Annotated in this window: 110 protein-coding genes and 1 pseudogene (1 of these 111 running past the window's edge); 71 read left to right on the forward strand and 40 right to left on the reverse strand. The window is 64.4% G+C overall.

All coding sequences use genetic code 11. The annotated features are described in order from the left end of the window. Window positions 1–72: 72 nt before the first annotated feature. The 4 genes from L6639_RS13265 to L6639_RS13280 all read right to left on the reverse strand — a co-directional run bounded on the left by L6639_RS13265 (window position 73) and on the right by L6639_RS13280 (window position 3585). On the reverse strand, window positions 73–1284 hold the full coding sequence (locus tag L6639_RS13265; protein WP_237862035.1) for a molybdopterin molybdotransferase MoeA: 1212 nt from the start codon (window positions 1282–1284) through the stop codon (window positions 73–75). Between the two features lie 178 nt (window positions 1285–1462). Continuing rightward, on the reverse strand, window positions 1463–1678 hold the full coding sequence (locus L6639_RS13270) for a hypothetical protein (RefSeq protein WP_237862037.1): 216 nt from the start codon (window positions 1676–1678) through the stop codon (window positions 1463–1465). A 141-nt stretch (window positions 1679–1819) separates the two neighbouring features. After that, window positions 1820–2443, reverse strand: coding sequence for an HAD-IA family hydrolase (locus tag L6639_RS13275; protein ID WP_237862040.1), 624 nt, complete (start codon window positions 2441–2443; stop codon window positions 1820–1822). Between the two features lie 14 nt (window positions 2444–2457). Beyond that, entirely contained in the window at window positions 2458–3585 is a 1128-nt protein-coding gene (locus tag L6639_RS13280) for an alpha-hydroxy acid oxidase (RefSeq protein WP_237862042.1), read from the reverse strand. Window positions 3586–3893: 308 nt separating this feature from the next. Between L6639_RS13280 and L6639_RS13285 the strand changes: the two genes are divergently transcribed. Then, window positions 3894–5231: a S41 family peptidase gene (locus L6639_RS13285; protein ID WP_237862044.1), complete on the forward strand. Its 1338-nt coding sequence runs from the start codon at window positions 3894–3896 to the stop codon at window positions 5229–5231. Between the two features lie 170 nt (window positions 5232–5401). On the opposite strand, the gene L6639_RS13290 is transcribed toward L6639_RS13285, so the two are convergent. Further along, complete coding sequence (locus L6639_RS13290; RefSeq protein WP_237862046.1) at window positions 5402–8134, reverse strand: bifunctional diguanylate cyclase/phosphodiesterase; 2733 nt, start codon at window positions 8132–8134, stop codon at window positions 5402–5404. A gap of 312 nt (window positions 8135–8446) precedes the next feature. On the opposite strand from L6639_RS13290, the gene L6639_RS13295 reads away from it, so the two are divergent. Beyond that, window positions 8447–8611: a Flp family type IVb pilin gene (locus tag L6639_RS13295; RefSeq protein WP_237862048.1), complete on the forward strand. Its 165-nt coding sequence runs from the start codon at window positions 8447–8449 to the stop codon at window positions 8609–8611. A 7-nt stretch (window positions 8612–8618) separates the two neighbouring features. On the opposite strand, the gene moaC is transcribed toward L6639_RS13295, so the two are convergent. The 4 genes from moaC to L6639_RS13315 are packed head-to-tail and all read right to left on the reverse strand — an operon-like array spanning window position 8619 to window position 12894. After that, window positions 8619–9137 carry a cyclic pyranopterin monophosphate synthase MoaC gene (moaC, locus tag L6639_RS13300; RefSeq protein WP_237862050.1) on the reverse strand — a complete coding sequence of 173 codons (519 nt, stop codon included), beginning with the start codon at window positions 9135–9137 and terminating at the stop codon, window positions 8619–8621. A 1-nt stretch (window position 9138) separates the two neighbouring features. After that, entirely contained in the window at window positions 9139–9960 is an 822-nt protein-coding gene (gene trpC / locus L6639_RS13305; RefSeq protein ID WP_237862052.1) for an indole-3-glycerol phosphate synthase TrpC, read from the reverse strand. Window positions 9961–9967: 7 nt separating this feature from the next. Then, the gene (trpD, locus tag L6639_RS13310) at window positions 9968–10981 is read right to left on the reverse strand and encodes an anthranilate phosphoribosyltransferase (protein ID WP_237862054.1); all 1014 of its coding nucleotides are present in this window, start codon (window positions 10979–10981) and stop codon (window positions 9968–9970) included. A gap of 14 nt (window positions 10982–10995) precedes the next feature. After that, window positions 10996–12894, reverse strand: coding sequence for a SurA N-terminal domain-containing protein (locus tag L6639_RS13315; protein ID WP_237862056.1), 1899 nt, complete (start codon window positions 12892–12894; stop codon window positions 10996–10998). Between the two features lie 280 nt (window positions 12895–13174). On the opposite strand from L6639_RS13315, the gene tpiA reads away from it, so the two are divergent. The 3 genes from tpiA to L6639_RS13330 all read left to right on the forward strand — a co-directional run bounded on the left by tpiA (window position 13175) and on the right by L6639_RS13330 (window position 16251). Beyond that, window positions 13175–13924 (forward strand): triose-phosphate isomerase, encoded by a 750-nt coding sequence (tpiA, locus tag L6639_RS13320; protein ID WP_237862058.1) that lies wholly within the window; start codon window positions 13175–13177, stop codon window positions 13922–13924. Window positions 13925–14063: 139 nt separating this feature from the next. Continuing rightward, window positions 14064–14453 carry a preprotein translocase subunit SecG gene (gene secG / locus L6639_RS13325; RefSeq protein ID WP_237862060.1) on the forward strand — a complete coding sequence of 130 codons (390 nt, stop codon included), beginning with the start codon at window positions 14064–14066 and terminating at the stop codon, window positions 14451–14453. Window positions 14454–14619: 166 nt separating this feature from the next. Next, on the forward strand, window positions 14620–16251 hold the full coding sequence (locus L6639_RS13330; protein ID WP_237862062.1) for a CTP synthase: 1632 nt from the start codon (window positions 14620–14622) through the stop codon (window positions 16249–16251). A 32-nt stretch (window positions 16252–16283) separates the two neighbouring features. On the opposite strand, the gene L6639_RS13335 is transcribed toward L6639_RS13330, so the two are convergent. From L6639_RS13335 to L6639_RS13345, 3 genes are all read right to left on the reverse strand, one after another. Beyond that, the gene (locus L6639_RS13335) at window positions 16284–16913 is read right to left on the reverse strand and encodes a class I SAM-dependent methyltransferase (RefSeq protein ID WP_237862064.1); all 630 of its coding nucleotides are present in this window, start codon (window positions 16911–16913) and stop codon (window positions 16284–16286) included. Between the two features lie 110 nt (window positions 16914–17023). Then, window positions 17024–18400, reverse strand: a complete 1377-nt coding sequence (locus tag L6639_RS13340; RefSeq protein ID WP_237862066.1) for a sensor histidine kinase — start codon at window positions 18398–18400, stop codon at window positions 17024–17026. Then, complete coding sequence (locus L6639_RS13345) at window positions 18397–19071, reverse strand: response regulator (protein ID WP_237862068.1); 675 nt, start codon at window positions 19069–19071, stop codon at window positions 18397–18399. The genes L6639_RS13340 and L6639_RS13345 overlap by 4 nt, the downstream gene beginning before the upstream one ends. Before the next feature lie 195 nt (window positions 19072–19266). Between L6639_RS13345 and L6639_RS13350 the strand changes: the two genes are divergently transcribed. The 5 genes and pseudogenes from L6639_RS13350 to L6639_RS13370 all read left to right on the forward strand — a co-directional run bounded on the left by L6639_RS13350 (window position 19267) and on the right by L6639_RS13370 (window position 24574). Next, window positions 19267–19593, forward strand: coding sequence for an NIPSNAP family protein (locus L6639_RS13350; RefSeq protein WP_237862070.1), 327 nt, complete (start codon window positions 19267–19269; stop codon window positions 19591–19593). Between the two features lie 116 nt (window positions 19594–19709). Further along, on the forward strand, window positions 19710–20561 hold the full coding sequence (gene kdsA / locus L6639_RS13355; protein ID WP_237862071.1) for a 3-deoxy-8-phosphooctulonate synthase: 852 nt from the start codon (window positions 19710–19712) through the stop codon (window positions 20559–20561). Next, the gene (locus tag L6639_RS13360) at window positions 20561–21772 is read left to right on the forward strand and encodes an MFS transporter (RefSeq protein WP_237862073.1); all 1212 of its coding nucleotides are present in this window, start codon (window positions 20561–20563) and stop codon (window positions 21770–21772) included. The genes kdsA and L6639_RS13360 overlap by 1 nt, the downstream gene beginning before the upstream one ends. 144 nt (window positions 21773–21916) lie before the next feature. Beyond that, window positions 21917–24010 (forward strand): methyl-accepting chemotaxis protein, encoded by a 2094-nt coding sequence (locus L6639_RS13365; RefSeq protein WP_237862074.1) that lies wholly within the window; start codon window positions 21917–21919, stop codon window positions 24008–24010. Window positions 24011–24122: 112 nt separating this feature from the next. Next, window positions 24123–24574: pseudogene (locus L6639_RS13370) on the forward strand (universal stress protein). A 51-nt stretch (window positions 24575–24625) separates the two neighbouring features. On the opposite strand, the gene queF reads toward L6639_RS13370, so the two are convergent. Beyond that, the gene (gene queF, locus L6639_RS13375) at window positions 24626–25102 is read right to left on the reverse strand and encodes a preQ(1) synthase (protein WP_237862076.1); all 477 of its coding nucleotides are present in this window, start codon (window positions 25100–25102) and stop codon (window positions 24626–24628) included. A 112-nt stretch (window positions 25103–25214) separates the two neighbouring features. On the opposite strand from queF, the gene eno reads away from it, so the two are divergent. The 16 genes from eno (at window position 25215) to L6639_RS13455 (ending at window position 43148) form a co-directional block, all read left to right on the forward strand. Continuing rightward, complete coding sequence (gene eno, locus L6639_RS13380) at window positions 25215–26498, forward strand: phosphopyruvate hydratase (protein WP_237862077.1); 1284 nt, start codon at window positions 25215–25217, stop codon at window positions 26496–26498. A gap of 51 nt (window positions 26499–26549) precedes the next feature. Beyond that, window positions 26550–27683 (forward strand): zinc-binding dehydrogenase, encoded by a 1134-nt coding sequence (locus tag L6639_RS13385; protein ID WP_237862079.1) that lies wholly within the window; start codon window positions 26550–26552, stop codon window positions 27681–27683. Between the two features lie 120 nt (window positions 27684–27803). Beyond that, entirely contained in the window at window positions 27804–28799 is a 996-nt protein-coding gene (locus L6639_RS13390) for an MBL fold metallo-hydrolase (RefSeq protein ID WP_237862081.1), read from the forward strand. 193 nt (window positions 28800–28992) lie between these two features. Beyond that, a complete protein-coding gene (locus tag L6639_RS13395) occupies window positions 28993–29544 on the forward strand; it encodes an NADPH-dependent FMN reductase (protein WP_237862083.1) in 552 nt (183 codons plus the stop codon). A gap of 106 nt (window positions 29545–29650) precedes the next feature. Beyond that, window positions 29651–29968 carry an FtsB family cell division protein gene (locus L6639_RS13400; RefSeq protein WP_237862084.1) on the forward strand — a complete coding sequence of 106 codons (318 nt, stop codon included), beginning with the start codon at window positions 29651–29653 and terminating at the stop codon, window positions 29966–29968. 191 nt (window positions 29969–30159) lie between these two features. Further along, complete coding sequence (locus L6639_RS13405) at window positions 30160–31119, forward strand: helix-turn-helix domain-containing protein (RefSeq protein ID WP_237862086.1); 960 nt, start codon at window positions 30160–30162, stop codon at window positions 31117–31119. Between the two features lie 135 nt (window positions 31120–31254). Beyond that, the gene (gene adh / locus L6639_RS13410; RefSeq protein ID WP_237862088.1) at window positions 31255–32772 is read left to right on the forward strand and encodes an aldehyde dehydrogenase; all 1518 of its coding nucleotides are present in this window, start codon (window positions 31255–31257) and stop codon (window positions 32770–32772) included. A gap of 146 nt (window positions 32773–32918) precedes the next feature. After that, window positions 32919–34301, forward strand: a complete 1383-nt coding sequence (locus tag L6639_RS13415; protein WP_237862090.1) for a glycerophosphodiester phosphodiesterase family protein — start codon at window positions 32919–32921, stop codon at window positions 34299–34301. 253 nt (window positions 34302–34554) lie between these two features. Next, entirely contained in the window at window positions 34555–35577 is a 1023-nt protein-coding gene (pdhA, locus tag L6639_RS13420) for a pyruvate dehydrogenase (acetyl-transferring) E1 component subunit alpha (protein WP_237862092.1), read from the forward strand. A gap of 29 nt (window positions 35578–35606) precedes the next feature. Continuing rightward, window positions 35607–36989 (forward strand): pyruvate dehydrogenase complex E1 component subunit beta, encoded by a 1383-nt coding sequence (locus L6639_RS13425; protein WP_237862093.1) that lies wholly within the window; start codon window positions 35607–35609, stop codon window positions 36987–36989. A 3-nt stretch (window positions 36990–36992) separates the two neighbouring features. Next, complete coding sequence (locus L6639_RS13430; protein ID WP_237862095.1) at window positions 36993–37295, forward strand: DUF5076 domain-containing protein; 303 nt, start codon at window positions 36993–36995, stop codon at window positions 37293–37295. A 2-nt stretch (window positions 37296–37297) separates the two neighbouring features. Continuing rightward, a complete protein-coding gene (locus L6639_RS13435) occupies window positions 37298–37750 on the forward strand; it encodes a nucleoside deaminase (protein ID WP_237862097.1) in 453 nt (150 codons plus the stop codon). Window positions 37751–37812: 62 nt separating this feature from the next. Beyond that, a complete protein-coding gene (locus tag L6639_RS13440) occupies window positions 37813–39165 on the forward strand; it encodes a pyruvate dehydrogenase complex dihydrolipoamide acetyltransferase (protein WP_237862099.1) in 1353 nt (450 codons plus the stop codon). 131 nt (window positions 39166–39296) lie between these two features. Beyond that, complete coding sequence (gene lpdA / locus L6639_RS13445; RefSeq protein WP_237862101.1) at window positions 39297–40718, forward strand: dihydrolipoyl dehydrogenase; 1422 nt, start codon at window positions 39297–39299, stop codon at window positions 40716–40718. A gap of 130 nt (window positions 40719–40848) precedes the next feature. Then, a complete protein-coding gene (locus L6639_RS13450) occupies window positions 40849–42090 on the forward strand; it encodes a threonine synthase (protein WP_237862103.1) in 1242 nt (413 codons plus the stop codon). 86 nt (window positions 42091–42176) lie between these two features. Then, window positions 42177–43148 carry a tripartite tricarboxylate transporter substrate binding protein BugD gene (locus tag L6639_RS13455; protein ID WP_237862105.1) on the forward strand — a complete coding sequence of 324 codons (972 nt, stop codon included), beginning with the start codon at window positions 42177–42179 and terminating at the stop codon, window positions 43146–43148. Window positions 43149–43161: 13 nt separating this feature from the next. Here the strand turns inward: L6639_RS13455 and L6639_RS13460 are convergent, their stop codons facing one another. Next, window positions 43162–45360 carry a lytic transglycosylase domain-containing protein gene (locus L6639_RS13460; protein ID WP_237862107.1) on the reverse strand — a complete coding sequence of 733 codons (2199 nt, stop codon included), beginning with the start codon at window positions 45358–45360 and terminating at the stop codon, window positions 43162–43164. 325 nt (window positions 45361–45685) lie between these two features. Here L6639_RS13460 and L6639_RS13465 point away from each other — a divergent pair, with 325 nt between their 5' ends. From L6639_RS13465 to L6639_RS13475, 3 genes are all read left to right on the forward strand, one after another. Then, window positions 45686–47422: an adenylate/guanylate cyclase domain-containing protein gene (locus tag L6639_RS13465; RefSeq protein ID WP_237862109.1), complete on the forward strand. Its 1737-nt coding sequence runs from the start codon at window positions 45686–45688 to the stop codon at window positions 47420–47422. 106 nt (window positions 47423–47528) lie between these two features. Next, a complete protein-coding gene (locus L6639_RS13470) occupies window positions 47529–47705 on the forward strand; it encodes a hypothetical protein (protein WP_237862111.1) in 177 nt (58 codons plus the stop codon). Between the two features lie 261 nt (window positions 47706–47966). Next, window positions 47967–48179: a hypothetical protein gene (locus tag L6639_RS13475; RefSeq protein WP_237862113.1), complete on the forward strand. Its 213-nt coding sequence runs from the start codon at window positions 47967–47969 to the stop codon at window positions 48177–48179. Between the two features lie 19 nt (window positions 48180–48198). Here the strand turns inward: L6639_RS13475 and L6639_RS13480 are convergent, their stop codons facing one another. Then, window positions 48199–48912, reverse strand: a complete 714-nt coding sequence (locus L6639_RS13480; RefSeq protein ID WP_237862115.1) for a GntR family transcriptional regulator — start codon at window positions 48910–48912, stop codon at window positions 48199–48201. A 205-nt stretch (window positions 48913–49117) separates the two neighbouring features. Here L6639_RS13480 and L6639_RS13485 point away from each other — a divergent pair, with 205 nt between their 5' ends. The 9 genes from L6639_RS13485 (at window position 49118) to L6639_RS13525 (ending at window position 56268) form a co-directional block, all read left to right on the forward strand. Then, entirely contained in the window at window positions 49118–50014 is an 897-nt protein-coding gene (locus tag L6639_RS13485; RefSeq protein ID WP_237862117.1) for a VOC family protein, read from the forward strand. Window positions 50015–50055: 41 nt separating this feature from the next. Then, complete coding sequence (locus L6639_RS13490) at window positions 50056–51627, forward strand: bifunctional 3-(3-hydroxy-phenyl)propionate/3-hydroxycinnamic acid hydroxylase (protein ID WP_237862119.1); 1572 nt, start codon at window positions 50056–50058, stop codon at window positions 51625–51627. A 34-nt stretch (window positions 51628–51661) separates the two neighbouring features. Beyond that, window positions 51662–52990 carry an MFS transporter gene (locus L6639_RS13495; protein ID WP_377802677.1) on the forward strand — a complete coding sequence of 443 codons (1329 nt, stop codon included), beginning with the start codon at window positions 51662–51664 and terminating at the stop codon, window positions 52988–52990. Window positions 52991–53019: 29 nt separating this feature from the next. Then, a complete protein-coding gene (locus tag L6639_RS13500; protein WP_237862123.1) occupies window positions 53020–53856 on the forward strand; it encodes a fumarylacetoacetate hydrolase family protein in 837 nt (278 codons plus the stop codon). A gap of 199 nt (window positions 53857–54055) precedes the next feature. Then, window positions 54056–54313, forward strand: a complete 258-nt coding sequence (locus tag L6639_RS13505; RefSeq protein ID WP_057755853.1) for a hypothetical protein — start codon at window positions 54056–54058, stop codon at window positions 54311–54313. Window positions 54314–54390: 77 nt separating this feature from the next. Further along, complete coding sequence (locus L6639_RS13510) at window positions 54391–54969, forward strand: hypothetical protein (protein ID WP_237862125.1); 579 nt, start codon at window positions 54391–54393, stop codon at window positions 54967–54969. Next, window positions 54966–55256, forward strand: a complete 291-nt coding sequence (locus L6639_RS13515; protein ID WP_237862127.1) for a hypothetical protein — start codon at window positions 54966–54968, stop codon at window positions 55254–55256. The genes L6639_RS13510 and L6639_RS13515 overlap by 4 nt, the downstream gene beginning before the upstream one ends. A 3-nt stretch (window positions 55257–55259) precedes the next feature. Next, the gene (locus L6639_RS13520; RefSeq protein ID WP_237862129.1) at window positions 55260–55466 is read left to right on the forward strand and encodes a CbtB domain-containing protein; all 207 of its coding nucleotides are present in this window, start codon (window positions 55260–55262) and stop codon (window positions 55464–55466) included. Window positions 55467–55476: 10 nt separating this feature from the next. Further along, window positions 55477–56268 (forward strand): CbtA family protein, encoded by a 792-nt coding sequence (locus L6639_RS13525; RefSeq protein WP_237862131.1) that lies wholly within the window; start codon window positions 55477–55479, stop codon window positions 56266–56268. On the opposite strand, the gene L6639_RS13530 is transcribed toward L6639_RS13525, so the two are convergent. Beyond that, window positions 56265–57323, reverse strand: coding sequence for a Cj0069 family protein (locus L6639_RS13530; protein WP_237862133.1), 1059 nt, complete (start codon window positions 57321–57323; stop codon window positions 56265–56267). The two genes, L6639_RS13525 and L6639_RS13530, sit on opposite strands and share 4 nt — an antisense overlap. Window positions 57324–57797: 474 nt before the next feature. Here L6639_RS13530 and L6639_RS13535 point away from each other — a divergent pair, with 474 nt between their 5' ends. After that, entirely contained in the window at window positions 57798–58685 is an 888-nt protein-coding gene (locus tag L6639_RS13535) for a DUF1259 domain-containing protein (protein WP_377802678.1), read from the forward strand. Window positions 58686–58697: 12 nt separating this feature from the next. Here L6639_RS13535 and L6639_RS13540 read toward each other — a convergent pair whose 3' ends face one another. Beyond that, a complete protein-coding gene (locus L6639_RS13540) occupies window positions 58698–59771 on the reverse strand; it encodes a nickel/cobalt efflux transporter (RefSeq protein ID WP_237862137.1) in 1074 nt (357 codons plus the stop codon). A 5-nt stretch (window positions 59772–59776) separates the two neighbouring features. Then, the gene (locus tag L6639_RS13545) at window positions 59777–60055 is read right to left on the reverse strand and encodes a metal/formaldehyde-sensitive transcriptional repressor (RefSeq protein WP_063706516.1); all 279 of its coding nucleotides are present in this window, start codon (window positions 60053–60055) and stop codon (window positions 59777–59779) included. Between the two features lie 429 nt (window positions 60056–60484). Here L6639_RS13545 and ilvD point away from each other — a divergent pair, with 429 nt between their 5' ends. Beyond that, window positions 60485–62209 carry a dihydroxy-acid dehydratase gene (ilvD, locus tag L6639_RS13550; RefSeq protein ID WP_237862139.1) on the forward strand — a complete coding sequence of 575 codons (1725 nt, stop codon included), beginning with the start codon at window positions 60485–60487 and terminating at the stop codon, window positions 62207–62209. Further along, on the forward strand, window positions 62196–63020 hold the full coding sequence (locus L6639_RS13555; protein WP_237862141.1) for a tetratricopeptide repeat protein: 825 nt from the start codon (window positions 62196–62198) through the stop codon (window positions 63018–63020). The genes ilvD and L6639_RS13555 overlap by 14 nt, the downstream gene beginning before the upstream one ends. Window positions 63021–63184: 164 nt before the next feature. Here L6639_RS13555 and xth read toward each other — a convergent pair whose 3' ends face one another. Further along, window positions 63185–63982, reverse strand: a complete 798-nt coding sequence (gene xth / locus L6639_RS13560) for an exodeoxyribonuclease III (protein WP_237862143.1) — start codon at window positions 63980–63982, stop codon at window positions 63185–63187. A 135-nt stretch (window positions 63983–64117) separates the two neighbouring features. On the opposite strand from xth, the gene L6639_RS13565 reads away from it, so the two are divergent. Continuing rightward, window positions 64118–66448 (forward strand): ATP-binding protein, encoded by a 2331-nt coding sequence (locus L6639_RS13565; RefSeq protein WP_237862145.1) that lies wholly within the window; start codon window positions 64118–64120, stop codon window positions 66446–66448. Between the two features lie 163 nt (window positions 66449–66611). Continuing rightward, window positions 66612–67694 (forward strand): dienelactone hydrolase family protein, encoded by a 1083-nt coding sequence (locus L6639_RS13570; RefSeq protein ID WP_237862147.1) that lies wholly within the window; start codon window positions 66612–66614, stop codon window positions 67692–67694. Here L6639_RS13570 and L6639_RS13575 read toward each other — a convergent pair. Further along, a complete protein-coding gene (locus tag L6639_RS13575; RefSeq protein WP_249798163.1) occupies window positions 67679–68581 on the reverse strand; it encodes a hypothetical protein in 903 nt (300 codons plus the stop codon). The two genes, L6639_RS13570 and L6639_RS13575, sit on opposite strands and share 16 nt — an antisense overlap. Window positions 68582–68890: 309 nt before the next feature. Between L6639_RS13575 and L6639_RS13580 the strand changes: the two genes are divergently transcribed. Beyond that, the gene (locus L6639_RS13580) at window positions 68891–69757 is read left to right on the forward strand and encodes a cobaltochelatase CobT-related protein (protein ID WP_237862150.1); all 867 of its coding nucleotides are present in this window, start codon (window positions 68891–68893) and stop codon (window positions 69755–69757) included. A gap of 257 nt (window positions 69758–70014) precedes the next feature. On the opposite strand, the gene erpA is transcribed toward L6639_RS13580, so the two are convergent. After that, window positions 70015–70344, reverse strand: coding sequence for an iron-sulfur cluster insertion protein ErpA (erpA, locus tag L6639_RS13585; protein ID WP_027529739.1), 330 nt, complete (start codon window positions 70342–70344; stop codon window positions 70015–70017). 110 nt (window positions 70345–70454) lie between these two features. Here erpA and L6639_RS13590 point away from each other — a divergent pair, with 110 nt between their 5' ends. The 12 genes from L6639_RS13590 (at window position 70455) to surE (ending at window position 82005) form a co-directional block, all read left to right on the forward strand. Further along, window positions 70455–71663: a deoxyguanosinetriphosphate triphosphohydrolase gene (locus L6639_RS13590; protein ID WP_237862152.1), complete on the forward strand. Its 1209-nt coding sequence runs from the start codon at window positions 70455–70457 to the stop codon at window positions 71661–71663. Between the two features lie 9 nt (window positions 71664–71672). Beyond that, on the forward strand, window positions 71673–73463 hold the full coding sequence (gene argS, locus L6639_RS13595) for an arginine--tRNA ligase (RefSeq protein WP_237862154.1): 1791 nt from the start codon (window positions 71673–71675) through the stop codon (window positions 73461–73463). A 142-nt stretch (window positions 73464–73605) separates the two neighbouring features. Beyond that, window positions 73606–75153, forward strand: a complete 1548-nt coding sequence (locus tag L6639_RS13600) for an SPOR domain-containing protein (protein ID WP_237862156.1) — start codon at window positions 73606–73608, stop codon at window positions 75151–75153. Between the two features lie 45 nt (window positions 75154–75198). Further along, a complete protein-coding gene (locus L6639_RS13605; protein ID WP_237862158.1) occupies window positions 75199–75636 on the forward strand; it encodes a hypothetical protein in 438 nt (145 codons plus the stop codon). Beyond that, window positions 75633–76472 carry a segregation and condensation protein A gene (locus L6639_RS13610; protein WP_237862159.1) on the forward strand — a complete coding sequence of 280 codons (840 nt, stop codon included), beginning with the start codon at window positions 75633–75635 and terminating at the stop codon, window positions 76470–76472. Before L6639_RS13605 ends, L6639_RS13610 begins: the two co-directional genes overlap by 4 nt. Window positions 76473–76493: 21 nt before the next feature. Next, window positions 76494–77246 (forward strand): SMC-Scp complex subunit ScpB, encoded by a 753-nt coding sequence (gene scpB / locus L6639_RS13615; protein ID WP_237862161.1) that lies wholly within the window; start codon window positions 76494–76496, stop codon window positions 77244–77246. A gap of 166 nt (window positions 77247–77412) precedes the next feature. Next, window positions 77413–77646: a twin-arginine translocase TatA/TatE family subunit gene (locus L6639_RS13620; protein ID WP_237862163.1), complete on the forward strand. Its 234-nt coding sequence runs from the start codon at window positions 77413–77415 to the stop codon at window positions 77644–77646. Window positions 77647–77734: 88 nt separating this feature from the next. After that, complete coding sequence (gene tatB, locus L6639_RS13625) at window positions 77735–78286, forward strand: Sec-independent protein translocase protein TatB (RefSeq protein ID WP_237862165.1); 552 nt, start codon at window positions 77735–77737, stop codon at window positions 78284–78286. Continuing rightward, window positions 78283–79095: a twin-arginine translocase subunit TatC gene (gene tatC / locus L6639_RS13630; RefSeq protein ID WP_237862167.1), complete on the forward strand. Its 813-nt coding sequence runs from the start codon at window positions 78283–78285 to the stop codon at window positions 79093–79095. The genes tatB and tatC overlap by 4 nt, the downstream gene beginning before the upstream one ends. Before the next feature lie 216 nt (window positions 79096–79311). Beyond that, complete coding sequence (gene serS, locus L6639_RS13635) at window positions 79312–80643, forward strand: serine--tRNA ligase (protein WP_237862169.1); 1332 nt, start codon at window positions 79312–79314, stop codon at window positions 80641–80643. Window positions 80644–80739: 96 nt separating this feature from the next. After that, window positions 80740–81105 (forward strand): hypothetical protein, encoded by a 366-nt coding sequence (locus tag L6639_RS13640; RefSeq protein WP_237862171.1) that lies wholly within the window; start codon window positions 80740–80742, stop codon window positions 81103–81105. A gap of 132 nt (window positions 81106–81237) precedes the next feature. Further along, the gene (gene surE / locus L6639_RS13645; RefSeq protein ID WP_237862173.1) at window positions 81238–82005 is read left to right on the forward strand and encodes a 5'/3'-nucleotidase SurE; all 768 of its coding nucleotides are present in this window, start codon (window positions 81238–81240) and stop codon (window positions 82003–82005) included. Window positions 82006–82008: 3 nt separating this feature from the next. Here the strand turns inward: surE and L6639_RS13650 are convergent, their stop codons facing one another. Continuing rightward, a complete protein-coding gene (locus L6639_RS13650; RefSeq protein ID WP_237862175.1) occupies window positions 82009–82380 on the reverse strand; it encodes a response regulator in 372 nt (123 codons plus the stop codon). A gap of 240 nt (window positions 82381–82620) precedes the next feature. Between L6639_RS13650 and L6639_RS13655 the strand changes: the two genes are divergently transcribed. Both L6639_RS13655 and L6639_RS13660 read left to right on the forward strand, forming a co-directional pair. Continuing rightward, entirely contained in the window at window positions 82621–83271 is a 651-nt protein-coding gene (locus L6639_RS13655) for a protein-L-isoaspartate(D-aspartate) O-methyltransferase (RefSeq protein ID WP_237862177.1), read from the forward strand. A 109-nt stretch (window positions 83272–83380) separates the two neighbouring features. Beyond that, a complete protein-coding gene (locus L6639_RS13660; RefSeq protein WP_237862179.1) occupies window positions 83381–84778 on the forward strand; it encodes a LysM peptidoglycan-binding domain-containing M23 family metallopeptidase in 1398 nt (465 codons plus the stop codon). A gap of 153 nt (window positions 84779–84931) precedes the next feature. On the opposite strand, the gene L6639_RS13665 is transcribed toward L6639_RS13660, so the two are convergent. Then, entirely contained in the window at window positions 84932–85924 is a 993-nt protein-coding gene (locus L6639_RS13665; protein WP_237862181.1) for an ATP-binding protein, read from the reverse strand. A 179-nt stretch (window positions 85925–86103) separates the two neighbouring features. Here L6639_RS13665 and yajC point away from each other — a divergent pair, with 179 nt between their 5' ends. From yajC to L6639_RS13695, 6 genes are read left to right on the forward strand one after another with little or no spacing between them, the layout of a single operon-like run. Next, complete coding sequence (gene yajC, locus L6639_RS13670) at window positions 86104–86472, forward strand: preprotein translocase subunit YajC (RefSeq protein ID WP_057755761.1); 369 nt, start codon at window positions 86104–86106, stop codon at window positions 86470–86472. A gap of 49 nt (window positions 86473–86521) precedes the next feature. Continuing rightward, window positions 86522–88120, forward strand: coding sequence for a protein translocase subunit SecD (gene secD, locus L6639_RS13675; protein ID WP_237862183.1), 1599 nt, complete (start codon window positions 86522–86524; stop codon window positions 88118–88120). 16 nt (window positions 88121–88136) lie between these two features. After that, complete coding sequence (gene secF / locus L6639_RS13680) at window positions 88137–89162, forward strand: protein translocase subunit SecF (protein ID WP_237862185.1); 1026 nt, start codon at window positions 88137–88139, stop codon at window positions 89160–89162. A gap of 60 nt (window positions 89163–89222) precedes the next feature. Then, window positions 89223–89606: an Mth938-like domain-containing protein gene (locus tag L6639_RS13685; protein ID WP_237862187.1), complete on the forward strand. Its 384-nt coding sequence runs from the start codon at window positions 89223–89225 to the stop codon at window positions 89604–89606. Further along, window positions 89603–90466 carry a phytoene/squalene synthase family protein gene (locus tag L6639_RS13690; RefSeq protein WP_237862189.1) on the forward strand — a complete coding sequence of 288 codons (864 nt, stop codon included), beginning with the start codon at window positions 89603–89605 and terminating at the stop codon, window positions 90464–90466. Before L6639_RS13685 ends, L6639_RS13690 begins: the two co-directional genes overlap by 4 nt. Before the next feature lie 45 nt (window positions 90467–90511). After that, complete coding sequence (locus L6639_RS13695; RefSeq protein ID WP_237862191.1) at window positions 90512–91756, forward strand: threonine ammonia-lyase; 1245 nt, start codon at window positions 90512–90514, stop codon at window positions 91754–91756. A 7-nt stretch (window positions 91757–91763) separates the two neighbouring features. Here L6639_RS13695 and L6639_RS13700 read toward each other — a convergent pair whose 3' ends face one another. The 6 genes from L6639_RS13700 to L6639_RS13725 form a co-directional block, all read right to left on the reverse strand. Continuing rightward, window positions 91764–92942, reverse strand: coding sequence for an aminotransferase class V-fold PLP-dependent enzyme (locus L6639_RS13700; protein WP_237862193.1), 1179 nt, complete (start codon window positions 92940–92942; stop codon window positions 91764–91766). Window positions 92943–93037: 95 nt separating this feature from the next. Beyond that, the gene (locus L6639_RS13705) at window positions 93038–93622 is read right to left on the reverse strand and encodes a CAP domain-containing protein (RefSeq protein ID WP_237862195.1); all 585 of its coding nucleotides are present in this window, start codon (window positions 93620–93622) and stop codon (window positions 93038–93040) included. 77 nt (window positions 93623–93699) lie between these two features. Further along, window positions 93700–94794: a serine/threonine protein kinase gene (locus tag L6639_RS13710; RefSeq protein ID WP_237862197.1), complete on the reverse strand. Its 1095-nt coding sequence runs from the start codon at window positions 94792–94794 to the stop codon at window positions 93700–93702. A 7-nt stretch (window positions 94795–94801) separates the two neighbouring features. Next, window positions 94802–96229 carry a methylenetetrahydrofolate--tRNA-(uracil(54)-C(5))-methyltransferase (FADH(2)-oxidizing) TrmFO gene (trmFO, locus tag L6639_RS13715; RefSeq protein WP_237862198.1) on the reverse strand — a complete coding sequence of 476 codons (1428 nt, stop codon included), beginning with the start codon at window positions 96227–96229 and terminating at the stop codon, window positions 94802–94804. Then, the gene (locus L6639_RS13720; RefSeq protein ID WP_237862200.1) at window positions 96226–96381 is read right to left on the reverse strand and encodes a hypothetical protein; all 156 of its coding nucleotides are present in this window, start codon (window positions 96379–96381) and stop codon (window positions 96226–96228) included. Before L6639_RS13720 ends, trmFO begins: the two co-directional genes overlap by 4 nt. Further along, window positions 96356–96508, reverse strand: a complete 153-nt coding sequence (locus tag L6639_RS13725) for a DUF1127 domain-containing protein (protein WP_007590701.1) — start codon at window positions 96506–96508, stop codon at window positions 96356–96358. Before L6639_RS13725 ends, L6639_RS13720 begins: the two co-directional genes overlap by 26 nt. A 711-nt stretch (window positions 96509–97219) precedes the next feature. Between L6639_RS13725 and L6639_RS13730 the strand changes: the two genes are divergently transcribed. Continuing rightward, on the forward strand, window positions 97220–97483 hold the full coding sequence (locus L6639_RS13730; protein ID WP_237862202.1) for a hypothetical protein: 264 nt from the start codon (window positions 97220–97222) through the stop codon (window positions 97481–97483). A 77-nt stretch (window positions 97484–97560) separates the two neighbouring features. Here L6639_RS13730 and L6639_RS13735 read toward each other — a convergent pair whose 3' ends face one another. Together L6639_RS13735 and L6639_RS13740 are read right to left on the reverse strand one after the other, a co-directional pair. Continuing rightward, entirely contained in the window at window positions 97561–98385 is an 825-nt protein-coding gene (locus L6639_RS13735) for a lytic murein transglycosylase (protein WP_237862204.1), read from the reverse strand. 143 nt (window positions 98386–98528) lie between these two features. After that, a complete protein-coding gene (locus L6639_RS13740; protein ID WP_237862206.1) occupies window positions 98529–99431 on the reverse strand; it encodes a DUF2189 domain-containing protein in 903 nt (300 codons plus the stop codon). A 333-nt stretch (window positions 99432–99764) separates the two neighbouring features. Here L6639_RS13740 and L6639_RS13745 point away from each other — a divergent pair, with 333 nt between their 5' ends. Continuing rightward, window positions 99765–100184 (forward strand): DUF3597 domain-containing protein, encoded by a 420-nt coding sequence (locus L6639_RS13745; RefSeq protein ID WP_237862207.1) that lies wholly within the window; start codon window positions 99765–99767, stop codon window positions 100182–100184. Between the two features lie 66 nt (window positions 100185–100250). On the opposite strand, the gene L6639_RS13750 is transcribed toward L6639_RS13745, so the two are convergent. Next, window positions 100251–100526, reverse strand: coding sequence for a GNAT family N-acetyltransferase (locus tag L6639_RS13750; protein ID WP_237862567.1), 276 nt, complete (start codon window positions 100524–100526; stop codon window positions 100251–100253). Window positions 100527–100630: 104 nt separating this feature from the next. Between L6639_RS13750 and L6639_RS13755 the strand changes: the two genes are divergently transcribed. Beyond that, on the forward strand, window positions 100631–101566 hold the full coding sequence (locus tag L6639_RS13755; RefSeq protein WP_237862209.1) for a tetratricopeptide repeat protein: 936 nt from the start codon (window positions 100631–100633) through the stop codon (window positions 101564–101566). Window positions 101567–101579: 13 nt separating this feature from the next. Here L6639_RS13755 and L6639_RS13760 read toward each other — a convergent pair whose 3' ends face one another. The 3 genes from L6639_RS13760 to L6639_RS13770 form a co-directional block, all read right to left on the reverse strand. Further along, window positions 101580–101855, reverse strand: a complete 276-nt coding sequence (locus L6639_RS13760) for a GNAT family N-acetyltransferase (protein WP_237862211.1) — start codon at window positions 101853–101855, stop codon at window positions 101580–101582. Window positions 101856–101866: 11 nt separating this feature from the next. Beyond that, a complete protein-coding gene (locus tag L6639_RS13765) occupies window positions 101867–102379 on the reverse strand; it encodes a DUF3828 domain-containing protein (protein WP_237862213.1) in 513 nt (170 codons plus the stop codon). Between the two features lie 91 nt (window positions 102380–102470). Further along, the gene (locus L6639_RS13770) at window positions 102471–102779 is read right to left on the reverse strand and encodes a hypothetical protein (RefSeq protein ID WP_237862215.1); all 309 of its coding nucleotides are present in this window, start codon (window positions 102777–102779) and stop codon (window positions 102471–102473) included. Window positions 102780–102872: 93 nt separating this feature from the next. On the opposite strand from L6639_RS13770, the gene L6639_RS13775 reads away from it, so the two are divergent. From L6639_RS13775 to L6639_RS13785, 3 genes are all read left to right on the forward strand, one after another. Further along, entirely contained in the window at window positions 102873–103370 is a 498-nt protein-coding gene (locus L6639_RS13775) for a hypothetical protein (RefSeq protein WP_237862217.1), read from the forward strand. A 105-nt stretch (window positions 103371–103475) separates the two neighbouring features. Next, a complete protein-coding gene (locus tag L6639_RS13780) occupies window positions 103476–105083 on the forward strand; it encodes an acyl-CoA synthetase (protein ID WP_237862219.1) in 1608 nt (535 codons plus the stop codon). A gap of 9 nt (window positions 105084–105092) precedes the next feature. Continuing rightward, window positions 105093–105953, forward strand: a complete 861-nt coding sequence (locus L6639_RS13785; RefSeq protein ID WP_237862221.1) for a PCC domain-containing protein — start codon at window positions 105093–105095, stop codon at window positions 105951–105953. Window positions 105954–105986: 33 nt separating this feature from the next. Here L6639_RS13785 and L6639_RS13790 read toward each other — a convergent pair whose 3' ends face one another. The 3 genes from L6639_RS13790 to L6639_RS13800 form a co-directional block, all read right to left on the reverse strand. After that, a complete protein-coding gene (locus tag L6639_RS13790; protein ID WP_237862223.1) occupies window positions 105987–108056 on the reverse strand; it encodes a DUF1217 domain-containing protein in 2070 nt (689 codons plus the stop codon). Window positions 108057–108924: 868 nt separating this feature from the next. Then, window positions 108925–109575 (reverse strand): HAD-IA family hydrolase, encoded by a 651-nt coding sequence (locus tag L6639_RS13795; protein ID WP_237862225.1) that lies wholly within the window; start codon window positions 109573–109575, stop codon window positions 108925–108927. 162 nt (window positions 109576–109737) lie between these two features. After that, a complete protein-coding gene (locus tag L6639_RS13800) occupies window positions 109738–110070 on the reverse strand; it encodes a hypothetical protein (RefSeq protein WP_237862227.1) in 333 nt (110 codons plus the stop codon). A 73-nt stretch (window positions 110071–110143) separates the two neighbouring features. On the opposite strand from L6639_RS13800, the gene L6639_RS13805 reads away from it, so the two are divergent. Next, window positions 110144–110680, forward strand: a complete 537-nt coding sequence (locus L6639_RS13805) for an RNA 2'-phosphotransferase (protein ID WP_237862228.1) — start codon at window positions 110144–110146, stop codon at window positions 110678–110680. Between the two features lie 6 nt (window positions 110681–110686). On the opposite strand, the gene L6639_RS13810 is transcribed toward L6639_RS13805, so the two are convergent. After that, window positions 110687–111250, reverse strand: a complete 564-nt coding sequence (locus L6639_RS13810) for a DinB family protein (RefSeq protein WP_237862230.1) — start codon at window positions 111248–111250, stop codon at window positions 110687–110689. A gap of 45 nt (window positions 111251–111295) precedes the next feature. Beyond that, window positions 111296–113454: the 3' portion of an excinuclease ABC subunit UvrA gene (gene uvrA, locus L6639_RS13815; RefSeq protein ID WP_237862231.1), read on the reverse strand. 817 nt of this gene lie beyond the right edge of the window; only the last 2159 of its 2976 coding nucleotides appear in the window; its start codon lies beyond the right edge, outside the window; it ends in the stop codon at window positions 111296–111298.

Here is a 113454-nt window from a genome sequence, read left to right on the forward strand (position 1 = left end):
GATACATGTTCCGCAACTGCTTAATTTACCGTGAACGCGGCAAAGTTCGCGGAACGGTTGCGAACGACGCGCTCACGCGGGCAGTCGCAACACCTCGCAAGGCGTGCCGGCTTCGGCCTTCGGCGCGAACGGGGCGCGCACGAGAAGTGCCTGTGCCGCAGCGAGATTCGCAAGCAGTGAGGAATCCTGGTGATTGACGGGAAGAGCGACGAGCGTGCCGTCATCCCGCGTCTCCAGACGCGCACGCAAATAATCCTCGCGCTGGTCATTGGCGCTGACGTCGCGGCCGAGCACGGCGCGTTCGCGGCGATGATGAATCACTGAACGGCCCGACATCGCGCGAATCAGCGGCACCAGGAACAGGAAGCCGCAGACATAGGATGACACGGGATTGCCGGGCAGGCCGATCACGCGCATCGGCCCGAGCTGCCCGTTCATCATCGGCTTGCCCGGCCGCATCGCGATCTTCCAGAACGCCATCGAGATACCTTCGTTCGTCAGCGCCTGCTGCACCAGATCGTGGTCGCCGACAGACGCTCCGCCGGTCGTGATCAGGATGTCGGCACCGGATTCGCGCGCGCGGCGGATGCCCGATGTGGTGGCGGCAAGCGTGTCGGCGGCAACGCCGAGATCGATGGTGTCGGCCCCCTCGCTGCGGGCGAGGGCGTGCAGGGCGTAGCCGTTGGAATAGACGATCTGGCCGTGGCCGGGCGTCGAGCCCGGCATCACCAGCTCGTCGCCGGTCGCGAGAATCGCGACCTTCGGACGGCGGCGGACGGCAAGCTGCGGGTGGTTCATGCCGGCGGCGAGCGCAAGGTCGCGCTCGGTCAGGCGCGTACCCTTGTGCAGGAGCACCTCACCCTCGCGGAAGTCGATCCCGGCGGGGCGGATGTGCCGCCCGGTGACGGCGGCTTCCTTGATCGTGATGCGCTTGCCGTCCGCGATGGTGTCCTCCTGGATCACGACCGCATCCGCGCCGGCGGGAACGACGCCGCCGGTGAAGATCCGTACGGCATCGCCAGCGCCGACTGTTCCAGCAAACGGGCGGCCGGCTGCGACCTCGCCGATGACCGTAAGCTGTGCATCAACCTTCGCCGCATCGGCCGCGCGGACGGCATAGCCATCCATCGCCGACATGGCCTCGGGCGGCTGCGTCCGCCGCGCGGCAACGTCGCGCGCGAGCACGCGATGGAACGCCTGATCCAGTGCGATCATTTCCTCTGCCAAAGGCTCTGCACCGGCGAGCACGGCGGCAAGCGCATCGGAAACCGGCATCAGGGCCACGGCGTACTCCCGCAACAAGATCGAAGGACTCGGTCGGCGAGGTTTTAGCCGAGCGGAGAGGCCGAGGCAAAAGGGGGTATATTGCCGCGAAGCTTACGCTTCGGGCAGGGCTGGTGTCCGCGACGTGATCCGGAAGGCGCGGCAGACCGACACGAGGACAGGCAGCCTGCGCGCAGCGTTACGACCGCGTAATGGGATTTGCCCTTGCCGCGTTTCCGTCTTCAGCGACGTCGGGAGCCTTGGGGCCTTGATCCTTGTCGGGCATAGGATCGGCTTGGGCCTTCAAGTCGGCCGCCTTGCTCATCAGCTTGGCGGAAAGCTCGGAATCCGAGGTAGTCTTGGCGAATTTGACCAGCAGGGAGGCCTGCTTGGTGAGGTAGGTTTTGCCCAACACGATGATATTTCCGTCCGTAGAATTCCCAACGGACTCATGAGTCCGGAAGCGGGTATTCGTTCCCGGAACTCTGTACAAAATTGCACAAAGGGCTTTGGTTCCTCGCTTCCGGTCGAAATTGTTCCGGAATTTGCCGCCGGATCAGATCCCCAGCGCCTTCAGCGCAAGGCCGACGTCGTGGGGTGAGGTCACATGGACCGCGGTCAGGCCGCGGGCGCGCGCGCCTTCGATGTTCTCGGCAAGGTCATCGAAGAACACGATCCGGCTGGCCGGCACGCCCATCGCGGCGACGACATGGTCGAACGCTTCCGCATCCGGTTTGCGCAGGCCGATGCTGGACGAAAGGTACAGCTCGCGGAAATGGCGGAGCACGTCGGCATATTCCTTCGAGAAATAGTCCACGTGTGGCCGGTTGGTGTTGGAGAAGGCGTAGACCGGCATCTGCTTTGCCGCGCGCGGGAGCAGGTCCGCGATACCGGGCATCTCGCCGGCGAAAATCGCGTTCCACCCCTCGAGGAACTGGGCATCCGAAATGGAGATTCCGAGCGATGAGCGCAGCGAGGCGAAATAGTCCTCGTCGCTGATCCTGCCGACCTCGTGCAGGCGGTAGGCCTCGTCGCGCACATAGCGCCCGACGATGGCTTCGGGCTTGCAGCCGGCATGTCCCGCCCAGCAGGCGATCGCCTTGGAGAAATCGATGTCGAGCACGACGCGCCCGAGATCGAACAGAAGCGCATCCGCGCTGCCGGGACAGAGCGAGGTCATTGCAGCCTTTCGGGTCAGTATCGATAGGGTTCGTGGTCGAACAGCGGGAACGCGCTGAACACGCTCGGCGCGTTGGTTGCGGTGGCCGGGTGCAGGCAGGATTTGTTGACCTCGGCGAAGGAGGTGGCACCTAACAGACCGAGGCAGCGCAGCACCTCGTCCTCCAGCAGTTCCAGCATCCGCGTCACGCCGGCCTCGCCGGCTGCCGCCAGCGCCCAGCATTGCAGCCGGCCGATGCCGACGAGGTCGGCGCCCGCCGCGATCGCCTTGACGATATCGGTGCCCCGGCAAAAGCCGCCATCGACCATGATCTTGGCGCGGCCCTTCACGGCGTCGACGATCTCCGGCAGCACATGCATGGCACCGCGGCCGTGATCAAGCTGGCGGCCGCCATGGTTGGAGACATAAATCCACTCGACGCCGTGATCGACCGCGATCTGCGCGTCCTCGGCAGTTGCGATGCCCTTGATGATCAGCGGGATCTTGAACTTGTCCTTGATCATCTTCACGGTCCGCCACTCCAGACCCTTCTGGTAATCGCCGCCGGTGGCCCGCAGGCGGCTCTCGCGAACGTAGCGTTTGGCGATGTCGCGCTCACGACGGCTGTAGTGGGCGGTGTCGACGGTGAGGCAGAAGGCGGCATAATTAGCCTTCTGTGCACGGCTGACGATTTCGGCGACGAATGCGTCATCGCCACGGACGTAGAGCTGGAACATGCGCAGCGCATCGGGCGCGGCTTCGGCAGTCTTTTCCAGGCCGGGCTCGGAGACGGAGCTGAGCATGTGCGATGCGCCAAAAGTACCGGCGGCGCGCGCGACGCTGGCTGCGCCAAAGGGATCGAAGATCTCCAGCGCGCCGACGGGGGCGAGCACGACAGGCAGTCGCATCTTGCGGCCGAACTGCTCGACCGAGCCGCTGACCTGGCGGACGTCGCGCAGCACACGCGGGCGGAACGCGATCTCGTCGAGCGCCATGCGGTTGCGGCGCATCGTGGTCTCGGTCTCGGCGGCGCCGACGATGTAGTCCCAGGCGTTCTGGTTGAGGTTGGAACGCGCCTTCCGGATGAATTCGTGCAGGTTCTGGAACGGCTCGTCGCTGGCGCCGAGTTCGACGTTCCGTTCCGGCCGGAGTGCTTCGTTCATTGTTATCCTCCCGAGAATTTGAAGCCTTATTCAATCGCCTATCCCGTCCGGCTCTCCAAAACCATCCTAAAATCGCATAGCTGCGAGGCGCCGTCCGGCCGACTGATTCCCGCCGGGAGCGGGGGCGGTCTTGCCAACGTTGCCAAATGTTTAGGTTCAGGCGAAGGGATTTTTGCCGCGTACCCGCCGGCGTGGCAGGCCGGCCTTGAAGAAACCAGAATGATATTGTGAGAACCGGGCTGGATCGCCACTTGCATGGCGGCTGCCAAGCCTCAAAAGAACCGCTAAGCGAAAAGGCCACCCATTCCATGCGGAAAACCCTGCTCTTCCCACTGGGCGCGCTCACCGGAGCATGCCTGACCCTCCTCGTATCAGGTCCGCAGGGCGGACTATGGGCGGCACGGGCGGCGGCAGGCGCGGATGGTGCGTACTCCCAGCTCAACCTGTTCGGGGAAGTTTTCGAGCGGGTGAAGGCGAGCTATGTCGAGAAGCCCGACAATGCCAAGCTGATCGAAGGTGCGATCACGGGCATGGTGACCTCGCTCGATCCGCATTCGCGCTACATGAACGACAAGGCCTGGACCGAGATGCAGGAGACCACCTCCGGCGAGTTCGGCGGCCTCGGCATCGAGGTCACGATGGAAGAGGGCCTGGTCAAGGTCGTCTCGCCGATCGACGACACGCCGGCGTCCAAGGCCGGCATCATGTCCGGCGACCTCGTCAGCAAGATTGACGGTGAGAACGTGCAGGGCATGACGCTCGAGCAGGCCGTCAACAAGATGAAGGGCCCGGTCGACACCAAGACCAAGCTCACCATCATCCGCAAGGGCGCCGATGCTCCGATGGATGTCGCGATCACGCGCGAGATCATCCATGTCCGCCCGGTCCGCTTCCACGTCGAGAACGGCGACGTCGGCTACATCCGCGTCACCTCGTTCAACGAGCAGACCACCGACGGCCTGAAGAAGGCAATCGCCTCGATCTCCAAGGACATCCCGCAAGACAAGCTCGTTGGCTATGTGATGGATCTGCGCAACAATCCGGGTGGTCTGCTCGACCAGGCCGTGTCGGTGTCGAGCGCGTTCCTGCAACGCGGCGAGGTCGTCTCGACCCGCGGCCGCAATCCGGAAGAGACCCAGCGCTTCACCGCGCATGGCGGCGACCTCACAAAGGGCAAGCCGCTTGTGGTGCTGGTCAATGGTGGCTCGGCTTCGGCGTCGGAAATCGTGGCCGGCGCGCTGCATGACCACAAGCGCGCGACGATCATCGGCACCCGCTCGTTCGGCAAGGGCTCGGTGCAGACCATCATCCCGCTTGGTGCCGGCAACGGCGCGCTGGCGCTGACCACCGCGCGCTACTACACGCCGTCGGGTCGCTCGATCCAGGCCCAGGGTATCGCGCCCGACATCGAGATCCTCCAGGACGTTCCGGCCGAGCTGAAAGGCCGCGTCGACACCATCGCGGAATCGCAGATGCGCGGTCATCTGCAGGCCGCCGACGGTACCGAGCAGACCGGATCGCAATCCTACGTCCCGCCGGAAGAGAAGGACGACAAGGCCCTGCATGCGGCCTACGACTTCCTGCACGGCGTCACGGTGAATGCGGCGGCCGCCAAGCCCGCTCCGAAAGCGACAGTGCCGAACTAACCGCTGCGACTTCAGGACATCCAGACATCGCCCGGGAGTGGATCGCCACTGCCGGGCGAATTCGTTTTGGACGTCGTCTCAGCTCGGATTCATTGCGGCAAAGGCCGTATTGTCGCGGCTTTGCGTGCGACCAAGCGCCGGGTGCGATTGCGGCGTCCGCTGTGGGGATACTAGCCAGCCTCGCGGCGGCGGCCTTCCCGACCTTCGCGCTGGGTGAGCCGGCTGCGATGGAGCGCGAACAGCTCCAACATCTTGTCGGCCGGCTTTGCGGCGCTGAACAGATAACCCTGCATCTCGGTACAGCCGAGCGTGCGCAGCAACCGCTGCTGTTCCTCGGTCTCGACGCCTTCGGCCGTGGTCGCCATGCGGCGGGCGCTGGCGAGATTGACCACGGCCTGCACGATGCTGGCGGAGCCGTCGGGACCTGCGATGTCGTTGACGAAGCAGCGGTCGATCTTGATCTTGTCGAACGGGAAGCGATGCAGATAGCTCAGCGAGGAGTAGCCGGTGCCGAAATCGTCGAGCGCAATGCGGACGCCGATGGCACGGAGCTGGTGCAGGATCGCAAGCGCGGTGTCGTCGTCGCGGATCAACACGGCCTCGGTGATTTCGAGCTCGAGCCGGCTCGCCGGCAGATTGGAGGCGGCGAGCGCCGCCATGATCTTCAGAGCCAGCGTGCCGCTCTTGAACTGAACCGGCGAGACGTTGACCGCAAGGCGAATGTCGTCGGGCCAGGTGGCCGCGTCGCGGCAGGCGGTCGACAGCACCCATTCGCCGATCTCGTTGATCAGCCCGGTATCCTCGGCAATCGGGATGAATTCTGCCGGCGAGACCATGCCGCGCTCGGGGTGGCGCCAACGCACCAGCGCTTCGCAGCCGGTGATGCGGTCGTCCTTCAGGCTGAGGCAGGGTTGATAATAGACCTCGAGGCCACCGTCGCGCCTGCCCTGGGCGATGGCGTGGCGCAGGTCGATTTCGAGCTGGCGCCGCTCGCGTACCTTGGCGTCCATCTCGGGCTCGAAGAAGCGATAGGTGCGGCGCCCGGCGGATTTGGCCGCGTACATCGCCATGTCAGCGTTCTTCAGAATCTGATCGAGCGCGTTGCCGTGTCCGGGCGCCAGTGCAATGCCGATGCTGGCATCGGTGGTGAGGTGATGGCCCATGCAATCGAACGGTGCGCGGATCGCGGCGAAGACCCGGGCAACGAGCTCGCTGACCTGGTCCTGCCTGGTCACCGCGCTCTGCACGATGGCGAATTCGTCGCCGCCGAGACGAGCGACGAAATCGGTCGGGCCGGCGCAGCGGCGCAGGCTCTCCGCCACCGACTTCAACAGCTCGTCGCCGACGAGATGGCCGAGCGCGTCATTGACGCCCTTGAACTCGTCGATGTCGATGTAATGCACGGCAAGCTCTTCACCGTGAGCCATGCTGGCTAGCTCCTCGCGCAAATGTTCGTGGAACTTGGCGCGGTTGGGCAGGTCGGTCAGCGCGTCGTAGTGGGCGAGGTGGGTGATACGCGCCTCGGTGCGGCGCCGCTCGGTGATGTCCTCATGGGTCGCGACCCAGCCGCCATCGTCGAGAGGCTCGTTGACGATCTGGATCGATCGGCCGTCGCTGGTGTCGACCACCATGGAGTTGCGCACGTGGATGTCGCGCAGCACGCGCGCGACATACTGGTCCACGTCACCCGTGAACGAGCCCGTCGCCTTGCGGTGCGCGATGATGTCGCGGAAGCTGTAGCCGGGTCTGACGATGTCGGCCGACAGGCCGTACATCTCGATGTAGCGCTGGTTGCAGATCACGAGCCGCCGCTCGGCATCGAACAGCAGCAGACCCTGGGTCATGTTGTTGACGGCGCGATCGAGGCGCTGCTTCTCCAGCGTCAACCGCTCCCGGGACAGGCGGTGCTGCTCCAGGAGCTTGCGCACGATCGCGGTCAGCACGCCCGCAATCGCAAGCACGGACGCGCCGGCGACCGAAATCAGGATTCCGATTTGCTCGCGCCAGTCGGCGAGCGCCGCCGCGCGCGTTGTCGTCGCCATCATCAGAATCGGGAAATGGGGCAAAGCACGCGCCGAGGCCAGCCGGTCCTCGCCGTCGATCGGGCTCACGATACGCCCGGCGAAGTGGTCGAGCGTGAAGATCTTCTGCTGCTCGAACGACCCGTTCCTGAAATTGCGTCCCATCATGTCGCTGGAATCGGGATAGCGGGCCAGCAGCGTGCCGTCCCGATGCAGCATCGAGATCGTCGCGCCTTCGCCGAGCATGACGGTCTCGAAGAACTTCTCGAAATTGGCCGGCTCGATGCCGCGCCCGACGGCACCCATGAATTCGCCGTGCGGTCCCATGATCCTGCGCACGATCAGGATGGTCCAAGCGCCGGAGATACGGCTGTGAACCGGTTCGATCAGTACGTCGGGCGCCTGCGGATCGTATCGGAAGGTGCGGAAGTAGGCGCGGTCGGCGACGTTGACCTTCGGAGCGGGCCATGTCGTCGAGGAATTGATCACATTGCCGTCGGCGTCGATGATGTTGACGCCGCCCATGTACGGAAGCGCCTCGATCTTCGAGCGCAGCATCCGGTGCACGTCCTCGCCGGAGAGGCGCTTGCGGAAGTCCGCTGCGGTCGTGATTCCGTTCACGCGCACGTGGTCGACGAAATCCTTCTGAATGACCGCGAAATCCTGCAGTTGCTGATCGAAATGATGGGCGAGCAGCAGCACGGTGTTTTCCAGCTCGCGGCTGGAGTTGCGCAGCGCGCGCTCGCGGAAATTCTGCGCCATCAATACCGCGCCGACGGCGATTGCCGCGATCAGCAATGTGCCGCCGACCACGAGCCAGCGGATCGGTCCGCTGCGCACGAAGGCCTGGTCGAAGAGGCGGCTGCCGTATTTTGTCATCATGTTGTTCGTCGCCGTCCACACGTCAGGGTCAATTCTTGATCCCGTGACATCCGTCGGTTTACGGGATCGATGTGGAGGCGACGTTAGGAAGCGCGGTTAACGCGACATGAACCGTAATGCGCAAATGCAATCGATGCGCATGACGAGAAGCATGCAGCTTTTGCCGGCCATGGTCGGGATGAGGGTCAGTTCTTGCCGATCGCGGTGGAATCAACCAACGCTTAACCATCTAACCTGCTGACGATCCTCGATGCCACATTGGCACGCGAATTGCGAACTCAGCTCCGCAACGATGCGAGAGAGGACACGATCATGAAAAAGACTTTGAAGAACTTCTGGATCGACGAATCCGGTGCGACCGCGATCGAATATGGCCTGATTGCGGCCGGTATCGCGCTGGCCATCATCACCGTCGTGAACGGCCTGGGTAGCAAGCTCAACACCAAGTTCGGATCGATCAGCACGGCGCTGAAATAACCACCGATCAGGCGCGGTAATGGCCCGACTTGCCGCCCAGCTTTTCGACGAGATGGATGCCCTCGATGCGCACGCCGCGCTCGACCGCCTTGATCATGTCGTAGATGGTGAGGCAGGCCACCGTAACGGCCGTGAGGGCTTCCATCTCGACGCCGGTTGGGCCGGTCACCTTGACGCTGGCACGGACCACGCAGCCCGGCAGCTTCGCGTCAGGCTCAATGTCGACCGTGACCTTCGACAGCGCCAGCGGATGACAGAGCGGGATCAGCTCCGAGGTCCGTTTCGCTGCCATGATTCCGGCGATGCGCGCGGTGCCGAGCACATCGCCTTTCTTGGCGTTGCCTGACACGATCAGGTCGAGCGTTGCCTTCTCCATGACGACACGGCCTTCGGCGACGGCAAGCCGCTCGGTGGCAGCCTTGTCCGAGACATCGACCATCCGCGCCTCGCCGGAGGCGCCGATATGGGTGAGGGCAGGGCTGGCCTTCGCCTTTGCGGGCTTCGCCTTGGATGGCTTGCACACCATGTCAGCGCGTGCCCGTGGCGCGGGCCTTGGTCTGGCGCGTGAGCAGCGTACGCGTGGCGGCCGCGACGTCGGCCTGGCGCATCAGGCTCTCGCCGACCAGGAAGGTCGACATGCCGACGCGCTCGAGCCGCGACAGGTCTGCGGGCGTGAAGATGCCGCTCTCGCCGACCATCAGCCGCTCCCGCGGGATCAGAGGCGCCAGCATCTCGCTGGTCGCCAGCGTCGTCTCGAAGGTGCGCAGATTCCGGTTATTGACCCCGATCATCGGTGAACGCAGCTTCAGCGCCCGATCGAGCTCGGCACGGTCGTGGATCTCGATCAGCACATCCATGCCGTAGGCGATCGCGGCGTCTTCGAGATCCTTGGCGGTCGCATCATCGAGCGCCGCCATGATGATGAGGATGCAGTCGGCGCCGTGCGCGCGCGCCTCGACCACCTGATAGGTGTCGAACAGAAAATCCTTGCGCAGCACAGGCAACGAGGTCGCCGCGCGTGCCGCAACCATGAAGTCGAGATGGCCCTGGAACGAGGGCGTGTCGGTCAGCACGGACAGGCAGGCCGCGCCGCCCGCCTCATAGGCCTTGGCAAGCAGGGGCGGATCGAAATCGGGGCGGATCAGACCCTTGGAGGGCGAGGCCTTCTTCACCTCGGCGATCAGCGCATAATCGCCATTGGCGTGCTTGGCCCTGATCGCGCGCACGAAGCCGCGCGGCGCGTCCTGCGCGCTGGCTTGTGCCTCGACCGCCGAGAGCGGCTGCGCGCGCTTGGCCGCCGCGATCTCCTCGCGCTTGTAGGCCTCGATCTTGGTCAGGATATCGGACATGACAGGCTCAGCTGTTCGAGACCGCGATCAGATGTTTCAGTCGCGCGTTCGCAGCGCCGCTATCGAGCGATTTTGCGCCGATCGCGACGCCTTCCCTCAGGTCCTTGGCGCGGCCGGCGACGACGAGCGCCGCGGCGGCGTTGATCAGCGCGACGTCGCGATAGGGGCTCGGCTTGCCGTCGAGGACGCTTTGCAGCGCCATCGCATTAGCGTCGGCATCACCGCCCTTGAGTGCGCCGGGATCGCATCGCGGCAGGCCGACGTCCTCGGGCGTTACCTCGAAATTCCGGATCTCGCCATTGTGGAGCGCCGAGACGAAGGTCGGGCCGGTGAGGGTGATCTCGTCAAGGCCATCGGAGCCGTGCACCACCCAGGCGGATTCGGAGCCGAGATTCTTCAGCACCTGCGCCAGCGGCTGCACCCATTGCCTGGAGAATACGCCTACCATCTGCCGCTTCACGCCGGCCGGGTTGGACAGGGGCCCAAGCAGGTTGAAGATCGTGCGGGTGGCGAGCTCGACCCGGGTCGGGCCGACGTTCTTCATGGCCGGATGATGGGCCGGTGCGAACATGAAGCCGATGCCGCATTCGCGCACGCAGCGGCCGACCTGCTCGGGCTTGAGATCGATCTTCACGCCGAGCGAGGCCAGCACGTCCGCAGCGCCCGAGCGCGACGAGAGCGCGCGGTTGCCGTGCTTGGCGACGGGCAGACCGGTGCCGGAGACGATGAACGAGGCACAGGTCGAGACATTGACCGAGCCGGAGCCGTCGCCGCCGGTGCCGACGATATCGACGGCGTCCGCGGGCGCATCGACCGTGAGCATCTTCGAGCGCATCGCCGTGACCGCGCCGGTGATTTCCTCCACCGTCTCGCCGCGCACACGCAGCGCCATCAAGAGGCCGCCCATCTGCGAGGGGGTGGCCTCGCCGGACATCACGGCATCGAAGGCGGATGCGGCTTCCTCACGCGACAGGCTGGCACCGGTCGCAACTTTTCCAATGATCGATTTCAGGTCGTCCATCGCGTGCTTTCAACTCACTGGTTCGCGCCGGTCACTTGCGCGAAGGCGGCCTGATTAATGGTGGTCCCGATGTCGGTTTCAAGCTTGTTGACGTAGGAGGCGACCTGCTCGTCGGTCAGCGACTTGTCGACGCTCTCCTTCAGCTTCTTGACGGCGTCGGAGGCGGTGTCGACCGCGGGATCGACGATGTCGGTGACGCGGAAGACGATGACTTCGGTGCCGCCGGTCACCGGCGCCTGGCCGACACCGTCCTTGGCGGCGCGGAAGGCGGCCGCAACGATGTTGGCGGGCACGCCGGCCGGGGAGTCGTCGCGCTTGAAGCCGCTGGCGGTCTCGACCTTGGCATTGATCGCAGCGGCCTCGTCAGCGAGCTTGCCGCCCTGTTCGAGCTTTTGCACCAGTTCGGTCGCCTTCGCCTTCAGCTTGGTGGCGATCTGCTCCTGGCGCCAGCGCGCCTCGACCTGGTCGCGGACCTCATCGAGATTGCGGTCGCGCGACGGCGTGATGGCGAGCACGTCGTACCAGACATAGCCGCCCTTGAACGAGATTGGGTCGTTGTCGACGCCGACATCGCTGTTGAAGGCCTGCGACACCACGTCGAGACCCTGCGGAATGTTGGTAACGGTCTGCCCGTTCGGCGCGCGGCCGGAGCGGTCGACGGCATCGATGGTCACGGCCGTGAGCCCGAGCTTCTGTGCGGCATCGGCGACGCTGGTGCCGGCACCGCGTTCGTCCTCCATCTTGTCACGGAGCTCGCCGACCTTGGTGCGCGCGCGCTCGGTCGCGATCGATCGCTTCACGTCGGCGGCAAACTTGGCGTAGTCGGCCTCGGCGCCGGGCTCGATCTTGTCGACCTTGACGATCGAAACGCCAATCGGGCCCTGGATCGGCTGGCTGATTTCGCCAACGGGAAGCGCGAAGGCGACATTGCCGACGGCTGGTTCGAGCGAGGATTTCGTCACCAGCCCGAGATCGACGTCGGAGGCAGTCAAACCGCGCTCTTTGCCGAGATCTTCAAAGGACAGCCCGCCGACCAGACGCTCGCGCGCGGCCTGCGCCTCGGCGGCGTTCGGAAACACAATCTGCTTGATCTGGCGCTTCTCCGGTGTGGAGAGTTGGTTCTTGCGCTGATCGAACAGTTTCTTCGCGTCGTCGTCGGAGACGTCGCTCCACTTGGCGATGTCCTCCGGCGAGATCACGGCGAAGACGATCTTGCGGAATTCGGGTGCGCGGAACTGGACCTTGTGATCCTCGAAATAGGCGGCGAGCGCCTCGGGCGAGGGGGGATCTATGGTGCCGGCCTGCGCCGTATCGAGCCTGACGAACTCGATCGAGCGCTGCTCGTTCTGGAAGCGCGTCGCCACGTCGAACATGGTCTTCGGCGGTTCGAGGCCGGCGCCGATCGTGCCGGTGATCTGCCGGCGCAGCGCCACCTTGCGCTGCTCGGCCACGTAGCGCTGCTCAGTGTAGCCGAAATTGCGGATCAGCCCCTGGAAGCGGTTCGCATCGAACTTACCGTCGACGCCTTTGAAGTTCGGGTCGTTCATGATGATCTGGCGGATCTGCTCGTCGGACTGGCCGAGCCCGAGCTGACGCGCGTTCTCGTCGAGGGCAGCTTCGGCAATCGTCTGCTGGAGCACCTGGCGGTCAAGGCCGAACGCGCGCGCCTGGTCCGGCGTGAGGGGCCGGCCAAACTGGCGGCCGATCTGCTGGAGGCGGTCGGTGTAGATCTGGCGGAACTCGTTCAGCGAAATCTCGGTGTGGCCGACCTTGGCCAGCGTGGACTGCCCGAAGCCCCGGAAGATGTCGGCGATGCCCCAAATGCCGAAGCTGATGATCAACACGCCCATCACGACGGCCATGATGGTCTTGCCGACCCAGTTTGATGAGGCCTTGCGCATTCCTCGAAGCATTTGGTCCAACTTGTTTGATAAGGAGGGGAACGGGAGCGCGTCTTAATGCAGATTCCGCAAAAGCGCGTCACCAAATTGATATGCCATCATAAAGTGGTGGCTTTCGCCCCGCAACCTCAGGTCAGACCGCTTCGCGAAGCTGCGGTTAAGGGGCCGAAAGCGTTTTCCAGCGAAGCGGTCCCCCGGTTCGCGTCGAGAAAACGCGTCAAAACAAGAATCTGGAACTGCCGCGATAGCTCTGCTAGCGCATGGACAAGACCTCATTCTGCTGGAAAATGACATGACCATCCGCCCCCTGATCGCCGGCAACTGGAAAATGAATGGCCTGAAAGCCCAGGCCGCCGAATTCGACGCCATGCTCAATGGCGCGGCAGAGGTATCAGGCAAGGCCGATCTGCTGGTCTGCCCGCCGGCGACCCTGATCGCGGGCTTTGCCGAGAAAGCGCGTGGCAAGACCGTCGCCGTCGGGGCCCAGGACTGCCATCCCAAGGCCTCCGGCGCCCATACCGGCGATATTGCGGCTGAAATGCTGACTGACGCAGGCGCAAGCGCCATCATCGTTGGCCATTCCGAGCGTCGCGCCGACCATGGCGAGGGCGATGCCCTTGTCAGGCAGAAGGCGGAAGCCGCCTGGCGAGCCGGGGCGGTCGCGATCGTCTGCATTGGCGAGACGCAGGCCCAGCGCGACGCTGGCCAGACCCTGGATATCGTCCGTGGCCAGCTCGACGGCTCGCTGCCGGATGGCTCCACGGCCGCCAATCTGGTCGTGGCCTATGAGCCGGTCTGGGCGATCGGCACGGGCCTCACCCCCACGGCCAAGGATGTCGAGCAAATTCATGGCTTTATCCGGGAGTTCCTGACCTCCAGGTTCAAGGACGAGGGGGCGAAGATGCGGATCCTCTACGGCGGCTCGGTGAAGCCGTCGAACGCAGCCGAGCTGATGGCGGTCAAAAACGTCAATGGCGCGCTGGTTGGCGGCGCCAGCCTGAAAGCGGCCGATTTCCTTGCGATCGCGAAAGGCTGCCCCTAGCTAAGCCAAAGCTTTGATCCGGGGGCGATCGGGGGTGGCAATGCCCCTTCCGATCGTGTAACACCGCGCAACTTCAGGAAAACCCGCGAAGCGCGATCGGCCGCCGTCAGGCGCCGCCCGCTTGTGACGGAAGGATAGCATGCAGACCGTTGTCATCGTCATCCACCTCATGATCGTCGCCGTCATGATCGGCGCCGTGCTGCTCCAGAAGTCGGAAGGCGGCGGCCTCGGCATGGGCGGCGGCGCGGGCTTCATGTCGAGCCGCGGCACCGCGAATCTACTGTCGCGAACCACCGCGGTCCTCGCGGCGGGCTTCTTCCTCACCAGCCTGTTCCTGTCCTGGTATGCCGGTTACAACCGCGCGCCGACCTCGATCATCGGCCAGCCCGCGTCGCAGACCCAGCCGGGCGGCGCCAACCCGATCACCGCGCCGACCTCGGGCGGTATTCTGGACACGCTGAAGAAGGCGGACGAGCAGCAGCAGGCTCCGGCGGCACCGAGCGGCCCGCAGGTGCCTCGCTCACAATAAAGCAGGGGGGCCATGCAGGACGATGGCTACCGTCCTGCTTCAAAGATCCCCATCAAGGCTCTGTCACCATTCTTAGTTTTGGCTCACCCACAGGCCCGCAGATTCTTTGGGGCTGAATACGAATCGCTTTGGCGAATCGGATTCGAGGGATTAGAGGTTAGGTCCCATGGCGCGGTACATATTCATCACCGGCGGCGTGGTTTCTTCGCTCGGCAAGGGTCTGGCTTCAGCGGCACTCGGTGCCCTGCTGCAGGCCCGGGGCTACAAGGTCCGCCTCCGCAAGCTCGACCCCTATCTCAACCTCGATCCCGGAACGATGTCGCCGTATCAGCACGGCGAAGTGTTCGTGACCGATGACGGCGCGGAGACCGATCTCGATCTCGGTCACTACGAGCGCTTCACCGGACGGCCTGCGACCAAGCAAGACAACATCACGACGGGGCGCATCTACCAGGACATCATCTCGAAGGAACGCCGCGGCGATTACCTCGGCGCGACCATTCAGGTGGTGCCGCACGTCACGAACGCCATCAAGGAGTTCGTGCTGTCGGGCAATGACGATTACGACTTCGTGCTGGTCGAGATCGGCGGCACTGTCGGCGACATCGAGGGCCTGCCGTTCTTCGAAGCGATCCGCCAGCTCAAGAACGAGCTGCCGCGCGATCACGCCGTCTACATCCATCTGACGCTGCTGCCCTACATCCCGAGCGCCGGCGAATTGAAGACCAAGCCGACGCAGCATTCGGTGAAGGAGCTGCGCTCGATCGGCATCCAGCCGGACATCCTGCTGTGCCGTACCGATCGCGAGATCCCGAAGGAGGAGCGGCGCAAGCTCGGCCTGTTCTGCAACGTGCGCGAAAGCGCCGTGATCGAGGCGCGCGACGTCGACAACATCTACGCCGTCCCTGAGGCCTACCACAACGCCGGCCTCGATGACGAAGTGCTCGCCGCCTTCGGCATCGGCTCGCGGATTCCGCCGGTGCTGCAGAGCTGGCAGAAGATCAACGAGCGCGTCCGCAACCCCGAAGGCAATGTCACAATCGCCATCGTCGGCAAGTACACCGGCATGAAGGATGCGTACAAGTCGCTGATCGAGGCGCTCTCGCATGGCGGCATCGCCAACAAGGTGAAGGTCAATCTTGACTGGATCGAGAGCGAGATCTTCGAGAAGGAAGATCCGGCGCCGTTCCTCGAGCACGTCAACGGCATTCTGGTGCCCGGCGGCTTCGGCCAGCGCGGTGCCGAAGGCAAGATCAAGGCGGCGCAGTTCGCGCGCGAGCGTGACGTGCCGTATTTCGGCATCTGCTTCGGCATGCAGATGGCCGTCATCGAGGCGGCGCGAAATCTCGTCGGCATCGAGGACGCTAACTCCACCGAGTTCGGTCCGACCAAGGAACCCTTGGTCGGCCTGATGACGGAATGGCTGCGCGGCAACGAACTCGAGAAGCGCTCGCAGGCCGGCGATCTCGGCGGCACGATGCGCCTGGGCGCCTATCCCGCCGCGCTGAGCCGCGGCAGCCGTGTCTCGCAGGTCTATGGCGGCGCGACCGAGATTTCCGAGCGCCACCGCCATCGCTACGAGGTCAACACCGCCTACAAGGACCGCCTCGAGCAGCACGGCTTGAAATTCTCCGGCCTCTCGCCCGACGGCGTGCTGCCTGAAATCGTCGAATACGAGGATCACCCCTGGTTCATCGGCGTCCAGTTCCACCCCGAGCTGAAGTCGCGGCCGTTCGAGCCGCACCCGCTGTTCGCTTCGTTCATCGAGGCGGCCGCGAAGCAGAGCCGGTTGGTGTAACCGGCTCGTTACGCGACGGTGCGGGCGCGCTCTCAAAGCGTGGGTTCGAGTGCGAGACGTGCGGATTGCGCCGGCGATCCCGCGACCAGCGTCATCTGCGGCCGGCGCGTCAGCTTGTAGACGGCGGCCGGCGGCATGTTGAGGAAGGCCCGGTCCACCAGCGTTGCGCGCAGGCCGAGGCGGTCGAGCACCGGCCGCGGGATCGGGCAGCTCATGCCATAGGTGAACTGGTAAAACGCGCCGCCGGGGCGGACATAGCTGAACGCGCCGCTCACGATCGAGATGACCTTGCGCGTCGACATGTTGAGCAGCGGCAGCCCGCTCACGACCGCGCCGACGGGTGCGCCGTCATAGAGGCGCTCCGTCGCCAGTCGCGCCGCATCCATCCACAGCACGCGCGCGACGGGAAAGCGCATCTGCAGGAGCTTCATGAAATCCGAGCCGTATTCGATCAGCGTGAGATCCTGCTGCCTGACGCCGCGCTTCAGGAGCTTGTAGGTGAATGCGCCGGTGCCGGGCCCGAGTTCGAGGATCGGGCCGGTCTTCTCGGTGATCTCGCGCGTGATGAGATCGGCGAGCGCCGCGCCCGATGGCGCGATGGCGCCGACCTGGCGCGGCGAGGACATCCAGGACAGGAAGAAGGAGAGGAAATCGTTGGGCATGCGCACTCCGGCATTTCGTTGGCACCTCGAAGTTCAGAGGTGAGGCGGAGACACTGTCGGCGGAGTGCATTGCGACAGCATTGCGCTGTGAGCAGCGAAAGCGGATTGGTTCAACTTTGCCGATGTGGTGGCAGCGTCATTCTGAAGCAGGTGCCGCCATCCGCGCCGTCAGTGACCGCGACCTGGCCGCCATGCAGCAGCACGATCTCGCGCACCATGTTGAGGCCAAGGCCAGCGCCGCGATCGAGCGGCGTGAGCCGATAGAACGGCTCGAAGATCTGCTCGCGTTGGTCTTGTGGAATGCCGGCGCCTTCGTCGGTGACCTCGATGCAGGCAGGCCTGCTCACGTGAATGCCGATCGTGCCGCGGCGCGGGCCGTGCTGGATCGCATTCTGTACGAGATTGGTCAGCGCCCGCTCCAGCGCGGCTGCGTCACCGATCGTCTCGACCGGGGTCGCGGGCGCATCGAGCGCAAGCTCGTAGCCGGCGGCAATGGCCAGCGGCGCGAGCTCGGCAGCCGCGCTTTGCGCTATCGCGACGAGGTCGACGCGTGTGAACGGATGGCCGCAGCGGTCGAGCCGCTGGATGTCGAGCAATTGCTCGGCGAGCGTCGCCAGCCGCGCCGCATCCTCCAGCAGCCGGGTCTTGTCTGGACCGGAGGGCAACGATTCCAGCCGCGTGTTCAGGATCGCGATCGGCGTGCGCAGCTCGTGCGCGGCATCTGCGACGAAACGCTTGTGCCTGATATAGCCCTGGTCGAGCCGCGCCAGCGCGTCGTTGACCGCGGTGACCAGCGGCACGACTTCCAGTGGAATCCGCTCCACTGACAGGCGCGCCCCCCGCTGATGAATGTCGATGCGACGCGCCTGGTCCGCGGTCGCATCTAACCCCCGGAAGGCGCGCTGCACGATCATCGGCGTCGCGATGAAGGTCGCCGTACCCATCACCAGCAGGCCGGGCAGGGCGATGCCGAGAAACGCCAGCGAGGTCATCAACAGCGCCTTGGCACCGGTCAGCCGTCCTTGCGTCGCCGTGATGATCTGCACATTGCCGGCATCGGTGTTAACGCGCTTGAGCCGCGCTGCCGGCTTGCGCGGATCGTCCTCGAACATCTGCCAGCCGAGGCGCGCCTGGCTGATCTGGTCGAGCCCGTTGCCGATGGCCGCGAATTCCGCCGGCACAGCGCCTTCGGTCAGCGAATGTCCTTGCCGGTCGCGGACCAGGAACCAGAGGTCCGGTGTCTCGGCGCGCAACTGTGTCAGATCGCGCGTCGACCGCAGGGTCAGGCCGCCGCCTGCGTCGCGTGCAAGCGCGCGCTGCACGACATCGATGACGCGGTCCTCGTCGCGCTCCGCCAGCACGAAGCCTGAGGCGCAGAGTGCGCCGACGACCACGCCGACCAGTGCCAGCAGCAAGGCGGCCTGAAGCGCGAGCAGGCGCCAGCTCAATCGCGAGCGCAGGCAATAGGAATCGTCGTGCTCGCTCATGTCAGCTTCTTCAGGAGATAGCCGACGCCGCGAATACCATGGATCTCGACGCCGGCATCGGCTTCGGCAAGCTTGCGACGCAGCCGCGAGACATGCGTGTCCAGCGCGTTGGATTGAATCTCGTCGTCGAAAGTGTAGACGGCCTCCTCGAGTGCCGAGCGCAGCACCGTGCGGCCGATCCGGCGGATCAGGGCTTCGAGCACCAGCAGCTCGCGACGCGGCAGCTCGAACGGCTGGCCGTCGATGCTGGCCTCGCGATGACCGATGTCGAAGACGATACGGCCGGCGCGGATGACGTCCGGCGACAGGCCCGCGGGCCGCCGCAGCACCGCGCGCAAGCGCGCCAGCAGTTCCTCGACCGCGAACGGCTTGGCGAGATAGTCGTCGGCGCCGCTGTCGAGCCCGGCGATGCGGTCGGCGAGTTCGCCGCGAGCGGTCAGGACGATGATCGGCACGCCGTCGGCACGCGCCCGCAGCTTCGGAATCAGCGTGAGGCCGTCGCCGTCGGGAAGCTGGCGGTCGAGCAGGACGGCGGCATGAACGTCGGCGGAGATTGCTTCTTCCGCGTCCGCAAGCGTGGGGGCGTGATCCACCACCATGTCGTAGCGCTTCAGCGCCGACGAAAGGGCGCCAGCCATCTCGACTTCATCCTCGACAAGCAAGATCCGCATGTAACAGGCCCCAACTGAGACTGAGCCATTCTAGCGGCCCGATCATTGCGGCAGCATTGCGGGAACAGGGCGCGGCGCGTTGCCGGGTCCTGTCCAGCCATGCGCGAAACGCCGCGGAGGGTGGCCGGGCAGGGCTCAAGACAGCTTCGTGGCCGATCGCTATAACCGCTCGACCTGTTCAGGGAGGAGACGAGAATGATCTACGAAATGCGCCAGTATCGCTGCGTGCCGGGCCGCCTGCCGGCGCTGCTGAAGCGCTTTGACACGATCACGCTGAAGATCTGGGAGAAGCATGGCATCCGCCAGGCCGGGTTCTTCACCACGCTGATCGGCGAGTCCAACCAGGAGCTGACCTATTTCCTGGCCTGGGAGTCGCTCGCCGAACGCGAGAAGAAATGGGGTGCGTTTGCGGCCGATCCGGAATGGCTGGAAGCGCGCGCCAAGACGGAGGCAGACGGCCAGATCGTTGCCAACATCGTCAGCCAGATTCTGGCTCCAACGGCGTTCTCGTCGGTCAAGTAGCTGTCGTTCCGGACAGGGGGCTGCGGCGCAACCCTGATATTCGAAGGTTAGGACCGAATGGGGTTGATCCCACCCATTCGGCCGCTATGGTCGCGCCGAAACAGGGATTTTGTGTCTTGAGCACCAGTCAATCTGCAGCGCCGGTCGTCACCGTCGGGTCGGTCAAATTCGGCAATGATCTGCCGATCTCGATCATTGCCGGGCCGTGCCAGCTCGAAAGCCGTGAGCACGCGCTGGAGGTGGCCTCCGCGCTGAAGGAGATCGCCACGCGGCTCAAGATCGGCCTCGTCTACAAGACATCCTTCGACAAGGCCAACCGCACCAGCGCGTCCGCCGCGCGCGGCCTTGGCCTGGCGCAATCGCTGCCGATCTTCGCCGAGATCCGTTCCTCGCTCGGCTTGCCGGTGCTGACCGACGTGCACGATGCCGCGCAATGCGCCGAGGTGGCGCAGGCCGTCGACGTCCTGCAGATCCCGGCCTTCCTGTGCCGGCAGACCGATCTGCTGCTGGCCGCAGCCGCAACCGGCAAGGTCGTCAACGTCAAGAAGGGGCAGTTCCTAGCGCCCTGGGACATGGCGAATGTCGTTGCCAAGATTACCAGCGCCGGCAATCCCAACGTGCTCGTCACCGAACGTGGCGCCTCCTTCGGTTACAACACGCTGGTCTCGGACATGCGTTCGCTGCCGATCATGGCGCGCACCACCGGCGCGCCCGTGATCTTCGACGCCACCCATTCGGTGCAGCAGCCGGGCGGGAAGGGAGCTTCCTCCGGCGGCGAGCGCGAGTTCGTTCCGGTGCTGGCGCGCGCGGCCGTCGCGGTCGGCGTCGCCGGTCTGTTTATCGAGACGCATCCCGATCCGGATCGCGCGCCCTCGGACGGGCCCAACATGGTGCCACTGCATCAGTTCGAAGGGCTTCTTCGTACCCTGATGGCATTCGACGCGGTGGCCAAGAGTCACGCGCATTGATGCACGAGCCACTCGCCAGGCCGTCGTCCGACCTGAAGTTTCCGCCTGCGATCAACATTATCGCGCTCGCCAGCTTCTCTGCCGCGTTGTCGACACGGGCACTTGATCCGGTGCTGCCGCATATTGCGGAAGAATTTTCGATCAGCATCACGACGGCGGCGAGCATCGCGGCCGGCTATGCGCTGATCTACGCGCTGATCCAGCCGATCGTCGGTGCGGCAGCCGATCTGTTCGGCAAGGCACGGCTGATGACGTTGTGCCTGGCGATGCTGGGCGCAGCCTGCATTCTGGGCGCGCTCTCGACCTCATTCGCGGGCCTGTTCGCAAGCCGCATGCTCGCCGGCATCGCCTCGGGTGGCGTATTCCCGGTCGCGCTTGGCCTGACCGCTGACCTGGTCGCGCCGACGAAGCGGCAGGTGGCGATCGGACGCACGCTGGCGGGTTCGATGACGGGCAACCTGTTAGGTGCGACCGCCTCGGGCATCATCGGCGATCTCGTCGGCTGGCGTGGCGTGCTGGTGATCATCGGTGCGCTCGGGCTGATCGCGGCTGTTGCGGTCGCGGCGGGCTTTCGCGGCGCCGCCCTCACGGCACCGCCGAAGAGCGATCTGAAGACGTTGCGGCAGGGCTATCGCACCATCCTCGCCAATCCGAACGCGCGCTATTGCTATTCTGCCGTGTTCGTCGAGGGCTGCTGCGTTTTCGGCCTGTTTCCCTTCATCGCCGCGCTGCTGTTCGATCTCGGCGAGACCTCGCTGTCGATTGCGGGCATCGTCATCGCGGGCTTCGCCGTCGGCGGGCTGTTCTACACATTCACGGTCTCGCGCTTCCTGCCGCGACTGGGCGTCAAGGGGATGATGATCGCAGGCGCGAGCCTCGTCGCGCTCCAGCTCGCAGCGCTCGCCCTTGGCCCTGGCTGGAAGGTCCAGTTCGCCATCATGCTGCTGATGGGCTGGGGCTTTTACATGATCCATGGCTGCCTGCAGGTGTTCGCCAGCGAGCTGTCGGTCGAGGCGCGGGCGACAGCGATGTCGCTGCATTCGTTCTTTTTCTTCATGGGCCAGACCGTGGGTCCGCTGGCCTACGGGTTCGGGCTGGCGCATACCGGCAAGGCGCCAACCCTGGCCGCGAGCGCCGTGCTCATGGTGCTGCTGGGCCTCGCCTGCGCCGCACTCCTAAGGCCCCGGGCACCGTCCGACGCGCGAGCCTGAGGACAGTATGTCGCGACCAATCTCCGTATTTTCCCGGAAGCGGACGGTGGCTCAATCCTTTCAATCTTAAACCAAATCTCACTCTTCGCTCCATAGACTGCCGCCCAAACCGCCAGCCGGCGGCAACATCTGTTGGATCAGTCGATGCAAAAACAGCGTTCGGTCGCCCGCATTCTCGGGGCGGTGGTTGGATCTCTCGGTCTCATCCTTGTCGTCATCTGCGCCTACGCCCTGAAGCTCGCGGTGACACGCTATGTCGACAGCAACCGCATCGTCTCGCTGACGATTGCCAGCCGCGACCTGACCAACACGCTGGTGATCTTTCGCTTGGAGCGCGGCGATACGCTGAGCTATCTGTCCTCGGCCGCTTCAGCGCCCGACAGCGTCATGAGCAGCCTCGCCGAGCAGCGCGCCACGGTGCAGAAGAATTACGCGCAGGCCTTGCAGAGCCTCGCCGCCGTCGATGCGCCCGGTCTTACCGAGAGGCTCGACAAGCTCCGCACCATCTGGACCCAGCTCGAAGAGCTGCGCCCGCGCGCGATCACGGCATTGAAGCAGGAGAAGGGCGCACGTGAAGCCAGCCTGACGCCGGCCTGGGCCAAGATCAGCGACGCCTTCATGGATGCGATCGGCGACGTCACCGCCCATGTCGACAATGCAATGGCGCTGATCGATCCCGTGGTCGATCGCCTGCTGATCGCCAAGCAGGCCTCCTGGCAGGCCCGCGCCAATGTCGGCCAGACCATCCTCGTGCAGTTCTCCTCGATCCTCGCCAACAAGACGTGGACTGCGGCCGACGGCGTTGCCTTCGCCGATCTGCGCGGCCGCATCCAGCAGTCCTGGCTGGTGGTGCGTGACCTCGGTCTGAACGTGGCTTCGCCCGAGTTGTTGCAGGCGATCCGGACCGCCGAGCCGGAAATCTCCGGCGCGCTCAGCGACGAGCGCAATGCCATTGCGACCAGGCTGCTCGCGGGTGAGCCCGCCGGCGTCGTCGGCATCGACTTCCGCGATCGCCAGCTTGTCGGCGCCAACAATGTCGTCATCGTCACGCAGACCGCGCTCGCCAACATGATCGCGCGGGCCGAGGAGGGCGCCTCGCGCGCCCGCTTCAGCCTGATCCTGTTCGGCCTTCTGATGCCGGCCTCGCTGGCGCTGATGATCGGCGGGCTGCTGCTGATGCGCAACCGCGTCACCCGGCCGCTGACGGCGATCACCGGCGTCATGACGCGTTTTGCCGATCATGATTTCGCCAGCGACGTCCCGGGCCTCGACCGCAACGACGAGATCGGCCGTATGGCGGCAGCGCTGCAGGTGTTCAAGGACGCCATGATCAAGGCGGAGCGTCTCTCCGGCGATCAGGCCGCGGAGCGGGCCGAGAAGGAGAAGCGCGCGAGCGAGCTCACGGGGCTCGTGCGGCAGTTCGAAAGCCGGATCGGCCAGATGGTGCAGACGCTGTCGAACGCCTCAGGCGAGCTGGAGACCACGGCGCGCTCGATGTCGGGTACGGCGGCGGAAGCCCAGGCCCAGGCCGGTTCGGCCTCGACGCTGGCCGACCAGGTTGGCGGCGGCGTGCAGACCGTCGCGGCCGCGGCCGAGGAGCTCAATGCCTCGATCCGCGAGATCAATCGCCAGGTCGAGCAGGCGAGCCGTGCCACCGAGCATGCAGTCGTCACCGTCAGGGAGACCGACAGCACCATGCGTGCGCTGGCTGATGGCGCCGACCGGATCGGTGAGGTCATCGGCCTCATCACCTCGATTGCCGGCCAGACCAATCTCCTGGCCCTTAACGCAACCATCGAAGCCGCGCGCGCCGGCGAATCCGGTCGCGGCTTTGCTGTCGTCGCAAGCGAGGTGAAGAACCTGGCCTCGCAGACGGCGAAGGCGACCGAGGAGATCAGCGCGCAGATCACTGAGATTCAGGGCGCGACGCAGAAGGCGGTCTCCGCCATCGACGGCATCGTCAAGACCATCGAGGAAGTCTCGAGCATCAACCGCGTCATCGCCGCGGCGATCGAAGAGCAGAACAAGGCCACCGCTGAGATCGCCAACACCGTACAGCATACCGCCGAAGCGACCTCGACCGTGACCCGCAACATCGCAACCGTCTCGTCGGCGGCTGACGAGACCGGTCGCGCCGCCACCGGCGTGCTGAAGGCCGCCGCCGATCTGTCGAGCCAGTCGACCTCGCTCACGGGCGAGGTGGACAGCTTCATCACCAGGGTGCGTGAAGTGGCTTAGGCCGCCGTCGAGATCAAGACAAAAGCGATTAGACCGGAGGCGAAGATCGGATCATAGTCGCGGGGCATCATTTGCGATGGGCATGCGGGGGCAAGCAACAAGGAGCCACCGAATGTACGCCAATCTTCTCTTGAGCACCGATGGTTCGGACGTCGCAACAAAAGGCGTCGAGCATGGAATGGCCCTGGCAAAAGCCTTGAAGGCCAAAGCGACGATCGTCACCGTGACTGAACCGCTGCCAATCGATTATGGCGGCGGACACGACTCGGGATGGATTCCGTCGCAAGGCGAGATTGATCGATTTGACGCGGCCTGCAGGGAGCGCGCCGGCCAAGTGCTCGATCAAGCGCGAGCCATGGCAGAGCGGGGCGGGGTCTCGGTCGAGCTCTTGCACGTTCCGAATTCGCACCCGGCCACGGCGATTGTCGAAACGGCAAAATCCAGAGGCTGCGATTTGATCGTCATGGCCTCTCATGGACGTCGGGGCCTCAGAAGCTGTTTTTGGGAAGTCAAACGTCCGAGGTCCTCGTGAACGGAAGCATTCCGGTGTTGGTCGTGCCGTAGCCGCTCCGACGTGACTCTTTCGCGCCGGATGCCATCGTCATGGACCTCCGACTAGCCGCGGCCGCGATACGGCGCGACGCCTTGCTCGGGCACCCAAAGGCCTTTCGGCACGCGTCCGGTCTGCCAGAACACGTCGATCGGAATGCCGCCGCGCGGATACCAATAACCGCCAATGCGCAGCCATTTCGGCCTGATCTCGCTGGCGATGCGCTTGCCGATCATCACGGTGCAATCCTCGTGGAAGGCGCCGTGATTGCGGAAGCTCGCGATGTAGAGTTTCAGCGATTTCGACTCCAGCAGCCACTGGCCGGGCGCGTAGTCGATCATCAGGTGGGCGAAATCGGGCTGTCCCGTGACCGGGCAGAGCGAGGTGAATTCCGGTACGGTGAAACGGACCAGATAATCGGTCCCGGCTTGCGGATTGGGGACGCGGTCGAGCTTGGCCTTCTCGGGCGCATCAGGCCATTCCACGGCACGGCCGAGCTGCAGGCTGGGTGAGGTTTTCGATTTGCTGGGCTTTTTCGACATGGGGCCCTCATAGCCAATCATTCGGTGGCCGTCACCCGGCCTTTTCCGCTTCGATGCATTGCGGTAGAAGCAGCCGCGAACTGCCCCCTTTGTTCCCCGAAAAGAGGCCCTCATGACCGCCATCATCGACATCATCGGACGCGAAATCCTCGATAGCCGCGGCAATCCCACCGTCGAGGTCGACGTCGTGCTGGAGGATGGCGCGCTCGGCCGCGCTGCCGTGCCGTCGGGCGCCTCCACCGGCGCCCATGAGGCGGTCGAGCTGCGTGACGGCGACAAGGCCCGCTATCTCGGCAAGGGCGTCACCAAGGCGGTCGGCGCCGTCAACGGCGAGATCTTTGAGGCCCTGAGCGGTCTCGATGTCGAGCAGCAGGCCCAGATCGACCAGATCATGATCGACCTCGACGGCACGCCGAACAAGAGCCGGCTTGGCGCCAACGCCATTCTCGGCGTGTCGCTCGCCTGCGCCAAGGCGGCCGCGAACTCGCTCGACATGCCGCTCTACCGTTATGTCGGCGGCACCTCGGCGCGGCTCCTGCCGGTGCCGATGATGAACATCATCAATGGCGGCGTGCATGCCGACAACCCGATCGACTTCCAGGAGTTCATGATCCTGCCCGTCGGCGCGTCTTCCTTCGCCGAGGGCCTGCGCTACGGCGCGGAGGTGTTCCACACGCTGAAGTCCGAGCTGAAGAAGGCTGGCCACAACACCAATGTCGGCGACGAGGGCGGCTTTGCGCCGAACCTGCCGTCCGCGGACGCAGCGCTGGAGTTCGTCATGAACGCGATCGGCAAGGCCGGTTTCAAGGCGGGCGGCGACATCGTGCTCGGCCTCGATTGCGCCTCGACCGAGTTCTTCAAGAACGGCAAATACGTCTATGAAGGCGAGGGCAAGACCCGTTCGGTCTCCGAGCAGGCCAAGTATCTCGCCGACCTCGTCGGCCGCTACCCGATCGTCACCATCGAGGACGGCATGTCGGAAGACGACATGGACGGCTGGAAGGAGCTCACCGACCTCGTCGGCAAGAAGTGCCAGCTCGTCGGCGACGATCTCTTCGTCACCAACGTCAAGCGCCTCGCCGAAGGCATCAAGGCCGGCCGTGCCAACTCGATCCTGATCAAGGTCAACCAGATCGGCACGCTGACCGAGACGCTCGCCGCCGTCGAGATGGCCCACAAGGCCGGCTACACTTCGGTCATGTCGCACCGCTCCGGCGAGACCGAGGATTCCACCATCGCCGACCTCGCGGTCGCCACCAATTGCGGTCAGATCAAGACCGGCTCCCTTGCACGTTCCGATCGCACCGCCAAATACAACCAGCTCCTTCGCATCGAGCAGCAACTCGGCAAGCAGGCGCTGTACGGCGGCAAGGCGGCACTGAAGGCGCTGGCATAAGCCAGCGTCACCGCGCGAAGGCGCGAACAACGAGGACAGGGGAGGATCGACATGACCGACGGCAAGACCGGACTGCAACTGCGTTCGCTGATCAAGAACAGCGGTGAGCTGGAAATCTCGCTTCTGGACGTGCCGACCCCCGAGCCTGCGGATGACGAGGTCGTCGTCCGCATCGAGGCGGCGCCGATCAACCCGTCCGATCTCGGTCTGCTCGTCGGCGCTGCCGACATGAGCACGGCCAAGGCCTCCGGTACGAAGGATGCGCCTGTCATCACCGCGAAGGTACCTGATGGTGCGATGCGCGCGATGGGCGCGCGGATCGACCAGTCGCTGCCTGTCGGCAATGAGGGCGCAGGCGTCGTCATCAAGACCGGCTCGTCGGACGCCGCGAAAGCGCTGATGGGCAAGACGGTCGCGATGATTGGCGGAGCCATGTACGCGCAGTATCGCACCTTGAAGGCGCGGGACTGCCAGCCGCTGCCCGAGGGCACGACGGCAGCGGAAGGCGCTTCCTGGTTCGTCAACCCGCTCACCGCGCTCGGCATGACCGAGACGATGCGGCGCGAAGGTCACAAGGCGCTGGTGCACACCGCGGCCGCCTCCAATCTCGGCCAGATGCTGAACAAGATCTGCATCAAGGACGGCATCGGGCTCGTCAACATCGTGCGCAGCAAGGAGCAGGCGGAGATCCTGCACAAGATCGGCGCGAAATACGTGGTCGATTCCAGCGTGCCAAGCTTCCTCGACGATCTCACCAATGCGCTGGTGGAGACCGGCGCCACCATAGCCTTCGACGCCATCGGCGGCGGCAAGCTTGCCGGCGACATCCTCAACTGCATGGAGATCGCGATCAACAAGACCGCGAAGGAATACAGCCGCTACGGCTCCAGCGTGCACAAGCAGGTCTATGTCTACGGCGCACTCGACATTCGTCCGATCGAACTGCCGCGTGGCTTCGGCATGGCCTGGGGCGTCGGCGGCTGGCTGCTCACGCCGTTCCTGCAGAAGATCGGACCTGCCGACATCGGGCGGCTGCGTCAGCGTGTCGTGAGTGAATTGAAGACGACCTTCGCCAGCCACTACACCAAGGTGGTGTCGCTACACGAGACGCTCGATCCCGCCAATATCGCGGTGTACGCCAAACGCGCCACCGGCGAAAAATTCCTCATCAACCCAAATAAATAATCGTGATCGGCGGCCGCCGGTCACCCAAAAGACGTCTTGCCTTCTGAGCCAAGCGGGATTTTTATTCCGCCGCGTTGAAAGCGGAAAAACCGCCACGCGCGCTCAGAAGGGGACATCTTCATGATCGATTTCAATCGCCGTCATCTGCTCGCAGGCGCGGCCGCCATCGGCGCGGCTGCCGCGACTGGCCTCCGGCCGTCCACCGCAAATGCCGCAGTGCCGCAAGCCGGCGCTCAGGCGCCGGGCTTCTACCGCTACAAGGTCGGTAGCTTCGAATGCACCTCGATCAATGACGGTGCGCGCAGCTTCCCGATGCCCGACAAGTTCGTCACGAACATCCCGAAGTACGAGGCGCTCGCCGCTTCGGATGCCGCCTACATGCCGAAGGGCATGGTCACCGTCCCATTCAACCCGCAACTCATCAACACCGGCTCCAAGCTCGTGCTGATCGACACCGGCAACGGCGTCGCCAATCTGGAGCCCAGCAAGGGCGCGGTCGGCCGCACCCTGCAAAACCTGCAGGCTGCCGGCATCGACCCCAAGAGCATCGACATCGTGCTGCTGTCGCATCTGCATCCCGACCACACCAATGGCATCCGTCTGGCCGACGGCGGCCTTGCCTTCCCGAACGCCGAGATCATGGTGCCGGTGAAGGATTGGGAGTTTTGGGAGAGCGACGAGAACGCGGCCAAGGCTCCGAACGAGATGACGAAGAACTACTTCGCCAACGTGAAGAAGACCTTTGCGGGGCTGGAGTCCAAGGTGACGAAGTATGAGTGGGGCAAGGAGGTCGTATCAGGCATCACCTCGATCGCAACCCCGGGCCACACGCCCGGCCACACTTCGTTCGCGGTCGCCTCGGGCGACAAGAAGGTGCTGATCCAGTCCGACGTCACCAACATTCCGGAGTTCTTCCTGCGCAATCCCGACTGGCATGTGGCGTTCGACAACGATCCTGCGATGGCGCAGGAAACGCGTCACAAGTTCTTGGACATGGCGGCAGCCGAGAAGGCGACCGTCGTCGGCTTCCACTTCACGTTCCCGTCGGTCGGCCATGTCGAGAAGGACGGCGCGAAATATCGCCTGATCCCGTCGGCGTGGAATCCCACGATCTGATCAATTGCAGATTTGCACGAAAGATTGGGCCGCCGTTTGGCGGCCCGACTGTTTTGGGCGACCGTCTGCTTCCAGGAAACTTAGCGTTTCCAAATCAGATCGGTTCATGCACTTGCATCTTTTGGCGCGGATCGCTTAAGTGCCGCCGGCACTTCCCCCCTCAAGGTTTCAAAGACAAACCAAGGATAATCTGATGGCCTACAACATCGTCGTGATCGCCGGCAGCCTGCGCAAGGACAGCTTCTCGCTGAAGATCGCCAACGCGCTCGCCAAGCTCGCGCCTGGCTCGCTCAAGCTCGAGGTCGTCACCCTCGGGGGCATCTCGTTCTTCAACCAGGACCTCGAGGGCGCACCGCCCGCCGACTGGCTGGCCTTCCGCGAGAAGCTGCAGAAGTCCGACGGCGTCATCTTCGTCACGCCGGAATACAATCGCGCCATCCCGGGCGTGCTGAAAAACGCCATCGACGTCGCCTCGCGCCCCTATGGGAAGAGCTCGTTCAACGGCAAGCCGGTCGGCATCATCTCCAACTCGCCGGGCCCGCTCGGTGGTGTCAGCGCCGCCAAGACGCTCCAGAACATCCTGCCGGGCATTGCCGGCCCGATCATGCAGCAGCCCGAGACCTACCTGAACGCAGTGGGCGATGCCTTTGATGCCGAGGGCAATCTGGTCAAGGAGTCGCTCAAGCCCGTGCTCCAGGCCTACATCGACGCCTTCGCCGCGCACGTCGCAAAGCACCACGGCTGAGCCGGCTCGTGCCTCCGTCATGCCCGGGACCAGCCCTGGCATGACGGAGACAGGTGGCCCAGGGGAGATTAGCACTCCCTTAACCAAGCTGGCCCATCTTGCCAAAATGGTCTCCCGCGCCCGCCTCAAATCTGTCCTGACCGGCCTCGCTCTCTATGCGATGGCGGTCGCCATCGTCGGCTATTTCGGGGTCAACGCCTATACCGGCAAATACGGCCTCAATGCCCGCCAGGAGCTCGACCAGGAGATCGTTGCGCTGACCAGCGAGCTGGCCCAGCTCAAGCGCGAGCGTGCCCGCAGCGAGCAGCGCGTGTCGCTGCTACGCACTGAGAAGATCGACCCCGACATGCTGGACGAGCGGGCCCGGTTCCAGCTCGACTATGTCAATCCGCACGATCTAATTCGGACGATCTCGCAGAACTAGCGCTTTCCGCAGCATTCGAAACAAGCGCGCGCAAGCCGTTCCCTCCATCGTTCCGGAAGTCGTACTCCGAACCGCCACCTTGACGTCGGCGCGGCCGGCGTGCCTTGTCCCGGCGCGGTGCCGCCAAAGGTTGACGAAGATCAATCGGGTTGCGCGAGGCGCCCCTAGACTGCTTCCCGGAGGAAACGGTGATGGATGGGTCAATGCCCCGGCATCACGCGGCTCGTGTCGAAGCCGCCATTGCATCAGGCCAGGCGGCTCGGTCCGCGCTCGTGGCTTCGTGGCGCCGTTCCTCCCGATTGCATCATCTCGACCCTTCCGGCCACAACGCACCGCTGCGGCTGAGCGATTTCGAGCTGCGACAGGCGCGCGAGCGCATCGCGCCGCTGCTCGCCGCCGCACAAGGCGCCATGGACCGGCTCTATCAGGCGGTCGGTGCGGCCGGCTGCTGCGTGCTGCTCGCCGATGGCGACGGTGTGCCGGTCGACCGCCGTGGCACGCCGGCGGATGATGCAACATTTCAATCCTGGGGCCTTTGGACCGGCGCGCTCTGGAGCGAGGAGCATGAGGGAACCAATGGCATCGGCACCTGCGTCGTCGAGCAGCGGCCGCTGACGATCGATCGCGACCAGCACTTCTTCACGCGCAACACGCTGCTCAGCTGCACCGCCGTTCCGATCTACGACCACGAGGCGGCCTTTGCCGGCGTGCTCGATGTCTCCTCCTGCCGCGCCGACCGCACCGATGCGTTCTCCAGCCTGATCGCGCTGGCCGCGGGAGAGGCGGCGAGGCGCATCGAGGCTGATCTGTTTCGCCGGGCCTTCGCCCATGCCCGCATCGTGCTGACGCAAGGACCGGACGGCCAGTCCATCGGTCTCATCGCGGTCGATGCGGATGATCTCGTGATCGGTGCGACCCGCACCGCCCGGGTGGGACTCGGGATCGCGCCGGGCAGGGAGCTGCAGCCGGTTCCCGCGGCAGATCTGCTCGGCGGCGAACCCGCACAGGACCATCTCGCCGGCGGTCAGCGTGCGGTGCTGCAACGGGCGCTGCTCCGCGCCGGCGGCAATGTGTCGGCCGCCGCCAAGGCCCTCGGCGTCAGCCGCGCCACGCTGCACCGGAAGCTGAAGCGGTTCGAGCTGAAGCACTGACCTGTCGCAGTTCTGCGACAGGTCCACTCCGCCATCGCATCCCCCCGGGCTGACAGAAAACACGTCCCGCGAGATCGTTAGCGCAAGTCGTGAACACACGACGATTAGCGCAAACATCAACATCGGGAGTGATCAATGAACAAGGTGGAATTCCTCGGCGTGACCCAAAGTCCGTTCGCCGAACGCTACGACAATTTCATCGGCGGCAAGTTCGTCGCGCCGATCTCGGGCAAATATTTCGACAACGCCTCGCCGGTGACCGGCAAGGTCGTCTGCAAGATCGCGCGCTCCGAAGCGCAGGACGTCGAAGCGGCGCTCGACGCGGCCCATGCCGCCAAGGCCGCGTGGGGACGCACCAGCGTCGCCGAGCGCGCTGCGATCCTCAATCGCATCGCCGATCGCATGGAGGAGAATCTCGAGCGCCTCGCGGTCGCCGAGACCTGGGACAACGGCAAGCCGATCCGTGAGACCCGGGCCGCCGACCTGCCGCTCGCCATCGATCATTTCCGCTATTTCGCGGGCGTCGTCCGCGCCCAGGAAGGCTCGATCGGCGAGATCGACCACGACACCATCGCCTATCATTTCCACGAGCCGCTCGGCGTCGTCGGCCAGATCATTCCCTGGAACTTCCCGCTGCTGATGGCGTGCTGGAAGCTCGCGCCGGCGCTCGCTGCGGGCAATTGCGTGGTGTTGAAGCCCGCCGAGCAGACGCCGGCCTCAATCATGGTCTGGGCCGAGATCATCGGCGATCTCCTGCCGCCTGGTGTGCTCAACATCGTCAACGGCTTTGGCCTGGAGGCCGGCAAGCCGCTCGCCTCCAGCCCTCGCATTTCCAAGATCGCCTTCACCGGCGAGACCACGACGGGCCGGCTGATCATGCAATATGCCAGCCAGAACCTGATCCCCGTGACGCTCGAGCTCGGCGGCAAATCGCCGAACATCTTCTTCAAGGACGTCACCGCCGAGGACGACGACTTCTTCGACAAGGCGATCGAAGGCTTTGTCATGTTCGCGCTGAACCAGGGTGAGGTCTGCACCTGTCCGAGCCGGGCGCTCGTGCATGCGGACATCTACGATCGCTTCATGGACCGGGCGCTCAAGCGGGTGGCCGCCATCAAGCAGGGCGATCCGCGTGCAGCCGACACCATGATCGGTGCGCAGGCTTCCGGCGAGCAGCTCGCAAAAATCCTGTCCTATATCGACATCGGCAAGCAGGAGGGTGCCAAGGTCCTGGCCGGCGGCGGACGGGCCGAGCTCGGCGGCGACCTCTCGGGTGGCTTCTACGTCCAGCCGACGGTGTTCGAAGGCAACAACAAGATGCGGATCTTCCAGGAGGAGATCTTCGGACCCGTCGTCTCGGTCACGACCTTCAAGACCGATGACGAAGCGCTCGCGATTGCCAACGACACGCTCTATGGCCTCGGGGCCGGCGTCTGGAGCCGCGATGCCAACCGCTGCTACCGCTTCGGCCGCGCGATCCAGGCGGGCCGGGTCTGGACCAACTGCTACCACGCCTATCCCGCCCATGCCGCGTTCGGCGGCTACAAGCAGTCAGGCGTCGGTCGCGAGACCCACAAGATGATGCTCGATCACTACCAGCAGACCAAGAACCTCCTGGTCAGCTACAGCCCGAAGAAGCTCGGCTTCTTCTGATCGAGCAGGCACAGGCGGCGTCATGTCGGCGCCGCCTGTGCAGATCGGCGATCGCCGCCCCACCGTCATCCGTCTGTCAGATTGTTGAGACAAGACGACAGCCCGATCGCGACGACGCGATGCCAGGCACAGACGGAGGCGCGGCCATGACGACCAATCCCTTGCAGCGGAAGATACATGTCGGAGCGATGCTGCTCGGCGTGGCGGCCCTGGCGTCGCTTGCGCCGTCCCTGGCCTGCGCGCAGACCGCTCCGGCCAGCGCAAAACCCTTCCTGACCGTCGACGGAAAGGCGCCGCTGATTCTCGGACATCGCGGCGTGCCGGGCCTGGTGCCCGAAGAGACCGAGGCCTCGTACGATCTCGCTGCCGCGCTCGGAACCGACGCGCTCGAAGAGGATCTGCACCTCACCAAGGATTGCGTCCTGGTCGCGCGCCACAACCCCTGGCTGGCCGACAACACCAATGTCGCCGAAGTCGCGAAGACCAACCCTGTCGTCGCGGCACGCAAGCGCACGGTATCAGGTATGCGCGTCAAGGCTCCGGCCGCCGCCGGGACGCCCGTTGACTATCTCACGGATCTCACCAATCCCGCCGATCCCAAATCGGTGCTGAAGTCATTGATCGTCGACGGTGAGGATCACACCAACGACTGGTCGATCACCGATTTCACGATGGCCGAGCTGAAGCAATGGATCGGCGGGACCACCTATGACGCCGCCAACGAGCGGCCGAAGATCTTCAACGGCAAATTCCCCGTCATCAGCTTCCAGGACATCCTCGACATCGCCAAGGCCAAGAGCAAGGAGACCGGGCGTCCCATCCTGGTCTATCCGGAAACCAAGAACCCGACCTGGAACAATGCTCAGGCGATCGCAAACGGCTGCGGCGCGCCGGGCAGCCATCCGCTCGAGGATGCCCTGATCAAGATCATCAGCGACAACGGCCTCAACACCAAGGACGCGCCCATCTTCGTTCAGAGCTTCGAGCCCGGCAGCCTGAAATACATGCGCAGCCACGGCCTTCAGACCCGGCAGGTCCAGCTCATCGACGGCAATGGCATCGACTTCAAATCCGGCAAGGTGCTGCTCGACAACATCACCAATTCACGTCCGTTCGACTGGACGGTTGCAGGCGATGCGCGCCTGTACGATGCGATGCTGACGCCTGAGGGCCTGGCTGACATCAAGACCTATGCAGACGGCATCGGCCCGTGGAAAGCTTATATCGTTCCGCTGAAGGTCGCCTCGTGGAAGGACACCAAAGCCGACGGCACGCCCTACAAGGGATCGACACCGGAGGCTTCGACGCAGGAGGCGACCAGCCTGATTGCCGACGCGCACAAGCTCGGCCTGTTCGTCCACGTCTTCACGTTCCGTAACGAGAAGAAATATCTCGCGGCCGACTATCACGCCGATCCGGCCCAGGAATATCTCAAGTTCTTCCGTCTCGGTGTCGACGGCGTTTTCACCGACTTCACGCACACAGGCGTTGCCGCCCGTGCTGCGTATTTGCGCGAGTTGGGCTGGTAGCCCGACCGCTCGAATCGGACACGCATCGGGACGTCAGCGCCCGAGATATGCGTGTCCGATGTCGTTGCCTCATCTGCGTGCAGAGCTCTCGCAGGCGAGGAGCGAATGTTGCCTGATCAGCGCCAAAGGTTTTGCAAAATTTCGGCCACGTTGCAGTGCGGCATAATGAAAGTCGCGCCATGCCGCTGCGGTGCTTTCACACGCGATTGAGTTGGGTTAGAGAGGACCTAGATTTCTCTGACCCGGAATTCCAATGGCCGCACCCAAGAAAGCCGCCGCAAGCGCTGAGCAAGACAAAACCAACGGCGGTTCGCCCCCGGAGTTCACCAGGGAGCAGGAGCTGAAGGCGCTCCGCGACATGCTCCTGATCCGGCGGTTCGAGGAAAAGGCCGGCCAGCTCTATGGCATGGGTGCGATCGGCGGTTTCTGCCATCTCTATATCGGCCAGGAGGCCGTGGTAGTTGGTATGCAGATGGCCCTGAAGCAGGGCGATCAGGTCATCACCGGCTATCGCGACCACGGTCATATGCTTGCGACCGGCATGGACGCCAACGGCGTAATGGCCGAGCTCACGGGACGCCGCGGCGGCTATTCCAAGGGCAAGGGCGGCTCCATGCACATGTTTAGCAAGGAGAAGCACTTCTACGGCGGCCACGGCATCGTCGGTGCGCAGGTCTCGCTTGGCACTGGTCTCGCATTCGCTAACAGTTATCGCAGCAACGGCAATGTCAGCGTAACCTATTTCGGCGACGGCGCAGCCAACCAGGGCCAGGTCTATGAGAGCTTCAACATGGCGGAGCTCTGGAAGCTGCCGGTGATCTACGTCATCGAGAACAACCGCTACGCCATGGGCACTTCGGTCTCGCGCGCGTCGGCGCAGCAGGATTTCTCCAAGCGCGGCGTGTCCTTCAACATCCCCGGCAAGCAGGTCGACGGCATGGACGTCCGCGCCGTCAAGGCCGCGGGCGAAGAGGCGGCGGCCTGGTGCCGCGCCGGCAAGGGCCCCTTCATCCTGGAGATGCAGACCTACAGATATCGCGGCCATTCGATGTCCGACCCTGCAAAATACCGTACGCGCGAGGAGGTCGAGAAGGTCCGCCACGATCAGGATCCGATCGAGCAGGTACGCAACCGCCTGCTTGCGGCGAAGGTGAGCGAGGCTGACCTCAAGGCGATCGATGCCGAGGTGCGCGACATCGTCAACGCATCCGCCGACTTTGCCCAGCATGATCCCGAGCCGGATGCCGCCGAGCTCTGGACCGACGTTTACCGCTAAGACGCGCGCAAGCTTTCTTTGGAGTCGATATGCCAATTCAAGTGCTGATGCCCGCGTTGTCGCCCACGATGGAAAAGGGCAACCTCGCCAAATGGCTGAAAAAAGAGGGTGAGACGATCAAATCCGGCGACGTCATCGCCGAGATCGAGACCGACAAGGCCACCATGGAGGTCGAGGCGACCGATGAGGGCACGCTCGGCAAGATCCTGATCCCGGAAGGCACCGCCGACGTTGCCGTGAACACGCCGATCGCGACCATTTTGGCGGATGGCGAGAGCGCCGCCGATCTTGCAAAGGCGCCTGCACCGGCGGCGAAGGCCGCAGAGTCTGCACCGCCAGCCGCTGCCAAGGCCGAAGCGCCTGCGCCCAAGGCTGCACCTGCGCCACAGGCCGTCGCCGAGCCCGATCCCGAAGTGCCCGCCGGCACCGAGATGATCACCCAGACCATCCGCGAAGCGCTGCGCGACGCCATGGCCGAAGAAATGCGCCGCGACCCTGATGTGTTCGTGATGGGCGAAGAGGTCGCCGAATATCAGGGCGCCTACAAGGTGACGCAAGGCCTGCTGCAGGAGTTCGGCGCCAGACGCGTGATCGATACCCCGATCACCGAGCACGGCTTTGCCGGCGTCGGCGTCGGCGCTGCCATGACCGGGCTCAAGCCGGTCGTCGAGTTCATGACCTTCAACTTCGCCATGCAGGCGATCGACCAGATCATCAACTCCGCCGCCAAGACGCTCTACATGTCCGGCGGCCAGATGGGCTGCTCGATCGTGTTCCGCGGTCCGAACGGCGCAGCCGCGCGCGTTGCCGCCCAGCACAGCCAGGACTATTCGGCCTGGTATTCGAACGTCCCGGGTCTCAAGGTCGTCGCGCCGTTCTCGGCCGCGGACTACAAGGGCCTGCTCAAGGCCGCGATCCGCGATCCCAATCCGGTGATCTTCCTCGAGAACGAGGTGCTCTACGGTCACACCGGCGAGGTGCCGAAGCTCGACGATTTCATCGTTCCGATCGGCAAGGCGCGCATCGTGCGCGCGGGCAGCCATGTCTCGATCATCTCCTGGTCGAACGGCATGACCTATGCCCTGAAGGCCGCCGACGAGCTCGCCAAGGAAGGCATCGAGGCCGAGGTGATCGACCTGCGCACGCTGCGGCCGATGGACACCGAGACGATCATCAACTCCGTCAAGAAGACCGGCCGCGCCGTCACGGTGGAAGAGGGCTGGGCCCAGAGCGGCGTCGGCGCCGAGATCGCCGCGCGCATCATGGAGAACGCCTTCGATTATCTCGACGCGCCGGTTGCGCGCGTTGCCGGCAAGGACGTGCCGATGCCTTATGCCGCGAACCTGGAGAAGCTCGCGCTGCCCTCGGCGGCTGAGGTCGTCGAGGCCGCCAAAGCCGTCTGCTACAGGTAGACCATGGCGGGCCCGAAGGAGCAGCCACTGCCGCCCGACGTCATAACCCGCGACGATGCGGTCGAGATCCTGCGCGTTTTCGTGCTGGATGGCGGGCTGTCGATGGCATTCCAGCGCGCCTTCGAGGAGCCCGACATGTGGGGCCTGCTGCTGGTCGATCTCGCCCGCCACGCCGCGCGCGCCTATGCGCGCGAGAGCGAATACACCGAGGAGGACGCGCTGAACCGGATCCTCGACATGTTCCAGGCCGAGATCGAGCGTCCGACCGACACCGGCACCACGACGCCGCGCGGGAAGGGACACTGACCGTGGCGATTGAAGCGCACCATTACGATTTCATGCTGGAGGCGATCCGCGAGGCAGAGGCCTCGATCGCGCAAGGCGGTCTGCCGATCGGCGCCGTGCTGACGCGCGGCGACAGGATCATCGCCCGTGGCCACAACAACCGCGTGCAGGAGAACAATCCGATCCTGCACGGCGAGATGAGCTGCCTGCGTGAGGCCGGCGCGATCTCGTTCCACGACACCGTCATGTACACCACGCTGTCGCCATGTTCGATGTGTGCCGGCGCGCTCGCTCTGTTCAAGGTCAAGCTCGTGGTGATCGGCGAATCCGTCACCTTTGAGGGATCCAAGGACATTCTCGACAAGTTCGGGATTCCCTGGATCGACCTTGCCGACGATCGCTCCATCACCATGATGAAGAATTGGCGCTCCATCCCTGCCAATGAGCGCCTCTGGCAAGGCGACATCGGCAACTAAACCTGGTCTGTTCGTCTTCACTTTCGGGGACGACGTTTTGAGAAGTTCTTCGTGAGGTCAGCATGCCCATCAACATCCTGATGCCAGCTCTTTCGCCGACGATGGAGAAGGGCAACCTCGCCAAGTGGCTGAAGAAGGAAGGCGACAAGGTCAAGTCAGGCGACGTCATCGCCGAGATCGAGACCGACAAGGCCACCATGGAGGTCGAGGCCATCGACGAGGGCACGATCGCCAAGATCCTGGTGCCCGAGGGCACGCAGGACGTCCCGGTCAACGACGTGATCGCGGTGCTCGCCGGCGAAGGCGAGGACGTGAAGGCCGCGGGTAGCGCCAAGCCCAGCGCCTCCGCCGCGCCGCCCAAGGCGGCCGAGGCTCCCGCTGCTGCACCGGCGCCTGCGCCTGCTGCACCCAAGGCTGCTCCGGCACCTGCCGCCGCTCCGGCACCGCAAGCTGCCGCACCGGCCGCGCAGAGCAACGGCCATGCCGGCCGCATGTTCTCATCGCCGCTGGCGCGGCGTCTCGCCAAGGAAGCCGGCATCGACGTCGGGATGGTCACCGGCACCGGTCCTCACGGCCGCGTGGTTGCGCGCGACGTCGAACAGGCCAAGTCGGGCAAGGGCCTCAAGGCGCCTGCCGCCGCGCCGTCCGCCGGTGCACCCACGATCGCGCCGACCATGTCGGACAAGCAGATCCTGTCGCTGTTCGAGCCGGGCTCCTACGACGTCGTTCCGCATGACGGCATGCGCCGCACCATCGCGCAGCGCCTGACCGCGTCGATCCAGAACGTCCCGCACTTCTATCTCACCATCGACTGCGACATCGGCAAGCTGCTCGCCGCGCGCGAGGAGATCAATGCGGCAGCTCCGAAGGACAAGGAGAAGAAGCCGCTCTACAAGATCTCGGTCAATGACTTCGTCATCAAGGCGATGGCGGTGGCGCTGCAGAAGATCCCGAACTGCAATGTCAGCTGGACCGAGTCAGGCATGGTCAAGCACCATCACTCCGACGTCGGTGTCGCCGTGGCGATGCCGGGCGGCCTGATCACGCCGATCATCCGCAAGGCCGAGACCAAGACGCTCTCGACCATCTCCAACGAGATGAAGGACTTTGCCGCGCGCGCCCGCTCGCGCAAGCTGAAGCCGGAAGAGTACCAGGGCGGCACCACCGCCGTCTCCAACCTCGGCATGTTCGGCATCAGCCACTTCACCGCTGTGATCAACCCGCCGCACGCCACGATCCTCGCGGTCGGCACCAGCGAGGAGCGTCCGGTCGTGCGCGGCGGCAAGATCGAGATCGCGAGCATGATGAGCGTGACGCTGTCCTGCGATCACCGCGCCATCGACGGCGCGCTCGGCGCCGAGCTGATCGGCGCCTTCAAGCAGCTGATCGAAAACCCCGTCATGATGATGGTGTGAGCCGCGAACGTTGCATACGTAGGGTGGGCAAAGGCGCAAAGCGCCGTGCCCACCTTATTTCATAGTGTTGGAAGGCGGTGGGCACGCTTCGCTTTGCCCACCCTACGAAGTTCAGTTGAATGGGAGCCGCAATGGCCGACACATCCTTCGACGTCATCATCATCGGCTCCGGCCCCGGCGGCTACGTCACCGCGATCCGCGCCGCTCAGCTCGGCTTCAAGACCGCGATCGTCGAGAAGTCCTATCTCGGAGGTATCTGCCTGAACTGGGGCTGCATCCCGACGAAAGCGCTGCTGCGCTCGGCCGAGATCTACCACTACATGCAGCACGCCAAGGACTATGGCCTGTCGGCAGAGAAGGTCTCGTTCGATCCGAAGGCCGTGGTGCAGCGTTCGCGCGGCGTCTCCAAGCGGTTGAACGACGGCGTCGGCTTCCTGATGAAGAAGAATAAGGTCAGCGTGATCTGGGGCGCGGCTTCGATCGACGCGCCCGGCAAGATCACCGTGAAGAAGTCCGACGTCGAGGGCCCGAAGGGCTCGCTGGGCGAGGGGGCCTATCAGGCCAAGCACATCATCGTCGCCACCGGCGCGCGGCCGCGCGTGCTGCCGGGGCTCGAGCCCGACAAGAAGCTGATCTGGACCTACTTTGAAGCGATGGTGCCCGAGCGGATGCCGAAGTCGTTGCTGGTGGTCGGCTCCGGCGCGATCGGCATCGAGTTTGCCTCGTTCTTCCATACCATGGGCTCTGACGTCACCGTGGTCGAGGTGCTGCCGCAGATCCTGCCCGTCGAAGACGCCGAGATCGCCGGCCTCGCGCGCAAACGCCTGGAGAAGCTGGGCATCAAGATCATGTCCTCGACCAAGGTGACCAAGCTGGAGAAGAAAGCCGACAGCGTCGTTGCCACCATCGACGACGGCAAGGGCAAGCCCGTGACCACCGAATTCGAGCGTGTGATCTCGGCCGTCGGCGTCGTCGGCAACATCGAGAATCTCGGCCTCGAAAAACTGGGTGTGAAGACCGACCGCGGCTGCATCGTCATCGACGGCTACGGCAAGACCAACATCCCCGGCATCTACGCCATCGGCGACGTCGCTGGTCCCCCGATGCTCGCCCACAAGGCCGAGCATGAGGGCGTGATCTGCATCGAGGCGATCAAGGGCCTGCATCCGCATCCCATGGACAAGCTGATGATCCCGGGCTGCACCTACTGTCATCCGCAGGTCGCCTCGGTCGGCCTGACCGAAGCCAAGGCCAAGGAGAACGGCCGCGAGATCCGCGTCGGCCGCTTCCCCTTCGTCGGCAACGGCAAGGCGATTGCGCTGGGCGAGGACCAGGGCCTGGTCAAGGTCATCTTCGACAAGAAGACCGGCCAGCTGCTCGGCGCCCACATGGTCGGCGCTGAAGTCACCGAGCTGATCCAGGGCTATGTCGTCGCCATGAACCTGGAGACGACGGAAGAAGAGCTGATGCACACCGTGTTCCCGCATCCGACCCTGTCGGAAATGATGAAGGAAGCGGTGCTGGATGCGTACGGGCGGGTGTTGAATATTTAGCCACCGCCGTCATTGCGAGCGAAGCGAAGCAATCCAGACTGCCTCTGTGAAAAGACCCTGGATTGCTTCGCTGCGCTCGCAATGACGAGCAGAGAAAGCCGATTGCAAAACAAGAAGAGGAAATCACCCCATGCACGACAACGACAACCTCACCATCGAACGCCCGACCTTCGTCACGCATCTCGAATGCGCCATGGAGGGCGATCATTACGCCGCCGACCAGGTCCACAACCTCTCCAAAGCGGGCAAGCCTCTGCTCGTTCGCTACGACCTCGCCGGCGTGAAGAAGGCGCTCACCAGGGACGCGCTCGCTCAGCGTCCCGGCGACATGTGGCGCTATCGCGAGCTCTTGCCGGTGCGCAAATGCAGGGACATCGTCTCGCTCGGTGAGGTCACGACGCCGCTGATCCGGCTGCCCAAGCTCGGCAAGAAGCTCGGCGGCGGCGAGATCATCGTCAAGGACGAGGGTCGTTTGCCGACCGGCTCGTTCAAGGCGCGCGGCCTCGTGATGGCGGTGTCGATGGGTAAGGCGCTCGGCATCAAGCACATGGCGATGCCGACCAACGGCAATGCCGGCGCCGCGCTGGCGGCCTACGCGACATCCTGCGGCATCAAGACCACGATCTTCTGCCCGGCCGATACGCCGGAGGTGAATGTCAGCGAGATCGAGCTCCAGGGCGCGACCGTCTACCGCGTCAACGGCTATATCGACGATTGCGGCAAGATCGTCGGCGAGGGCAAGGCAAAGGTCGGCTGGTTCGACACCTCCACGCTGAAGGAGCCGTACCGGATCGAAGGCAAGAAGACGATGGGCCTCGAGCTCGCCGAGCAACTCGGCTGGGACGTGCCCGACGTGATCTTCTATCCGACCGGCGGCGGCACCGGCCTGATCGGCATGTGGAAGGCGTTCGACGAACTGGAAAAGATCGGCTTCATCGGCTCCAAGCGCCCGCGCATGGTCGCGGTACAGGCCTCCGGCTGCGCGCCGATGGTGCGGGCCTATGAGGCCGGCACCGAGCACGCCACGCGCTGGGAGGACGCCCACACCATTGCTTCAGGCATCCGTGTGCCGCAAGCGATCGGCGATTTCCTGATCCTGCGCGCCGTGCGCGAGAGCAAGGGGTTTGCGATTGCTGTCGATGACGACAAGATCTCGTCGGCGCTGAACGAGGTCGCGCGCGAGGAGGGGCTCTTGCTGTGCCCCGAGGGCGCCGCGACCTATGCTGCCTACAAGGAAAGCCTCGCCGACGGCCGCGTCTCGAAGACTGACCGCGTCATGCTGTTCAACTGCGCCACGGGCTTGAAATATCCGCTGCCGCCGGTCACCCGCACGCTCGACCGCCACAAGCCGATCGATTACGCGCAGTTCTGACGCGTCATTTCGTCTCTTCACGAACGATCGCTCTTCCCGTACGCGGGAAGAGACAAGAACAAGAATGATATCGTCGGGAGACCACAATGAAGAAGGCTGTCTGGGCCGGGCTGATCGGCATTCTCGCTCTCACCAGTGTCGCGCGCGCCGACGATTATCCGTCGCATCCCATCACCATCATCGTTCCCTTCGCGGCCGGCGGCCCGTCCGATGCAATGGCGCGCGTGCTGGCCGAGCGGATGCGCCAGTCGCTCGGCCAGGCGCTGGTGATCGAGAACGTCACCGGCGCCGGCGGCTCGATCGGGGTGGGGCGCGCCGTCCATTCGCCGCCTGATGGCTACACCATCTCGTTCGGCCATCTCGGCACCCATGTCGCCAACGGCGCCGTCTACAAGCTCAACTACGATCTCGTCACCGATCTCGAGCCGGTGGTGCTCTTGCCGAGCAATCCGATGATCGTGGTCAGCAAGAATGCGGTGCCGGCGAAATCGCTGAAGGAGCTGCTGGAGTGGCTGAAGTCGCGGCCGACGCCGCCGACGGCGGGAACGGCCGGCGCAGGATCCGGCAGCCACATCGCCGGCGTCTATTTCGAAAGCGTCTCCGGCATCAAGCTGCAATACGTGCCGTATCGCGGCACGGCGCCGGCGTTGAACGACCTCATCGCCGGCCAGATCGACATCATCGTCGACCAGACCTCCAACTCCATCAACCAGGTCCGCGCCGGCACCATTCGCGCCTACGCCATCACCGACGACAAGCGCCTCGCCTCGGCGCCCGACATCCCGACCGCGGATGAAGCGGGCCTGAAGGGCTTCAACATGACGCTGTGGTCGGGCCTGTGGGTGCCGAAGGGCACGCCGAAGGAGATCGTCGCCAAGCTCAACGCCGCCGCCGTGGAAGCGCTGAACGATCCCGCCGTGAGGAAGCAGCTCGAAAGCCAGGGCCTGGAGATGACGCCGAAAGATCAGCTCACCCCGGAGGCGCTCGGCGTCAGGCAGAAGGCCGAGATCGCGAAGTGGTGGCCGATCATCAAGGCGGCGAACATCAACGTGGAGTGAGGAGGGTCCGCTTCTACTCCGGCCCCACAAACCCCACCGGCACCGCCTTGGCGCTGGCATCCTGCGTCACCACGCGCTGGTCGGTCTTGCCGGCCACCGCGCCGCTACCCTCGAACCGCGCGCGATAGACCAGCACGTTCTCCATCACGCGCTGGACGTAGTTGCGCGTTTCCGAGAGCGGGATGCGCTCGACCCAGTCGACCGGATCGATCTTGGGATCTCTGGGATCGCCGTGCGCCTGCACCCATTCGCGCACGCGGCCGCGGCCGGCATTGTAGCCGGCGAAGGTCATGATCTGGTTGCCGCGATATTCCGACAGCAGCGCGCTAAGCTCGGCCGCGCCCATCTGCGTGTTGTAGACGGGGTCGGAGACCATCTTGTCCCAGTCGTAGGTCACGCCGAAGCGTTTTGCCGTGTCGCGGCCGGCTTCCGGCGTCACCTGCATCAGGCCAACGGCATTGGCCGATGATTTGTCGCGCTGGTTGAACGAGCTCTCGGTGCGCGCCACCGAATAGATCACGCTGGTCTCGATCGCGGGTGCGACCTGCTTGTGCTCAGGGATGCCGATGGTCGGGAAAGCGTAGTGGTCGAGCGCGAGGCCGTGGGCCAGCGCCGACTTGCCAACCTCCAGCATCACGCGCGCGTCGTTGCGTTGGCCGGCGAGCTCGCCAAGCGCCCCGAGCGCGGCGACGTCGGTGCTCTCCTTGGCAAAATCCTCGGCGTAGTAGAACACCGTGTCACGTTCCCCGATGGCATAGAGCATATCGGCGGCGCGTACGCGCTCATCCACGGCCGGCGTGTCGGCGGCGGCCAGCACGGGCGAGGGGGCGCGCAGCTCTAGCCCCTCGAGGCCGAGCCGGGCACGGGCGAGCTGGCCGTAATAGGCGGTCGGATAGCGCGCGGCAGCCTTGTAGCTCTGCTGCGCGTCGGCGGCTGCTCCCATGGCTTCAGCCGCGCGGCCGCGCCAGTAATACCCCCGTGACAGCGCGATCGGATTGGCCGAGCCTTCGTCGATCGCCGCGAAATGCGTCATCGCGGCTTTGGGATCGTCGAGATAGCGCAGCGCAATCCAGCCGCACATGAAGTGATAGTCGACGCGATAGACCTCCATCGCCGGCACGGCGGCCGCGCGCACCACGTCGTAGGCGGTCTGGAATTTGCCCTGGTCAAGCAGCTTTCGCGCGAGCAGACGCCGCTCGCGCCACCATGCATCGGTGTCCTGCACGGCCATCGTGTCGGGCGCAGCAGCCAGGATCACTTCGGCCGCATCGTCGATGTGGTCCTTCTGCAGGTGCCATTGCGCCCGGCACAGCACATAGCCGAGGTCGCGGCGCGCGTCTTGAGGCACGTCCTCGAGATAATCCTTGGCCTTGTTCTCCTTGCCGTTGACGGCGGCGCAGGCCTTGACGATCGCAAGTGAATCCTCGCCAAGACGTTTTGCGGCGCGCCTTGCGCCGGCATAGTCCTTGGCGCCGAGGCGCTTGTCCATGCGGGCCCGATGATCCTCGGGCCGCAACAAATCGTGGAACGCGTCGTAGGAATCCTCTTCGCTGCGCTCGGACAATTCCTCCGAGCGCCACGCCTCGCGCACGAGGCGCGTCGCCCTGTCGCTGTCGCCCTCGGCGATCAGCACGCGTGCCAGCGCAAAATTGCCCTTGGCGCTGATTGGCCGGTCCATCGTGAAGGCGTGCACGGTGGCCGCGTCGCTCTTCTCCTGCCACAGGCGCGCCTCGGCGCGTTTGCGCAGCAGCACGGCGCTCGGCCAATCCGGATTGGCGGCGAGGAAGGCGGCGTAGCGCTTGAAAGGTGCGGTGCTCTCGGAATGGCGCAGCATGAACCAGTCGGCGAGCTTTTGTCCGGCCGGATCGGCAATGCGGTCGCGCGCCGCGGTCGCATCGTCGGTCTTGCCCTTGCGCGCGAGGTCGATCGCGTCCTTCAGCGCGGCGAGGTCGCCCGTCAGCGCCGGCGGCGCGGGCTTGTCCGCAGGCTCCTCGTCCTGCTTCTTCGACTTGCGCTTGGCCTCGGCATGTTTGCCGTGCTTGCCCGATGCAGCATGCCGCTGCTTGCCAGCGGACTTGCTGCCGGTTTTTGCCTCGTGCGTTTTCTTTGACGCAGATGATTTGTGACTGCTCTTCGCTGCCAGCTCGGTGGGAACAAGGGCCAAAGCGGCCACGGCAACGACACACGCGAGCGAGCGTAGGCACTGGTTCATTCGATGGTCCCCCTGCGAAACCACTACAAACCAAGGTCCGCGACGACATGCGGCTTGAGAATCAAGAACGACACCAAAACGATGCCATGACATCGTTTCGCATTCCTCAGGCTCGTTCAACAATGCGGCAAAATACGGATTGGAACTCGCGGAACTTCCGAAATGGCGGAAGTGGCAGTTTCTTTAACCTTATTAACGAGCAGGGCCTCGCGCGACGGTTGCGGACCGCTCCCGGCGCCAAAACAGCCCGATTGCGCGTGTTCCCCGGCGAAAATCCGGTGTATTGAGTTCCATCCGTCCTCCTTTCAGCCCTTGCCCGAACCTCATGCCGCTTTTCAACCAGTCGATCCGGCGCAAGATCGTCGGCATCGCCCTCGGATTGATCGTCCTGATGCTCGTCACCTCGGTCCTGTCGATGGTGATGTCGAGCCAGGTTGGCATTCTCCTGGACGAGCTGACCAATCGCTACATCCCGGCCTATAGCCATCTGGCCCGCGCCAACATCCGCTCGCTGGAGCGGGCGCTGGCGCTGCGGCAAATGGTCATGAGCAGGATGGGATCGCCGTCGGACGAGGAGGCCTACGCGGCGCGGCTTCGCGACTTCCAGGCATTGGACCGCAAGTTCGAGGAGGAGGCCGAGACCGCTCGCAAGCTGATCAACGCGATCATCGACGATCCAAGGACATATTCCGACAATGCCGCCCTGGCACGGCTCGACGTCCGCATCGAGACTGCCGTCGCTGAGTTGCGACGCAATCTGGACGAGGGTAACGCGAAACTGCTCAAGCAGGTCGACGCCAACGAGATGGCCGGTGCCCGCGGCACGCTGGAACAGCTCGATGTGCTGCGCGATCAATTCAACCGGCAGGTCGATGCAATCCGCGCCGACATGCTGACGCAGGTCTTCTTCTCGACCTCGCAGGTGATCCGTCGCCAGCATCAGGCGATCGTCATTTCGGGCGTCGTGACGCTGCTCGCAGCCGTCGTCGGATTTGCCTTTGCGTTGCTCGTCTCCGGCGGCATCACGCGCCCGGTGCGGCTGCTGCTCGCCGGTGCCCGCGAGGTCGAGGCCGGCCGCTTCGACAAGAGCATCACCGTCTCGACCCAGGACGAGATCGGCGAACTCGCGGCTGCCTTCAATCGCATGATCGAGCAACTGCGTCACAACGAGCGCATCCGCGAGACCTTTGGCCGCTACATCGATCCCAAGGTGGTGCAGGGCCTGATCGACCGGCCGGAGGTCGCCATCGATGGCCAGCGCCGGGTGATGACCATCATGTTCTCTGACATGAGCGGCTTCACCTCGATGAGCGAAGGCATGACCCCGCGGGGCCTCGTCAAGGTGATGAACCACTATTTCACGGTGATGTCCGCCCCGATCCGGAACAACCGCGGCGTGATCGACAAATATATCGGCGACGCCATCATGTCCTATTGGGGCCCGCCCTTCGTCGAGGAGGACGAGCAGGCACTGCTTGCCGGCCAGTCCGCCATCGACATGGCTGACCAGGTGCCCGCTCTCCAGAAGCAGCTGCCGGACCTGCTTGGCATCCGCGCCATGCCGGTGCCGTGCGACCTGCGCATCGGGATTGCCACCGGCGAGGTTCTGACCGGCAGCATCGGCTCCGAGCTGATGATGAGCTTTACGGTGATGGGCGATGCCGTGAACCTCGCCTCGCGCCTTGAGGCCGCGAACAAGGTCTACGGTACCCGAATCCTGATCTCGCAGGCGACCGCCGAGGCGATTGGATCCGGGCTCGAATTGCGCGAGGTCGACCGCCTTGCGGTGGTCGGCCAGAGTGTGCCGCAGCCGGTGTTCGAGGTGATGGGCAGGGCAGGTGCGCTCACCGCGTCACAGGAGGGGCTGCGCGCGCACTACGCCCAAGCGCTTGCCGCCTATCGCGCATGCCGCTTCACTGAGGCCCGCACCGCGTTCAATGCGGCGCTGGAGAGCGTCCCCGGCGACGGCCCGTCGCAGGCCATGCTTGCGCGCATCGCGCAGTTCGAGACCGCGCCGCCGGCGGCCGATTGGGACGGCGCCTGGCGCATGGACAGCAAATAGCTGTCCGCGCCGGGAATAATTGATTCTACTTCATAACGATGTTCGCCGTGACCCATTTTCCGGGCTTAGGTTTGGTGTCCCTGAGGCGTCTGATGGGGACACGCCGATGACAGAACTTGAGGACAGGCTGGAGCGCTTCGAGACGCTCACCGCCGAATGCGAGCTGATTGCCAAGCTTGCGACCGACAGCAACAAGCGCGAATTCTACCTGAAGCTTTCGGAGCAGTACCGTCAGCTGGCGGTGGACATGCGCCAGGCGATCGCGATCAGGGCCGCCGCCTGACGCCGGCCGGAGGCGCGGCCAAGAGGCGGCCAAGAGGCGGCCAAGAAGCGGCCAAGAAGCGGCCAAGAACGAGGCACGATGTTCCGCATCCGTGTCTGTGCGAGAGGTCGTGCAATCGCAATCCGTTCTTAACACTTGAGACGCATCCTCAATGGGGTCAGGGGATTCGCGCGTTGCGGTTCCCGGCGATGGGAATGCCTGGGGCAAGGTTGCCGTGTAACGTTGCCCGCGAACGTCACTCGTCCGATGGTTGGACATCCCATGCGTCTGCTTGCGGTCGCCTTGTTTGCGCTTTTGACGGCAGCCTGCAACCAGGAGCAGGACGTCACCGGCTCGACCCCGCTCTGCCCGATGCGCAGCTACACCTCCTACAATCCCCGCGACATGAACCAGTGTGTTGCCGCCTGCAAGGCGTGCGACCACGGCAATACCGTGACCTGCACGACCGCCTGCACGCTCCACGGCGCGCGGTGAGGAAAGGCGCTGCGTCGTCTCAGCCGCGCGCTGTCTCGCGCCGCAGTTCCGGGAAAATGGCCTCGTCCTGAAGGATGACGTCGGCCGTTCGCTGATAGTGCGCGGTCAACCGCTTCACCGCCAGGTCGGCATTGCCGCTCAGCACGGCCTCCATGATTGCCGCATGCTCGTCGCCGACGTGGCGTGAGGGGAAGGCTTTGCTGATCGACAGCCGACGGTAACGATAGAGCTGGTCGGCAAGCTGGCCGCAGAACGCGATCAATGATTGCGAGCCGCATTGGCCGATCAGGGTGCGATGGTAGATGCGGTGCAGCTTTTCCCATTCGGGATTGTCCTCAAACTCGGTGGCACTCAGCGAGCGCGGCACGCGGCTCAGCCGATGTTGGGCGAGGACAAGCTGTTCCTCCCAGGCTGGCGTGGACGCTGCCATGGACTCGCGCAGCGCCAGCGCCTCGACCCAGCAGCGCGTCTTGGTCAGTTCGGCGAGCTCCGCGCGGCTGACGTTCTTGACGTAGAAGCCGCGCTGCTCGCGGACCTCGACCAGTCCGTCGGCGGTCAGCCGGTTGAGCGCCTCGCGCAGCGGCGTTTGGCCGGTCTGATAGGTCTCCATCAGAAACCGCATTTGCAGCTTGCGCGATGGGGCGAGGCGTCCGGACAACAAATCCTCGCGCAGCCGGTCATAGACATGGCTCGCCTGCGTCGATGGCGCGGGCAAGGGGGCCGCCGTAGTCAATTCCACCGCTCCAGCCTCCGTTGTTCGCTCAGCTCACGGTTCGTCATCATATACATCTGCTGATGATTCCAAAAAATGTATAAATTTCTATTGCAGAGATGATTTTGTGTAATAAAAGGAAGTTGTCGGTTCGTGAAGGTGCGACCGCGATCAAGAAAACCACGCCCGGCTGGCCCGGACAGTGGCCTGATGGAGGAGTGCATTCATGCCCCGGTTTCCGGTGACAGCGCTGCGCAGCGTCGATCTCGGCACGCCGGACCTGGACCGCTCCATGGGGTTCTATTGCGACGTCTGGGGCCTTTCGCTGGTCACCCGAGCGGCCGGCGTCGTTTATCTCCGCGCGACCGGCAGCGACCATCACGTCCTGGCCCTCTATCAGAGCGAGTTGCCGGAGCTTGGCGCCGTGACGTTTCGCGTGGCGAGCGTCGATGATCTTGCATCCGTAGCTGCCAACGCGGTCGCCGAAGGCGCCCAGCTGATCCGCGAACCCGCGCCCAACGACGCGCCCGATGGCGGCGTGGCGATGGCCATTCGCGCGCCGGAAGGCGGCATCCTGCGTTTCGTTCACGGCGACATCAGTCATGCGCCGGAGCAACTGCAAAGTGACCGGCCCGAGCGGCTGGCCCACGTCAATCTCAACAGCACGGATGTCGATCGCTCCGCCGCCTTCTACGAGCGGGCGCTCGGTTTTCGGCTCACGGATCGCTCAAAGGCGATGGCGTTCGTCCGCTGCAACAGCGACCACCATGCGGTCGTGATTGCCGACGCCAAAGTCAACGGACTCAATCACGTCGCCTTCCTGATGCCGAGCCTCGAGACGGTGATGCGCGGCTCCGGGCGCATGATCGACGCCGGCTTCCCGATTGCGTGGGGCGTCGGACGCCACGGTCCGGGCGACAACGTGTTCTCCTACTTCATTGATCCGGTAGGCACCGTGATCGAATACACCGCCGAGGTGCTGCAGGTGGACGACAGCTATGTCGTACGCGGTCCGGATCATTGGGTCTGGCCGCCGGGCCGTACCGATCAATGGGGCATCGCGCCGCCCAAGGCTGACCACGTCAAGGCCGCGCAACTAGCCGTTCGCTACGCCGCGCCGTGAGCGCGACGATCCATCACCACGTAAACGAGGTATCGAGGTCAGTGTCGGGTTCGATCAGCGCGAACGAGTACCAGGTTGCTATCGTCGGCTTCGGCCCGTCAGGCGCTGTCGCCGCCAGCCTGCTGGGCGCGCAAGGCATCCGGACACTGGCTGTCGATCGCGACCGCTTGGTCTACGACAAGCCGCGCGCGATTGCGCTCGATCACGAGATCCTGCGCCTGTTCGACAATCTCGGCATTGCCGGCCAGCTCGCTCCGCACATCGGACCGTTTCCGGCGTCGGAACATTTCGGCGCGCACGGCCAGTTGATCCGGCGGATAGACATGGTGAGCGAGCCTTATCCGCTCGGCTACACCCCGACCATGGTGTTTACCCAGCCGCCTGTCGAGGAGATCTTGCGCGCGCATGCGCGATCCTATCCCTCGGTGGTCGTCGAGCTCGGCACCGAGCTCCGGCGGCTCGATCAGACGCCTGATGGCGTGACGCTCGAGCTGTGCGGCGAGCACGGCACGCGCAACGTCTCGGCGGACTATGTCATCGCCTGCGACGGCGCATCGAGCCTGGTCCGCCGCCAGCTCGGCATCGGCTTTGACGATCTGGTGTTTGACGAGCCCTGGCTCGTGGTCGACCTCCGGGTCAACGCTTCAGGGATCGCAAAGCTGCCGCGCACGGCGGCGCAGTTCTGCGATCCGTCGCGGCCGACCACCTATATCGTCGGACCCGGTTCGCATCGGCGCTTCGAGATCATGCTGCTGCCGGATGAGGATCCGCGCGCAATGGAGCAGCCCGAGCAGGTCTGGCGGCTGCTCGCACGCTGGCTCACGCCTGACGATGCGACGCTCTGGCGGGCGGCGAGCTATCGCTTTCACGCCCTTGTCGCAAGCAAATGGCGTGAAGGGCGCGTGTTTCTTGCCGGAGATGCCGCCCACCAGCAGCCACCGTTCATTGGCCAGGGCATGTGCCAGGGCGTTCGCGATGTCGCCAATCTGGTCTGGAAGCTTGCGCGCGTGTTGGACGGAGAGTCAGGCGCGGCGCTGCTCGATACCTATCAGGAGGAGCGCAGCGCTCACGTCCGTGAGCTGACGACGCGCATCAAGGCGATCGGCCACGTCATCTGCGAGCGCGATCCGGAAGCGGCCGCTGCCCGTGATGTCCGCATCCTCGCCGAAGGCGGCGGCATGCCGCGCACCATCACCCGTCAGGAGATCGTGCCGCCGCTCAGCTGCGGTCTGCGCGCCGACGTGCCGCATGCCGCCAGTGGCACGCTGTTTCCCCAGCCATGGCTCGTGACATCAAGGGGCCGACAATTGCTCGACGCGACATGCGGCGTTGGATGGCGGCTCGTGCTGAGGGGCGACAGCGCCTTGGCGCGATCACGCGCGATCGCGGCACGCGCGGCGGAGATGGGCTTGCGCCTGATCGCCATCGCTGACGCGGATCAGGATCAGGGGCCGGATGTCATGCGGGAGGAGAGTGGCGTGGTGACGGATTGGTTCACGCGGCATGCCTGCGCGGCCGCCATCGTGCGCCCCGATCATTACGTCTACGGCGTCGCGGCCGACGAAGCCGGACTCGCGGCGATGCTGTCCGATCTCGCGGCAAAGCTGCGATGAACAAAACAACGACAAAATGCAACAGGGGGAAATGATGCCATCATCGGAGAGCTTGACGACGGGGCCCACGGTGCCTGCACGCGCTTACGCGGTTCTCATCATGCTGTTTCTGTTTCAGACGATCAATTTCTTCGACAAGCTGGTCTTCGGCCTCTCGGCGGTACCGATGATGAAGGAGCTATCGCTCAGCCCGAAGGAATTCGGCCTCATCGGCAGCAGCTTCTTTCTACTATTCTCGCTCTCGGGGATGGCCGTCGGACTGTTCGTCGTCGGCCGCTTCCCCGTGAAATGGATCCTGATGTTGCTCGCTGCCATCTGGTCGGCGACGCAGCTTCCGGTGTTCTTCTCGAGCTCTGTCATGGTGCTGGTCGTCTGCCGCATTCTGCTCGGCGCGGGCGAGGGGCCCGGCCTGCCGACGGCCTTGCATGCCTGCTACAATTGGTTTCCCGCCGACAAGCGCAGTGTCCCGAGCGCCGTGGTCTTGCAGGGGATCAGCGTGGGCCTTTTGGCCGGCGGCCCCTTGTTGACCTATGTGATCCTTAGTCATGGCTGGCGCACGGGCTTTCTGGTTTGCGGCCTGCTCGGCATCGCCTGGATGGTGGCCTGGAGCGTCATCGGCGGGGAGGGGCCCTACGCCGCCGCGAGTGCGGGCCACGATGCACCTGCGGCCTCGCCGAACGTGCCGGCGCGGCTGTTGTGGTGTGATCCGACGGTGATCGGCGTCATCATCATGTCGACCATGTCGTACTGGATCGTCGGTATCTCCGCGACGTGGCTGCCGCCGTTCCTCCAGCTTGGGCTCGGCTACAAGCCGACCGATGTCGGCTGGATCATTTCGGCTATCTACATGTTCCAGTCGCCGCTGCTGCTCAGCGGTTCCTGGGTCACGCAGGTCCTTCAGCGTCGCGGCTGGAGCTTGCGCGCGTGTCTCGGCAACGCCTCGGGATTGGCGCTGTTGGTCGCAGGCTGTGCGCTGCTGCTCAGCATCGTAACCTCGGGCGCCCTTCAGCTCGCCTGCGTGGCCATCGCCTTCGCCGCGCCAAGCCTGACCACGATCTTCGGCCCGGTGGCACTCGGCGCCGTGGCGCCGGCGGCCCAGCGCGGCCGGCTGATCGTCGTGATCTATTCGGGCAATGCGGCATCGGCCCTATTCTCGAACGCGCTGACCGGATGGATCGTCGGCGAGGCGGGCAGCAACAGCGCGCTCGGCTATGCTCACGCCATGACATTCACTGCCGGCATTCTCATCGTCGGTGCGGTTGCCGCGTTTGCACTCATCTTCCCGGAGCGGACCATCGCGCGTTTTGCCAAGGCCTCTTCGCGATCACCTTCGGCTACCATTCTTCCCGCCACGTCGACCTGATCGACCGCTTCAAACGTCAAGGACACCACATGAAATTCGCAAGCTTTCAAATCGACAACACCGCCTCGTGGGGCCTGGTGGAGGGCGATAGCGTGGCCGATCTTGGGAATCGCTATCCCGATCTGAAATCGGCGATTGCGGCCGGCGCGCTTGCCGAGGCGGCCAAATCAGCGATTGGCGCGAAGCGCCATCCGCTGGCGAAGATCAAATTCCTGCCGGTGATTCCGAACCCCGACAAGATCCTCTGCATCGGTCTGAACTACGAGAACCATCGCAAGGAGACGGGCCGCACCGAGGTTGAGAATCCCACCGTGTTCGGGCGCTTCGCCAACAGCCAGACCGGACATCTCACCAACATCATCCGCCCGAAGGTCTCGACCCATCTCGACTTCGAGGGCGAGCTCGCGATCATCATCGGCAAGCCCGGCCGCTACATTCAGAAGAGCGAGGCTTGGGGCCACATCGCCGGCTATGCCTGCTACAACGAGGGCAGCGTGCGCGACTATCAACGCCACACCCACCAGTTTACGCCGGGTAAGAATTTTCCGTCGACTGGCGGCTTCGGTCCCTATCTGGTGACACCTGATGAGGTCGGCGATGTCGGTCCGCTGCGCTTGCAGACCCGGCTCAACGGCGAGGTGGTGCAGGACACCACCATCGACCAGATGATCTTCGATATCCCGCGCCAGATCGAATATTGCTCGCAGTTCACCCGGCTCGAGCCCGGCGACGTCATCGCGACAGGCACGCCGGGTGGCGTCGGCTCGCGGCGTACGCCGCCGCTGTGGATGAAAGCCGGCGACGTTGTCGAGGTCGAGATCGACAAGGTCGGCCTGCTCCGCAACGGGATTGCCGACGAAGCCTGATGTTTCCCGGACCTGACGACGGCCTATGCGCCGCTGCTGCGCAGGATTCACTGGGCAACGGCGGCGCAATCGCTCGGCATGACGCGGCTGTTATAGAACGCCGGCGCGGAACCGTTGGACGGCGACGGTGCGTCCGCACCGGAACGATTCACATGGGTCAATCATTACAGAAGGGCGGCAGGACGCGGAGTCCTTAGGAATGGGTATGCTCGATCCCGGTCGGTTTCTGGTGTCATGCTCGCATTGCGAAGCATGGCCGATGGCGGCCAATGTCAAACGTTCGAGCTGGTCGGCGCAGCCGCACGAAGTCAGCTTCGTGTGTCCACGCTGTCGCCGCGAGGAAACCGCCATCATCTCCGCCTCCGGTGAACTCACTCCGATCAAGCGGATCGACGCTCCGCCGCGCGACGTCACCACGGCCTGGGCTCAGGCCCAGCGCCCGAGAGGGCGCGCGTAGCGCGCCTGTCTCGCCCCGTGGGGGCGGTTGGCGGACTTGTCCGACAATGTGGTAGGATCGCCGCCAGGAGATTGTTCATGCCCCTCACGATCCTGCCGCCGCAGTCCGACCACGCCAGGCTTCACCCGGTCGAGCCGCGTTATGCCGCGCTGTTCTGCTTTGCGCTGCTGACTGTGTCCTGCGCGCTGGCAAGCTTTGCGCTTGCCTGTGCGACGCCGTTTGCGGCGTTCGCTGTCGTGGCTGCGGCCGCGCTGCCGCTGCGTCAAGCGCTGCTGGTTGTCACCGGCGCGTGGCTGGTGAACCAATGCATCGGCTTCGCCGCGCTCCACTATCCCATTGATGCCAGCACCATCGCCTGGGGCCTTGCGATCGGCGCCGCGACGCTTGTCGCGACGGCCGCGGCATCGATCATGCTTCGCACCCTGCCGCAAGGCCGCACGCCGCTGATGCTGGCGATTGCCCTTGTCGCCGCCTATGCGGCCTATGAGCTGGCGCTGTTCGCCGCGACGCCGTTCCTTGGCGGGCAGGGCGCTTTCACGGCGGCCATCGTCTCGCGGATCGGGCTGACCTGCGCGGTGTGGCTCGCGGGCCTCGTCGCCGTCTGCGAGATCGCCCGCCTGATCGGCTCCCTCGGGCGGGGACGCGCAACCGCTTGAGCAGCGAAGCCCGTTGGCGCGACGATATCGCCTCATTGGTCTTTCCCGTGGCCGGACATGGCGCGATCTGCGCCGTGCACCGGGGCGCTTTCCGGACGTTGCTCGGTGCGGAGCCCACGCCGGAGGCCTGCCTCGGCTATTTCCAGCGGCTTGAGGCCGTCTTTCGCGCTGCCGCGGACGCCAAGATCGCCCGCAGGGACATTTTGCCCGGGACGAGCCTGCATCTTACCAGTCGCGACATCGCCCGGAAGCTGCTAGAAGACGCGCAAATCGCCAATGGAGAATAGACCATGAGCCAGTCCCAGCTCGCCAACGCCCAGACCTCGGCCCAGATCACGCTTCCGGTCGCCGCAGGGCAGGTGGGACGGCTGTCGCAGGCCGTGATGGCCATGGTGCTCGGCGTGTTCGTCGTCGGCATGGTCGGCTTCTCCCATATCGACGTCGTCCACAACGCCGCCCACGACGTGCGCCACTCGAACGCGTTCCCCTGCCACTAATCTCGAAGGCATGAGCACGTTTCGCGCGATCGTCTTCGCATCGGTCATTTCAGGTTTCGTCGTCGGCCTCCTCGTCACCGCCGTCCAGCAGTTCGGCACCGTCCCCCTGATCCTGAAGGCGGAGGTCTTCGAGAAGGCGGCGGACGCGCACCAGCATGACGCGCCAGCCACGGCGCAGCCGGCAGCGGCCGGGCATGACCACGCAGACCATGACCATGCAGCCCACGATCACGGCGACCATGATCGTGGCGCCGGCGACCACGATCATGGCGGCGCCTGGGAGCCGCGCGACGGATTTGAGCGCAACGCCTACACCGCCGCCGCCAATGTCCTGACCGCGATCGGATTCGCGCTGCTTCTTGCCGGCTTCTTCGCCGTGCGCAGCGGGGCGACGGGGGCGAGCGTCTCCTGGCATGAAGGCCTGTTGTGGGGCCTGGCGGGCTTCGCCGTCTTTACGCTTGCGCCGGGCCTTGGCCTGCCGCCGGAGCTGCCCGGCGTGCCCTCGGCGCCGCTGCTGTCGCGGCAGATCTGGTGGCTCGCCGCCGTGCTGGCGACGGCGGGCGGGCTCGCCTTGATCGTCTTCCGCCGGACGGTGCCGGCGGCGATATCAGGGGTGATCCTGCTGACCCTGCCGCACCTGATCGGCGCGCCTGATCTCGCCAATGTCGAGACCAACGTGCCGTCGTCGCTGACGCACCAGTTCGTCACCGCGGTGACGGTGACGAGCCTGGTGTTCTGGACCATGCTCGGCGGCCTGACGAGCGCGGTGTTCGCGCGTTTCGATCGCGGCGCGACCCTCTAGCGCTTCGCTCCTACCAGTCGTTCGCTGACCGTCCGGGCAATCGCCGCCGGCGCCTGATCGGGGATTGCGAAGCACGAGCTCGCGTTGATCTCGCAGAGAACGTAGGTGTCGGCTCCGTCCGCATTGCGCGGCCCGAACAGGAAGTCGGCGTCCCAGATCACCGGCAGGGACGCCTCGTTGATGGAGAGCAGCTCCATCATTTGCGGCGTCCATTCCTCCTCCATCGATCGCCTCAGCGCCTGGAATTGCGGGGCATCGGGGCCGTGCATGACGCGAGGCCCCGGTTGCGCCTCAGGCGCATCAGGCCCCTCGGCCGGCGGCGGGATCAGGGCCTTGATCAATTGATGGCCGAAGCCTGCGACTTTGGCGCCGCTCATGTAGCAGCGGATCATGCCGTCGGGCAGGCGCGGTTGAAACGGCTGATCGATGATGCAGCCGCCCCAGCCGAAATACGGCTCGCACCGCGCGAGGAAGGCCTCGAGCGGCACGTCCTCGGGAAGGCTGCCGCGCAGCGCATGGAGCACGCGAACCGTCGGGACTGCGTTCGCGAGCGCCTCGACCTTCCAGACGCCCTGGCCGCCATTGCCGCGGTTCTGCTTGAGCACGCGCGGTCCAGCGGCTTGCAGCCGCGGCGGAAACTCCGCCCGAAACGCGGCCGCGCTGTCGTAGCGATGGGTGTCCGCGCCCCATCCGAGATGCCGCGTCCGGTACAGCACCTCCTTGACGCCCATCTTCAGGATGACATCAGGGTGCGCGCTGACCCACGGGCCGCGCGCCGCGACGTCACGCAGCAGGGCGTCGAGCTCGGCGCGCGTCTTGCCCTGGTGGATCGGATCGACCCAGACCAGCACGCCGTCGACTCCAAGCAATTGCTCGCGGACGGCTTCAGCGAAGCTTTCATCGTAGATCGCCGGTTGCGCGTCGATGCCGGCGGCGGCGAGCGCCTCGAAGACGCGAACGAAACGGCTGTTCTGCGGGGTGGTGTTCCGGCGGGCGTCGGCGTCGCCGCGCGAAACAATGGCCAGGGAATATCGGTGAGGGGATTTGGTGTCCATGCGCAAGCTCCACGAATTGCGTGCTGCGCAGACTTGGACCGAAGTCTCACGGGGAGTCTGCTTCGTCCCCACCGGGCCATTCTAGGCGGGATCGTCCGGAAAGCGCAAGACGCGACGATGCGGCATTCAAGCGAGAGACCCACGAACGATTTCGTTCCATCGGGTCTCCGAAATCTTTTCGAAGCGCACCTGAATCCGCGCGTTGACAGCCTGGACCCCCGGGCTTCTAGTTCGGGCATCGGGGATATGCGGTCTCCCCGCGAGGCGACATGCCCAAGCATCGCGTCCTGATCACCAAGGGCGCAGCATGTCCACTTCATCCATCTCGATTGATCTGACAGATCGGCTCGTCCGTCTCGCGCGGCATGCGTCGGCGCGTGCCGTCGATGCCTGAGCCGAACACGGCTTCAACCCTGGGGCAGGGACACCAGGAGAACGATCATGCGACGACGCACACTCTGTCACGCAGCCATCATGTTGGCCGCCGCCTTGGGAGTCGTCCTGGGCGCCGCGCAATTCATCGCGCCGGCCCGCGCGGACGACATCAATTGGCCGGCGATCGATCAAACGCTCGGACGCAAGGCCGCCGTCTCGGATGATGTCCACCGCTACGGATTTCCGCGCAGCGATCTCTCCGTGACCCTGGACGGGGTCGCGATCAAGCCGGCGCTGGCGCTCGGCGGCTGGGTGGCGTTCAAGCCGGCGCATGGCGGCGCCATGGTCATGGGCGACCTCGTGCTGCTCGAGACCGAGATCAATCCGGTGATGGCGAAGATGATCGCGAGTGGTCTGGAGATCACCGCCGTGCACAATCATCTGCTGCGGGCGAGCCCGGCTACGTTCTACATGCATGTCGCCGGACATGGCGACCCCGCCAAGCTCGCCGCCGCGATCCATGATGCACTCGCCGCAAGCAAGACACCGCTCACCGCTGCCGCACCGGCGAGCCCGCCGCCCGCCGTCGATCTCGATACAGCCAAGCTCGACCAGATCATCGGCACCAAGGGACAGGCCAATGGCGGTGTCTATCAGTTCACCGTCAAGCGTCGTGATCCGGTCACGCAGGCGGGCATGCCGCTCGCGCCCGTAGGCGCAATGGGCGTCGCGATCGGCATCAACTTCCAGCCGACAGGGGGAGGCAAGGCGGCCATCACCGGCGACTTCGTTCTGTCAGATAACGAGGTGAACCCGGTGATTGCCGCGCTGCTGGAGAACGGCATCGAAGTGACGGCGCTGCACAGCCATATGCTGGACGAGCAGCCGCGGCTGCTCTTCATGCACTTCTGGGCCAACGACGACGCGATCAAGCTTGCCAAGGGCCTTCGCGCCGCGCTCGACAAGACGGCAAGTGCGAAAGGCTGACCGGCAAGCCAGTCACGTCATCAGTTCGTGCAAGCCTATCCAGCCGGTGTACAGGCCGACAAAGACGATCAAGGCCGCCGAGACATAGGGCGCGCGGTGGGCGTAGCGGCTGAAGCCGCTCCAGTGGCGTTCGACGTGGCGCAGGCTGAGCGCGGCGAGAACGCCTGCCGATACCATCGTGATCGCGAGCCCGATACCGAAGGACAGCACCAGGACGAAGCCGAGGCTGAACTGCTTCAACTGAATGCAGAGCAGCAGCACCGTGATCGCGGCGGGGCAGGGGATCAGGCCGCCGCTGAGGCCGAACAAGACGATCTGCGCCGTGGTGACTGTTCGTCCGGCAAAGCGCTTGCGGATGTCGGCGGCGTGAGCGCGCGCATGCGCGTCATCCTCGTCGCCGAGGTCGATGTGGTCGTGGTCGTGCTCCTCGAACAGCAGTTCGGTCGCGTCGCCGGCGAGGGTGACGCGCGCCTTGAACGCATGCGGCTCGGGAATCTCATCGACGCTTTCGAGGTATCCGTCCCGCGCGGCGAACGCGAAGGCCTGCTCCGCGCCGTCCTCGCGGATCGTGGTCACCCTGATGTCGCCGGCAGCGGGAAGTGCGTCCTTTTCGCTTCGGATCCGCCAGCGCGGCGGTACGTCGTCTTCGAACACCTCCAGCAGCAGCGCGAAGCCGGCGAGCGAGATCGATTGCGGCTCGTCGTGGTGGTGATGATGATCATGATGATCGTGTTCGTGGTTCTGGTCCCGCCAGGTGCGCCAGACCATCCAGCCGGCGATGCCGATGATGATCGCGGCGGAGACCAGTTGCAGCCAGGCCTCGCTGCGTTCGCCTGACAGTTCCTGGCCGAAATACAGGCCCGCAAGCGCGACCGCCCAGACAACTGCGGTATGGGAGATGGTCGCCGACAGGCCGAGCAGCACGGCCTGGAACACGGTGCCTCGGACCGCGATGATGAACGCGGCCATCATCGTCTTCGAATGCCCGGGCTCGAGACCATGCAGCACGCCGAGCAGGATGGCGCTGGGCACGAACAGCCATGCGTGTGCGCTGCTCTGTTGGAGCAGATGAGACAGGTCGGTCATCTCGTTCACTTCAAATAGGTTCGGACGACGTCGATGAGGTCGGCGGCGCCCTTGGCCTTCTCCGGATCCTTCTCGTGCGCGGGATCCACCACATGATGGCGGATGTGGTCTTCCAGGAGCTCGGTGGTGAGACCGCTGATTGCGCCCTTCACCGACGCCACCAGCATCAGCACATCGGCGCAGCCGATCTCCGACTCCAGCGCACGCTCGACGGCTTCAAGTTGACCCTTGATGCGCCGGACGCGGCCGATCAGCTTCGACTTGTGCTTGATGGTGTGCGACATCAGGGTAACATAGGGGGGTACCCTATATGAGTCAATGCGCGCATGCCGTCGCTTTGCGGCGAAGGCCGACTCAGTTGCGATCCACGCACCGTCGCCACAACAGCGGTCGCACTTTCCGCATCATGAAATCAGAGATTGCGAGATGTCATCTTCGCGCGGGTATCACGGTAAGCGAACCCGTGTCTTCCCGGTAACGATTGTGCTGCCTGAGCAACACCTTCTGTGGATTTAACCCTCATCACTGGTCGTTCGCATCGGCGCCGCTTTTTGGCCACACCCGAACATGAATAAAATCACTCGAATGTTTCAGGGGCTGGGCTGGTCCCTTGCAGGCGGCAGGAAATTCCAAGGTCGATTCAAATCTTGGTTCTGATCTTCCTGAACTGACAAGGGTTAGCCAGGAAACTGGACCTGAGGAAACTGGTCGCGATGGACGCCAAGGCCAACATCAAGCAGAGGCTGCCGAGCCGTCATGTGACGGAAGGTCCTGCGCGCGCGCCCCATCGCTCCTACTTCTACGCCATGGGTCTGACCACCGAGCAGATCCACCAGCCCTTCGTCGGCGTTGCCTCGTGCTGGAATGAAGCGGCTCCGTGCAACATCTCCCTGATGCGCCAGGCGCAGGCGGTGAAGAAGGGTGTCGCATCCGCCGGCGGCACGCCGCGCGAATTCTGCACCATCACCGTCACCGACGGCATCGCCATGGGCCATGACGGCATGCGCTCCTCGCTGCCGTCGCGCGAATGCATCGCCGACTCCGTCGAGCTGACCGTGCGCGGCCACGCCTACGACGCCTTGGTCGGGCTCGCCGGCTGCGACAAGTCGCTGCCGGGCATGATGATGGCGATGCTGCGCCTCAACGTTCCCTCGATTTTCATTTACGGCGGCTCGATCCTCCCCGGCAATTTCCGCGGGCAGCAGGTCACCGTGCAGGACATGTTCGAGGCCGTCGGCAAGCACTCGGTCGGCGCCATGTCGGACGAGGACCTCGACGAGATCGAGCGCGTGGCGTGCCCCTCTGCGGGCGCCTGCGGCGCGCAGTTCACCGCCAACACCATGGCGACCGTATCCGAGGCCATCGGCCTCGCGCTGCCTTACTCGGCCGGTGCTCCGGCACCGTATGAAATCCGCGACGCCTTCTGCATGACCGCGGGCGAGAAGGTGATGGACCTGATCGCGTCCAATCTTCGGCCGCGCGACATCGTCACCCGCAAGGCGCTGGAGAATGCCGCCGCCGTCGTCGCCGCCTCCGGCGGCTCGACCAATGCTGCGCTGCACCTGCCGGCGATCGCGCATGAGGCCGGGATCAAGTTTGACTTATTCGACGTCGCCGAAATCTTCAAAAAGACACCTTATGTCGCGGATTTGAAGCCGGGTGGCCGTTATGTCGCCAAAGACATGTTTGAAGTTGGCGGCATACCGCTTCTGATGAAGACGCTGCTCGACAACGGATTTCTCCACGGTGACTGCATTACGGTCACTGGTCGAACGATCGCCGAAAACCTCAAGAGCGTGAAATGGAATCCGCACCAAGACGTGGTGCACCCGGCAGACAAGCCCATCACCGTCACGGGGGGTGTGGTCGGTCTGAAGGGCAATTTGGCGCCAGAAGGTGCGATCGTGAAAGTCGCGGGCATGTCCAACCTCAAGTTTACCGGTCCGGCCAGGTGCTTCGACCGGGAGGAGGATGCGTTCGAGGCGGTCCAGAAGCGCACCTATCGGGAAGGCGAAGTCATCGTGATCCGCTACGAGGGCCCCAAGGGCGGCCCCGGCATGCGGGAGATGCTCCAGACCACCGCGGCGCTGACCGGCCAGGGCATGGGCGGCAAGATCGCGCTCATCACCGATGGTCGCTTCTCCGGCGCCACGCGCGGCTTCTGCATCGGCCATGTCGGCCCGGAGGCGGCGATCGGGGGCCCGATCGGGCTGCTCGAGGATGGCGACATCATCGAGATCGATGCGGACGCCGGTACCCTTAACGTAAAATTGAGCGACGCTGAACTGGCTCAGCGCAAGACCAAATGGAGCGCTCGCGCGACTAACCATACGTCGGGTGCGCTCTGGAAATATGCCCAACAGGTTGGACCAGCGGTCGGGGGGGCAGTGACCCATCCGGGCGGCGCGCACGAGAAACAGTGCTATGCGGACATCTAGGCGTGCCATCGTTGCGTTTGTGTTGGGGGCTACCGCGCTGGCCGCGCCGGCGCTCGCCTTTGACGGCGCGCCTGTCAATCCGAAGGACGCGACCATCCCCGTCGTGACCAGCTTGCCCGGTTCCGCGGGCGCGGTGCGCAAGTCGGTGCCGCCGGTCGCGACCCAGGAAACCTCGCTCAGTGCCCTGCAATATGCCGCCGAGGGCGGTCATCCCATTGCGCAGTGGAAGCTCGGCCGCATGTATGCGAGCGGTGACGGCGTCGTCCAGGACGACGTGCGCGCGTTCGAATATTTCAACCGGATCGCCAATGCGCATGCCGAGGACAGCCCGTCGGCGCCGCAGGCGCAGATCGTCGCCAATGCCTTCGTCGCGCTCGGCCGCTATTATCTGAGCGGCATTCCGAACTCGAAGGTCAAGGCCGATCCCGACAGGGCGCGGGAGATGTTCTCCTATGCCGCCTCCTATTTCGGTAACGCGGACGCACAGTACGATCTCGCCCGGCTCTATCTGAAGACGCCGGACGCCTCGCGTGAGGATTTCCGCTACGGCGCGCGCTGGCTCGGCCTTGCCGCCCAGAAGGGGCAGCACGAGGCCCAGGCGCTGCTCGGGCAGATGCTGTTCAACGGCGACCGCCTGCCGCGGCAGGCCGCGCGCGGCCTGATGTGGCTGACGCTGGCGCGTGACAGTGCCGGCACTGATGAGACCTGGATCAAGGAAAACTACAACCGCGCCTTCGCCAAGGCCTCCGACGACGACCGCGCCATGTGCCTGCAAATGCTGGAACAGTGGGTGCAGGGCCGCCGCGAGTAGGTTCGGCAACGTCGGTGCCGTAGGGTGGGCAAAGGCGCAAAGCGCCGTGCCCACGATCTCTCTCCGAAGCCGGCAGAACGTGGGCACGGCGCGCGAAGGGCGCGCCTTTGCCCACCCTACAGCAGTTGCGACTGCCGCTCGCTCCGGCCAACTCGGCCTAAAGCCTACGCCGCCTCCAGATCCAGATCCGCCCACACAGGCACGTGATCCGACGGCTTCTCCCAGGCCCGCACATAGCTGTCGATGCCGACATTGGCGAGCCGGTCGCTCGCCTGGGGCGAGAGCAGCAGATGGTCGATGCGCAGTCCCTGGTTCTTCTGCCAGGCCCCGGCCTGGTAATCCCAGAACGTGTAGAGACCAGGTTCGTCGGTGACGGCCCTTAAGGCGTCGGTCAGGCCGAGGCCGAGCAGGGACTGAAAGCTCTCCCGCGTCTCGGTCTTGAACAGGGCGTCCTCGGTCCAGGCGGCCGGATTGTGGACGTCGTGGGCATGCGGGATGACGTTGAAATCGCCAGCGAGGATCAGCGGCTCCTCGGTCTTAAGACGCTCCTTCGAATACTCAAGAAGCCGCGACATCCATTTGAGCTTGTAGGGATATTTCTCGGTGCCGACGGGATTGCCGTTGGGCAGATAGAGACAGGCGATGCGCAGCACGCCCTGCTTGAGTGTCACCACGCCCTCGAGGAAACGGGCATGCGTGTCCTCGTCGTCGCCGGCAAGTCCTGACTTGGTCTCATCGAATTTCAGTTTGGAGAGCAGGGCAACGCCGTTGAACGTCTTCTGCCCGTGGGTCACCACGTTGTAGCCGAGCGCTTCGATCTCCAGTCGCGGGAAGGCCTCGTCGACACATTTGATCTCCTGCAGGCAGACGATATCGGGCTGGCACTCCTTCAGCCAGGTCAGCAGGAGATCGATCCGCTGCCGGACCGAATTGACGTTCCAGGTGGCAACTCTGATGGGCATGGGGGGCGGCTCCGGGCAGGGGCCATGGTTAGAACAAACCGCTAACGCCTCCGTCAAGGACGCCGCAAAATCTCCCACAAAATTAACCCGGTTGAAGCCGGCCGTAGGCCATTGATACGGAAAAGGTTCCTTGGAATGGGATGGCCGTACAAATCTGCACAACCAACTGAGCAGCGCGACGGTCTCGTCGGCGCGTTCCTGTACTGGCTCGGCGGCTTCGAGATCGAGGACGGCCTGACCGCCGATCTCAGCGAGCGCGAGCTGCGCCGCATCCGCGCCAAGCAGATCGACGCGGTGACGCGGCTGATCCCGGTGACCATGGCCGTCACCATGCTCAACGTCGCCATCGTGCTGATCCTGTTCTGGGGCCGGGGCTGGAACGACTTCCTCGCGATCTGGGGCGCAACCCTCACCGCCGTCGCAGCGCTCGCGGTGCGCGCATGGCAGCGCTCGCACCGCAATCCACCGCAGGAAGCTTCGCCGCGCGCGGCGCGGCAGATGATGCGGCAGGCGTTCTTCCTTGCCACGATCTGGGGCACGCTGCCGCTGGCGCTGTTCAGCCAGGTCGGGCCGACCAGCCAGCTGATCCTGGCCTGCCTGATGGTCGGCATGATGTCCGGCGGCGCCTTCACGCTGTCGACATTCCCGCGTGCCGGCCTCGTCTACCTCGCCACCATGGCCGTCGCCTGCGCCGGTGCGCTGCTGCTGTGCGGCACGGGGCCATATCTGGTGACCGCTGTGTTCCTGATGCTGTTCGCGTTCTTCATGGCGCGCAACATCGTCTCGCAGGGCAATCTGTTCCTCGGCAATCTCAAGGCCCAGCTCGAGCTCGAGCGGCAGACCGAGATCATCTCGCTGCTGCTGAAGGATTTTCAGGAGAACGCCAGCGACTGGCTGTGGCAGACCGACGCCGAAGGCCACCTCGTCGACGTGCCGCAACGCTTCGCCGACGTCGCGCAATTGCCGCTTCCGCTTCTGAAGGGATCGCAATTCGCCGACGTGCTCGACATGCTGTGTCCCGAGGACAAGGCGGCCGCTTACAACGTCGTCGGCCTGATGGAGCACGCCGAGCCGCTCCACGAGATGAATTTGAAGGTCGTCGCCGGCGGCGAAGCGCGGCTGTGGTCGCTGACCGCAAAGCCGGCCTATGACCGCGACGGTCAGTTCCTGGGCTATCGCGGCTTCGGCCGCGACGTCACCGAGCGCTGGCGCGCGGAGAAGGCCGAGGCCGAGAGCCGCGCCAAGTCGGATTTCCTCGCCGTCATGAGCCACGAGATCCGCACGCCCATGAACGGCGTGCTCGGGCTTGCCAGCATGCTGCTGGAAACAAATCTGGATGCGGAGCAGCGCGAGGCCGTCACCACGATCCGCGAATCCGGCGACAACCTCCAGCGCATCCTCAACGACATCCTCGATCTCTCCAAGCTGGAGGCGGGACGCTTCCAGTTCGAGGCGATCGACTTCGCGCCGCAGACGCTGGTTGAGACGGTCGCGACCGTGGTGCGCGCGAGTGCCAAAAGCAAGGGACTCGCCGTCAAGGTCGAGCTCGATCCGAACCTGCCGCCGACGCTGCGCGGCGACGTCGCCCGCATCCGGCAGGTGCTGCTCAATCTCGCCTCCAACGCCGTGAAGTTCACCGACCAGGGTGAGGTGACGATCAAGGCGGTGTGCCAGGCGCGCCGCGATCTCCTCGCGACCGTCGAATGGACCGTGACCGACAGTGGCATCGGCATTGCGCCCGAAAAACTCGGGCAGCTCTTCTCCGACTTCGCCCAGGCCGATGCCTCGATCAGCCGCCGCTTCGGCGGCACCGGTCTCGGCCTTGCGATCTCCAGGCGCATCATCGAGCAGATGGGCGGCACCATCGGCGTCACCTCGACGCCGGGCGAGGGCTCGACCTTCCGCTTCACGCTGGTGCTGCCGTGGAGCCAGGCGCAGACATCCGATCAGGACGCTGGCCGTGAGGAAGCCGACGATCTCAAGGCCCGCATTGCCGACCTCGACCGGCCGCTGAAGGTGCTGGTCGCCGAGGACGACGCCGTCAACCGTATGGTCGTGAGCAAGATGCTCAGTGCCTTCGACGTCGAATTGCGCGTCGTCACCGACGGTGTCGAGGCCGTCACGGCCGTGTCCGAGGGCGATTACGACATCGTGCTGATGGATGTGCGCATGCCCGAAATGGACGGGCTCGCCGCGGCGCGGGCGATCCGTGCAGAGGGCGGACGCTTCGAAGCGCTGCCGATCATCGCGCTGACCGCCAACGCCTTCCCCGAGGACGTCAAGATCTGCCGCGAGGCTGGCATGTCCGACTTTCTGGCCAAACCGCTACGCAAGCCGGCGCTGGTCGCAGCCCTGCTGCGCGCGCTCGACGGCCACGTGCTGACGGAGGGCGCGCCGCTTCAGCCGGCGCTGATGCCCGATGAGGTGGAGTGGACGGACGAGGAAAGGCAGATGACGGGCGCGTAGGCGTTAACTCCGTGCACGAATATGCGTTTCCGCACCCGTTGTCCGGACGCTGGCAATTCGGATCGTCGTGTTACGTTGCGCCGCCATGCGCCTCCTTGTCATGCTTCTCATCTTGTTCACGGCCTCCGCCCGCGCCGGCGACGGTCCGCTAATGAGCACGCACATGATGTTGCCTGTCGTGATCTCCGGCAACAAAGTGTCGCTGGAAAGCTTCGTCATTCGTCCTGATCGCCCCGGCAAATTTCCTCTCGTCGTGATCACTCACGGAATGCCTAGCCTCTCCGGCGAGGAATTCTTCACTGAAATCCTCAACCGCTCTCCGGTCGGCTACAGCAAGGCGGCCGTCGCCTTCGCGCAGCGAGGATATGCAGTGGTCTCGATCATGCGTCGTGGCTATGGCCGATCTGGGGGAGGGTTCTCCGAGTCTTTGCGGCAGGTCTGCGACTATCTTCCGGCCGTGCGCGCTGCCGGCGACGATGTCATTGCGGCGGTCGCTTCACTGCGTAATGAGCCCTGGGTCGACGCCGAGCATGTCGTCTTGCTCGGTCATTCCGTTGGGGGGCTCACGGTGATGGCCGTCGCCGCAGAGAACATACCGGGGGTCGTTGGCGCCGTGAATTTTGATGGTGGTCGGCACACCTTCTCCGCACCCAACCAACCCTGCTCGCCTGATAACTTGGTCGATACAGTCGCCGCATTGGGTCGCACGGCCCGTGTCCCGGTGCTTTGGCTCTATGCTGAGAACGATCAATTCTACGGTCCCGACTTGGCACGACGCATGTTCGCGGCCTACAGCGCTGGCGGTGCGCCTGCGCAGTTGCATCTGCTGCCTCCGTTCGAATCGAACGGCCACAATACCGTCGTGCTCGCGCCGGCAGATACCTGGTTTCCGTCCGTCGACCCCTTTCTTGAAAGGTTAGGTCTTCCGACGAAGACTGTCATAGAGGCGCCGTTGTTCGCTGAGCTGCCAATCCCGCCGGGGGCTGTCGCCGCTTGTCAGGGGGCGTTCGCGGACTACCTCGCCAATCCCGATGATGCCAAGGCCTTCGCGGTGAGCACGCACGGCCACTGCGGAACTGGATTTGGCCGCACAGCTCCCGAGGCACGCGAGCCTGCCTTGATGAAATGCAAGATCAATTCGCGCGGCGAAGATTGCAAGCTTTACGCGGTCGGACAAAAGCTTGCGGGGATTGAAACACGGTCCACGCGATGCAGTGGAACGCCGCGCGGTCACAATTTGCCATAGACCCGCGCGGCGACCGCCTTCAGGTGCTCGACCGAGCCTGACTCCGGATGCGGCTTGACCGGCGCGAACAGGATCGACGCCTGCCTGCCGTTCTTCCAGACAAAGATGTTGACGGCATTGTCGTTGCCCTTGGTGCAGGAATGCTCGCCGAAGGCTTCGCTGCCGAGCTCGGGGATCGCTACGTGCTGGCACGGGCCCGCGCGCTTCATCATGCTGATGACGGTGTCGCGCGACATCGTGATCACCGCAACCGCCATGGTATTGGCCTCGCGATCGAACATCATGCAGCTGCCGGCGCCGGTGCGCTGGACCTGCAGCGTACTCTTGTCGAGGAAGCCGTCGGCATCCGCGGCCGCGAGCCATTCGCAGCCGCCGAACCGCTCGCTGGTCTTGGTCACATTGCCAATGGCAACGCGCGCGGCTTGGGTGATCGGGCCGAGCAGGGCGTCGTCGGCGCGCCGGCCGATCGGATAGACGCTGAGCTGCAGGATGTAATCGCCTGATAAGGCGAGGACCGAGGCCTCCTGGCGCTCCGCGCCGGCGGCGGTCGTTCCGCCCTGGCCTTCCTCGCCGATGTCAGCGACTGCATTCAGCGGCATGCGCTCACCGAGCGTCTTGACGAAGGTCGCGTACATCTCCTTGGCGCGGTCCCTGTCGGGATTGCGGAACACGGACAGCATCATCGTGTCGCCGCGCCCGCCCTGGTAGATGCAGCCGCGACCATCCTGATTTGAAATCAGCGACCATTTCAGCGCCGGCATCGCGCCGGCGAGTTCCTGGGCGCTGATGAACGGGCAGGTTTGGACCGCACGCGCCGGAGGCACGGGGAGGGTTGCAATTGCAAGGAGTAGGGCGAGGCAACAGAGCAGACGATTGATCATGCGCATGGGATGAATTGATACCTGTCAGCTCGCTGAAGGAGGCTTTCGAGCTTGAATGATGTGGACTGTCCCTTGCATTTGGTCGAGTTGGGTACACAACGGGTTCATGGTTGATCCCGAGCAGTGGGCGGACGGTAGGACCATCAAATTTTCTGAGGCCGTTTTCCTCTAGGCAGCTAAGGAGCGGTTGCGGGGAAGCGGGTTCTGCAGGTCCGGTTTGTAGGGTTACTGTCGAAATCACTGGAGTCGAGCTTGCTTTCGCATATTGCTCTCCCGACGGCGGTCGTTGCGATCATTGCGTGGACCTTTTTTCCATTGCTCCGGAGATCGCGGCGTCGCCCGGTTCGGTTCGATCCTGATCGGCCTTATCAGGTCTATACCCGAGAATTCGACGCGGAGATCAAGGCCGACGATCTGGACGCTTTCCTGGCCGAGCTCCCCGACCGGCGCTGGGCCGAGCGATTTCCCGAGGTCGATCCAGCGCAACTGTACGACCTCGAAAACGACCTTGCTGCACGGCGTGCGGGCATGGAGACCACCCAGCCTCAGGCCGCCGATACGATCGTGTCATTGCTCATCGATCATTCCGGCTCGATGCGCGGACAGCCGATGCTGTTCGCGGCCAGGGCTGCGCTGGTCGCCTCCGACCTGCTCGACGGCTTAGGGGCAAAGCAGGAAGTGCTCGGCTTCACGACCTCGCGCTGGAAGGGCGGTCGGAGCCGGGAAAAATGGTTCAGCAGCGGCCAGCCTTCCTATCCCGGGCGACTGAACGACCTGTTGCACATCGTCTACTGCAGCGCCGGCGAGAAGCTGAGCGCGCGACACTGCGCCAGCATGCTGCGGCGGGACCTCGTCAAGGAGAATATCGATGGCGAAGCCCTCGAATGGGCTGCGTCGCGTTTGCGCCGAAGCGGCGAAAGGCAGAAATATCTGATCGTGCTGTCCGATGGTGCGCCGGTCGACGATCCCACATTGCTCGCGAATGGCGATCGGTATCTGAGCCACCATTTGAGCCGTGTCACCGACGAGATCGAGCAGGCCGGCGACATCAGGCTTGCGGCGATCGGCATCGGCCATCCGGTCGAGCAGTACTACGAGCAAGGCATTACCATCAACGCTCCAGAAGAGTTGGAGGACACGCTGGTTCAGCTCATCAATCGACTATTGCGCCCGTCGCCTTGACGTGTCCGTCAGTGCGGGAACGAAGGCGGCAGTCAAGATCTGGGAATTGGACGAGGGCAGGGGCCGCGTCGGCGTTGGGCTGTATCGAAGCTGCCGCGCGTGTGCCTGGTCGAGCACCCCGCACTTGGGATTTCGCGATGATGACATCCTACCCCTGTTTTGCCCGACGGGTCAAATGATTTTCGCAAAAGCCGAAACGCGCCATGCGGGCGTCCCGACTACTGTGCATGGGGTTGTTTTCGAGATTTTGTGCCGGGCTAGATCGAGAAGCTGGTGCCGCAGCCGCAGGACGCCGTCGCGTTGGGATTGTTGACGCGGAAGGAGGCGCCGATCAGGTCGTCGACGAAATCGACCTGCGAGCCTGCCAGGAACGGCTGCGAGGCGGAATCGACCAGCACCACCGCGTTCTCCTGCTCGATGACGAGATCGTCGTCGGTGCGGTCGCGGTCGATGTCGAACTTGTACTGGAAGCCGGAGCAGCCGCCGCCCTCGACCGAGATGCGCAGCATCGCGCCGGTGCCTTCGCCCTTGAGGATCTCCCCGATCCGGCGGGCGGCGCGGTCGCTGATGGTCACGGCAGTCGTCATTGTCGGTCTCCGATCGGCCCGCGGTCATGCCAAGTTCACTTGGTATCCCGCGTCCGGCATAGTTAAGTGCAAGGATACGCAGAATCAAATGGATAGGGACTAAATTCGTCGTGTCCGTCGGAATGGCAGCCCCCCGCGCGCCCTATGCCTGCGACCCCGAGCGCAGCCGCGGCCGGCTGGTCGCCGAGCCGCCGAGCCGGACCCGCAGCCCGTTCCGGCGGGATTGCGACCGGGTGATCCATTCGACCGCGTTCCGCCGCCTCAAATACAAGACCCAGGTCTTCGTGTTCCACGAGGGCGACCACTACCGGACCCGGCTCACCCATTCGCTGGAGGTGGCCCAGATCGCCCGCGCGCTGGCCCGTCAGCTCGGCCTGGACGAGGACCTCACCGAAACCCTGGCGCTGGCCCATGATCTCGGGCACCCGCCATTCGGCCATGCCGGCGAGCGGGCGCTGGATGCCTGCCTGAAGGATTTTGGCGGCTTCGACCACAACGCCCAGGCGCTCCGCGTCGTCGGCTCGCTGGAGCACCGCTACCCTGAATTCGACGGGCTCAACCTGACCTGGGAATCGCTCGAGGGCATCGTCAAGCACAACGGTCCGCTGACCGACCGCAGCGGCGCGCCCGTTGGCCGCTATCGCGAGCATGGCATTCCCGTCGGGATCGCCGACTACGTCAAGACCTACGATCTGGAGCTCTGGAGCTTCGCTTCGCTGGAGGCGCAGGTCGCCGCGATCGCCGACGACATCGCCTATGACGCCCACGACATCGACGACGGCCTGCGCGCCGGCCTGTTCCATCTCGACGACCTCAAGGTCATGCCGCTCACGGCCGAGATCATCGCCGAGACCTCGGCGCATTATCCCGACCTCGAGGACGTCCGGCGCGGGGCCGAGCTGGTACGTGAGTTGATCTCCCATCTGATCGGCGCGGTGTTCGCGGAGGCGCAGAAGAACATCGCTGCCGTCGGGCCGCAATCGGCCCAGGACGTCCGCCAGCAGAGCCGGGCGCTGATCGCATTCCCGCCCGAAGTCGCCGAGGAGGAGGCCGCCATCAAGCGCTTCCTCTATGGGCACATGTACCGCCACAAGCGGGTGATGCGGGTGATGGGCGAGGCGGAACAGATCCTGTTCGACCTGTTCGCGAAGTACACCTCATCGCCGGCCGACCTGCCGCCGGAATGGCTGGTGGGGGCGGAAGCGGACGACGAGGGCGACCGGGCCCGCCGGATCGGCAATTTCATTGCCGGAATGACCGACCGTTTCGCCCTGACCGAGCACCAGCGGCTCTTTGACTCGACCCCGGATTTGCGTTAGGCGGCGGCCATGCCCGACACATCCTCAAGCCCGCATCTGTTCGCCGACGTGCTCGCACGCGTGCACGCCGCCTGCCGCGCGCTCGCGGCCGAAGCCAATTGGCCCGAGGGCATCGATTTTGCGCGCGTGGTGGTCGAGCCGCCGCGCGACGCCTCCCATGGCGACATGGCGACCAACGCCGCGATGGTGCTTGCGAAAGAGGCAAAGGCAAAGCCGCGCGACCTCGCCGAGCAGATCGCCGAGAAGCTCCGCGCCGATGCGCTGATCGCCAAGGTCGACGTCGCCGGTCCCGGCTTCATCAATCTGACGCTGCAGCCCGCCGCCTGGGCCGAGGCGCTGCGCACGGTGCTGCGCGAGGGCGCTGACTACGGTCGCGTCCGCGGCGGCTCCAAGGTCAATGTCGAATATGTCTCGGCCAATCCGACCGGGCCGATGCATGTCGGCCATTGCCGCGGCGCCGTGTTCGGCGATGCGCTTGCGAGCCTGCTGCAGTTCGGCGGCCACGATGTCACCCGCGAATATTATATCAACGATGCCGGAGCCCAGGTCGACGTGCTCGCACGCTCCGCGTTCTTGCGGTATCGCGAGGCGCTCGGCCAGGATATCGGCGCGATCCCGGAAGGCCTCTATCCCGGCGACTATCTGAAGCCGGTCGGCGCGGCGCTGGCCAAGGAGCACGGCGACAAGCTGCTCGCGATGAGCGAGGCGCAATGGCTGCCGACGGTACGCGCCAAGGCGATCGCGATGATGATGGACGAGATCAAGGACGATCTCGCCGCCCTCAACATCCGCCACGACGTGTTCTTCTCGGAACGCTCGCTGATCGAGACCGGCAACAACAAGGTCGCCGAGACCATCGATTTCCTGAAGGCCAAGGGCGATATCTACGAGGGCCGCCTGCCGCCGCCGAAGGGCGCGCCGGTCGAGGACTGGGAAGACCGCGAGCAGCTGCTGTTCAAGGCGACCGCTTATGGCGACGACGTCGATCGCCCGCTGATCAAGTCGGACAATTCCTACACCTATTTCGCCTCCGACATCGCCTACCACAAGAACAAGTTCGACCGTGGTTTTGCGGAGATGATCGACGTCTGGGGCGCCGATCATGGCGGCTACATCAAGCGCATGCAGGCGGCGGTGAAGGCGACGACCTCGGGCAAGGGCTCGCTCGACGTCAAGATCGTCCAGCTCGTGAAGCTGCTGCGCAACGGCGAGCCCGTGAAAATGTCCAAGCGGAGCGGGGACTTCGTAACCTTGCGTGAGGTGGTGGATGAAGTCGGCCAGGACGCCGTCCGCTTCATGATGCTCTACCGCAAGAACGACGCGGTGCTCGACTTCGACCTCGCCAAGGTCATGGAACAGTCGCGCGACAACCCGGTGTTCTACGTCCAGTACGGCCACGCCCGCGGCCACTCGATCTTCCGCAACGCCCGGGCCGAGGTGTTCCCGGAGCTGCCGGAGGATACCGACAAACGCATTGCCTGGCTCAGTGAGTCGGCCGTGGAACGGCTGTCGGACCCCGTCGAACTCGATCTTCTTAAGCGCCTCGCAATTTATCCGAGGATGCTGGAGGCCGCCGCCGCGGCCCATGAGCCGCACCGTATTGCCTTTTATCTCTATGACTTAGCGAGCGAATTTCACGCACTTTGGACGAAGGGGCGCGATTTGCCCTATTTACGCTTCATTATCAATAATGATGCAGATCTTACAAAGGCGCGACTGGCCATGGTCCAGGGCGTCGTCTCAGTCCTGGCATCGGGCCTCGCCATCCTCGGCGTCCATGCCCCGGACGAGATGCGGTAGTTTGGGGCGAACTACTTAAGGGGAATATTTTGGGGGTACCGGCAGAAGCCGGATCGCTTAGACTTGGTTGAAAGCCTTGTGGGTCGAAAGCTGCGCCTTGGTCGAGGGGCGCGCAGCTTTCCCGAAGGGACGCATCATCACGATGGCCGATCGATATCACGACAGACCGTTTCCTTCCGATGACTATGGTCGCGGCGCAGATCAGCATGGGAAGGCGGACAGCGATCCCTTGGCCGAACTCGCGCGCCTGATCGGGCAGACCGATCCGTTCGCAGCGCAGGGCCGCCCGGGTGCGCGGCCGGCAGCGGCGCCTGCGCCGACGCAAAGCTATCAGGACGACGATTACCAGCGGGACGACCATCAGCAGGACTATGCCGAGCCCGCACCGCCGGCTCAGCCTGGGCCGCCTTCATGGATGCGCCGCGCCAACGTGCAGCCGCAGCCGGCGCCCGAACCTGACTATCCCGTTGCCGTGAATCCGATTCATCCGCTGCATCGCTATTCGGCTCAACCGGCCGCGCCCGAGCCGCAGTATCAGCAGCCGCAGCAGGCCTATCAGGATCAGGCTTACCAAGAGCAAGCCTACCATCAGGAGCCGGCCCAGCATCAAGCCTATGAAGCGCCTTACGAGCAACCTGATCCCGCGCGCTACGATGATGCGCTCTACGGGCGGCTCGAGTCGGGCGAGCAGGATTTTCAGCGTGAGCCGGCCTATCCGGACGATCCTTACGCATTCCAGAGCGACTATCCCGAGGCCGATCTCGATGAGCCCAGGAAATCGCGCGGCGGCATGATGACGGTCGCGGCGATCCTCGCGCTCGCCGTGGTCGGCACTGGCGCGGCTTTCGCCTACAAGACCTATATCGGCTCGCCCCGCAGCGGCGAGCCGCCGATCATCAAGGCCGACAACACGCCGACCAAGGTCGTGCCGGCTCCGTCGGACTCCTCGGCCAAGGTGCCGGACCGTATGGCAAGCGGCGACGGCAGTGAGAAGATCGTGCCGCGTGAGGAAGCGCCCGTCGACGTCAATGCCAAGGCGGCCGGTCCCCGGGTGGTGTTTCCGGCGCTGAACCAGAATGCCAACCCGCCTTCGGTCGCCAGCGTGTCGCCTTCGACCGCTCCGCCGCCGAGTGCTGGAGCGATCCCGAGCAACGGGACGATGCCGAACAGCGCGCCGCGCTCGATCAAGACGGTGGCTGTGAAGGGCGACCAGACAGATAGCGTCGTGCCGCAAGGCGCCGCAGCGCCGGCAGCGAAGCCGGCCGTGCCGGCGAAGCCGGTCGCGACACCGGCTGCGCCCCGCAATCCGCCAACCTCAGCCAATGCCAGCGCCAATCAGCCGCTCTCGCTGGCGCCGCAAGCCGCCCCGGCCGAGCCGCCGCAGCGCATGGCTGCGACCAATCCGACACAGATCGCGCCTGCGCCCAGCGGGGGCGGCTATGTCGTGCAGGTATCTTCGCAACAGAGCGAGGATAGCGCCGCCGCGTCCTACCGGGTGCTCCAGAGCAAATATGGTAGCGTGCTGGGCTCCCGCTCACCGGTGATCAAACGGGTCGACCTCACCGACAAGGGCAAGGGCATCGTCTACCGTGCCTTCGCCGGACCGTATGGCTCGGCTGATGAGGCGGTGCAGGCCTGCAACAATCTGAAATCGGCTGGCCTGCCGTCCTGCTTCGTCCAGAGGAATTAGCGGCCGTTTCCTTGACCCCCTCCGGGGGCAGGGTTAATCGGCCCTATGAGCACGCGGGCCTTCATTACCGGCGTATCCGGAACGGAACTGACCGCCGCTGGGCGGGCATTTGTCCGTGCCGAACGCCCATGGGACCTCATTCCCTTCAGGTTTGGCTTTGAGGTTTCGGCCCAAGTCGCGGTCAATGTTAGGGAATTGAACGCGCGGCAGTTGCTTGCGACGGATCAAGCCGGTTGCAGCATTCCCGTGGATGGCGCCGCCAAGCCGGTCCATCCGATGCCGACTTCTGCGACAATGATTGCTCAGGTGATTCGCAGCGCAATCGGGTTCCAGGGTTTGTTAATGAGTAATGACGTGCCGATGAAGACGCTGGCGGGACGCATTGGTGAGGCAAATAGCGCCATGCCGGCGGCCGGCGCGCCGCGTCACAGCAACGACAATGCGCAACTGGACGCATTGATCGCAAACACGGCATCCGCATGACCGCAGAGATTCTATCGTTTGAGACCGGCCGGCCCGCAGAGCTCGCCGAGGGCGAGCCGGCGTTGGTGGTGGACGTTGAGGGCTATGAAGGCCCGCTCGATCTGCTGCTCGCGCTGGCGCGGCAACAGAAGGTCGACCTCGCCAAGATCTCGATCCTGGCGCTGGCGGACCAGTACCTCCACTTCATCGAGGCCGCGCGAAAGATCCGCCTCGAGCTCGCCGCCGATTATCTCGTGATGGCGGCCTGGCTCGCCTTCCTGAAGTCGCGGCTGCTGCTGCCGGAGCCGCCGAGCGCGGAAGGTCCGAGCGCCGAGCAGATGGCGACTGCGCTCGCGAACCGCCTGCGCCGTCTCGAAGCCATTCGCGAAGCCGCCAACCGGCTGATGAACCGGGCGCAATTGCTGCGCGAGGTTTTCCCGCGCGGCGAGCCGGAGCAGATCGCCGAGATCAAGCATCCGAAATACACCGCGACGCTGTACGATTTGCTCACGGCTTACGCCTCGCAGCGCCAGTCGCGCGTGCTGGCGAGCGTACATCTGGCCAAGCGCACGGTGTGGTCGCTTGCCGAGGCGCGCGCCACGCTGGAGCGGCTGGTCGGCAGCATTACCGAGCAGGACGACTGGGGCGTGCTCGACGATTTCCTGATCCGTCACGTCGCAGATCCGACGCAGCGCGCGACGGTGTTCGCCTCGAGCTTCGCCGCCGCGCTTGAACTCGTGCGTGAAGGTCAGCTCGAGCTCAACCAGAAAGAGGCGTTTGCGCCCATCTATTTCCGCAAGGGGCGCGGGAAGCCGATCGTGGACGCAGTATCTTCGCCCGATGCCCCGGTCGGTTAAGTGCAAGAAGGAGAAGCTGCCATGGCAAGCCTGGCTGAAGTGCGGGTAGAAGAGGCCGAGCCGATGGAGAATGAAACCCAGGCACGTCCCGAAGAATTGCGGCTGCTGGAAGCGCTGCTTTTCGCCTCGAGCGAACCACTGGATACCGCGACGCTGGCCAAGCGTATGCCCGAGGGCGTCGACGTGAAGGCTGCACTTGAGCAGCTCCAGGCCGACTATGCCTTGCGCGGCGTCAACCTCGTGCGCGTCGCCAACAAATGGACGTTCCGCACCGCCGGCGATCTCGCCTGGCTGATGACGCGCGAGAGCACAGAGACCAAGCGCCTGTCGCGCGCGGCGATCGAGGTGCTCGCGATCATCGCCTATCACCAGCCGGTGACGCGTGCCGAGATCGAAGAGATCCGTGGCGTCGTCACCTCCAAGGGCACGCTCGACGTGCTGCTGGAGACCGGCTGGATCAAGCCGCGCGGCCGCCGCAAGACGCCCGGCCGTCCCTTGACCTTCGGAACCACCGAGGACTTCCTGTCGCAGTTCACCCTGGAACAGCTCGGCGACCTGCCGGGTCTGGAGGAGCTGAAGGGCACAGGCCTCCTGGATTCGCGCCTGCCGACCGGGTTCAGCGTACCGACGCCGTCGGATGATCCGGCGCTGCGTGAGGACGAGGATCCCTTGGAACCGGGCGACGAGCTCGATCTGGCGCTGGCGCCTGCCGTCGAGCCGGAGACGCCGCCGGAAGGTGGCAATGAGGGCGGTGAGGGTGGCGGCGAGGCGTGATCCTCCGGCCTTCTACGGGCCCCCTGCGACCGGTTAACACTAGCAAGATTACGTAGCGCCAACAGCGAATTGGCGCTGCCTTGGTCCTTGTTTTTGGGCCTTGCGAAGCCTACGTTCCGGTCAAGATCGGCCGGGTCCCGGCCATGCGCGTTTGGAGGGTTGCAGGATGGGTTCACTTAGCATTTGGCACTGGATCTTGGTGATCGCAGTGGTCCTGCTGCTGTTTGGCCGTGGCAAGATTTCGGATCTGATGGGCGACGTGGCGCAGGGCATCAAGGCCTTCAAGAAGGGCATGCAGGACGACGACAAGCCGGCTGAGAAGCAGGAGCCCTCGAAGGCCATCGAGCACAACGCCGCGCCGACCGCTGCGCGATCCGACGTCGGCAGCAAGGCCGTCTGAGCCAGGAGCACGCGAGACGCGGGAAACGGACCCGATCCTGCGCGTGAGGGATTGGGCCGATCGTGATTTCGCGTGAACGGAAGACGTCATGTTCGACATCGGCTGGAGTGAGCTGGTTCTGATCGGGGTCGTGGCCCTGGTCGCCATTGGCCCGAAAGAGCTGCCGGGCGTTTTGCGCATGGTCGGCCAGTGGATGGGCAAGGCGCGCAAGATGGCTGCCGAATTCCAGGGCCAGTTCCAGGAAGCCATGCGCGAGGCCGAGATGGCCGACCTCAAGAAGAGCTTTGACGAGGTCAAGGAAGCTGCTTCCGGCTTCACCGGCGGCGGTCTGATGACCTCGCTGCAGAAGGACGTCAGCGACGCGCTGCGCGTCGATGCGCTCGACAAGCCGGCTGAGACCACTCCGACCGCTGCCATCGAGCCACCCGCGACTTCAAGTGACGCGCCGACGACGCCAACGACACCGGAGGCTCCAACGCCGGAGACCTTCGTAGAAGCAGAGGCACATGCGGCGGTGAATGAGCCTCTCGCCATCACGCGAGAGGTCGAACCGGCTCCGGTCACCCAAGAGACCTTAAAAGAGACCGTCCAGCAGGACACCGCGCCATCCGAGGCGATCAAGGACGCCAAAGCGTCATGAGCGACGCCGAGATCGAGGCCAGCAAAGCCCCGCTGATGGACCACCTGATCGAGCTGCGGTCGCGGCTGATCAAGGCGCTGCTCGGCTTCGGCGTGGCCTTCATCTTCTGCTTCTTCTTCGCCAAGCAGATTTACAACGTGCTGGTCTGGCCGTTCGTGTGGGTCGCGGGCGCCGAGAACTCGAAATTCATCTACACCGCGCTGCTGGAATATTTCATCACCCAGCTCAAGCTCGCGCTGTTCGGTGCCGGCTTCATCTCGTTCCCGATCGTGGCGACGCAGATCTACAAGTTCGTCGCGCCCGGACTCTACAAGCACGAGAAGCAGGCCTTCCTGCCATATCTGGTCGCGACCCCGTTCTTCTTCGTGCTGGGCGCGATGCTGGTCTATTTCGTCGTGTTGCCGATGCTGGTGCGCTTCTCGCTCGGCATGCAGCAGATGGGAGGCGACGAGACCGCCCAGATCCAGCTGTTGCCCAAGGTCGGCGAATATCTCTCGCTGATGATGTCGCTGATCTTCGCCTTCGGCATCGCCTTCCAGCTCCCAGTGATCCTGACTCTGCTTGGGCGGGTCGGTATCATCACGTCAAAGATGCTGCGCGAGAAGCGCCGCTATTTCATTGTGCTGGCTTTCATCATCGCAGCCGTGCTGACGCCGCCTGATATCCTCAGCCAGTGCTCGCTGGCGATTCCGCTGCTCGCGCTCTACGAGGGCTCGATCATCTCGGTGTCGATGGTGGAGAAGAAGGCAGCTGCCTCGCAGGCGTCATCGGGCACTAACGCGTCGTCGGACGCGAATCCGGCGGAGTAGGGGCCGCACCCTCAGCGGTCATGCCCGGTCTAGTTGCGCAATTGCGCACGGGGGCGGGGCATCCAGTACGCCGCGGCCTATCGAGGAATCCTCGCCGTCTCTGGAATACTGGATCACCCGCTTTCGCGGGTGATGAGGCCTGTGCTAGGAGACGCGCCAGTGCGAACATACAACGTCGAACGTTGACTGTTTGCACGTTGATCCAGGACCACAGCCATGCACGACATCAAATCGATCCGCGATAATCCGCAAGCCTTCGACGCCGGCCTCGCCCGGCGAGGCCTGAAGCCGTTGTCGGCATCGCTGCTCGCGATCGACGAGCGACGGCGGGCCTCGATCCTCGCCTCCGAGCAGGCGCAGGCGCGGCGCAATGCTGCGTCCAAGGAAATCGGCGACGCCAAGAAAGCCAAGGACGAGGCGCGAGCTGCCAAACTGATGGCCGAGGTCGCCGAGCTCAAGACCACGATGCCTGAGCTCGAGGCCGCCGCAAAGGCTGCCGACGAAGAGCTGACCAAAGAGCTGTCTGCGATTCCGAACATTCCGTTCGATGAAGTGCCCGACGGCGTCGACGAGCACGGCAACATCCAGCACCACGTGTTCGGTGCCAAGCGCAGCTACGGCTTTGCGCCGAAGCTGCATGACGATCTCGGCACCGCGCTCGGCTACATGGATTTCGAGGCGGCAGCAAAACTCTCCGGCGCGCGCTTTGTCGTGCTGAAGAAGGGGCTCGCGCGGCTCGAGCGCGCGATCGGCCAGTTCATGCTCGACCTGCACACCACCGAGCACGGGTACACCGAGATCAATCCGCCTCTGCTCGTGCGCAACGAGGTGATGTTTGGCACCGGGCAGTTGCCGAAATTCGAAGACGATCAGTTCTGGGCGATCAAAGGCGAGCTGCTCGCTGCGCCCGATCATGAGCGGCTGAAGACCGAGCGCCTCGGCCTGATCCCGACGGCGGAAGTCTCGCTCACCAATCTCGCACGCGAGTCCATCCTCGACGAGAAGCAGTTGCCGATGCGTCTCACCGCGCTAACGCCGTGCTTCCGCGCCGAGGCGGGCGCGGCGGGGCGCGATACCCGCGGCATGATCCGCCAGCATCAGTTCACGAAGGTCGAGCTGGTCTCGATCACCACGCCCGAGACCAGCAAGGACGAGCTGGAGCGGATGCTGTCCTGCGCCGAGCAGGTGTTGCAGAAGCTCGACCTGCATTATCGCGTGATGACGCTCTGCGCAGGGGATATGGGTTTTTCGTCGCAAAAAACCTATGACATCGAGGTCTGGATGCCCGGGCAGGGCGACGGCGGCATGTTCCGCGAAATCTCGAGCTGCTCGGTCTGCGGCGACTTCCAGGCGCGGCGCATGGATGCGCGCTCGCGTGGTCCTGACGGCAAGCCGCGCTTCGTGCACACGCTGAACGGCTCCGGCACCGCTGTTGGCCGCGCGCTGATTGCTGTGATGGAGACCTATCAGCAGGAGGACGGCTCGATCGCGGTCCCCAGCGTGCTCCAGCCCTATATGGGCGGCCTGAAAGTGGTCGCGCGCGAATAGGTGCGATTGCTCGATGGCAATGGCAGAAACGTTTGGTTGCGAAGTTCGGGGCGCCGGCTATCCTGCCGGTGACCACCGAGCCCGAAACCGCCGTTCATGGCCTTGCACCGCGACATCTTCTGGATCGGCCGACAATGGGCGGTGACCGGTGCCGGCATCCAGGCCGTCGACCAGCGCTTGCGTGGTGTACTGGACATCGACATCGCACGGCTATGGGACGACGCGCTCATTCAGGGCCGCAGAGCAAAGGCCGGCGTCAATGTCGAGGATTTTGACAAGGCGGTGACGCTGGCACGGGGCCGCTATCCCCAGATGCCGGTGGCTGAGCCGCTCATCGCGCAACTCAAGACGCTCGGTGTGATTGAAACAACGCCCGTCGCGAGCCCGGTCGTGCCGGCAATGCAACTGCGTGCAGAGGGCAGGCTGGCGCGCTTCCTGCCGCAATGGCGGGTCCGCCGCTAGAGCGAACGGGGCAATTGCTGCGCTGCGGCAATGAGCGGGAATCACGGGTCAGGACTGCGCCGAAGGCGGTTTGCCTGATGTGTGATAGCCGGATAAGACGGCCTGACCCCAGCCCAGGAATCGACCACCGGCATGCGCATTCTCTGCACCAATGACGACGGCATCCATGCTCCCGGCCTCAAGGTCGTAGAGGAGATCGCACGCGCGCTGTCCGACGACGTTTGGGTGGTGGCGCCCGAGCTCGATCAGTCCGGCGTGTCGCATTCGCTGTCGCTGAACGATCCCTTGCGTCTGCGCGAGGTCGGTGAGCGGCGCTTTGCCGTGCGCGGCACGCCGACCGACTGCGTCATCATGGGCGCGCGTCATATCCTCGGTGCCAAGCTGCCCGACGTCGTGCTCTCCGGGGTCAACAAGGGGCGCAACGTTGCCGAGGACGTGGTCTATTCCGGCACCATCGCCGGTGCGCTCGAAGGCACCATTCTGGGTATCCCGTCATTCGCGCTGTCGCAGGAATTCAGCGTCGAGACGCGGGAGCGGCCGCCTTGGGACACCGCACGCAAATTCGGTCCTGATATCCTGCGCAAGGTGATCAAGGCCGGAATCCCCAGGGATACCGTCATTAACGTCAATTTCCCGTCCTGCGCGCCGGAGGACGTGCTCGGCATTCGCGTGACGCGGCAGGGCAAGCGCAATCTCGGCTTCCTCAGGATCGACGAGCGCAGGGACGGCCGCAACAATCCTTATTTCTGGATCGGCTTCGAGCGCGCGGCGATGATGGACACGCCGGCCGAAGGCACTGACCTCGCGGCGCTGCGCGAACGCTACGTCTCGGTCACCCCGCTGCGGCTCGACCGCACCAATGAAGCGTTTTCGGAAGAGCTAAGTGCGACGCTGAAGTAACAGCTAGCCGCCGCGAAGGGCGGCTTCGATGGTCTTGCCGAGCGCGTCGAGCTGAAACGGCTTTTGAAGCGCGGGCCGGTCGCGATATTGCTCCGGCAAGCCCGATGAGCCATAGCCGGTCGCGAAGATGAAGGGGCAGCCCTTGGCCTTTATGACGTCGGCGACCGGCGAGATCACCTTGCCGTTGACGTTGACGTCGAGGATGGCGATGTCGAAATCGGTCGCCTGGGCGAGCCGCATGGCCTCGGTGATGTCTCCCGCTTCGGCTGCGACCTTGTAGCCGAGCTCCTCCAGCATATCCGCGACCATCATTCGGATCATGACCTCGTCCTCGACGAGGAATACAGAGCGGCCCGAAAGCCCTGTCGCGGTCATTGTCGTTGAGTCCTTGCCCATTCCCGAAAACGTTCGCAGATAACGCGAATCGACGCAATGCGCGTTTCGGCCAACCGGCACTTGAAAATGGCCGTGGAGGCGCTTCGGCTGCGAGCCAATTTATGGTCAAACCCTAAGCCCAAAGGGCTATCATCGGTTCCTGAGCAGGAACAAGATTCTGGCCCTGGACATTGGCGCAGAAACCATCGATCCGGACCGGATGAGACGACATAAGCAGCGATGATCTCCAATCAGCCCCCGCCGGAAAAAATGATGTTTCAGCTCACGCTGAGACGTCGCGGCATCAGCGATCAGACCGTGTTGCGGACCATGGAGGAGGTGCCTCGCGAGCTCTTCGTCGAGGCCTCCGATCGTGACGGCGCCTATCGTGACAGCGCGCTGCCGATTGCCTGCGGGCAGACCATCAGCCAGCCCTTTGTCGTCGCCTACATGACCGAGCAGCTTCAGCTTCAGAAGAGCCACCGCGTGCTCGAGATCGGCGCCGGCTCCGGCTACCAGGCCGCCGTGCTGTCGAAGTTGTCGCGCGAGGTCCTGACCGTTGAGCGCTATCGCAAGCTCGCGGACGCGGCACGCGCCAGGCTCGAAAAGCTCGGCTGTCACAATGTTGAGGTGATGCTCGGCGACGGCTTGAACCTACCGCCGAACATCGGTCCGTTCGACCGCATCATCGTCACCGCCGCGGTGGAGCAGATTCCGGAGAACCTGATCGAGCGGCTCGAGGTTGGTGGCATCCTGATCGCGCCGGTCGGCCCGCACCAGGGCGTGCAGACGCTGACGCGGCTCAGCCGCAGCGAGACCGGGATCCAACGCAAGGAACTCGTGGAGGTGCGTTTCGTGCCGGCACTGCCGGGCGTGGCGCGGGAGCTGTAAAACTCCGGATCAGCAGTGCATCCAACATCTTATTGGGAGGGTTAAGCCGTTATTTACTTGGCGCGTGTTTACTTAAAACACCAGTTCTGTTGCGTACGAGTGAGTAACCATGTCTGTTGTCGCCGAGTTGCTTTACTCGCGCCGCGTACCGCAGGTCGCGGTGCTGGCGCTGATTTCCTTCAGTTTCGCAGGGTGCAGTGCCGACATGTCGTCGCGGCTGTCCCAGTCGAACTTCTCCAATCCCTTCTCCTCCGAGCAGACCGGTTCGGTGCAGCAGGCCCCGCCGCCGCAGCGAGACCTGCCGCAATATGCGCGGCCGCAGACCCAGCCGGGCTACTATCAGTCCCAGGCGCTGCCGCCGCCGGCAGTGGCTGCGCCGCAATCCTATCCCGTTGCAGCGGGTGGCGGCGTCTCTGGAGGCGGGCGGGGGCTCGGCTCCTACACGCCGCCGGCCCAGCCGCGTCTCGAAACCACCGGCACCGTGCCGCAGCGCTCCGTCGTGGCTGCGCAGCCGGCTGGCGGTACCAAGATCATCGTGGGTACCAGCGACACGCTCGATGTGCTCGCCAAGCGCTATCATGTGACGCCGCAGGCGATCCTTGCCGCCAACGGCTACAAGGGCCCGCGCGCACTTTCGCCAGGCCAGCAGATCGTCATCCCGCATCCGGGGGCTGCGGTTGCTGCACAAGTGCCGGTCACCGCGCCGGTTGCCGCGGCGCCTGCGATCGCGCCGAAGCCGGTTGCAGCCGTCGCTACTCCGCCCAGCTTCCACTTCGTCAATCACGGCGACACGCTCGCCAGCATCGCGCGCAAGAACCACATCTCCGCGGCCGAGCTTGCTCGCGCCAATGGTCTCGAGCCGTCCGCGAAGCTCAAGCTCGGCACCAAGCTGACTGTACCGGGCGCCAAGACCGCGGCGGTTGCCGCTCCGCTTGCTCCGGCGCCCGTCGGTGCGGCGCCCGTCGCGGCTGCATTGCAGCCAGTTGCGGCCGCTCCGGCGCCTGCCACCAAGATGGCCGCTGTTGCTCAACCGGCGCAGAGCGCGCGTCTGGCCCAGGCCACCGCCAATATCGAAGAGAAGCCCGCGGCCGAGGCGCCCGCGAAGGCGGCCGAGACCACCAGCTCGTTGCCGACCTTCCGCTGGCCGGTGCGCGGCAAGGTGATCACGAGCTACGGCGCCAAGACCAACGGCAAGTCCAATGACGGCATCAATGTCGCGGTGCCCGAGGGTACGCCGGTCAAGGCGGCTGAAGACGGTGTCGTCGCCTATTCCGGCAACGAGCTGAAAGGTTACGGCAATCTGGTCCTGGTTCGGCACTCCAACGGCTACGTTACCGCATATGCCCATGCGAGTGAGCTGCTGGTGAAGCGCGGCGATACTATCAAGCGCGGTCAGGTCATTGCCAAGTCGGGTCAATCAGGGGAGGTGGCGTCGCCGCAGCTCCACTTCGAGATCCGTAAGGGATCGAGCCCGGTTGACCCGCTTCAATTCCTCAACGGGGCCTGAGGCCGACGTCGCCTCCGCAATAGAGGTGTCGTCGCCCGGCTCGACCGGGCGACCCGGTACGCCGCGGCCTCTCGATCGATCACAATCGCCACTGGAATACTGGATCGCCCGCTTTCGCGGGCGATGACAGTTTCGAGTGTAGGGATAGCCTGGCTATTTTGTCGTCAGCTTAACACCGAGCCGGCCGGCCAGCTCCTGCACGAACTGCCAGGCGACGCGGCCCGAGCGCGAGCCGCGCGTGGTTGACCATTCCAGCGCTTCACGCTCCAGCGCCTCGTCGTCGACCTTGACGCCGAAATGGCTGCAATAGCCGCTTACCATGGCGAGATATTCGTCCTGGCTGCAGCGGTGGAAGCCGAGCCAGAGGCCGAAGCGATCCGACAGCGAAACCTTCTCCTCGACCGCTTCGCCCGGATTGATCGCGGTCGAACGTTCGTTCTCGATCATGTCGCGCGCGAGCAGATGGCGGCGGTTCGAGGTCGCGTAGAGGATGACGTTCTCGGGTCGGCCCTCGATGCCGCCTTCGAGCAGGGCCTTGAGCGATTTGTAGGACGCGTCATTGCCGTCGAAGGAGAGGTCATCGATGAACACGATGAAGTTGAAGTCGGCGTCGCGAAGCTTCCCCATCAGCATCGGCAGCGTTTCGATGTCCTCGCGATGGATCTCGATCAGCTTGAGCTTGTCGGAGGCTTTGCGGTCCGCGTTGATGCTGGCGTGGGCAGCCTTCACGAGCGACGACTTGCCCATGCCGCGCGCGCCCCAGAGCAGCGCATTGTTGGCGGGCAGGCCGTTGGCGAAGCGCTCGGTGTTCTCCATCAGGATGTCGCGCATCCGGTCGACGCCCTTGAGCAGGAACAGCTCGACGCGGCTGACCCGCGGCACCGCGGCCAGGCGGCCGTCGGGGTGCCAGACATAGGCGTCCGCCCGGTCGAACGACTCACGCTCCACGGTCGGCTTGCCCTGGGCGACGAGGTGGGCCGCGATGGTCTCCAGCGCGCGGACAATGCGTTCCTGGGTAAGGTCGGGGGAGGCCTTTGGAGCAGCCTTTGAGACCGCATTGGGGCGTTTTGCCGCGACCTGGGCGCGCTTCGTGGCAGGGATACGGGGGCCTTTGCCGGCCGGGCTTTTGCTGAGGTTTTTGGGCATGTCCGAAGTTCCTGAGAATGCAGCCTTATCGGGCCTGACGGCGCGCCGCAAGGTAGCCAAATCGCCGGTCTGGCAGCGTTGCAATTGGGGCGGTGGTCGCTATAGTCCGCGCGAATTTGACCGAGCCGGTCGCCGTCAAGGCCTGACCGGCTTCCCCCGTTTCCACGAGGATCGTCCGAATGCTGATTACCCCTGCGTATGCCCAGGCCGCGGGCGCCGGTGACACCAACAGCATGTTGATGTCGCTGCTGCCGTTCGCCCTGATCTTCGTGATCATGTACTTCCTGATTCTGCGTCCGCAGCAGAAGAAGGTGAAGGACCACGCCGAGCTGGTGAAGAACATCCGCCGCGGCGACACCGTCGTGACGTCGGGCGGCCTCGTCGGCAAGGTCACCAAGGTGGTCGATGACGACCAGATCGAGTTCGAAATTTCCGACGGTGTGCGCGTGCGCCAGATGCGCTCGATGATCTCGGGGGTGCGCGCCAAGGGCGAGCCGGCCAAGGACAGCGCGAAGGAAAGCGCCAAGGACGACGCCGGGGCGAAGTGAGCGCTTTCCTGCGAGCATCTCAAATCTCCTGATCTGACAGGTCCAGTCGATGTTGTATTTCACGCGGTGGAGGGCGCTCGGGATCATCCTGACGGCGCTGATCGTGTGCCTCTTTGCGGTTCCGAACTTCTTCTCCGAAGCGCAGGTCAAGACCTGGCCCGCCTGGGCGCAGCGGCGCCTTGTGTTGGGTCTCGACTTGCAGGGCGGCTCCTCGCTGCAGCTCGAGGTCGATTCCAGCTATGTGAAGAAGGAAAAGCTCGACCAGATTCGCGACGACGTTCGTCGCGTTCTGCGCGAGGCCAAGATCGTTTACACCGGTCTCGTCACGAAGGGCGATGCGGTCGAGGTGCGCGTCAAGGACGCGGATCTCCAGACGACGCTCGCCAAGTTGCGTGAGCTTGCGCAGCCGATTGGCGGCCTCATGGGGTCCAGCGGCCAGCGCGACATTGAAGTCGCCGACGCCGGTGGTGGATTGATCCGCCTCGGTATTCCGGAGCCCGCGATGATCGAGCGCTTGCGCAAGACCATCGAGCAGTCGATCCAGATCGTCGAGAAGCGCGTCAACGAACTCGGCACCGTCGAACCCATCATCCAGCGTCAGGGGAACGACCGCATCCTGGTGCAGGTGCCGGGTTTGCAGGATCCCACCCATTTGAAGGAGCTGCTGGGCAAGACCGCGAAGATGGAATTCCGCATGGTCGATCCCTCGGTGCCGCTGGACCAGGCCCAGCAGGGCGGGTTGCCGCCGGACACCGAGTTCCTGCCGGCCGCCACGCCGCCGCCGGCCGGCTATGTGGTCAAGAAGCAGGTGCTGGTTGCGGGCGGCGACCTGACCGACGCCCAAGCGACCTTCGACCAGCGCACCAATGAGCCTGTCGTCAGCTTCAAGTTCAATACCTCGGGCGCGCGCAAGTTCGCGCAGGCCACGCAGGAGAATGTCGGGCTGCCCTTCGCGATCATCCTCGATAATAAGGTGATCTCGGCGCCGGTCATTCGCGAGCCGATCACCGGCGGCCAGGGCCAGATCTCCGGCAGTTTCACCGTGCAATCGGCCAACGACCTCGCGATCCTGTTGCGCGCCGGCGCGCTGCCGGCGCCGCTCACGGTGGTGGAGGAACGCACCGTCGGTCCGGGCCTCGGCCAGGACTCGATCGAGAAGGGCGAGCTTGCGGCCTATGTCGGCTCGATCATGGTCGTCGTGTTCATGCTGTTGACGTACCGGCTGTTTGGCGTGTTCGCCAATATCGCCGTCTGTATCAACGTCGCAATGATCTTCGGCCTGTTGTCGCTGCTAAGCGCCACGCTGACCCTGCCAGGCATCGCCGGCATCGTGCTCACCGTCGGCATCGCGGTCGACTCCAACGTGCTGATCTATGAGCGCATCCGCGAGGAGCTGCGCGGCGGGAGAAGCCCGATCTCTGCGATCGATGCAGGCTTCAAGCGGGCGCTTGCGACCATTCTCGATTCCAACATCACGACCTTCATTGCCGCTGCCGTGCTGTTCATGATCGGCACCGGACCGGTGCGCGGCTTCGCTGTAACGCTCGGTATCGGCATCATCACCACTGTGTTCACCGCCTTCACCATGACCCGTCTGATCGTGGCGTGGTGGGTGCAGTGGAAGCGGCCGAAGACTGTGCCGATTTGATCATTCGAGGCCGGCTGTGACCACTACTCAACTCGTACTCATCTCTCTCGGCGTGCTGATTGCCGTGCTGACCGTGGTCAGCGTGCTCGGCCTGCTGCCGTCGCTGCGTATCGTGCCAGACGACACGCATTTCGACTTCACCCAGTTCCGCCGGATCTCGTTCCCGATCTCGGCAACGCTCTCGATCGTCGCCATCGTGCTGTTCTTCACGCATGGCCTGAACTTCGGCATCGATTTCAAGGGCGGCACCTTGATGGAGGTACGGGCCAAGTCGGGCACAGCCGATCTTGCACAGATGCGCACGACGCTTGGCAGCCTCGGTCTCGGCGAAGTCCAGCTGCAGCAATTCGGCGGCCCCGCCGACGTGCTGCTTCGCGTTGCCGAGCAGCCGGGCGGCGACAAGGCGCAGCAGGAAGCGGTGGACAAGGTTCGCGGCGCCCTCGGTGAGTCCGTGGAGTATCGCCGCGTCGAGGTGGTGGGTCCGCGTGTCTCCGGTGAACTGCTGGGTTGGGGCATGGCCGGCCTGATGCTGGCCATCGTTGCGATCCTGATCTATCTCTGGTTCCGGTTTGAATGGCAGTTCGCGCTCGGCGCCATGATTGCCAACGTGCACGATATCGTGCTGACGATCGGCTTCATGTCGATCAGCCAGGTCGATTTCGACCTGACCAGCATCGCGGCGCTTCTGACCATTCTGGGCTATTCGCTCAACGACACCGTCGTCATCTACGACCGCATCCGTGAAATGCTGCGGCGTTACAAGAAGATGCCGATGCCGCAGCTGCTGAACGAGTCCATCAATTCGACGCTGTCGCGCTCGATCATCACCCACTTGACGGTCACGTTGGCATTGCTGGCGCTGCTGCTGTTCGGCGGTCACGCCATTCACAGCTTCACGGCCGTCATGATGTTCGGCGTGGTGCTGGTCGGCACCTACACCTCGATCTTCATCGCAGCGCCGATCCTGATCTATCTCGGCGTCGGCGAGCATCGCGAGGATGCGAAGGAAGAGGCTCCGCCGGCGAAGAAAAACAAGGCATGATCCGAACCGCATGCCCTCGCATGGGTTTGCGAGGGTGATAGCCTCATTCGGACGAAGCTCATGGCCGGCGATCCCAACGCTCCCCATTTCCCGCGCTCGGCGCCGATCGAGGCCTATGGCAAGGGTGGCTTCGCCTTTGGCGGCATGTCGCACCGGGGCTCGCTGCTGTGCCTGCCCGATGCGATCTGGGCCTGGGACGTGACCGATCCCACCAAGATCGACCGCTATTCTCTGGATCGGGTGTTTGCGGCCGCCAACAGCATCGACACGCTGCTGGTCGGCACCGGAACCGGGCTCTGGCTGCCGCCGCCGGAGCTGCGCCAGGCGCTCAAAGCGGTGAGGGTGGTGCTGGACACGATGCAGACCGGGCCGGCCGTACGCACCTACAACATCATGATCGGCGAACGGCGCCGCGTCGCGGCCGCGCTGATTGCGGTGCCATGAGCAGCGCTGCGACGCCGCCCGACACCGTGACATATTGCGCCGACCTCGTGCGCAGCCACGACTTTCCGCACTACGTCGCGACGCTGTTCGCACCGGCCGCGGCGCGCCGGGCGATGCTCGCGCTCTACGCCTTCAATGTCGAGATCGTCCGCGTTCGCGATCAGGTGAGCCAGCCGTTGCCCGGCGAGATCCGCTTCCAATGGTGGACCGATCTATTCTCGGGCCTGGCCCACGGCAGCGCCGAGGGCAATCCGGTGGCGGCGGAACTGTTGCGCGCAATCCGCGATTTTGACCTGCCGGTCGAGCCGCTGTCGCTGCTGGTCGACGAGCATCAGTTCGATCTCTACAATGATCCGATGCCGACCATGACGGCGCTCGAAGGCTATCTGGCTGCAACCTCTTCGGCCCTGTTCGCGCTCGCGGCGCGGATCATGGGCGACACTTCCGATGCGGCCGAGCATGTGGCACGGCACGCCGGGCTGGCGCAGGGTATTGCGCACGTGATCGCGAATCTGCCCCGGGACGCGTCCCATCGGCAATTGTTCCTGCCGCAACAACTCCTGGCCGGCCATGGCTGTGCCATGGAGGATGTATTCTCGGGCAAGGCGACGCCCAATCTCCATGCCGCGCTGAACCAACTGATCGGCGATGCGCGGCAGCATCTGGCGACAGCGTCGTCCCTGCTGGCACAGCTGCCGCCGTCGGCGCGGGCTGCGTTCCTGCCGCTGAGCCAGGCACAGGCCGATCTCGATCGCCTGGCGCGGCCTGGGCGCAACCCCTTCGCCCCGCAGCCGGTGTCGCGGCTGCGTACGCTCTGGACGCTGTGGCGGGCTTCACGCTCCCGGGAATTTACCAAATAGCGGTCGGCTTATCGCGCGTATGGGGCAAATGCACTATGCTGTCCCATGGCCGAATTGTCCCAAACCGCAATCCCCGATCTGAGCGGCTTTCCGGTTACGCCGGCTGACATTCACGCTGCAGCCGAAATCATCCGCGGCGCCGTCGTCGAGACGCCCTGCAGCTACAGCCGAACGCTGAGCAACATATGTGGCTGCGACCTCTGGCTTAAATTCGAGAACCTCCAGTTCACCTCCTCGTTCAAGGAGCGCGGCGCGCTGAACCGGCTCAACGCGCTGACGCCGGAAGAGCGTGCGCGCGGCGTCGTTGCCATGTCGGCGGGCAATCATGCGCAGGGCGTCGCCTATCACGCCAGGCGGCTCGGCGTTCCCGCCACCATCGTCATGCCTGTGGGCACGCCGATGGTGAAGGTCGAGAATACCCGACATCACGGCGCGGAGGTGGTCGTCACCGGGGCGACGCTGGAGGAGGCGGCTGCATTTGCGCGCAGCCATGGCGAAGCCCGCGGCATGATCTTCGTCCACCCCTATGACGACCCGCTGGTGATTGCCGGGCAGGGCACGGTCGGGCTGGAAATACTCAAGGCGGTGCCGGAGCTCGACACGCTGGTCGTGCCGATCGGGGGTGGTGGCCTGATCAGCGGCATCGCCATTGCGGCGAAATCGATCAAGCCTTCGCTGCGCATCCTCGGTGTCGAGGCCTGGCTCTATCCTTCGATGTACAATGCCATCCATGGCAGCAATCTGCCGGCGCGGGGCGATACGCTGGCCGAAGGCATTGCGGTCAAGTCGCCGGGCAAGATCACCACCGAGATCGTCCGCGGCCTCGTCGACGACATCGCGCTTGTCAATGAAGCCGAGCTCGAGCGTGCGGTAGCCACCCTGATCTCGATCGAGAAGACGGTCGTCGAGGGCGCGGGCGCTGCAGGTCTTGCAGCACTCATGTCAGATCCCACGCGCTTTGCCGGCGAGAAGGTTGGTCTGGTCCTGAGCGGCGGCAACATCGACACCAGGCTGATCGCCTCGGTGCTGACGCGCGAGCTTGCGCGCGAGGGACGGCTGACGCAGCTCTCGCTCGATATTCCTGACAGGCCCGGCCAATTGGCCGCGGTCGCGGCGCTGCTGGCGGAGGCTGGTGCCAACATCATCGAGGTCTCGCATCAGCGAACCTTCTCGGACCTGCCGGCCAAGGCGACGCTGCTCCAACTCGTCATCGAGACCCGTGATAGCGCTCATCTCGACGAGGTCATGGCCAAGCTCGGTGCATCCGGATTGAGCGCGCGCTGCACCTGAGGCGACGCTATCGCGACACCAGACCCGCCACGTGGGCAATCAGCCGATCGATCTCGGCTTCCGTGTTGTAATAATGCGGTGATGCCCGCACCACGACCGGGAGGGCGCGGACTTCCGCGTCGATGCGGGTGCTCGACGGATCGGACGCGCCGATAACAATACCGGCCGCAGCGGCGATGGTGACGATCGCGTCCGCTTCGAAGCCTTCCATCGTGAAACTGACGATGGCACCCGGCGTGCGGCCGAGATCGCGAATGGTGATACCGCTGATGGCGGCAAGGCCATTGCGAAGGCGGTCCGCCAAGAGGCGGCAACGCCGCTGGATCGGGCCGAGGCCGATCGCAAGGGTGTAGTCGATGGCCGCGCCCAGCCCGAGCCGCGCCGCGTAATTGTTCTCCCACGTCTCGAACCGGCGCGCATCGTCGCGGAGCTGATAGTGGTCGCGAGAGACCCACGGCGCCGCAAAATGGTCGATCATCGGCGGCTCAAGCTGCTGCAGCAACTCGCGGCGGACATAAAGGAAGCCCGTGCCGCGCGGGCCGCGCAGGAATTTGCGCCCCGTCGCCGACAGCATGTCGCAGCCGATCGCTTCGACGTCGACCTGCATCTGACCGACCGCCTGACAGGCGTCGAGCAGATAGGGAATGCCATGTGTCCGCGCGATCTTGCCGATCGCTGCGGCCGGATTGACCAGCCCGCCATTGGTCGGAACCCAGGTGATGGCGATGAGTTTTACGCGCGCGTCGATCATGCGTTCGAGCGCGCCGACATCGAGTTCGCCGCTGGATTCACTCGGCACGACTTCAATGACCGCGCCCGTGCGCTTGGCAACTTGCAGGAATGCGACATAGTTGGCGGCGTATTCCGCTTCGGCGGTCAGGATCCGGTCGCCGGCGCGAAACGGCAGCGCATAGAACGCCATCTGCCAGGCGACGGTGGCGTTTTCCATCAGCGCGATCTCGTCCGGCGCGGCGTTCAGCAGGCGTGCCACCGAGCCGTAGACAGCGTCGAGCCGGCCAGCCTCGCGGTCGGCGGCAGCATAACCTCCGATCTCGGCCTCGAGGTCGATATGCTGCTTCATCGCTGCGACAACGGGTGACGGCATCAGTGCTGCGCCAGCGTTGTGGAGATAGGTGAGCCGGGAGGTGGCCGGAGTGTCGGCCCGGATTCGGTCGATGTCGATCAAGCGCGTCTCCCTCTCGCAGGCCCCCCATATGGATTAGACGCGCCAAAGCAGGCGGGCAAGACCGCGGGCCGACGAGGGACCGGATCACCTTCGCCTCAGATGCAGAGGCCGAGCAGCTTGACGTGGCAGTTGGCGACTTTGGGCTTGCTGGCGGGTGTGACCTCGCGCTTCACAGCCACAAGGGGCTCGTTGTCCTTCTTGCCTTTGCCCTTGCCGGGCTTCGGCTCGTAATCGCCGGCGATCACCATGGCCCAATAGGTGCGCTTGCCGCTGGCGTTCTTCGCACTCGCGATCCCAACGCGGGAGGCGTTGTGGAGCAGCAGGTTCTTACGATGGCCGGAGGAGTCGATCCACTGTCCCAGCGTCTTTTCGAAGGTGTCATAGCCATAGGCGATGTTCTCGGCGGCGCGGCCTGCGCCCGACGGCGCGACGCGCTTGGTGAACGGACCGAGGGCGTCGTGGCTGAGATCGTCCTTCGCCGCCATCGCGCGCGCCTGGTCCCCGGCAATGCGGTCGAGCGTTGCGTCGCGCACGACGCGGCCCTCACCATGCTTCGCCCGGAAGCCAGAGATCTGTTCGGCAGGGGATTCTGCCGCCGTCACCGGCGTAGCCGCCAGCAGCGCCAGACCTGCAAGCAGCAGGGCCGCGCGGCGCCTTATGGTGGTCCCCCAGCGAGTCATTGGTCCCCAAATCAGTGCAGTCCCCCGGCTTCTCCAACGGCATTGTGGACGCTTCAAGGCACCCCGCATCCCGTAGTCTAACCGGTCGGCAGGTCCGCCTCGAAGTTGAAGCGATCTCGCAGGTTCTTGCGCTGCTCCAGAATGTCCTTGAGGAAGGCGCGATCCTGGTCGTTTCTCATCATCGGCTCGATCAGGTCGAGCTGGTTCATCGCGACCAGTTGCAGGATCTCGGTGCGGGGCCTGCCGCCAGCATCGCGCGGGAGCGCGTGGACGACCTGGATGTGTTCCGGCGGCCTTGGCCCCTTGGCAGCCGCCAATTCGTTACGGAGCTGGCCTTCGAGCGCGGCCTGATCGGCTTCCACGAACGCATAGAGCCCGACGCCGGAGCGGCGATCGGCAAAGGCGACGATGGCGGTGTCGCGCACGGCGGGGTTCTTGCGGATCAGCTCTGCGATAACTGGCGCATCGTTGACGAGTCGGCGGCCGCCACCCTCACGGTCGGTGAAGTTGAACAGGCCGCGGGTGATGGCGCGATAGACCTTCTTGCCGGTGGCAAGCCAGAGGCTCGCGGCGAACGATTTCTTCGCCAGCACCTTTCGCTCGCGTGCCGTCAGCGCCTCCGGCGCGTAGGAGCGCTTGTGCTTGAGCAGATGGCGGAGGTCTTCATAGGCGAGGATGCGGTAGAGCCGACCGCGTCGCTTGAAGCAAGCCGCAAGCTGGAAGTCGGTCACATAGGCGCGGCCATCGCGGCCGACCAGCCAGTTCTGCTCTTTGGCGAGATCGTTGTGGCAGATGCCAGCGCGGCGGAGCCGGCGCAGCGCGTCCTTCGCCGAGCGGAAATAGGCGAGATCGCCATGAGGCTTTGCCAGGTGCAGCGCGACGCCGTCGACAAAGCCGCGCACCAGCGCACGACGTCCGGCCCAAAGCAGCTCAGGGCCGACATCGAGGCCTTTGGCAAGCACCAATGCGTGTTTCTCGCGGGCGAACAAATGGCGCGCCAGCAGGAACGACCACCACGGCACTTCATCCAGCCGGCGCAGCACGGCGTCGACCTCGCCGCTGTTACCGCGGAAACGGCCGCGTTCGACGGTCGAGAACACGTCGCGCTTGAGCAGTACGCCCTCAGTCCAGCGCGCCGAGAGCACCGCAGCGTCGTCTTTCGGGAGACTCATCGAAAACTCACGCGGCTGCGGCAATGCGCAAATGATCGGCGATCCAGCGATCGAGGTCGGCAAGCGCCAAGGCGCTCATGGCCTGCTTCTTGGCTACCGTCTTCTCATTGCCACGAAGACGCGTGCCGTCGGGCTTCTTTGTCGGCGGGCTGGCAAGCGGCGGGAATAGGCCGAAATTGATGTTCATCGGCTGGAACGAGCGCGTGCCCGGCTCGATAGTCTCGATATGGCCACCAGTGATATGGCCGAGCAGCGATCCAAGCGCTGTCGTGGCCGGCGGGCTCGCAAGCCGCTCGCCGCGCGCGTCGGCGGCCGCATAGAGGCCGGCTATCAGGCCGACGCTGGCGGATTCCACATAGCCTTCGCAGCCCGTCATCTGGCCGGCAAAGCGTAGTCTCGGCTGGGCTCGCAGGCGCAGCTGGCTGTCGAGCAGTTTGGGAGAGTTGAGGAAGGTGTTGCGATGGAGGCCGCCAAGGCGGGCGAACTCGGCCTTCTCAAGGCCCGGAATGGTGCGGACGATGCGCTGCTGCTCGCCGTATTTCAGCTTCGTCTGGAATCCGACAATGTTGTAGAGCGTGCCAAGCTTGTTGTCCTGGCGCAGCTGCACGATCGCGTAGGACTTCGTCGTGGGATCGTGCGGATTGGTGAGGCCGACCGGCTTCATCGGGCCGTGGCGCAACGTCTCGGGGCCGCGCTCCGCCATCACCTCGATCGGCAGGCAGCCGTCGAAATAGGGCGTGTTCGTCTCCCACTCCTTGAACTCGGTCTTCTCGCCGGCGACCAGCGCAGCGACGAAGCCGTCATACTGCTCCTTGGTCATGGGGCAATTGATGTAGTCGGCGCCGTTTCCACCTGGGCCGACCTTGTCGTAGCGCGACTGGAACCAGGCCACCGACATGTCGATGGATTCGCGGTGCACGATCGGCGCGATGGCGTCGAAGAAGGCGAGCGCGCTCTCGTCGGTCAGTTCGCGGATGGCATCGGCCAGCGGCGCTGAGGTGAGGGGGCCCGTCGCAACGATCACGTTGCTCCAATCGGCTGGCGGCAGGCCCTTGATCTCGCCGCGGGCGATCTCGATGAGGGGATGGTCGTTGAGCGCCTTGGTCACGGCCGCGGAGAAGCCATCGCGGTCGACCGCGAGCGCTCCGCCGGCGGGCACCTGGTTGGCGTCGGCCGCACGCATGATCAGCGAGTCGAGGCGCCGCATCTCTGCATGGAGGAGGCCGACCGCGTTGTTGGCGGCATCGTCCGAGCGGAACGAATTGGAGCAGACGAGCTCGGCCAGCCCGTCGGTGCGGTGCGCCTCGGTCATGCGGTCGGGCCGCATCTCGTGCAGCACAACGGGTACGCCAGCTTTCGCGATCTGCCAGGCGGCTTCGGAACCGGCAAGGCCAGCACCGATGACGTGCGCGGGTTTGGATAGGGATCCTGTCATGGGGCGGACAGGTAGCGCTTTTCGGCGGCCAGTGGAATCGCCGAGATCGAGTTTTCTGCCGCTGAAAACGACAGCGCCCGCACGAGGCGGGCGTTATCGGTTCGTCCGGTGAAGGGCTGAACGATATCAGCCCTGATATTGACCGGCGGCAACGCGCGGGATGTCCGAGCGATCGAGGCCGATGTCGGCCAGTTCGCGATCGCTGAGCTGGGACAGCTCGGCAACATTGCGCTGATAGTCCCGGAAAGCCTGGATCATGCGGATGAGCGAGAGCAGCATTGGTAGTCTCCTGTAGTTCGATTCAGCCCTTGCTCGGGCTTCATCGTTGAAATGAATATAGGTGAGGGTAGTGCAGTGCGAAAGTTCCGATGTTGCGATGCAGCTAAGCGAAGAACGCATGGCATTGGTAAGGAGCGATTAACCTCTTGGCACTCCCGCCTAACAGCTAGGCGAAACACGCTAAGACAAGCGATAAATATCCGTGAAATCACGGATTTATCAATCGTTCTGCGGTTCCGATTGTTGCAGAAAATGGGTTACGTTCCCGTGACCTTCAAGGCCGAGGCTTAGCCTCTAGACCCAACTCCGGCATGCATGATTCGCATGAACTAAGATTCTTTGATATGAATATATATTCATATCTTCTAGTCGTGGGTGCCGGTTTGCCGAGGTGGGCGAGCACAACGATTCGCTGGAGGAACGGCCTCATGGTGGGCTCGGGGCGCGTAGCCGCGTCTGCTCCAGCCGATTGCTCTCCCTCCTGCTCAACTGCACCCCAATGCTGCGGTGCACACACGTCAAACGTGCAAACCCTGATTAACAAGTTGTAATGAAAATCAGAAATTTCGCATGAGGCTCTGCGCAGCGCGCAACATCACGCAATTCTCGCGCGGAATTTATTGCGGCAACTTGCCGCGTCGGCAGCAAAGTCATGGTGCGGATTCCGGCAATGTCGTCGGGTCCCAAGAACAAGAGAAGGAAAGTAACATCATGACGAAGTTACTCGGGGTTATCGCAATTGCCGCCGTTGCATTCGCCGTCGCGCCAGCTCAGGCCGCCAAGCACAGCATGGGCGGTTGCAGCGGAGCCAATCTCGAGAAGACCGAGACCGCGATCGAGGCCATGCCCGACGGTGACGGCAAGTTCGTCGCCGAGAAGGAGGTCACGGCGGCTCAGGACGCGCTGCTCAATGGCAAGATGGGTGCGTGCGGCATGCACCTGAACAAGGCGATGCAAGCCACCATGGGCAAGTAAGCGGGCAGGTCAACGCAATCCAAGAGAGGGCCGGTCGCCATGTCGATCGGCCCTACGCGTTTTGATTTCTGCGTGCCTTAAGGGGCGTGGGCGAGCTGGGTCGCAAAATAGGCCACCGTCTTGGAATAGACCTCGCTCTTGTTCCACTGCTGCAGCACCGCGAAGTTCGGGCTGCCCGGCTGCCAGTCCTTGCCCTTCTGCCAGCCGTATCCGGCGAGATAGTTGGCGGTGGAGGCAAGTACGTCGGGAGCGTTGTGCAGCAGGTCACGCTTGCCGTTGCCGTCGAAATCGACAGCGTATTTCATCCAGGACGACGGCATGAACTGGGTTTGGCCGAGTTCGCCGGCCCAAGCGCCCTTCATCTCCGCAGGCGCGAGATCGCCTCGCTGGACGATGCGTAGCGCATCCATCAGTTCGCCGCGAAACTGCTCGGCGCGCCGGCAGTCATACGCCAGCGTCGCCAGTGAACGGATCGTCGCGAACTTACCTGTGTTGACGCCGAAATCGGTCTCGAGACCCCAGATCGCGACCAGGATCTCGCCGGGCACGCCATACGTCTGCTCGATGCGCGACAGCACCGATCCGTATTGCTTCATCATGTTGGAGCCGCGCGTCATCCGCGGCGGCACCATGCGGCCGGAAAACTCCTCAAAGGTCTGGGTGAAGACCTTTTGCGACTTGTCACGGTTGAGCACGCTCTGGTCCAGCGTGACGCCGGCAAGTCCGGCGCTAATAGCCTGCTGCGAGATCCCCTTGGCCGCGGCCTCGGTTTTGAAATCCGCAAGCCAGGTGTCGAAATTGCCCGAGTTGCAGGCGACGGCGGCCAGAGTGGGCTCGACGGACACGATTGAGGCTGAAAGGGCGAGAGCTGCGAGAGCGAGACGAGAAATCGTCAGGGTCATCAGAGGTAATTGATTCCGTGAAGGGTCATGACCGGCGGCGGCAATCTCTGATGTAACCGCGGCCAAAGCAAGGCGTATGACAGCGCCGCTCCCGCCGGGTGACCCCGGCGGGAGCGCTCTGATGAGGTCGCCTGGCTCCTGTCCTATTCCCTGTTCCGCCATGGGAAGAGATTGGCGGGGAAATCGGCCGCCGGCTTGCGTGGGCGCTGTGGCGGGGGCGGCACCGGCCGGGCACCGGGCTCGGAGACGATGACCTTGCGATAGAGATGCCAGGTGGCGTGGCCGAGCAGGGGAATGATGACGGCAAGCCCGAGGAACGCGGGGATCGTTCCGAGCGCGAGTAACACCGCCACGATCAGGCCCCAGGCCGCCATCGGCACCGGGTTCTTGGCGACGACGCGTAGCGAGGTGACCATCGCGTCCAGCGCGCCGGCGTGGCGGTCGAGCATCAGCGGGAATGACACCGCGCTGATGCAAAGCGCTGCGAGCGCGAACAGGAAGCCCGTGCCACAGCCAACGACGATCAGCCACCAGCCCTGCGACGTCGTCAGCACGCGCGTGACGAAATCCGAGATTCCGGTCACGCCCTCATAGCCGAACGCGGCCACATAGATCGCTTGCGCGGTCGCAACCCAAGTCACGAACAGTGCGAGCAGCAAGGTGCCGAGGCCGAGCATGGCGCCGAAGGAGGGCGAGCGCAGCACATCCATGGCATCCCAGGCGCTCGCTTCCTCATAGCGTTCGCGGCGGCTGGAGAGCTCATAAAGGCCGAGTGCTGCGAACGGACCGATCAGGGCGAAGCCAGCGGCGAGCGGAAACAGTAGCGGTATTACTGAATAGCCCATCGCGACGCGCGCAATCACGAGCCCCAGCACCGGATAGATCACGCAGAGGATGATGGCGTGGCTGGGCACCGCCTTGAAATCTTCCCAGCCGCGCTTGAGCGCGTCGTGCAGGTCGGAGAGTTGGATGGTACGGATCACGGGTCCGGCCGCGTCTGCGGACTGGCCCATCGTTGGGACATTGCCCTGATAGAGTGTGGCCATGGTCGGCTTGCTCCCTTGCCATGCAGCCGAATTCGGCGCCGACAACGGCGCAAGCGGCCGCTCTTCTAGGTTTCGCGAGTCCAACCAGACGCGAATTCCTGGTGGCATCGCGAGCTGAGCAGAGAGCGTACGCCTATTTCCGAGTCCTGTCCCTCACGCTTGGGTGAGATTCGTTGCCGCAGTGCAACCTTGCTGACGTCATCCGGTCGTCATTTCGCCGCAGATAAGCTCATGCTGTTTGCGGCTCGCGGAACTTCGCGGGCGCAGCGGCGTAACTTCGTCTATAAGTGCCCACTCAGGGCCTTCCAACGGGATCCTTTTCGGGGAGCAGACATGAGCATTTTCGGGAAAATCATGGGCGCAATCTTCGGCAGCCATGCGGCTTCCGCTGCGCCCGCCGGCGGCGCACCCGCGGGCAGCGCGCCTGCGCCTGCAGGGGCCGCGCCGAGCGGATCCGCGCCAGCGTCTGCGCCCGCAGCAGCGCCTGCCCAAACGGTGGACGTCGCCGCGATCGTCGACAAGGCGGCCGCCGCGCATAAGGGCGAGAAGCTGGAGTGGCGCACCTCGATCGTCGACCTGATGAAGGCGCTCGACGTCGATTCAAGCCTGGCTGCGCGCAAGGATCTTGCCAAGGAGCTCGGCTATACCGGCGACATGAACGACTCCGCCAGCATGAACGTCTGGCTGCACAAACAGGTGATGTCCAAGCTCGCTGCCAATGGCGGCAAGCTGCCGCCGGAAATCAAGCACTGATCGGGCGCGCGTCAGGCGACGCCAAGTAACAGAAAAGGGCCCGCGAGATCGTGGGCCCTTTTGCGTTCAGGCGACCAGATCGGCATCCTCCGGATGCTTGTCGAGATAGTCGACGACGAAGCCGCAACCTGCGATCACCTTGTGGCCGTCGCGGCGGACCAACGCGAGCGCGCCCTTGATCAGCTCGGACGCAATGCCGCGGCCGCGTAGCGCACGCGGCGTCTCGGTGTGGGTGATGATGACAGCCGACGGCGTCAGCCGGTAATTGGCGAAGGCGAGCTCGCTGCCGACATCGAGCTCGAAGCGGCTCCTGTCCTTGTTGTCGCGTACCGATGCCGCCATGCCTGATCCTTCCAAAGCGATGTTCATTCCCTGATCTAGGCCCCTGAACCCTCGCTTGCCAAGGCGCGACCAAGGGAGGTCGCCGCAGGGGAGATATCTGCAAAATGCGTGTTCAGCTCGGTCTGATGGCCTTGCTCGCCGTGCTGGCCTTGGTCGCGCCGGTCCCGGCCGCAGCCGAGGGCGGTCCAGCGTGGGAAGCCTGTGTCAGGCTGACCAGCACGCCGGATGAGCGGGTGCAGGCTTGCTCGACGGTGATCGACAGCAAGAGCGAGGTTGGCCGCAGGCTCGCCGGCGCCTATTGCAACCGCGGACATGGTCTCACCGAAAAGCGCGAGCTCGATGCGGCGCTGTCCGACCTCGATGAAGCGCTGCGCCTCGATCCGAACTACGCCTGCGCCTACAACAATCGAGGCCGCGTCTACAGCTTCAAGCGCGACTATGACCGCGCCATCGCCGAGTACGACCAGGCCATCAAGCTCGATCCGTCGATGGCGGTGGCCTACAGCAACCGTGGCGAGTCCCGCTACAACAAGGGCGACATCGACGGCGCGCTCGCCGATTTCGACGCGGCGATCACGCACGATCCCAGCTATGCCATGGCCTATGCCAATCGCGGCTACGTGTACGCCCGCAAGCACGACACAGCCCATGCGCTCGCCGACTACACGATGCGGATCAAGCTCGCCCCCGATCTGCTGGCCTATATCGACCGCGGCAACGTCTATCGTGACAGCGAGCAGCTCGACCGCGCCGCCGCCGATTATGGCGAGGCGATCCGGCTCGCGCCGACCGATGCGCGCGGCTGGCGCAATCGCGGCATGATCCGGCTCTATCTCGGTGACAACAAAGGCGGCCTCGCCGATTACGACAAGGCGCTGCAATACGATCCTGCCGACGTGTTCTCCTGGAATAATCGCGGCCAGGCCCGGATGCGGCTCGGCGACACCAAGGGTGCGATTGCCGATTTTCGCAAGGCGCTGGAATTGAAGCCCGGCTTGCAGACGGCACAGGACTCGCTGAGGAAGCTCGGGGCGCTGTGATGCCCCGGTTCGGCTAGACCTTCACCAGGTCCTGATAGTCCGGATGCTTCTCGATCCATGCCTTCACGAACGGGCATTGCGGGATCAGCTTCAGGCCGCTCGCGCGGACCTGATCGAGCGCGCCCTGCACCAGCCTCGAGCCGACGCCCTTGCCGGCGAGCTCCTTCGGCACCTCGGTATGTTCGAACGTGATCACGTTGCCGTCGAGCTTGTAGTGCTCGGTCGCGAGATAGCCGTCTACCTCGAGCTCGTAGCGGTGATGGGCCTTGTTGTTGATCACATCGCTCATGATGTCTCCGGTCAGTTCTTCAGCGAGGCCGTCAGCATCTTGCGGATCGCCCAGGCCTCGCCGTCGGAGGAGCCCTTGATGTCGTCGATCTTCCAGCTGCCGGCCTCGCGCACGAAGTCGTAACGCACGATCTGGTCGGCGGGTTTGCGATCGTTGCGGTGGCCGGTGATGGTCACGGCCAGCGTTGCCTTGTCGGCCTCCGTCTTCTCCGCGTCAACCCTGAACGACTTCACGTCGGGTTCCTGCGAGTTGGTGACGGGATCGAAATCGATCGGGCCTACATCGCCCTTCGGCGTATGCGCATCCGCCTTGGCCCACAGCGTGACCAGCGCCTTGGAGAGATATTTTGCTTTCGCCGCCTTGTTCTCGGTGACGAAGCCGGCGCCACCATCGCCCTTGCCCTTGGCGGCGCGGGTGTAGATCGCAGTGAGTATGGATGTGGGGTCGTCGGCGGGCGCCTGCGCGAAGGCGGGCGAGGCGGCGACGACGATAGAAGCGACAATGAAGCTGCGGCGGGTGAGCATGGTTCGTCCCCGAGATGATGGCATGGCGACAGTGGCTGGGTAGCCGATGTCAGCGCGGTATCTCAGTAGACCGGCGCAACAGCCGTTCGGTTCAATCCGCCGCCTTGGCGAGCCGCGAATCTTCCGGCTGAGGTTTGGGGCGTAGGCAGCCCTGGCAGATGACCAGCGAGCGGACCGCGGCGTCCTGGTCGGCGTCGATTCCGTCGTGCTCGGGCTTGGCGGCGATGCGTGTTGCCCGGGCCGGCTCAGCGGCGCGCGGCTGATTGGGATTCTCGCCTGCGCCATCCCAGGCATAACGCGCGGGCTTGAACGCGGGGTCCGAAGCGAGGTGGGCTTGCGGGGCCGCGGCGCATCCGGCAAGCGCCAGCGACAGCAGGAGGAAGGCGGGCGCTTTGACCATGGTGCGGCACTCTGTACGCGAGGACTGAGCGAGGTTGCGCTGATCATGTTTAAAATTCCCTGAACGATGGGGCCGCGCCTGCGACCAACGCCTATGCGATATCTGCTCGTCCTGCTCACGATGCTCACGGCCGCGGCGCGCGCCGATGACGCCAAGCCGTTTGACCCCGCCGACTATCCGCCTGCCGTGCAGAAGGCGCTGCGTTATGCCCATGAGGAATGCGAAAGGCAGGGTGGCGGCGCCGTGACCTTTGGGCCTGATACGGTACGCAGGGTCGACCTCACCGGCGACGGCAGCGACGACTACATCGTCGATTTCCGCGATACCAAATGCGGCGAACGCGAGAGCACCTATTGCGGAACCGGCGGTTGCCTGCTGGACATCCTGGTGACGCTGCCGGACGGCAGCGTGCGCACCGTATTCGACGGCTATGTCCGCAGCTACACCATGGTGGCGCCGCCGATGAAGCGCGGCGCGACGCGCACCATCCGCTTCGACCTGCATGGTAGCTATTGCGGTGGTTTTGGTGCGCAGGCCTGCGTCAAGGAACGGGCGATCACGGCGACGCCGTTCGGGTTCAAAAAGCCGTAAGGCAGGTGCGCGGCCGGCGGCCTTGCTACGCCGCGGGCGATCGCGATAAATGGGCTGTAATGAGCGGGCGGTCAGCGTGCCGTTCGCCGTCGAAGAGGAAGCCCGATGCAGCCGCTCCGCATGTCCCGCCGCGTCATGAATCTCGCTTACATGCTGACGCAGAACGCGCGGCGGCATGGATCGCGGCCCGGGTTTGTCTGGGGAGACAGACCCTGGACCTGGCGCGAGATCGATGCGCAGGTTTCGGCGCTGGCCGCGGCGCTCGCTGCGCGCGGCATCGCCAAGGGCGATCGCATCCTGGTCCATTCCAAGAATGGCAACGAGATGTTTGTCTCGATGTTCGCCGCGTTCCGGCTGGGCGCGGTCTGGGTGCCCACCAATTTTCGCCTGATGCCGGACGAGGTTGCCTATCTCGCACAGGCTTCGGGCGCGAAGGCGTTCCTGTGCCATGTCGATTTCCCTGAACATGCCGCGGCGGTGACGGGCGGCGCGTTGGAGTTCACCTGGAGCGTCGACGGCAAGGCCTCGTTTGGCGAGAGGTCGGTGGCGGACGCCATCGCGTCGCGGGCCGGCGCCGTGGTCGAGAACGTCGCGGTTGAGCATGACGATCCCTGCTGGTTCTTCTTCACATCGGGCACCACCGGCCGCTCCAAGGCCGCGGTGCTGACGCATGGCCAGATGGGTTTTGTCGTCACCAATCATCTCGCAGATCTCACCCCCGGCGTGACGGAAGCCGACGCGTCGCTGGTGGTGGCTCCGCTGTCGCACGGCGCTGGCGTGCACCAACTGGTTCAGACCGCGCGCGGTGTCTGCACCGTACTGCTGCCGACCGAGAAATTCGACATCGACGAGGCGTTCCGCCTGATCGAAAAACATCGGGTCGGCAATCTGTTCACGGTGCCGACGATCCTCAAGATGATGGTCGAGCATCCCGCTGCCGACAAATACGATCATTCCTCGCTGCGTCACGTGATCTATGCCGGTGCACCGATGTATCGCGAGGACCAGAAGGCCGCGCTCAAAAAGCTCGGCAAGGTCATCGTGCAGTATTTTGGCCTCGGCGAGGTCACCGGCAACATCACCGTGCTGCCGGCAGCGTTGCACGATCCCGAAGACGGCCCGCACGCGAAGATCGGCACCTGCGGCTTCGAGCGCACGGGCATGCAGGTCTCGATCCAGGACGACGAGGGCCGTGAACTCGGCGCGAACCAGAGCGGCGAGATCTGCGTCATCGGGCCAGCCGTGCTCGCTGGCTATTACGACAACCCTGAGGCCAACGCGAAGGCGTTCCGCAACGGCTGGTTCCGCACCGGCGATCTCGGCCACATGGACGAGGAGGGCTTCGTCTACATCACCGGGCGCGCGTCGGACATGTACATCTCTGGCGGCTCCAACATCTATCCGCGCGAGATCGAGGAGAAGATCTTGACGCATCCAGCCGTCGGCGAGGTCGCCGTGCTCGGCGTGCCCGATGCGACCTGGGGCGAGGTCGGCGTCGCGGTCTGCGTTGCGCGCGAGGGCGCGAAGCCGGTCAGCGAAGCCGAGATGGCCGCGTTCCTGTCGCCGAAGGTGCCGCGCTACAAGATGCCCAAGCGCTTCTTCTTCTGGGAGACGCTGCCGAAATCCGGTTACGGCAAGGTGCCGAAACGCATGGTGCGCGACGAGCTCGAGGCGCGCGGGCTGCTCGACCTCGACAAGACCAAGACGGGCTGAACGCGGACCATGCGGAGCATCAAGCAGCCGGGCGCGCCGGTCCCCGAGCGTATCCAATGGGTGGAGGCGAGGGGACGCGCCTTTTCGTTCACGCTTCAAGCCGGCTTGCCGCTGCTCGAAGCGGCCGGCCGCGGATTTGCTGCCGAAGGGTTTGCCGGCGGCGTGCTGAATTTCAGCCAGGGGGCGCTCGGGCCGTTTGGCTATGTCATGCCGGCGCTGTCGAAGACTGGCGAGAATGCAGCGTTCTACAGCGACACCTATCGGCCTGCCGGCGTGACGCGTACCAGGCTCGGCAGCATGACGTTGGGATCGCGCGACGGTGCGCCGTTCTTTCACTGCCACGGGCTCTGGACCGAGGCGAATGGCAAGGCGAGCGGCGGCCACATGCTTCCGGATGAGACAGATATCGCCGAGCCGTTCGAGGTGCAGGCTTTTGGGATCGACGGCGCGATGTTCACTGCCGAGCCTGACCCCGAGACAAATTTCAAGCTGTTTGGGCCGATAGCCTTCGCGAGCAGCGGTGCGCGCACGACGAGCCGCGCCCTCGCGCTGCGGCTTCGCCCCAACCAGGATTTTGCCGGCTCTCTCGAGGCGTTTTGCCGCGAGCGCGGCATTGCGCGCGCCAAAATCCACGGCGGCGTCGGTTCGACGATCGGCGCGCGCTTCACCCATGGCGGCGTGACCGAGCCGTTTGCCACGGAGCTCGCGATCACCGCCGGGACGATTGCGCCTGCTGCGTCCGGCGTGCTGGAGGCGGCGCTCGATGTCGCCCTGATCGACTACACGGGCGGAATCGCCGAGGGCCGCCTGATCCGGGGCGACAATCCCGTGCTGATGACCATGGAGCTGGTGCTGGAGGTCTTGGGTTAGCCTCGGCAGCCTCACGCGGCGGAGTCGATCCGATCACCACGGGCTGGCGCGCATTTTTGCCATCGCCAAGTACGTCGATTCACTGATGCCTGACGTCCCTGAGTTCGATCCCTGGAAGAGATCGAGCACGGGCGAGTAGGTCTGGCTGGCGTTCTTTGCGTCATACATGGCCGAGAAGCGGCTGAGCAGCTTCGCAACTTTCGTGGGATCGCCGAGATCCCTAAGATTGAGGTACTTTTCCACGATCTTGGCCTGCTGATCGATCTGCATCGACGCCATCTGATCGGGCAGGTCGAAGGCGGTTCTGAACACCTCCGAGAGAGCCTTGTCGGCGAGAATGTCGTAGGCAGACGTGACGTGTCCCGCCATGCGCTGGAAATACAACGCCAGGCGCACGCCCGGATTGGCATCGCCCTGCTGCTGCTCCAGGCTTTGCTCGAGATAGTTTTTTTGCGTTGCCAGGAATTGATCTCGCTTTTGCGGTCCCACCATCGGCAGCCGCGCGACGTTGCCATCCTTGTCGAAATTGAACGACGCTGCGATCTCGGCAAAGCGAGGATCGCTTTCCGTGTTTGCGAAGCTCTTGGGGTCATTCAAGTCGGAGGCGAATATCTTCTTGAGATAGGCGGTACTCACCTTCGCCGGGTCCAAACCCTTGCCGACAAGAACGAAGTCGACCAGCTTCGTGTTTGCGAGCAGGTCGGAAACGCTCTTGATGCCGCCGATCGCCTGTTGATAGCTAGATGCGTCTTTCTGGGCCTGAGCCTTGATCTTTGCCTGATCCTGCGGGCTCGCAAATTTCAATTTCGCAATGACGTAGTTCTTGGCGATATCGAGAATTTCGGCTGCATCCTGGGCCGCCAGCGGCGTCGTCAGATTGCCCTTGGCGTCGAAGTTGAACGCACGCGCGAGCTTGACGTAGCGATCGTCCTTGAGCGTATAGACATAGCTTTTGGGGTCGCTGAGGTCGCTTTCGAGAACGGCCTTCACGGTCGATTGCGGGACTTGTGTGGGATCGAGGCCGACGGCCGCCAGCGCAAAACCATACGCGCCTGGCGCGGAGACCAGCGCCTGGAGTGAAGTCACGCTAGGGATAGCTTTTCTGAATTGCCCGATCACCACAGCTTCCTGCAACGGGCTTGCCGCTGCATAGACAGCCGATTTGCTGTCGTTGAATTTCTGGTTCGTGCTGGCAAGGTTTGCGGCGGTCTGCGCTGACATCCCCGGTGGAAGCGAGCCGTCGGGTGAAAAATCGAACGCGCCGGCCAAATCCATGAACCCGCCGGTCGTCGCGATCGCGTCGTTGGTGCTGGATATGCTTGTTACCGCCGATTGCAGGCGATATCGTTCGACCAATATCTGCACCTTCAACTGATTGACGTCAGCGCCGGGCTGCGACAGTTGCGTCGTGTAGTCGGCGATCTTCGCGCTGGCGTCGGTGGCATCCGATTTGGCCTGGGCAAGCTGGGCCTTCAGGCCATCCAGCTTGGACGCGAACGTGACATTGACGTAGCTGTTCGGATCGGATGGGTCGCTGGTCAGGACCTGCTTGATCGTGTCGCGCGGCCATTTGCTCTGATCGATCCCGAATGCCGAGGCGACATAGTTGCGGAGGCGATCGTCACTCAGAAGCCGGTCGACGCTGGTCACGGTGCCGATCTTGGCATTGTAGTATTTCGCGTCGGCGGCAACGGAATCGACGTTGCTCTTCATGGCTGCGGTGTACAGCCCGATCATGTCGTCGGTCTGGCTTTCCGATTGCGCGACCTTGGTTGTGCCGCCGCCGAAGGAAAATGCCGCGGCGAAGTCCCGGTAACGCTTGTCGATCAGCGTGTTGGCGAAGCTCTTGGGGTCCGAGAGATCGCTCTGCAGCACCTTCTTCATGAAGGCCTTGGCGTAGGCCATGTCCTCCAGGCCATAGGCCTTCGTGACGTAGTGATACAGGCGATAATCCTTCATCAGGTCGTCGACGCTATGCACCTTGCCGATGTTCGCCTTGTAGTAGGCGGCTTCGCGCGAGACGTCCGATTGCTGCGCCACCCGCGTCAGGGACTGCGTGAGATTGCGCGCGATATAGCTGTAGCTGAAATAGGTGGACACCATGGGCAATTCCTGACGGCTCGTCGGAGCTTGTTGGCAGGTCCTGGACGTCCGTCATTCATTGCCGGGTCGCAAGGTAGAAGACTGGCCTCATGCCAGCAGGCAGAAACATTGTTACATTTTGTTGCTGCGATTCTGGGTGACAACTTCAGGTGTCGCTTGCGTCCAAGCGCCGCATCGTAAGGGGTGCTTCCAGCAAGCTCCGCGCAAGCAAGCGCGAGTAGGAGTCTTCGTTGTCTTGTATTTGCAATCGCGGACACGTCTTCGCCATCTCGCGGCACGTTGTGCCCGAGCTTTGCGGTGATGCGCCCTCGAAAGTGCCGAGGGCGCAGGGAAGGCCGGGAGCCGGCTGGCACCCGCGGATCCACTGTGCGTTATATGCCAAAAAAGTCTGCACAGCGGCGTACAGGGCTGCCTGGATATCCCGGCCGTTCCCTGCGCAGTGGGTTGACGGCTTATGTCGTGCTCTCCCCGGGGACGATGCACTAATGCCCCGTCGCCATGCAGATGACTGATGCGCGCGCCCGGTTGGACAGCGTGCATCACCACAAGACTTGGCGCGCAGCCTTCGGGCGCCAGGACCACACGATTTTGCCGTATGCAGGCTGCACCGGTCGTTTGCGCGCGGCATTCGCTCACGGTTTCCCGCCCTGCGAAGGACCCTCGCGCCAATGCGGCCTGCATCCACCACGTCCCACCCGCGTGTGGTGACGATCGCGATACGCCCCTCGGACCGGGTAGGGTGGATCCCGTATGCGCTAATTCCGAATTCTAGTAAAGCGAATTATTTGCGGCGGAGGCATTGACCGCGCGGTGGTGTGTTTTGCCTGTCGCGCGACACAACGGATAGTGGGGTGCGAACAGTGGTGGATTATGCTTCGCCAATCCACCCCACGTTTCCGCACAAGGTATTCGCGATCTCATCCATCTGGGCGAACATGTGATCCGGCGCAAGCGCCTGCAACGCGGCGGGAGCAGCATAGCCCCAGCTGACCGCGCCGCAGGCAGCGCCGACCGCCCGGGCCGCCTCGATATCGCGGACCTCGTCTCCGATTGAAATGACGTTTTTTGGGGTGACGCCGGCGCGTCGGATCACGCGGCGGAATTTCGCGGGCTTGCCGAACACCGAGGCCGCGCAGTCGAAATGCTGGAAGAGCGCAGCCGACGCACCGAGCTTCTGCCGCGCATTGGCCTCGCTGTCCGACGTCACCAGCGCAAGCTGCACGCCGTTCCTAGCCAACATCCGCAGCATGGCGTCAGTGCCTGCAAACAGCGAAATCTCGGCTGCTGCCTCGCCCTTCAGCCGCCGCGCATACCGCGCGATCGCCGGCAGCTTCCACACCGGCACTTCGAGGCGACTGAGGATCTCCCGTGTCGAGGCATGCCGCAGCCCCTCGACATCCTCATCCCGCACACGCCGAAAGCCGAAGCGGTCGGCGACGTCGTTGATGGTGCGCAGGAACCAGGGGAAGCTGTCGACCAGCGTGCCGTCGAGGTCGAAGATGGCGAGGGAGTAGGGCATGAGGAGGGCACACTGCGGGCGACACGCTGACAGATGCTATATTGTATTCGAAGAGGTGGCAGATGTCGGAGCTACTGGCAAGAATTACGGTTAACCCGCAACCTATGCCTGGACGCCCGCGCATTCGCGATCTGCGCATAACTAGCCATGCCTGATTGGTGCTCAGCTTCCCGATCGCAGCTTGCGGACGTGGACATTGATGTCGAGATCGATGTCCTTGATGCAGGTCTGTGTCGTCCGATGCGAGCCGCCCTCGTGCCAGCGACCATCGCGCGCCCGGGCGCCACGGACGTTGGCGAGCTTCAGGCATCGCCATTGCGGCAGCGGTCCGCTACTCTGGCCGCCAAATTGCCAGGCCAGCACGGCTTCCTCACCGCCCTTGTCAGTGCCGATGATATGTGGGCAAAGCTCGCGATGTCGGCCCTCATAGACACAGGTCACCTGCTGCTGGGCGAGGATGGCGTTGCGGAAGAGTTGGTAGGTTCGGCTGGGCATCGCTACCTCCAGATCGCCTCATCTGGCATTGTCGCACGCTTGAGTGTAGAGGTGCGCGACTGGAAGGAAAACCATGCCGATCAGTGACACCCAGCTCAGCAAATTTCTGAGCCTAGTCCTGCGCCACCAGCCGGAAGCGATCGGGTTGGTGCTGGATTCGCAGGGATGGGCCGGTACCGACGACCTGATCGCCAAGGCAAATGCCGCTGGCACAGAGTTTGGTCGCGACGATCTGCTGCGTGTCGTCGCAGAGAGCGACAAGAAGCGTTTCTCACTGTCCGCCGATGCACATCGCATTCGCGCTGCACAAGGCCATTCTGTCTCGGTTGAACTTGGCCTGGCGGCGCAGGAGCCGCCGTCGGTCCTGTATCACGGAACGGCAACCCGGTTCGTCGAAGCCATCCTGTCCGAGGGCCTGAAGCCGCAGGCGCGCCAGCAGGTGCATCTGTCCTCCGACGAGGCCACGGCGGAGCGTGTCGGTCAGCGCCACGGCAAGCCGCATATATTCAAGGTTGATGCCGACGGCATGCATGCCAAGGGATTCAAGTTCTTTCGCGCGGACAATGGCGTGTGGCTGACCGACCATGTGCCGCCCGAGTTTCTGGCGTAGCTGACGTCAGGGTTTCCAGATGGTCCCCTCGGTCCAGCCGAGTTCGGCAAACTCGGCGGCCCGAAGCGGAGCTTCTCCCTCGGCAAAGAACTCATCGAGCTGAGGCGGCGCGACTGAGGTTTCGGACAGCATGGCATGGGCCTGCCCGCGGTGATGGATCTGATGCTGGAACAGATGCATCAGCAGCCGGTCGCGGCGCTCGGTCTGGACGTGCGTGTCGCGGTTGATCCGGACAAGGCCGGCCAGAAGCTCTGATGTCAGCGCATCGCAGATGGCAAGCAGGCGCTTGTCCATGGCAGCCTGGGCCGACTTCAGCGCGGCAAGCGAGGGGTACGGCACCTCGTTCGCCCAGGCGCGCGGCCCGAGCCAACCACCTTCGAGCGCATCGATGTAGAAGAGGTCGATGACGTAGATGTGGTTCAGCGTGCGTTGGATGCTCGGGAAGAAGCCGGCCCGCGCGGCTTCAAACTCGGCCTGGCTGAGGCGGGCGCAGGCGGTGAGCAGGCGATGGTTCGCCCACGCATTGTTGTAGGCGAACGACCGATAGGTCTGCACGAGTCCTGAGGACACAACTATTCTCCGTGGACCGATCTGTCGGCGGACTACGGCCGCAATCTACTCCGCCGCCTCGCTCGTGCTCCGCCGCTTCGGTTTCCGCGCCTTCTTCAGCACCGGCTCCAAAAACTTGCCCGTGTAGCTCCGCTGCGCCTTGACGATATCCTCGGGCGGGCCCCAGGCGACGATCTCGCCGCCGCCGTCGCCGCCTTCGGGGCCAAGGTCGATGACCCAGTCTGCGGTCTTGATGACTTCGAGATTGTGCTCGATGACGACAACTGTGTTGCCCTGAGCGACCAGCTCGTGCAGCACTTCCAGCAGTTTCTTGACGTCGTGGAAGTGCAGGCCGGTGGTCGGCTCGTCCAGGATGTAGAGCGTGCGGCCGGTGGCGCGCTTGGACAGCTCCTTCGCCAGCTTGACGCGTTGGGCCTCGCCGCCTGACAGCGTCGTCGCTTGCTGGCCGACATGGATGTAGTCGAGACCGACGCGGTGCAGGGTCTGGAACGTTTCGCGCACGCGCGGGACCGCCTTGAAGAACTCGGCGGCTTCCTCGACGGTCATGTCGAGCACGTCGGCGATGGACTTGCCCTTGAACAGGACCTCGAGCGTCTCGCGGTTGTAGCGCTTGCCCTTGCAGACGTCGCAGGTGACGTAGACGTCGGGCAGGAAGTGCATCTCGATCTTGATGACGCCGTCGCCCTGGCAGGCCTCGCAGCGGCCGCCCTTGACGTTGAAGGAGAAGCGGCCAGGCTCGTAGCCACGCGCCTTGGCTTCGGGGAGCCCAGCAAACCATTCGCGGATCGGCGTGAAGGCGCCGGTGTAGGTCGCGGGGTTCGAGCGCGGGGTGCGCCCGATCGGCGACTGGTCGATGTCGATGATCTTGTCGATATGCTCGAGGCCCTCGATGCGATCGTGAGGCGCTGCGCCTTCGCTGGCGCCGTTGAGCTTGCGCGCGATCGCCTTGTAGAGCGTATCGATCAGCAGCGTCGACTTGCCGCCGCCGGACACGCCTGTCACGGCGGTGAACAGGCCGAGCGGAATTTCGGCGGTGACGTTCTTGAGGTTATTGCCGCGCGCGTTCACCACCTTGATGGTGCGGCGATGGTTCGGCGGGCGCCGCTCCGGCACCTCGACCTCGAGCTCGCCGGTCAGATATTTTCCGGTGAGCGATTTCGGATTGCGCATGATCTCGTCGGGCGTGCCTTCGGCAACGATGTTGCCGCCATGCATGCCGGCGCCGGGACCGATGTCGAGCACGTAGTCGGCGAGGCGGATGGCGTCCTCGTCATGCTCGACCACGACCACGGTGTTGCCGAGGTCGCGCAGCCGCTTGAGCGTATCGAGCAGCCGCGCGTTGTCGCGCTGGTGCAGGCCGATCGAGGGCTCGTCCAGCACGTAGAGCACGCCCGTCAGGCCCGAGCCGATCTGCGAGGCCAGGCGGATGCGCTGGCTCTCGCCGCCGGATAGCGTGCCGGAGGAGCGGGAGAGGGTGAGATAGTTGAGGCCGACGTCGAGCAGGAAGGTCAGGCGCTCACGGATTTCCTTCAAGATTCGGCCGGCGATCTCGTTCTGCTGCGCGTTCAGCGTCTTAGGCACGGTCTCGAACCAGGCACCGGCGCCTTTCACGGACAGCTCGGAGATCTCGCCGATATGCTTGCCGCCGACCTTGACGCAGAGCGCTTCGGGCTTGAGCCGGAAACCGTTGCAGGCGCCGCAGGGTACGTCATGGAAATACTTTGCCAGCTCTTCGCGCGCCCACTCGCTTTCGGTCTCGCGGTAGCGGCGGTTGATGTTGGTGATGACGCCTTCGAACGGCTTCTTGGTGTCGTAGGAGCGGACGCCGTCCTCATAGGAGAACTTGATCTCGTCCTCGCCGGAGCCATGCAGGATCGCGTTCTGGGTCTTCTTCGGCAGATCCTTCCACTTGGTGGTCAGCGTGAACTTGTAGTGCTTGCCGAGCGCGGTCAGCGTCTGCACGTAATAGGGCGACGATGATTTGGCCCAGGGAGCGATCGCGCCCTTGCCGATCGCGAGCTCCTTGTCGGGGATGACGAGGTCCTCGTCGACATGCTGCTCGACGCCGAGGCCGCCGCAGGCCGGGCACGCGCCATAGGGGTTGTTGAACGAAAACAGGCGCGGCTCGATCTCGGGGATGGTGAAGCCGGAGACGGGGCAGGCGAATTTTTCCGAGAACAGGATGCGCTCGGGTCCGCTCTTGT

The organism is Bradyrhizobium zhengyangense (assembly GCF_022012555.1).
In the GTDB taxonomy this organism is placed as follows: domain Bacteria; phylum Pseudomonadota; class Alphaproteobacteria; order Rhizobiales; family Xanthobacteraceae; genus Bradyrhizobium; species Bradyrhizobium zhengyangense.

Coding starts and splice junctions, on each gene's coding strand:
- L6639_RS13775 (WP_237862217.1), top strand. CDS start 102,873: ATGCGATATCTGCTCGTCCTGCTCACGATGCTCACGGCCGCGGCGCGC.
- L6639_RS13790 (WP_237862223.1), bottom strand. CDS start 108,056: ATGGTGTCCACCTATTTCAGCTACAGCTATATCGCGCGCAATCTCACG.
- L6639_RS13600 (WP_237862156.1), top strand. CDS start 73,606: ATGGCCGATCGATATCACGACAGACCGTTTCCTTCCGATGACTATGGT.
- eno (WP_237862077.1), top strand. CDS start 25,215: ATGACCGCCATCATCGACATCATCGGACGCGAAATCCTCGATAGCCGC.
- tatC (WP_237862167.1), top strand. CDS start 78,283: ATGAGCGACGCCGAGATCGAGGCCAGCAAAGCCCCGCTGATGGACCAC.
- L6639_RS13430 (WP_237862095.1), top strand. CDS start 36,993: ATGGCGGGCCCGAAGGAGCAGCCACTGCCGCCCGACGTCATAACCCGC.
- L6639_RS13295 (WP_237862048.1), top strand. CDS start 8,447: ATGAAAAAGACTTTGAAGAACTTCTGGATCGACGAATCCGGTGCGACC.
- L6639_RS13530 (WP_237862133.1), bottom strand. CDS start 57,323: ATGGACACCAAATCCCCTCACCGATATTCCCTGGCCATTGTTTCGCGC.
- secG (WP_237862060.1), top strand. CDS start 14,064: ATGCAGACCGTTGTCATCGTCATCCACCTCATGATCGTCGCCGTCATG.
- L6639_RS13500 (WP_237862123.1), top strand. CDS start 53,020: ATGAAATTCGCAAGCTTTCAAATCGACAACACCGCCTCGTGGGGCCTG.
- L6639_RS13285 (WP_237862044.1), top strand. CDS start 3,894: ATGCGGAAAACCCTGCTCTTCCCACTGGGCGCGCTCACCGGAGCATGC.
- L6639_RS13570 (WP_237862147.1), top strand. CDS start 66,612: ATGATGTTGCCTGTCGTGATCTCCGGCAACAAAGTGTCGCTGGAAAGC.
- L6639_RS13555 (WP_237862141.1), top strand. CDS start 62,196: ATGCGGACATCTAGGCGTGCCATCGTTGCGTTTGTGTTGGGGGCTACC.
- L6639_RS13605 (WP_237862158.1), top strand. CDS start 75,199: ATGAGCACGCGGGCCTTCATTACCGGCGTATCCGGAACGGAACTGACC.
- lpdA (WP_237862101.1), top strand. CDS start 39,297: ATGGCCGACACATCCTTCGACGTCATCATCATCGGCTCCGGCCCCGGC.
- L6639_RS13395 (WP_237862083.1), top strand. CDS start 28,993: ATGGCCTACAACATCGTCGTGATCGCCGGCAGCCTGCGCAAGGACAGC.
- ilvD (WP_237862139.1), top strand. CDS start 60,485: ATGGACGCCAAGGCCAACATCAAGCAGAGGCTGCCGAGCCGTCATGTG.
- L6639_RS13350 (WP_237862070.1), top strand. CDS start 19,267: ATGATCTACGAAATGCGCCAGTATCGCTGCGTGCCGGGCCGCCTGCCG.
- L6639_RS13745 (WP_237862207.1), top strand. CDS start 99,765: ATGAGCATTTTCGGGAAAATCATGGGCGCAATCTTCGGCAGCCATGCG.
- L6639_RS13520 (WP_237862129.1), top strand. CDS start 55,260: ATGAGCCAGTCCCAGCTCGCCAACGCCCAGACCTCGGCCCAGATCACG.
- L6639_RS13290 (WP_237862046.1), bottom strand. CDS start 8,134: ATGATGACAAAATACGGCAGCCGCCTCTTCGACCAGGCCTTCGTGCGC.
- L6639_RS13525 (WP_237862131.1), top strand. CDS start 55,477: ATGAGCACGTTTCGCGCGATCGTCTTCGCATCGGTCATTTCAGGTTTC.
- L6639_RS13710 (WP_237862197.1), bottom strand. CDS start 94,794: ATGAGTCTCCCGAAAGACGACGCTGCGGTGCTCTCGGCGCGCTGGACT.
- L6639_RS13340 (WP_237862066.1), bottom strand. CDS start 18,400: ATGAGCGAGCACGACGATTCCTATTGCCTGCGCTCGCGATTGAGCTGG.
- trpC (WP_237862052.1), bottom strand. CDS start 9,960: ATGTCCGATATCCTGACCAAGATCGAGGCCTACAAGCGCGAGGAGATC.
- L6639_RS13760 (WP_237862211.1), bottom strand. CDS start 101,855: ATGAGCGATGTGATCAACAACAAGGCCCATCACCGCTACGAGCTCGAG.
- L6639_RS13540 (WP_237862137.1), bottom strand. CDS start 59,771: ATGACCGACCTGTCTCATCTGCTCCAACAGAGCAGCGCACACGCATGG.
- L6639_RS13800 (WP_237862227.1), bottom strand. CDS start 110,070: ATGCCCAGCCGAACCTACCAACTCTTCCGCAACGCCATCCTCGCCCAG.
- L6639_RS13470 (WP_237862111.1), top strand. CDS start 47,529: ATGACAGAACTTGAGGACAGGCTGGAGCGCTTCGAGACGCTCACCGCC.
- argS (WP_237862154.1), top strand. CDS start 71,673: ATGCCCGACACATCCTCAAGCCCGCATCTGTTCGCCGACGTGCTCGCA.
- tpiA (WP_237862058.1), top strand. CDS start 13,175: ATGACCATCCGCCCCCTGATCGCCGGCAACTGGAAAATGAATGGCCTG.
- adh (WP_237862088.1), top strand. CDS start 31,255: ATGAACAAGGTGGAATTCCTCGGCGTGACCCAAAGTCCGTTCGCCGAA.
- L6639_RS13465 (WP_237862109.1), top strand. CDS start 45,686: ATGCCGCTTTTCAACCAGTCGATCCGGCGCAAGATCGTCGGCATCGCC.
- L6639_RS13805 (WP_237862228.1), top strand. CDS start 110,144: ATGCCGATCAGTGACACCCAGCTCAGCAAATTTCTGAGCCTAGTCCTG.
- L6639_RS13495 (WP_377802677.1), top strand. CDS start 51,662: ATGCCATCATCGGAGAGCTTGACGACGGGGCCCACGGTGCCTGCACGC.
- L6639_RS13475 (WP_237862113.1), top strand. CDS start 47,967: ATGCGTCTGCTTGCGGTCGCCTTGTTTGCGCTTTTGACGGCAGCCTGC.
- L6639_RS13740 (WP_237862206.1), bottom strand. CDS start 99,431: ATGGCCACACTCTATCAGGGCAATGTCCCAACGATGGGCCAGTCCGCA.
- L6639_RS13695 (WP_237862191.1), top strand. CDS start 90,512: ATGGCCGAATTGTCCCAAACCGCAATCCCCGATCTGAGCGGCTTTCCG.
- L6639_RS13545 (WP_063706516.1), bottom strand. CDS start 60,055: ATGTCGCACACCATCAAGCACAAGTCGAAGCTGATCGGCCGCGTCCGG.
- L6639_RS13400 (WP_237862084.1), top strand. CDS start 29,651: ATGGTCTCCCGCGCCCGCCTCAAATCTGTCCTGACCGGCCTCGCTCTC.
- pdhA (WP_237862092.1), top strand. CDS start 34,555: ATGGCCGCACCCAAGAAAGCCGCCGCAAGCGCTGAGCAAGACAAAACC.
- L6639_RS13655 (WP_237862177.1), top strand. CDS start 82,621: ATGATCTCCAATCAGCCCCCGCCGGAAAAAATGATGTTTCAGCTCACG.
- xth (WP_237862143.1), bottom strand. CDS start 63,982: ATGCCCATCAGAGTTGCCACCTGGAACGTCAATTCGGTCCGGCAGCGG.
- L6639_RS13565 (WP_237862145.1), top strand. CDS start 64,118: ATGGGATGGCCGTACAAATCTGCACAACCAACTGAGCAGCGCGACGGT.
- L6639_RS13335 (WP_237862064.1), bottom strand. CDS start 16,913: ATGCCCAACGATTTCCTCTCCTTCTTCCTGTCCTGGATGTCCTCGCCG.
- L6639_RS13330 (WP_237862062.1), top strand. CDS start 14,620: ATGGCGCGGTACATATTCATCACCGGCGGCGTGGTTTCTTCGCTCGGC.
- L6639_RS13785 (WP_237862221.1), top strand. CDS start 105,093: ATGCGGAGCATCAAGCAGCCGGGCGCGCCGGTCCCCGAGCGTATCCAA.
- L6639_RS13650 (WP_237862175.1), bottom strand. CDS start 82,380: ATGACCGCGACAGGGCTTTCGGGCCGCTCTGTATTCCTCGTCGAGGAC.
- L6639_RS13665 (WP_237862181.1), bottom strand. CDS start 85,924: ATGCCCAAAAACCTCAGCAAAAGCCCGGCCGGCAAAGGCCCCCGTATC.
- L6639_RS13505 (WP_057755853.1), top strand. CDS start 54,056: ATGGGTATGCTCGATCCCGGTCGGTTTCTGGTGTCATGCTCGCATTGC.
- L6639_RS13415 (WP_237862090.1), top strand. CDS start 32,919: ATGACGACCAATCCCTTGCAGCGGAAGATACATGTCGGAGCGATGCTG.
- L6639_RS13345 (WP_237862068.1), bottom strand. CDS start 19,071: ATGCGGATCTTGCTTGTCGAGGATGAAGTCGAGATGGCTGGCGCCCTT.
- L6639_RS13610 (WP_237862159.1), top strand. CDS start 75,633: ATGACCGCAGAGATTCTATCGTTTGAGACCGGCCGGCCCGCAGAGCTC.
- L6639_RS13535 (WP_377802678.1), top strand. CDS start 57,798: ATGTTGGCCGCCGCCTTGGGAGTCGTCCTGGGCGCCGCGCAATTCATC.
- moaC (WP_237862050.1), bottom strand. CDS start 9,137: ATGGTGTGCAAGCCATCCAAGGCGAAGCCCGCAAAGGCGAAGGCCAGC.
- L6639_RS13405 (WP_237862086.1), top strand. CDS start 30,160: ATGGATGGGTCAATGCCCCGGCATCACGCGGCTCGTGTCGAAGCCGCC.
- secD (WP_237862183.1), top strand. CDS start 86,522: ATGTTGTATTTCACGCGGTGGAGGGCGCTCGGGATCATCCTGACGGCG.
- L6639_RS13510 (WP_237862125.1), top strand. CDS start 54,391: ATGCCCCTCACGATCCTGCCGCCGCAGTCCGACCACGCCAGGCTTCAC.
- L6639_RS13725 (WP_007590701.1), bottom strand. CDS start 96,508: ATGCTGCTCTCGCTCATCCGCATGATCCAGGCTTTCCGGGACTATCAG.
- serS (WP_237862169.1), top strand. CDS start 79,312: ATGCACGACATCAAATCGATCCGCGATAATCCGCAAGCCTTCGACGCC.
- L6639_RS13425 (WP_237862093.1), top strand. CDS start 35,607: ATGCCAATTCAAGTGCTGATGCCCGCGTTGTCGCCCACGATGGAAAAG.
- trmFO (WP_237862198.1), bottom strand. CDS start 96,229: ATGACAGGATCCCTATCCAAACCCGCGCACGTCATCGGTGCTGGCCTT.
- yajC (WP_057755761.1), top strand. CDS start 86,104: ATGCTGATTACCCCTGCGTATGCCCAGGCCGCGGGCGCCGGTGACACC.
- L6639_RS13640 (WP_237862171.1), top strand. CDS start 80,740: ATGGCCTTGCACCGCGACATCTTCTGGATCGGCCGACAATGGGCGGTG.
- L6639_RS13485 (WP_237862117.1), top strand. CDS start 49,118: ATGCCCCGGTTTCCGGTGACAGCGCTGCGCAGCGTCGATCTCGGCACG.
- queF (WP_237862076.1), bottom strand. CDS start 25,102: ATGTCGAAAAAGCCCAGCAAATCGAAAACCTCACCCAGCCTGCAGCTC.
- L6639_RS13750 (WP_237862567.1), bottom strand. CDS start 100,526: ATGGCGGCATCGGTACGCGACAACAAGGACAGGAGCCGCTTCGAGCTC.
- L6639_RS13385 (WP_237862079.1), top strand. CDS start 26,550: ATGACCGACGGCAAGACCGGACTGCAACTGCGTTCGCTGATCAAGAAC.
- L6639_RS13770 (WP_237862215.1), bottom strand. CDS start 102,779: ATGGTCAAAGCGCCCGCCTTCCTCCTGCTGTCGCTGGCGCTTGCCGGA.
- L6639_RS13460 (WP_237862107.1), bottom strand. CDS start 45,360: ATGAACCAGTGCCTACGCTCGCTCGCGTGTGTCGTTGCCGTGGCCGCT.
- L6639_RS13275 (WP_237862040.1), bottom strand. CDS start 2,443: ATGACCTCGCTCTGTCCCGGCAGCGCGGATGCGCTTCTGTTCGATCTC.
- L6639_RS13455 (WP_237862105.1), top strand. CDS start 42,177: ATGAAGAAGGCTGTCTGGGCCGGGCTGATCGGCATTCTCGCTCTCACC.
- erpA (WP_027529739.1), bottom strand. CDS start 70,344: ATGACGACTGCCGTGACCATCAGCGACCGCGCCGCCCGCCGGATCGGG.
- L6639_RS13440 (WP_237862099.1), top strand. CDS start 37,813: ATGCCCATCAACATCCTGATGCCAGCTCTTTCGCCGACGATGGAGAAG.
- L6639_RS13315 (WP_237862056.1), bottom strand. CDS start 12,894: ATGCTTCGAGGAATGCGCAAGGCCTCATCAAACTGGGTCGGCAAGACC.
- L6639_RS13620 (WP_237862163.1), top strand. CDS start 77,413: ATGGGTTCACTTAGCATTTGGCACTGGATCTTGGTGATCGCAGTGGTC.
- L6639_RS13690 (WP_237862189.1), top strand. CDS start 89,603: ATGAGCAGCGCTGCGACGCCGCCCGACACCGTGACATATTGCGCCGAC.
- L6639_RS13365 (WP_237862074.1), top strand. CDS start 21,917: ATGCAAAAACAGCGTTCGGTCGCCCGCATTCTCGGGGCGGTGGTTGGA.
- L6639_RS13730 (WP_237862202.1), top strand. CDS start 97,220: ATGACGAAGTTACTCGGGGTTATCGCAATTGCCGCCGTTGCATTCGCC.
- L6639_RS13450 (WP_237862103.1), top strand. CDS start 40,849: ATGCACGACAACGACAACCTCACCATCGAACGCCCGACCTTCGTCACG.
- tatB (WP_237862165.1), top strand. CDS start 77,735: ATGTTCGACATCGGCTGGAGTGAGCTGGTTCTGATCGGGGTCGTGGCC.
- L6639_RS13390 (WP_237862081.1), top strand. CDS start 27,804: ATGATCGATTTCAATCGCCGTCATCTGCTCGCAGGCGCGGCCGCCATC.
- L6639_RS13685 (WP_237862187.1), top strand. CDS start 89,223: ATGGCCGGCGATCCCAACGCTCCCCATTTCCCGCGCTCGGCGCCGATC.
- L6639_RS13705 (WP_237862195.1), bottom strand. CDS start 93,622: ATGACTCGCTGGGGGACCACCATAAGGCGCCGCGCGGCCCTGCTGCTT.
- L6639_RS13575 (WP_249798163.1), bottom strand. CDS start 68,581: ATGCGCATGATCAATCGTCTGCTCTGTTGCCTCGCCCTACTCCTTGCA.
- L6639_RS13280 (WP_237862042.1), bottom strand. CDS start 3,585: ATGAACGAAGCACTCCGGCCGGAACGGAACGTCGAACTCGGCGCCAGC.
- L6639_RS13735 (WP_237862204.1), bottom strand. CDS start 98,385: ATGACCCTGACGATTTCTCGTCTCGCTCTCGCAGCTCTCGCCCTTTCA.
- trpD (WP_237862054.1), bottom strand. CDS start 10,981: ATGGACGACCTGAAATCGATCATTGGAAAAGTTGCGACCGGTGCCAGC.
- L6639_RS13755 (WP_237862209.1), top strand. CDS start 100,631: ATGCGTGTTCAGCTCGGTCTGATGGCCTTGCTCGCCGTGCTGGCCTTG.
- L6639_RS13360 (WP_237862073.1), top strand. CDS start 20,561: ATGCACGAGCCACTCGCCAGGCCGTCGTCCGACCTGAAGTTTCCGCCT.
- scpB (WP_237862161.1), top strand. CDS start 76,494: ATGGCAAGCCTGGCTGAAGTGCGGGTAGAAGAGGCCGAGCCGATGGAG.
- surE (WP_237862173.1), top strand. CDS start 81,238: ATGCGCATTCTCTGCACCAATGACGACGGCATCCATGCTCCCGGCCTC.
- L6639_RS13765 (WP_237862213.1), bottom strand. CDS start 102,379: ATGCTCACCCGCCGCAGCTTCATTGTCGCTTCTATCGTCGTCGCCGCC.
- L6639_RS13660 (WP_237862179.1), top strand. CDS start 83,381: ATGTCTGTTGTCGCCGAGTTGCTTTACTCGCGCCGCGTACCGCAGGTC.
- L6639_RS13780 (WP_237862219.1), top strand. CDS start 103,476: ATGCAGCCGCTCCGCATGTCCCGCCGCGTCATGAATCTCGCTTACATG.
- L6639_RS13795 (WP_237862225.1), bottom strand. CDS start 109,575: ATGCCCTACTCCCTCGCCATCTTCGACCTCGACGGCACGCTGGTCGAC.